The organism is Pseudomonas sp. Eth.TT006 (genome assembly GCF_054456575.1).
Genome location: NZ_JBTJEN010000002.1, coordinates 173014 through 286094, shown reverse-complemented (window position 1 = coordinate 286094; position 113081 = coordinate 173014). Strand labels below are relative to the sequence as shown.

Below are 113081 nucleotides of genomic sequence, written 5' to 3'. Positions count from 1 at the left end.
TGGAACGCGGCACCGCCAAGCGCGTCATGCAGTTCATGCGCGACGGCCGTCCGGAGCAGCTCGACTGCACGCTGAACTGGCTGACCGCGTGGGCCAAGGCCGATGCGCTGATGTCGAAAGACTTCAACCACACCGGCAAGTCGATGCGCAAATGGGCACTGGGCAGCATGGCGTCTTCGTACATCCGCCTGAAGTTCTCCGACTCGCATCCGCTGGCGGCGCATCAGCAAGAGGCGCAGCAGATCGAGGCGTGGTTCAGCAAGATGGCCGATCAGGTGGTCAGCGACTGGGACAACCTGCCGCTGGAAAAAACCAACAACCACTCGTACTGGGCCGCATGGTCGGTGATGGCCACCGCCGTCGCCACCAACCGTCGCGACCTGTTCGACTGGGCGGTGAAGGAATACAAGATCGGGGTCAACCAAGTCGATGCCGACGGTTTCCTGCCGAACGAATTGAAGCGCCAGCAACGCGCCCTCGCCTATCACAACTATGCCCTGCCGCCGCTGGCGATGATCGCCAGTTTCGCCCAGGTCAACGGTGTCGATCTGCGCCAGGAAAACAACAGCGCGCTGAAACGTCTGGGTGATCGGGTGCTGGCCGGGGTGAAGGATCCGGAGCAATTCGAGCAGAAGAACGGCAAAGAGCAGGACATGACCGATCTGAAAGAGGACATGAAATTCGCCTGGCTCGAACCGTTCTGCACCCTCTACACCTGCCCGCCGGAGGTGATCGAGAAGAAGCACGGCATGCAGCCGTTCAAGACCTTCCGCCTCGGTGGCGACCTGACCAAGGTCTACGACCCGTCCCACGAAAAGGGCAATAAGGGTTCGTAAAGATGAATGCAATCCCCTGTGGGAGCGGGCTTGCTCGCGAATGCGGTCTGACATTCAAAAATAATGTCGACTGACGCACCGCCTTCGCGAGCAAGCCCGCTCCCACAGTGAAGTGATGTCGCCCTCTGAATGTTCATGGGGGGTTTGGGGGGGCTTTGGCCCTTGACTGTTGGTTCAAACATGGAGAGATCGGGATGGTATTTTCATCCAACGTGTTCCTGTTTCTGTTCTTGCCGATCTTTCTCGGCTTGTACTACCTGAGCGGGCAACGCTATCGCAACCTGCTGCTGCTGGTCGCCAGCTACGTGTTCTACGCGTGGTGGCGGGTGGACTTCCTGGCGCTGTTCGCCGGGGTCACCCTGTGGAACTACTGGATCGGCCTGAAAGTCGGTGCCGCCGGCGTGCGCAGCAAACCGGCCCAGCGCTGGCTGCTGCTCGGCGTGGCGGTCGACCTGTGCATCCTCGGCTACTTCAAGTACGCCAACTTCGGTGTGGACAGCATCAACGCGATCATGACCTCGTTCGGTCTGGAGCCGTTTATCCTGACCCACGTGCTGCTGCCGATCGGCATCTCGTTCTACATCTTCGAGTCGATCAGCTACATCATCGACGTGTACCGCGGCGACACCCCGGCCACCCGCAACCTGATCGACTTCGCGGCGTTCGTGGCGATCTTCCCGCACCTGATTGCCGGCCCGGTTTTGCGTTTCCGCGACCTCGCCGACCAGTTCAACAACCGCACGCACACCCTCGACAAGTTCTCCGAAGGCTGCACGCGGTTCATGCAGGGTTTCATCAAGAAGGTGTTCATCGCCGACACCCTCGCAGTCGTTGCCGACCATTGTTTCGCCCTGCAAAACCCGACCACCGGGGATGCCTGGCTCGGCGCGCTGGCTTACACCGCGCAGCTGTATTTCGACTTCTCCGGTTACAGCGACATGGCCATCGGTCTGGGCCTGATGATGGGTTTCCGCTTCATGGAAAACTTCAAGCAGCCGTACATCAGCCAGTCGATCACCGAGTTCTGGCGCCGCTGGCACATCAGCCTGTCGACCTGGCTGCGTGACTACCTGTACATCACCCTCGGCGGTAACCGCAAAGGCACGCTGATGACCTATCGCAATCTGTTCCTGACCATGCTTCTGGGCGGTCTGTGGCACGGCGCGAACATCACCTACATCGTCTGGGGCGCCTGGCACGGCATGTGGCTGGCGATCGAAAAAATGCTCGGCATCAACACCGCGCCGCGCAGCCTCAACCCGATCCGCTGGGCGCTGACCTTCCTGCTGGTGGTGATGGGCTGGGTGATCTTCCGTGCCGAAAACCTGCACGTTGCCGGACGCATGTACGGCGCCATGTTCAGCTTCGGCGACTGGTCGCTGTCGGAACTCAACCGCGCCAGCCTCACCGGCCTGCAAGTGGCAACCCTGGTGGTGGCTTACGCAACCCTGGCGTTCTTCGGTCTGCGCGATCTGTACACCAATCAGGCACCGGTGAAGAGCAAACCTGAAGTCAACGTCGAGGCCAACGGCCCTGCTACCGCGACCCCGGGCATGATCAAAGCCGCACCCGGCGAAAACCCGGCGAGCATCCACGAGCCTGGCTACACCGTCGGCGTCGACGCCCAGGTGCAACCGGCCTACTGGACCGCGGACTGGTCGCGCTACGTGATGCGCGGGCTGATCCTGCTGCTGTTCATCGCCTCGATTCTCAAACTCTCGGCGCAAAGCTTCTCGCCGTTCCTTTACTTCCAGTTCTGAGGGATCTGACATGACCCGCTCATTACGCATCGTCTACATCGCGCTCTTTCTGCTGACCCTGCTGGTGCTCGGTCTGTGGTCGGTGCGCAGCTTCTTCGGCTTCAGCACCAATGCCGATGCGACGGTGCTCAACGGTCGCTGGACCAAAGCCGTGGAAACCCACTACGACGACCAGTTTCCGATCAAGCGCCTGGGCACCAACCTCTGGGCCGCGCTGGATTTCAAACTGTTCAACGAAGGTCGTCCGGGCGTGGTGCTCGGTCGCGATCAGTGGCTGTACAGCGACGAGGAATTCAATCCGATCGTCAACGAAGAGCTGAACCTGCAAGGCAACTACGCGCTGGTCGAAGGCGTGCGCCAACAGTTGAAAGCCAAAGGCGTGAAACTGGTGATGGCGATCGTTCCGGCCAAGGTGCGCCTGTACCCGGAGCATCTGGGTGAAGTGAAACCGGCGAGCATCCACGAAAACCTCTACCAGGATTTCCACGCCCGTGTCGCGGCGGACAAGATCCTCGCCCCGGACCTGCTCGGCCCGCTGCAACAGGCCAAACAGAACGGTCAGCAAGTGTTCCTGCGCACCGACACCCACTGGACGCCTGAAGGTGCCGAGATCGCTGCCAACACCCTGGCGAAAACCATCGCCGACAAGTTCCCGCTCAGCGGCGAGCCGCAGCGCTTCGTCACCACGCCGGCGGAGAAGGTTACGCACAAGGGCGACCTGCGCCTGTTCCTGCCGCTCGATCCGCTGTTCGAAAACCTGATGCCGGCCAAAGAACCGCTGCAAAAGCGCAACACCGTGGCCGTCGAGCAACCAGCCGGTGACGACGCCCTGTTCGCGAACAGCGAAGTACCGGTCGCGCTGATCGGCACCAGCTACAGCGCCAACCCCAACTGGAACTTCGTCGGTGCGCTGAAACAGGCGCTGCACAGCGACGTGGTCAATTACGCCGAAGACGGCCATGGCCCGATTCTGCCGATGCTCAGTTACCTGAAAAGCGATGACTTCAAGAACAGCCCGCCACAGGTGCTGATCTGGGAGTTTCCTGAACGATATCTGCCCGTGAACAACGAAATCGGCGACGCCGACCCGCAGTGGGTCGCAGAGCTCAAACAAGCCGGCGCGCGCCAACAAAACGTAGCTGTAAACACTAAATCCGAGACGCCCGATCGGGCGCAAAACTGAAAGAGAGGTACACCATGACTTTCACTACTACTCCTCGTCGTCTCGCAAAACGCTTTGCTCTGGTTGCTGGTCTGAGCGTGCTGTCGGTCCAGGCTTTCGCCGGCGGTGACGCCGCGCTGTACGGCCCGACTGCACCGAAAGGCTCGACCTTCGTACGGGTCTACAACGCCAGCAACAGCGAAGTCAGCGCCACTGTCGGCAGCACCAACCTGAGCGACGTTGCGCCACTGGCCAGCAGCGACTTCAGCTTCATGCCGGGCGGTGACTACAGCGCCAAGATCGGCAGCCAGACCCTGCCGGTGAAACTCGCCGGTGATCACTACTACACCCTGGTCAACAACGCCTCCGGCGCGCCGCAACTGATCGAAGAGCCGCCGTTCAAGAACAAGCAGAAATCCCTGGTCCGCGTGCAGAACCTCAGCGACAAGCCGCTGACCCTGAAGACCGCCGACGGCAAGACCGACGTGGTGCCGAACGTTGCGGCCAAGGGCCGTGGCGAACGTGAAATCAACCCGGTGAAAGTCAGCCTGGCGCTGTACGAAGGCGACAAGAAAGTCGGCGACGTGAAACCGGTCGCGCTCGAGCGCGGTGAGGCCGCGGTGCTGTACGTCACCGGTTCCGGCAGCAGCCTGTCGCCAGTCTGGGTGAAACGCCCGGTATCGACCCGCTAATCATTTTTCCTGACTGACGCAATGCCCCCTGTGGGAGCGGGCTTGCTCGCGAAAGCGGTCTGACATGCAACGGATATGTCGATTGATACGCCGCCTTCGGGAGCAAGCCCCCTCCCACCCTTGATCGGGTTGCCAGTTCGGATACGAAACAAAAACAAGAGTGAAACGACACAACGTTCGTGCCTCTAACCAATCGATTTTATGGAGTAAACAATATGATTCCGGTGATCTTGTCAGGTGGTAGCGGTTCACGTCTTTGGCCGCTTTCGCGCAAGCAATTCCCCAAGCAATTCCTCGCCCTGACCGGTGAACACACGCTGTTCCAGCAAACCCTGGAGCGTCTGGTGTTCGAAGGCATGGACACCCCGATCGTGGTCTGCAACAAGGATCACCGTTTCATCGTCAACGAGCAGTTGGCCAGCCGTAACCTCGAATGCCAGCGCATCCTGATGGAACCGTTCGGCCGCAACACCGCGCCGGCCGTGGCGCTGACCGCGATGATGCTGGTCAACGAAGGACGTGACGAGCTGATGCTGGTGCTGCCGGCCGACCACGTGCTGGAAGACCAGAAAGCCCTGCAACGCGCCCTCGCCCTGGCCACCGTCGCCGCCGAAAACGGCGAAATGGTGCTGTTCGGCGTGCCGGCGACCAAACCGGAAACCGGTTACGGGTACATCAAGTCCACCGCGGACTCGCTGCTGCCCGAAGGCGTCAGCCGCGTTTCGCATTTCGTCGAAAAACCCGACGTCAAGCGCGCCACCGAATACGTCGAGTCCGGCGGTTACTACTGGAACAGCGGCATGTTCCTGTTCCGCGCCAGCCGCTTCCTTGAAGAGCTGAAAAAGCACGATCCGGACATCTACGACACCTGCCTGCTGACCCTTGAGCGCAGCGAGCAGGACGCCGACACCGTCACGCTGGACGAAGCCACCTTCGCCTGCTGCCCGGACAACTCCATCGACTACTCGGTGATGGAAAAGACCCAGCGCGCCTGCGTGGTGCCGCTGACCGCCGGCTGGAGCGATGTCGGTTGCTGGTCGTCGCTGTGGGAAGTCAACGAGAAAGACGCCAACGGCAACGTCAGCAAAGGCGATGTGGTGATCCAGGACAGCAAGAACTGCATGATCCACGGCAACGGCAAACTGGTGTCGGTGATCGGTCTGGAAAACATCGTCGTGGTCGAAACCAAGGACGCGATGATGATCGCGCACAAGGACAAGGTTCAGGGCGTCAAGCAACTGGTCAACACGCTCAACGAGCAGGGCCGCAGCGAAACCCAGAACCACTGCGAAGTCTATCGCCCGTGGGGGTCCTACGACTCGGTGGACATGGGCGGGCGCTTCCAGGTCAAGCACATCTCGGTCAAGCCGGGCGCGTGCCTGTCGCTGCAGATGCACCACCACCGCGCCGAACACTGGATCGTGGTCAGCGGCACCGCCGAAGTGACCTGCGACGAGAACGTGTTCCTGCTCACCGAAAACCAGTCGACCTACATCCCGATCGCCTCGGTGCACCGCCTGCGCAACCCGGGCAAGATCCCGCTGGAAATCATCGAAGTGCAATCGGGCTCGTACCTGGGTGAAGACGATATCGAGCGTTTCGAAGACATCTACGGTCGCTCCACCCCGATCGAACGCGGCGTGTCGGTGAAAACCATCGCGCAGTGATCACCGTGCAATGAGAAGCCCCCCGTCCAGCCCGCTGCGTCCCCTATCCGCAGTGGGTTGGGCGGGGGCTTTTTTAGAGCCGTCACGCCGCTCTGTACCGCGCGATCGCTGTCTTTTTATTCCAGATACCGACTTTTACCGAACCAGGAATCTTGATTTCAAGTGTTCCGTGGAATGATTTGTCGAGACTGTCCAGCATTGCCCGAGCATCCATTCTTCCCACTTGTACTGGACTGATCCCAGAATTGCCTAAAAGCATTGCCTTCAAGTCTTTCAATTGGCCTTTTATCATCGGGACGGCGCTCAGTTCGGATGAATGCTTTGGATCGAGCACATCTGGAGAAGCAAAAAACTCCAGGCTATCGAAGCTATCGCCAAAGGCGTCTCTGAGCTGACGGTCATTCTCAAGGTCATATTCTGCGAAATGGGTCATGCTCGCGAGAAACCTGCGCTCGTTCACCTCTCCATTTATTGCCAACAGAAAGAAGGTGAAGCCCATATTTCCAGCTTTGCTCCAATCCTTTTCGCTGGTATTGCCACCCTTTCCACCCAATGTCTTCAGCTTATTGTTGACCAGAGAAAAGTTGGACTTGATCTCCATATGTGACGGTGCCGCGCCTTTCGTCGCGAAGTTATAAGAGTAATGACGCAAGGTGAATTTCAAGTCTTTGGTTTTTTCGAGCACAGAGGCCGACGCCTTCGCGGTTTTGAACTTGAGCCTGCTTTCGGTTATGTCATTCATCATGGTGTAGGGTTTTACTCTGTCCACATCACTGTAATTGTCCTTATACGATTCAAATATCTCGATTGCCGTGCGCACCGCCGAATTGGATTTTGATTCCTCGCCTTGCTCGTCAAAGAAGGTCAACGGATTGTTGCGAACCATTCGAAAAAGATTGGTGCCATCTGCCTCCACGCCTGCCGGATCCGGATTGCTCCATTTTTGCAGCCACGGGATGTAGTAGCGATAGCCGTAGTAATCAAGCCCGGTCGCGTCACGTTCCTTGCCCGAGTACCGCACGAATTTGTAGCCGAGTTCACCGTCTTGCCAGGCGGTTGTGCCAAAGGGGTGAACCGCCTCACGACTGATGACCGCGCCTGCCGCGTTGGTCTCCAGACTGATTGATCCCAAATGATCCGCGCCGGTATATCGATACTGATTGTTGATTCCCGAAGGCGGTGGGCTTTCCCAATGCAGTGCCCGCACATTGTTCAGTCCACCCTCGGCAGTGATGATCTGCAACTGCTCACCAGTGCCGTTGTTGATGCGCATCTCCAGCCCTGGCAAGTAGCGCACATCGGCAATAATGGAGCGGGCATTGGTGCGCAAAGAACGGATCTTGCGCACCCGCTGGTTACTGCCATCGTAAAGATAGGTCTCGCTGTCATTGACGCCGGAATCGTGCTCCACCGGACTGACCGCTTGCACCTGGTTGCGCAGGTTCCAGCTCAGCATCCGCCCCGTTTGCAGTGCCAGCAAGTTGCCTCTGCGATCATAGGCAGCCTGGATCTGCGTATCGTCGGGAGGCACGTCCCCGTAAGGCAAGGAGCGGTTGCTGTAACGCGCCGGTTGCAGTTTTCGCCCGTGGCTTTGCGCGCCGGCATGAATCAGCCTGAGCAGGTTGCCGCCGGCATCATATTCGTAAGTCTGCTGATAGTTACTGACAGCCTTCGGATCAACGCGCCCCATGGACTGCGGGCCTTGACTGGTAGCGCCGGCTTCCCAGCCGAAGGCCTTGATCAATTGATAAAGGCTGTCGTAGACAAAGCGACTGACCGGTTCGATGCGCTGGTTGGCGAAGTAGCGGATCGGCAGTGCTTTGTCTTCGATGCTCAAGACATTGCCCATCCTGTCGTATTCATAACTCAGGTGTTGCAGCACTTCACCGTGAGCGTTTTCGGTGCGCAGGATCAGCAGGCGATCGTCTTCGCCCCGATATGCCCGTTGGGTGTGCACACCATTGCCAGCGGTTTCCTGTGTGATATTGCCTGATGCGTTGTAGCGGATGTCAGTGACCAGAATCAGCTCAGGCTCACCCTTCAACTGCAAGCGCTGCTCACGCAGGCGGCCATCGACGGTCAGCATAAACGTATGCCGATTGTCTCGGGCATCTGTCTGCTCCAGCACATCACCCAGCGCACCATGGCGCCACCGTGATGTCGCCCCAACGCCAGGCTCCAACAGCCGCTGACGATCCACCTCCGGCTCCAGCCAATCAGGCGTCAGTGGATCCAGAGTGAAATGACGGGTGTCTGAGGTGCATGGGCCGTTGATTGCAAAGGCGTTGAACAGCACGCTGCCGGCCGGATGATCATGACGAACCAGCTGCCCAAAATGGTTGCATGACTGGTCCCCGCTGCCGGGATGACCGTAGGTCAATCGCTCGACACAACGCCGAGGCTCGCCTGCCCCTTGTTCGAATATCGCGATGGGGCGCAACAAGGCGTCGTATTCGATGTCGCGTTGCGTCTCACGACTGTCCCAACCGAGCACTGTTTGCCCGGCGAGCCCCTTCAGCTCGATCTGTGTGCCGGCATCAACGCTGTCCGAACGAATCACCGAGGCGTCGAGAGCAAACACCTGCGTCAGATTGGCTGGCGTCAGCGGGTCGCCGACGTGTGACAGCCACAGCCGCGGGTCCCACTGTTTCACCGCATGTCCCGCCGGGTCATGAAGAGTGCGATTGATCCGTGCCTCGACAGGGCCGTCTTCGACAGCTCGATAATAGTCGACCCTGCGAACCGGCAAGCCGCGCGGATCGAACACAGACACACTCGGCGTATTGATGTGCAAGCTCATGAAACCCGCTCCCCGCGCAAACAGCATTCTTGTGCCTGCAACATCTGAGCAGCCATAAGGCGCGTTCCGCTACTGTCAGAAATTACAGTCCCGACCAATGGCGCCCTGGAACTATCCGCACATGTCCATTCCCGCGCCCGTTCGGTAGGATATTCATCATGAGTTCAAGGAGCGTTCGCACATGTTCATCGGCATTCTGCTGGTCATCACCTGGCTGATCCTGTTGCTGCGCTATCCGGCCAAAGCGTTGCCGGTGTCGGTGGCCGCCGCTGTCGGCCTGGGGCTGGTGGCGATGTGGGTGGTGTGGCTGGACAATCGCGAGAACAAGCAACTGGCGCGTCTGCAAATGCGCATTGCCTACGCCCCTGAACAGTGCCCGGCGGATCGCCCGCTGCAACTGAAAATGAAAAACGGCAACGACGTGCCGCTGACCGAACTGCGCTGGCGCATCGCTGCCTACGCACCGGGTGACACGGTCAATCTGGCCGACAATCAATACGCCGCCCCACGCTATCGTGGTCCCGGTGAGTTGCAGGCCGGCGGTGAGTGGGAAGACTGCCTGCCGATGCCGCCACTGCGTCCCGGTTATCGCCCGCAAACCCTGGAATTTCGCGCCGAGCGGTTGCAGGGCAGTTTCTCCGACTGATCCCCTCCCCCACTTTTTTGCACAAGGAATGCGCCATGCCCGTTGCGTTGATTACCGGTTGCTCCAGCGGCATTGGCCGCGCCCTCGCCGATGCATTCAAAGCTGCTGGCTACGAAGTCTGGGCCACTGCGCGCAAGCCCGAGGACGTCGCGGTGTTGAGCGCCGCCGGTTTCACAGCGGTGCAACTGGATGTCAACGACGCCGGCGCACTGGAACAGCTCGCCGAGCGGATCAACCAGCAACAAAACAGCCTCGATGTGCTGATCAACAACGCCGGTTATGGCGCCATGGGCCCGCTGCTCGACGGTGGCGTGCCGGCCATGCAGCGCCAGTTCGAAACCAATGTGTTCTCGATTATCGGCGTGACCCGCGCACTGTTTCCGCTGCTGCGCCGGGCCAAGGGTCTGGTGGTGAATATCGGCAGTGTCTCCGGTGTGCTGGTGACGCCGTTTGCCGGTGCCTATTGCGCGTCGAAAGCTGCCGTGCATGCGCTCAGCGATGCGCTGCGCATGGAACTGGCGCCGTTCGGCATTCGCGTGCTGGAGGTGCAGCCGGGAGCAATTCAGTCGAGCTTCGCCAAAAATGCCGGGCATGAAGCGGAGCAGTTGATCAACGAGCAGTCGCCGTGGTTTCCGTTGCGTGAGGGGATTCGCGCGCGGGCCAAGGCTTCGCAGGACAAACCGACACCGGCGACCGAGTTTGCGGCGCAATTGCTCAAGGCTGTGCAGCAAGACAAGCCGCCACGGTTGATCCGTATTGGCAATGGCAGCCGGGCGTTGCCGTTGCTGGCGACGTTGTTGCCCAAGGGATTGCTGGAGTCGACGTTGATGAAACGGTTTGGTTTGCGTGGCAAGCTTTGAGACTGAGGCGACCCCATCGCGGGCAAGCCACGCTCCCACAGGTTTTTGTGTCGTTCTGGCTATTTGTGTACGCCGCAAAACCCTGTGGGAGCGGGCTTGCTCGCGAAAGCGTCAACAAGATCAGCACAGATCCTCAACCCCACGCCTTCATGAAATCAATAAACGCCCGCACCTTCAGCGGCAAATGCCGGGTATCCGGATACAGCGCATACACCCCCTGCCGAGCAAAGCGGTAATCGGCCAGCAACCGCACCAGTCGCCCGGCCTCCAGATCATCCTGAATCAGCCACTGCGGCAAAATCGCCACGCCCTGCCCGTTTAACGCAAACGCCCGCAACGTCGCCGAGTTGTCGGCAACGATGGCAGTGGTCCCGGGTTTTGGCTGATAGACATGCTCACTGCCGGCGGGGTCGGCGACGGTCATTTCCGGCACCCGTCCGTGGCCCAGGGTTGGCATCGACTCCAGCGTCGCCAGTGTGGCGACCGGCGTGAAGCGTTCGACCAGACAGGGCGCCGCCACCGCAAACACTTCGAACGTCGACAATTGCACCGCGCGTAGATTGGAGTCGTGCATGCGCCCCAGACGGATCGCCAGGTCGAAGCGTTCGGAGATCAGATCGGCATGGGTCGAGGAGGTCGACAGGTGAATGTTCAACTGTGGCTGTTGCTGGCGGAACACCTCCAGCGCCGGCACCACTTGGGCCAAGGCAAACTCCACAGTGGTGGTGATGCGCAACGTGCCCTTGAGTTGCGCATGTTCGGAGCGTGCTTCCTCGATTGCCAGCCGGGCTTCGTCGAGGGTGCGCAGGCAGCGTCGATAGAAGCGCTCGCCAGCATCGGTCAGCGCCAGTTGCCGGGTATTGCGCGTGAGCAGAGTGACACCCAGCTCCTCTTCCAGCCGCTTGAGATTGAAACTCACCACCGCCCGGGTCTGGCCCAGCGTATCGGCAGCGGCGGTCAGTGAACCGGCCTCCACCACGGCTTTGAACGTGTCAAAACGGTCCAGACTGACCATCGCCACCTGCCTCGCTGTCAAAATAATTTTGACAAACTAGCAGGCAAACCAGCGTTTTCCTAACTCCTGCGGCACTCTACCCTGCACGTCTCATCACAGGGACGCTGCCATGGTCTATCGCTCGAAAGTTGCGCTGGTGTATCTGTTCGGGTTCGCTCTCGACCTGCTGAACATGTTCGCCGCAAGCATCGCCTACCCGGACATCGCGCGGCAGTTGCACGCCTCGGTCACGCAACTGGCGTGGATCACCAACGCCTACATGCTCGGGCTGACACTGATCATTCCAATGAGCGTGTGGCTCGCCGCGCGATTGGGCGAGCGCCGCTTGATCCTGAGTTCGCTGCTGCTGTTCGGGATCGCTTCGGGGCTGGTGGCGCAGGCCGGGTCGATCGAAAGCCTGATTGGCTGGCGCCTGCTGCAAGGGCTCGGTGGCGGCTTGTTGCTGCCGGTCGGGCAGGCCCTGGCGTATCGGCAATTTCCGCCAGCGCAACGTGCGCACCTCACGGGCGTGGTGCTGCTGGTAGCGCTGATGGTCCCGGCCCTGTCGCCGGCAGCGGGCGGTCTGATCGTCGAGGCCCTGTCGTGGCGCTGGATTTTCTATCTGAACCTGCCATTGGCCTTGCTGGCGTTCGCCTTGGGCCTGCTGTGGCTGAACGCCGATCAGCCTGCCACTGAACGCCCGACGCTGGACCTTCGCGGCCTGCTGCTGGCGGTGTCCGCCCTGACCCTGCTGCTGATCGCCGTAAGCCTGGGCAGCGCGTCCGCGACCCGCCACCTCGCGGGCTGGGTGCTGTTGCTCGGCGTCTTGGCTTTAGGGCTGTACCTGCGTGATGGCTGGCGCAAACCCGATGCCGTGCTCGACCTGCAACTGCTCAAGCGTCCGTCGTTGCGCCTGGCGATGCTGATTTATCTGCTGGTACCCGGGGTCTTCACCGGCACCAACATGATTGCCGTGTTGTACCTGCACGAACTCGGTGTCGGCGCCGCACAGACCGGTGCGCTGATGCTGGCCTGGGCCGCCGCCTCGGGCGTGGCGATCATGCTCGGCAAACGCAGCTTCAACCGTATCGGCCCCAAGCCGTTGCTGATTGCCGGGATGCTTGCTCAATGCCTGGGTATTGTTCTGCTGATGCGCATCGAACAACCCGCCGCCGCGCCGCTGATCAGCGCTTACGCCCTGATGGGCCTGGGCGGCAGCCTGTGCAGCGTCACCGCACAGACTCTCGCATTTGTCGGCATGCCCGCGGAAAAAATGAGCCAGTCCAGCGCCCTGTGGAACATCAATCGCCAGCTCGGTTTCTGCCTCGGCGCAGCATTACTAAGTTCGCTACTGGGCGCGCTGGGCGGCAACGATTTCCACACCTGTTTTCTCGCCGCTGCGCTGCTGACGCTGTTGCCGATGGTCGCCGTGCTGCGCTTCGATGCTACCCATGTGCTCGCGCTGCTGAGCACGCCATCCCTTGAGGAAAAATCCGCATGACTGACTACAACGACTATTTCAATGAAGTGATCCAGGCCCATCTGGTCATCGAACGCTGGTTTGCCGTGGAGCAGGATTCGGCGGAACTGGAGCGTCTGTTAAGCCGGTTCGCGACGAATTTTTCCATGGTCACGCCGCTGGGCCGGGCGCTGGATATCGGTGCCTTACGCGCATTGTTTCAAGCGGCGGGCGGGAAAAAAGCAGGCCTCAGAATCAAGCTCAGTGAACTGCGCGGGATTGCCCTGCATGCGCACGGTGCGACGCTGAGTTATCGCGAGCAACAGACGGATGCGAGCGGCTTGCATACAGATCGGCGCTCGACGGTGGTGTTTGAAAAAACTGCGTCCGGGCAGGTGCTGTGGCGGCATTTGCAGGAGACGTTTTGCGCTGATTGACCGTTCGTTATTTCCATGACAGACCGCGTCGCTGCCATCGCGGGCAAGCCACGCTCCCACAGGTTTCGGGGCGTCCCCGATTTTTTTGAACGCCGCGATACCTGTGGGAGCGTGGCTTGCCCGCGATTGGGGCGACGCGGTCTGTCAGTTGTCCACAACGTCCTGCTTCACTACCACCGTGCAAGTAATCCCCGCCGCCAACAACACGCCCTGCGGTACTTCATCGATGTGAATCCGCACCGGCACCCGCTGCGCCAGGCGCACCCAGTTGAAGGTCGGGTTCACATCGGCGATCAATTCGCGGCTCTCCGGGTTGTCGCGGTCGTAGATGCCGCGCGAGATGCTTTCCACGTGGCCCTTCAACACTTCGCCGCTCATCAGTTGCATGTCGGCTTTGTCACCGACGCGCACGTGCGGCAGTTTGGTCTCTTCGAAGAAGCCGTAGACCCAGAACGAGTTCATGTCGACCACGGCCATTTTCGCCTCGCCGATACGCGCGTAGTCGCCGCGATGCACATTGAGGTTGGTCACGTAGCCGTCCACCGCCGCGCGCACTTCGGTGCGTTTGAGGTTGAGTTCGGCGGCCTCCAGTTGCGCTTGCGCGTGTTGGTAATCGGCCAGCGCCGCGTCGGCGATGTTGCTGGCGTCGTCGCGGTTTTCCCTGGAGATCACCAGGTTGTCCAGATCGGCGCGGCGATGGGCGTTAAGCTTGCGCATCTCCCACGTCGACTTGCGCGAAGCGACCAGCGACTGCGCCTGTTTCACCGCGATGCGGTAGTGCTCCGGGTCGATCTGCATCAGTAAATCGCCCTTCCTCACCAACTGGTTGTCGCGCACCGGCACATCGACGACCTCACCGGTGACGTCTGCCGCGACGTTGATGATGTCGGCGCGCACCCGGCCATCGCGGGTCCACGGCGTGTTCATGTAGTGCTCCCACAACGTGCGGCCGATCCACAGCGCCAGGGCCAGCACCAGCAGGGTCGCGAGCAGGCTGAAAAACTTTTTCATCAATAGGTTCTCAACGGTAGACGGTCAGCGCCATCGCGCCGAGCAGACAGGTAAACAGACTCAGACGCAGCAGCGCCGGGTGCCAGAAGAAGCGGTACAGGTCGAACCCCGAGAGGAACCGGTCCAGCGCCCAGGCCAGCGCCGCAGCGGCAAAAAACATCAGGGTCATGGTCGGCATGTACACGCCGTGGAAGGCGATTTCACGAGGCATGGGCAAGTCCTTCGGGCTTGGCGACGGCATAGGCAGCGAGTGGTGATTGCGGGTCGAGCAACGAGGTGCGGATGAAGTGCAGGTAGCTCTTTACCCGGCGCAAGGCCGAAGTGTCGAAGTGCGGCGCGAACGGCTCGTCGGTCGCAGCAACGCGGCTGATCGCGTGATCGACCGCCACCAGCGCGCGTTCCAGATTGCTCGGGTTCGGCTGCAGAAACAGCCGCACCAGCGCCCGGCCCATCACCCGGATCGCCTGGCGCCACGGCTGCGATTCGGCATACGCCGGGTGCACCGGGAGAATCGCCTGTTCCTTGCGCAACTCGATGATCGCGTGGCCGACTTCCAGCACCACGAACATCCAGCGCAACAGGTTCTTCTGCACCGTCGGCTGTCCGGCGGCGAGGCCGTAAGCCTGGTGCAGCAGGTCGCGGGTGCGGCTCTCGAAACTCGACGCCAGGCCCTTGAGTTTGCCACTGATCGCGAACACCACTTGGCCGCGCAGATCCTGCTCCAGACGCTGCCACAACCAGCGACTGTTCGGCGGCAGAATGATCGCCCCAGCCGCTGCGCAGACCAGCATGCCCATGACCATGGCGATGTAATCGTTGATGAAGGTGTAGGGGTTGTAGACGGTCAGGTTGTCCGGCACCGAACCGGTGCTGAAAAAGATCAGCAGACCGAGGCCGACCCCGGCATATTGCGGCCGCGAAGTCAGGAACGAGCCGAGCACGATCACCGGCGCGAGCATCACGCACAGCAGCGGAAAACCGTCGATCCACGGGAAGATGAAAAACATCTCGACGAAGCCGATCAGCGCGCCGAGAAACGTCCCGCAGGCCATCTGGAACGCCATGCGTTTCGGGTTCGGCGTGGCGGCGGACAGGCCGACGGTGGCCGCCGCGATCAGGGTCATGGTCGCGCCGCTCGGCCACGCGGTGGCGACCCAGTAACTGCCGAGCACGATCAGAATGAACGAGGCGCGTATCCCCGACGCCGCAGCCGCCCACCAGTTGGTTTGCGGGGTGAACGGCTCGTCCCAGCGCTCGCGTTCGTGGCTGTGATCGGCCAGCGACGCGTGGGTCTGGGCGTAACTGTGCAGGTCGTCGACGAAGCGATAGAGCAATTCGTACGCGGTGTGGAAATCCAGTTGCTCGGCGTCGCTCGGCGCAGTTTCCTGGAAGGCTGCGCGCAAGGTGCGCACGCGCGTCGGCAAGCCTTCCTTGTAGGCCGCCAACGCCGTCGCCAGACGTGCGGCGTCCGGGCTGGTCAGGGCGCGGCCACTGAAGCCGTCGAGCACTTCAGCCAGATCCTGCAGGCCCGGTCTGATCGCCGCCACCACGTGTTCTTCGCCGTTGCCGCGCAAGCGTTCGAGCAACTGATGCAAGGCGTTGAAGCGAGTGGTGATGCCCATGAACTCGCTGTTCAGGCGACTGAGGCGACCGTTGCGCCGACGCATGTGCGGGTCTTCGAACACGGTCACGCTGCGCAGCCCTTCCAGGCCCACCGCTTCGGCGATAAAGCGCACGTTGTTGCTTTCGAAGGCCTCGGCCTTGCTGCGCCCGCGCAGGCCATCGGTGACGAACAACGCAAACACCCCGAACCGCTGATACAGCGCGTTGCGCATCGCGGCACTGGCGGTTTGCGGCAGGATCGCGGCGCTGACCAGCGTCGAGCAGAGAATCCCCAGCGAGATCTCCAGCACCCGCCACACCGCGGCCATGAACGCGCCGTCCGGATGCGCCAGCGCCGGCAACCCGACCATCGCTGCGGTGTAACCGGCGAGGACAAAACCATAGGCGCGAAAGTTACGGCAACGCGCCGCACCGGCGGTGCAAATGCCGACCCAGATCGCCAGCGAGCCAAGGAACAGCTCGGTGTTCTGCGCGAACAGCGCGATCAGCGTGACCATCATCGCCGACCCGGCCAGGGTGCCGAGAAAGCGGTAGAAACTCTTGGCGAACACCTGCCCGCTCTGCGGCTGCATGACGATAAACACGGTGATCATCGCCGTGCGCGGCTGCGGCAGTTCCAGGCGCATCGCCAGCCACAACGTGAGGAACGCGGCGAGCAGCACCTTGAAGATATATACCCAGGTCACGCCATCACTGCGCGCCCAGTCGAAGAAACCACGGCGCCATTCCAGGGAGTAGAGCCAGCGTATTGGTGCGGGCAAGGGGGTCATTTGGTCATGCTCAAAAATTCAGTCGAACCGGAGAAACTGTGGGAGCGGGCTTGCTCGCGAATGCGCTGTGTCAGATAACACATGGGCTGCATGACATTCCCTCTTCGCGAGCAAGCCCGCTCCCACAGGGGTTGTGTGTTCACCGCAGTAGCGCCGGAGTTTTCGGCGCCTGGGTTTGCTTGGCACTCGGCACATCATTGCCAGCCCCAAGCCCCCCACCCAACGCTGTCACCAGTTCGGCATGCGCACTCAACCGCGCCGCCTGCACCTGCTGCTGCACTTGCTGCTGCTTGAACAGCAAGGTCTGCGCGTTGAGCACGTTGAGGTAATCGGTGAGGCCGCGCTGATAGGCGATCATTGCGATGTCGTAAGTCTTCTGCGCCGTGGCCACCGACTCGGCAGCGAACGCTTGCTGCTTGTCCATCGACTCGCGGCGGATCAACTGGTCGGAGATGTTCTTCAGCGCATTGACCAGCGTCTGGTTGTAATGCGCTACAGCGATGTCATACCCGGCAGAGGCTTCACCCAACTCACTGCGCAAACGCCCGCCGTCGAAGATCGGCAGGGAGATTGCCGGGCCGACGTTGTAGTTGAGTTTCTTGCCGGTCAAAAACTCCAGCGCCCCGCCGCCGGTGGCCATGTAGCCAAGGCTGCCGACCAGATCGACGTTGGGATAAAACCCGGCGTGCGCAACATCGATGCCGCGCGCCTGCGCCGCCACCTGCCAGCGACTGGCGACCACGTCCGGGCGCTGACCGAGCAACTGCGCAGGCAACGCCGACGGCAACTTCAATGCAGCCCCCAGCGCCAAAGTCGGCCGTTGCAACTGCGCAGCGGCGCCCGGGCCTTTGCCTGCCAGCGCGGCGATCTGATTGCGCGTCAGAGCGATTTCTTCGTCCAGCGCATCCAGTTGCCGATGGGTTTCCGGCAACGGCGTTTCGGCTTGGCTGACTTCGAAGTGAGTACCGATACCGCCGTCCAGACGCTTCTGCGCAAGGTCGAGAATCTGCTGTTGCTGCTTGAGCGTCGCGGCGACGATGTCGCGCTGGGCGTAATGCAGCGACAGCTCTATGTAGGCGCGCACGATGTTGTTCTGCAATTCCAGCTGCGCCTGGCGTGCTTCGGCGGCGCTCATGTGCGCCAGATCCACCGCCCGCTCGCTGGCATTGCTTTCCCGGCCCCAGAGGTCGAGGGCGTAGCTGAAACCCAGCGCGGCGTTGTTGTCCCAGGTGGTGGTGTTGGCCAGCTCGCCGGGGCCGTAGAACTGGTCGGTCGGCCAGTTGTGGCGTTTGAGCGTTGACTCGCCATTGATCTGCAACGACTCGGCAGCTTCGGCGACACCGGCCAGCGCCCTGGCCTGACGCACCCGCGCGGCCGCCATGGCTATGCTCGGGCTGCCTTGCACGGCGAGGTCGATCCAGCGATTGAGTTGCGGGTCGCCGTAGGCTTGCCACCATTGCGCGGTGGGCCAGTGGGCGTCCTGGGCGGCGTGGGCAATGGCGTCGTCGGTGGCCAGGGTATTGGCCTCCAGCGCCTTGCCCTGTGGGGCTATGCCTGCGGTACCGATGCAGCCGCCGAGAGCCAAAGTGAAAGCCAGAACACTGAGCGGCAAAAGCGCTCTGTTGATGCGACGCGGCACAGCTGCGAATTCCTGAAAGAGGATAAGGCGGGGACTTGTCTGTGCAGGAGCTGCCGCAGGCGGCGATCTTTTGATCTTGATTCCCTTAAAACAAAATCAAGAGATCGCAGCCTGCGGCAGCTCCTACAGGGGACGGCGCAATTCTAGGGGGCGCCCTGAACGGCGATAAGCTGGGATTCCTGTGAATCTTTGTTACCGTTAACGAGATAATCCCTTGGTCGGGGGTCTCAGCCCCTGAAACTTCGTGTCACAATTTGCCATCTCCCTTGAGAGCACCCCATGGACACATTGCAAAACATGCGCGCGTTCAGTTGCGTGGCCGAAGCCGGCAGCTTCACCGCCGCCGCCGTGCAACTCGACACCACCACGGCCAACGTCTCGCGCGCGGTCTCCAACCTGGAAGCCCACCTGCAAACCCGCCTGCTCAATCGCACGACCCGGCGCATCGCCCTGACCGAGGCCGGCAAGCGCTATCTGCTGCGCTGCGAACAGATCCTGGCCTATGTCGAAGAAGCCGAAGCCGAGGCCAGCGAAGCCCACGCCCGCCCTGCCGGCCAACTGAAAGTGCACACCATGACCGGCATCGGCCAGCACTTCGTGATCGACGCCATCGCCCGCTACCGCAAGACCCACCCGGACGTGACCTTCGACCTGACCATGGCCAACCGCGTGCCGGACCTGCTCGACGAGGGCTACGACGTGTCCATCGTGCTGGCCAGCGAACTGCCGGACTCGGGCTTCGTCTCGCAACGCCTGGGCATCACCTACAGCATCGTCTGCGCTTCGCCCGCGTACGTGAAAGCCAACGGCAGCGCGAACAAACCCAGCGACCTGCTGAACCACGCCTGCCTGCGCCTGGTCAGCCCGGTGATCCCCCTGGAAAAATGGGCCTTCAACGGCCCTGACGGCCAGGAGATGGTCACCATCAACAGCTCGCCGTTCCTGGTCAACTCCGCCGACGCGATGAAAGCCGCGATCATCAGCGGCATGGGCGTCGGCGTCCTGCCGGTCTACGCCGCCATCGAAGGCCTGCGCAACGGCACGCTGGTGCGGATGATGCCGAACTACCGCTCGCAGGAACTCAACCTGTACGCGATCTACCCGTCGCGGCAATACCTGGATGCGAAGATCAAGACCTGGGTCGAATACCTGCGCGGCTCGCTGCCGGAAATACTGGCAGCGCATCAAGCGGAACTGGCAGCTTACGAACTGAGCGGCAGCCTCGCTGGCGCCCGCGTCGCCACCTGACCTTAAACGCACCGCATCCAATGCAGGAGCTGCCGCAGGCTGCGATCTTTTGACCTTAATGTTTAAAAATCAAAAGATCGCAGCCTACGGCAGCTCCTACAGGGGCGGTGATTGGCGGGGAGATTTCCGACAGGGTTTGACGGTTGTCGGTCGGAAACGGGGTGGATAGGCTCAGGGGGTCGTTGACGAATCAGCGACCGGACTTGGTCGTCCGGGTTTAGAATGGCGCACTTTTCAAGCTTGCTTGATGGCGAGCTGTGCGTGGGAGGGCTTCGGCCCTGCCGGGTTTCCATTCCCTGGTCGACCAACCTGCGTACGGTTCGCCACCCTATTGCTTGGTCGCAGTACGTGGCGAACTCCACATCCCGAATGGAGTTTCAACATGATCAAACCCACACCCAATCCGCCCGAAGCAGACTGCACTTCGCCCTACGAATCCCTCGACTCGAAAAAACTCCACGACGCCGCCGAGCGTGCGCTGGACCACTACCTCAAACCCTCCGCCACCACCGTCAAATTCCACAAGCCGAGCACCATGTTCCAGGTCGCTCCGGAGATGGATAACGAAAGCCTGCTGATGCATGCCTGCGAATCACTGGCCTCGGCAAACATCATGACCAGCGACATCGCCGCCTATGTGGATCCGCCGCAGCGCCACACCATTCTGGCGATCCAGCAGATCATCATGCTGGCGGAGCTGGCGGTGAATCGGGTGCTGGATAATGTGGAAGTCAGCCAATCCTCATCACACAGCTGAACCCTTGTAGGAGTGAGCCTGCTCGCGAAGGCGTCGGCAGCTCCAATACTTGCGGTGACTGATACGGCGCTTTCGCGAGCAAGCTCGCTCCCACAGTTGGATTGAGTGTGGACAGTTAACGACCGGTCGGCTGGCAGGCCGCCATCGCGAGCAGGCTCACTCCTACAGTTGGATTGGATGTGGTCAGTTGGGGATTGGTCGGCTGGTAGGCCGCCATCGCTGGCAGGCCAGCTCCCACAGAAAAGCCAAAGCAGACCCATCCGCTTTTCACCACTCCACAGGATGAGCGTTAGCTCGGCTGCAGCTCTTGATCTTGATCTGCAGGCCCCGTCGGCAGGCTGAGTGGAGGGATTCATCCGGGGGTGGGAGCGCAGCGACCGTGCGGCGCAGCCGCACACATCGAGAGGAGGTGCAGCGAAGCAAACCGTAGGCGATGCCCCCGGATGGATCCCGGAGCGAAGGGACCCGAGCCACGGCGAGGGCCGAACGTTGGGGCAAGCCTTTTTTTGCTTACTTTTTTTAGGCGTTTGTAAAAAAAGTGAGTCGCCGTCAGGGCGAAACCGCCAGCCGCCACACCCAAAGAAACGGATATACACCCAAAACGACCCACAACATGGTCGGCCCAAAGGCCGCCAAGACAACCCTGAGCCAGAAATGTTAGCGTGCTTGGCAATAAAGCCCAGAAGCCGAGCCCAATCCCAATGAAAAAAACCGTCCTGGCCTTCAGCCGCATCACCCCGCCCATGATCGAACGCCTGCAACAGGAGTTCGACGTCATCGTCCCCAACCCCAAAAACGGCGACATCAACGCCCAATTCAACGAAGCCCTCCCCCACGCCCACGGCCTCATCGGCGTCGGCCGCAAACTCGGCCAAGCCCAACTCGAAACCGCCGCCAAACTTGAAGTGGTCTCCAGCGTCTCCGTCGGCTACGACAACTACGACCTCGACTACTTCAACCAACGCGGCATCATGCTCACCAACACCCCCGACGTGCTCACCGAAAGCACCGCCGACCTCGCCTTCGCCCTGATCATGAGCAGCGCCCGCCGCGTCGCCGAACTCGACGCCTGGACCAAGGCCGGCCAATGGCAGGCCAGCGTCGGCGCACCGCTGTTCGGCTGTGACGTGCACGGCAAAACCCTCGGCATCGTCGGCATGGGCAACATCGGTGCCGCCGTCGCCCGCCGTGGGCATTTCGGCTTCAACATGCCGATCCTCTACAGCGGCAACAGTCGCAAGAGCGAACTGGAACAACAACTCGACGCACAATTTCGCAGCCTCGATCAACTGCTGGCCGAAGCCGATTTCGTTTGCCTGGTGGTGCCGCTCAGCGACAAGACCCGCCACCTGATCAGCCACCGCGAACTGGCGCTGATGAAACCCGACGCCATCCTGGTCAACATCTCCCGTGGCCCGGTGGTCGATGAGCCGGCGTTGATCGAAGCCCTGCAGAACAACCGCATCCGTGGCGCCGGCCTCGACGTGTACGAGAAAGAACCGCTGGCCGAATCGCCACTGTTCCAGCTGAAAAATGCGGTGACATTGCCGCACATCGGCTCGGCCACCCACGAAACCCGCGAAGCCATGGCCAACCGCGCCCTCGCCAACTTGCGCAGCGCGCTACTTGGCGAACGCCCGCAAGACCTGGTCAATCCGCAAGTCTGGCGCGGCTGAAAAAACGGGCAAGTGCCAACGACCACTTGCCCGTTTCAATTCAATCGTTGGCGAACCCTTACATACCTTGCAACTCAAGCCTCAACTAAAACCATCGCAAGGAACCTTAAACTCTCCAGACTGATCGACAGAAAATAAAAACCTGGAGAGAAACTTGAAGAATCTGCCCACTCAAAAACTCATTCGTTACAGCAAAATCATTCTGATGGCCTACATCAGCGTCTTTGGTTTACTGGTGGTATTCAGCAACTTTACCGACTATGCATCGAACTACGAATATGTCGGCCACGTCCTCAGCATGGACACTACCTTGGCCAACCCCAACATCCGTTACCGAGCCATCGAATCATCGCTGCTGCATCACCGGATCTATTGGCTGATCATCACCCTGGAAGTGACCTGGAGCACTTTCTGCCTGGTCGGCGCCTACCAGCTACTGCGTCACGTGAACGCTTCGGAGCAAGCCTTTCATGAAGCAAAGAAGTTCTCGATTATCGGCTTGCTGATCGCGATGTTTGTTTATTACGTCTGCCTGCAAGTTATCGGCGTTGAATGGTTCGACATGGACACTTCGCAAGTCTGGAACGCCAAGGACTGGGCGCGGCACATCGTAGACTTCATATTACCGTTATTGATTTACATCACATTGAAAGTCGAGCGCTGAGTTCTCAGCGCTCAAAGGTTTCAGGCCAACTTTCCTCGAGCTGACAATATGACTGCTTTGGGTTTACGAAACACCAGCACATTACCCAGCATGACCAATACCAGGCCTAGCAATGCCGGCGCCGTCCATTGATAACCTTCGGCAAACGCCGACACGTTCAGCGCCACCACCGGGAACAGCACGGTGCAATAGGCCGCACGTTCCGGCCCCATGCGCCCGACCAGCGTCAGGTACGCGGTGAAGCCGATCACCGAACCCGGAATCACCAGATACAACAGCGCACCGACGTAACGTGGCGACCAGTCCATGTCGAACGGAATGCCTTTGAACAGGCACCACACCGATAACATCGCCGCGCCATAGGCCATGCCCCAGGCGTTGGTGGTCAACGGTTTCAGACCGGCCTTCTGTTGCAGGCTCGACAACATATTGCCGGCCGAGAAACACAAGGTGCCACACAGGGCCAACGCCAGCCCCAGCAAGGTTTGCGGGCTGGTGCGATGGCCTGCCAGTTCCGGCCAGAACAACATCCCCAGCCCGAACAGACCCAGCGCGCCGCCCATCAGCACGTTGCGCGCAATGCGCTGGCCGAAGAACACCCGGGCGTTGAGCGCGTTCCACAAGGTCGCGGTGGAAAACACCACCGCCACCAGACCGCTGGGAATCCACTGGCTGGCCGTCAGGAAACACATGAAGTTCACGCAGAACAGGCACAGCCCCTGTGCCACGCAGATCAGATGGCCACGGCGGTTCATCGGTTGCAGGCGCCGGCTGAGCAGTAACAACACGAACAGCACTAGCGCGGCGAGGCCGAAGCGATAGACGATCGATACCGCAATCGCCACCACCCCCAGTTGCCATTTCAGGGCAATCCAGGTAGTGCCCCAGATCAGCACGGTCAGCAGGTACAACGAAAGATTCATGGCAAACACTCCTTGATACGGCAACGCTGAGCGCTTCTGTGGCGAGGGAGCTTGCTCCCGCTTGAGTGCGCAGTACTCACGAATCTGCATTGGCAACCGAGAATCTTCGGGCCGCTTTGCAGCCCGGCGGGAGCAAGCTCCCTCGCCACAGGTTTTGCGCTGAATTGCAGATCAGGGTGCGGCAGCAGAGATCGGCGCGCTTGCAAAATCTTGCGCTTTTGACCGGCCGCAGGCTGGCAGCGCGGCGGCGTCGGAGTAGGATGCAAGGCGTTGGAGAGAACCGCCCATGGCCGCTATCGATACCCTGCAAGTCTTTCAAGCCCTCAACCGCTCGCCGAACGCACGCCTTGTGCGCAGCGCCGAGCTCGGTGACGGCTTGTCGGCGGCCCTGTGGACCAACCACCACGATGCCCAGGAATACCAAGCGCCGGGCCATCACACGCTGTCGTGCTACATCGCCGGCGGCACCGGGACCTTTCGCCGCGGTCAGCCGGGCAACAAGGGCGGTCCGGACAAACTCTGCATCCTGCCGGCCGATCATCAATCGGGCTGGGTGATCAACGGCGATATCCGCCTCGCGCATGTGTATCTCAGCGCCGAACAATTTGCCTTGGGCTGCGTCACCTTGCTCGATCGCGAGCCACGGGAAATGCAGTTGCGCGAGCAGACTTTTCTCGAAGATCCGCAGCAGGCTCAGCGCTTTCGGCAATTGCTCACGCTGAACTGGGATGAGCCGGCCGAGCGTCTGCTGACCAGCAGCCTGGCGCACGAGTTGATCAGCCACACTCTGCTCAGCCAGGTCAGTGCCCGTCAGGGCTTGCGCCTCAAGGGCGGGCTGGCGCCGCATCTGCGTCGGCAACTGGTGGAGGTCATCGACCATCAACTGGCCGAGCCGATCAGCCTCGGGCAACTGGCCGGGTTGTGTGCGCTGTCGGAATACCACTTTGCGCGGATGTTCCGCAGCAGTTTCGGTTTGCCACCGCATCAGTATCTGCTGGCGCGGCGCTTGAGTCGGGCGCGGGCGTTGTTACGCGGGACGGCGTTGCCGTTGGGGGAGATTGCGCTGGCGTGCGGGTTTGCCAGTGCGAGTCATTTTACCAACCGGTTTCGGCAGGTTCTGGGGGGGACGCCGGGGGATTATCGGCAGGCGTTTTTACGCTAGAGCCGGAAATCTTACTGCCTGTCAGGGCCCTATCGCTGGCAAGCCAGCTCCCACAAAATCTTCAGTCGTTCAAAGATGTGTGTTCGACTCAGAACCTGTGGGAGCTGGCTTGCCAGCGAAGAACGATGACGCGGTCCGGGATCAGAACTCCAGCGTGCTCGACAACGAAATCTGCCGCGAATCGCCCATCGACACAAAGAACCGGCTCGCCGCCGAGGTGTAGTAGGTGCGGTCGAACAGGTTCTTCACGTTGAGCTGGAACTTGACCTTCTGCCCTTCGAGTTTGGTGTCGTAAGTGGCGAAAGCATCGGCCACGGTGTAGCTCGGCAGGTCGAAATCATTCACCGCGTTGCCCGCACGTTCACCGACATAACGAGCACCCGCGCCGACGCGCAACTGGTCGCCACCGATCACGCTGCCGAAGTCATACACCGCTGACAGCGAGCCGCTGTTCTTCGCCACGTTTTGCAGGCGATTGCCTTTGTAGTCCGGGTCTTCGGTGACCTCGGCGTCGGTGTAGGCATAGGCGCCGATCATGCTCCAGCGCTCGCTCAGTTGCCCGGTCAGATCGAGTTCCAGGCCCCGCGAGTGCACTTCGCCAGCGGCGCTATAGATCGTGGTCGGACCTTCGGAATTGGCTACCAGCACGTTGCGTTTCTTGATGTCGAACAGCGCGATGTTACCGGTGAGGCGCCCCGGCATCTCCAGCCGCGCGCCCAGCTCCCACGACTTGGCCTCCTCCGGCGCAATGCTGCCGTCGAGCACAGTGCTGCTGCCGCTGAGCGGGGCGATGGTCGAGTTGGGTTTGAACGATTCGGTGTAGCTGCCGTAGAACGACAATTCGTCGGTGTAGCGATACACCAGGCCGGCGCGCGGCACGAATTTCTGTCCATTACTGTCGGTGTTGGCCTTGAACGGTACGCCTTTGCCGGCGTACTGGTCGTACTCCTGGAAGCGCCCGCCGGCGACCAGAATCCACTGGTCGTTGAGGTGAATCGAGTCCTGCATAAATACCGAATCGCTGCGCAGCAGATCGGTCTGTGCGCTGTCGGCCGGGCTGACCGTGGTGCCTTCGACTTCACGGCCATACACCGGATTGACGTAACTGAAGGTGCTCAGGCTTTTCTGACGGATCAGGCCGGCGCGGTAGATCTTGCGGTACTCGTCGTCGACGCCGAACACCAGGTCGTGCTGCATGCCCAGCACGTTGACCTTGCCCTCGAGGCTGGCGGTGGTGAAACGGTCGGTGCTGATCGCGCCTTGAGTGCCGTCCATGCTGCGGGTCAGCGTGCCTTTTTTGGTGTCGATGGCGGTCACGCGGACCTGACTGGCATCGTAGGTTTCGCGGTTCCAGCTATAACCGAAGTGGGCTTTCCAGTCGTCGTTGAGTTCGTGGTCGGCCTCGAAATGATAGAGATCGGAGCGGCCTTCCATGTCGTTGAACGGCTCGTCCAGACGCTCGTTGCGCGAGATGTCCAGCGGGTGGTTGGTACGTGGGTCGATCACCGTGCCCCGGTCGAACGGCGTGAGGAATTCGCGGTGCTCATAGCCGAACGACAGCTTGGTGCGTTCGCCGAACCAGGCCAGCGACGGCGCGATCAGCGTCTCGCGGTGGGTGCCGTAGTTGCGCCAGTAATCTTCGTCTTCGTGATCGAGCACCAGCCGATAGGCCAGCCCGGATTCACCCAAGGCACCGGTGCTGTCGAAGGTGCCGCCGCTGCCGTTCTTGCCGTCGCCGTAGCTCGAGCCGCGCACAGTCAGGGCGTTGTATTGAGTCAGTTCCGGTTTCTTGCTGACCAGGTTGACCACGCCACCCGGGTCCTGAATGCCATAGAGCAACGAGGCCGGGCCCTTCAGGACTTCGACCCGATCGACCGTCGCATTCATGCCACGGCCCTGCACGATCGGCATGCCGTCACGCATGATCGAACCGTTGCGGTTGTCGCCGAAACCGCGGGTCATCACCGAATCCTGAGTGCTGCCCAAGGTGTTGCCCTGGGTGATGCCGCTGACATTGGCCAGCGCGTCGTCGAGGTTGCGCGGGGTTTGATCGCGGATGACCTGGGCCGGGATCACGTTGACGGTCTGCGGGATTTCCTGCAGCGAGGCCGAGGAGCGCATCACCGAGCTGGTTGGCGGCGGCTGGTAGCTCATCGCGTCGTCGCGGGTCGAGGTGATGGTGGTGGCGCCGAGGTTGAGCGCACCTTCGGTAGGCTGCGGTTCCAGCGCCAGGGTGTGGCTGTCGGTGCGGCGGAAGGTCATGCCGGAGCCGCTGAGCAGACGTTGCAGCGCCTGTTCGGCGCTCATCTGACCGCTGACCGCGGGCGCATTGACACCGTACGGCGCTTCATCGGTGTAGACCACGCTTTGCCCGGTGACGCGGCTGAAGTCGCTCAGGGCTTGCGGCAGCGGTTTGGCACTCAGGGAAAAACTGAACTGCTGTTGCGCCGGGCCGCTGACAGTTGCAGCAGCCAGCGCCACGCTCATCGGCAACAGCGCCAACGCAGAAAAACTCAATGCCGAAACGCCCAACCACTGTTTGACCGAACCCGATTTTGCCCTGGACTTCATTGCTCAATGACCTGTGTAGAACCGCAACGGATGCGAATGACTCGCAGTTTCAGTCACTACACGGATGAGGTTCGGGTTTACCTCACCACAAATCTGAAAATATTTTTCAAGAGCAAAAGATCGCAGCCTTCGGCAGCTCCTACATTGGAATGCGGTCTTTTGACTTTGAATCAACGCAAAATAATCAAATGTCCCAAAACCCGATGCTGCTCAAACCCCATCACTCCCTGCAGCGAACTCAACACCGCCTGCGGATCCTTGCTCGGAAAACTGCCGCTGACCTTGCGCGCGCCCAACTCATCGCTGAGCAACACAATCCGCCCCGGATAATAGCGCCGCAAATCCTCCACCACCTCCGCCAGCGACGCCTTGTAATACGTCAGCCAACCCTGCCGCCAGGCCAGTTGCGCTTCGCTGTCCACCGCGTGCAGTTTTTCTGCGCTGCCGTGCCCGTATGCGACTTGCTGGCCAGCACTCAGAATCTGCTGCTGCGCGTTGCGATCCGCCGTCACGCCAACGCGTCCAGACAGCACCGTGACCTGCGCGCCCCGCGGTTGCAGGCGCACTTCGAATTGTGTACCGAGGACCCGCGCCTGACCTTTCTCGGCCTCGACCACAAACGGCTCGCCGGTGTGGGTCACGCTGAAAAAACCGGCGCCGCGCCGCAACTGCACATGCCGCTCGCCACGGCTGAAATCCACGGCGATGGCGCTGTCGGCGTCGAGGGTGACTTGCGATTGATCGGCCAAGGTCACCGTGCGGATTTCCCCCGGCGCGGAAACGTAATCGGCGCCCAGATCGTCAATCCAGCGCTGCGGCTGCCAGCCCGTGCCGAGACTGATCATCAGCAGCAGACACGCGGCCATCGCCAACGCGCCGGACCAGCGCACTAGTGCGGAACGACGCGGACGATCCATCGCATTCAGGTAGCCCAGCAACGCCAGCGCATCCTCATCGGCCAGGGTGCGCGCCGGGCTTTCGCTCAGCTCCCACAGCACCTGCGCCTGGGCATACGCTTCGGCGTGGGCCGGATCGGCGCGCAGCCAGTGGCTGAATGTCAGTTGGTCGCCGGTGCTCGGGCGGTCGTGGAGCAGGCTCAGCCAGGCGAGCGCAGCCTGCTCCTGAGCGGGCGTCGGAACGACGCGGTCGGTGGGGGTCACGGTGCTTTCCCTGGCAGACGTGGTGCGGGTTCGCGCAGGCTGGCCTTGCAGGCTTCGAGGGCGCGCATCATATGTTTTTCCACGGCGCTTTGGGACAGGCCCATGGCCTTGGCGATGTCGGCGTACTTGCGGCCGTGGATGCGATTGAGTAAAAAAATCTGCCGGGTGCGTTCAGGCAAGGCGCGCAAGGCTGCTTCGACATGGCGCAGATCGTTGCCTGCTTCGAGCGCGGCTTGCGGCTCGCTGCCATGGCTGTCCGGTGCGTCCGGTTGCCAGCCTTCATTGACTCGCACCCGCGTGCCTTCGCTGCGCAAATGATCGATGGCGATGTTGCCGGCGCAACGCAGCAGGTAGGTGCTGAGTTCCTCGACCTGCACCAGCGGTCGACGCCAGAAGCGCAGGAACAGGTCCTGCACCAGATCCGCTGCCGTCGCCCGGCAACCGACGCGCCGGTTCACCAGCGCTTCCATCTGCGAGCGCTGTGAGAGGAACACCTGGAGAAAATGCGCACGCGCGCCATGTGGCTCGTCGTCGCGGGATTCCGGGGGATGACCGATCAGCATTTCAATAGTGCGCCCATGCAGCGACCGGTGTGGCCAGCAGACTCAGCACCGCCAGGGCCAACACCAGTTTCGGTCGATACGGCATCAGCAGCACCAGCAGCAATGCGCTGCACATCAACACCGCGAACCAGTCGACCAGACCCAGGCTCCAGCCGTTGGCTACCACTGCGGCCCAGAGTGAAGCGCCGAGCAACAGCCATCCGGCAACCTTCAGATGCCGTGCGCGGCCAGCCGAAGGCTTGTGGCCCAGCAGATCATCGTGATGCCGCGGCATCGACAGACACAAGGCGGTGAACCCGGCATAACACAGCAACAGCGCCAGCAGCATCAGTGCGTCCCCTGCTCAAGGGTGATCGGCCGCGCTGCTGCGCGAGGGGTTTTCTGCACTCGAACCCCATGCCCGGCGCGCTGCATTTTCCACGCGGCCCAGGCCAGAAACAGGCCCGCGCCGAAGCAGCTCAGATCGAACCCGGCCAGCGCCCAGTCACCTTGCTTCAGCGAGACGCCAAGGTGATGCGCAGTGGTCAACGCGTTCAGCAGTGGCACTGCGATGAACAACGTTGCCGCCAGCGTCAGTTGTTCGACCCAGGCTTTGCGCCCCGGACGCAGCAGCGCGTGCAGCACGCTTAAACCCCAGGCGATGAAGAAGCCATTCACTTCCCAATCGGCGCGCCCGCTCAGGCTCAGCGGCAACAGCCGATTGGCCCAGAACAACACCGCGACTGCCACCAGCAGTCCCGCCATGCTGGCGATGTTCAGCACCTCTACCAGTCGCAGTTCAAACGGCATCACACCGCTCTTGGCGTGCTTGAGTTGACGCTTGCCGAGCCAGATCACCAGCCCGGTGCCGATCATCGCGGTGCCGGCCAGGCCACAGATGAAGTACAGCCAACGCAGCACCGGCCCGGCGAAATGACCGATGTGCAAACCGTAGAAACCACCGGCAATGGTCATCGGCAGCGGCTTGTCGGGCGTGGCGCCGAGCAGCTGCCCGGTAACGCCGTTGAAGGTCACGTCGCTGCCGTATTCGTAGGCGATCTTGTCGGAACTGGCGCGTGACAATTGCACGCTGGCATTGGCGTCACCGGGGTTGATCACCGTTACCCGCGTGGCATGCCCGCCGGCCCAGTGCTCACTCGCACGACTCAACAACGGCGCCATCGGCGCCAAGGTGACGGGCTGGCCCGCGCGCTCCGGCGTCGGCGTTTCGGGAAACACCTCGGCGTAAAACGCACCGAGGTTGCTGCCATACGACGCGAGGATGCTCGCCGGCATGACCATCGCCATGAAAATCACCAGGCTGCTGTAGGTGATCATCAGGTGAAACGGCAGCACCAGCACACCGACCGCGTTATGCCCGTCGAGCCACGAACGCTGGCCTTTGCGCGGGCGAAAGGTGAAGAAGTCCTTGAAGATTTTCTTGTGGGTGATGATCCCGCTGATCAGTGCGACGAACATCACCATCGCGGCGATCGTCGCCAGCCAGCGGCCCCAGGGATAAGGCATCTGCAACTGAAAATGGAAGCGGTAGAAGAACTCGCCGCCCATGCTCTCGCGCGGTTGAATTTCGCCACCGGTTTGCGCGTCGAGGGTCTTTTGCGTGAAGCCTCCACGCTTACCGGCCTCGGCCGGTGTGTCTTGCCAACGCACGGTCAGCGCCGGATCCCGGGCGTTCGGCAGATCGATCAGCCAGCGCGAGGCATTCGGGGCGTGCTGCTGCAGATAGCCTTGCGCCAGGTTCAGGCTGGCCGCTGAATCGATGGCGCGCAGCGGGATTTCCGGCCGCATCCAGTGGCTGATCTCATCCTTGAAGTAGGCCAATGTGCCGGTGAGGAAAATCGCGAACAGCAACCAGCCGAACAGCAGTCCGGCCCAGGTGTGCAGCCAGGCCATGGCCTGGCGAAAACCCTCTTTCATGCGTACCCCAAACCGCGGGCGGCACCGGACACCGTCGCCAGAATCACACTCGGCACCAGCAATCCGACCCACGCCGACCACGCCGTGCGGCAAGCGAAACACCAGAGCACCGCGACCAGATACACCAGGAAGGAAATGGTCATGCCGGTCACCACCGCTTCGGCGCGGCTCAATGGCAGCCACATCGTCAGGGCGACGCTGGCCAGCGCCGCGACCAGATAGCCGCCAAACACCGCGGCCAGCACCCGCGAGGTAACCGCCAGACGATAGGACATGGGAAGTGAGGCGAGTTTGCCTTTCATGTTTCGACCCTGAAACGAAAACGTCCGGCGACAAGCCGAACCCACAGGCGATCAATATTAATGATAAATATTCTCATACGCAAAAGCATCCGATTGCCGGACGCACTCCCCGCCTCTACAATGCGAACAGTTCTTGTTCTCTAACGCATGCCGCATGCGCCCGGAGTAATACCGTTGCCATCCGCCCATCCCGTCGAAGCGCTCTACCACGACCACCACAACTGGCTCACTGGCTGGTTGCGGCGCCGGCTCGGTTGTCCGGAACGCGCGGCGGATCTGGCGCAGGACACCTTCATCCGCGTGCTGAGCGCCCGTGAGCCGGCGGTGATCATCGAACCGCGCGCCTTCCTCACCACCCTTGCCAAACGCGTGTTGTTCAATCATTACCGGCGCCAGGATCTGGAACGTGCCTACCTCGAAACCCTGGCGCAGATGCCGGAAGTCACCGCGCCTTCGGAAGAAGATAAAGCGATCATCCTGCAAACCCTGGTCGAGCTGGATCAATTGCTCGATGGCCTGCCGCGTCTGGTCAAGCGCGCCTTTTTGCTGGCGCAGGTCGATGGCCTGAGCTATCCGCAGATCGCCGCTGAATTGAACATCTCGGTGGCCACGGTCAAACGTCATTTGCACAAGGCAGCGCTGCGCTGCTACTTCGCCCGATGAACCGCGTCCCGGACTTCTCCGCGCAAGTCGCCGAGCAAGCTGTGCACTGGCTGCTGAAAATGCAGCAAGGCACGCTCTCCCCGCGCCAGCAACAGGCCTGGCAACAATGGCTGGATGCGCACAGCGAACACCGGCGGGCATGGGAACATATTCAGCGGGTCAACCAGCGCCTGCGCGGCGTGTCTCCGCCGCTGGCCCACGCGACGTTGAACGGGCCGAAATCCACCAGTCGGCGTCAGGCGTTGAAACTGTTGCTGATCCTCGGTGCCGGTTCCGCCGCCACCTGGAGCCTGCGCGAGCACAATCCGCTGCCTTCGCTGCTCGCCGATTACCGCAGCCCGCTGGGTGAGCGACGCAAGGTATCGCTGGGCGCGGACAGCCAGTTGCAACTCAATACCGCGAGTGCGGCGGACGTGGACCGCATGCAACGGCTGATTCGGCTGCTGGAAGGCGAGATCCTGCTGAGTACCACGCAAGCATACGAAGTGCGAACCGCTCAGGGCATTCTGAAAACCCAGGCGGCGCGCCTCAACGTGCGGCAGTTTGCTGATCGTACGCAGGTGGCGGTGTTCCAAGGCCAGGTCGAACTGTACGCCCACGGGCGGGCGCCGCTGTTATTGCCCGTCGCCCGTCAACTGAGTTTCAACTCGACGTCGATCAGCGAAGCACGGCCGCTGGACGCCAACAGCGGCGCCTGGGCCGAAGGCATGCTGATCGCTGCCCACATGCGCCTGGGGGATTTTCTTGATGAGCTTGGCCGCTATCGTCGTGGGCAACTGCACTGCGATGCAAAAGTCGCTGACCTGCTGATCTCCGGGACTTATCCACTGGATGACAGCGAGCGGATTCTGGACCTGCTGCAAATCAGTTTGCCGGTCAGGGTGCGGCGCTTTACCCGTTATTGGATCAGTGTTGAGGCGCGGGTGTAGCAGCAAGAGCAAAAGATCGCAGCCTGCGGCAGCTCTACAAAGATCCTGTAGGAGCTGCCGCAGGCTGCGATCTTTTGATCTGAAAAATAAATGAGCCGTTTTTCAGATCTGGCGTGACAGAGAAGGAAAGCCCCCTTGATTCAACCTTCTCAGGATCATCATCCATGCCCTCCACCCGTCTTACCCCACTGGCCCGCAGTCTGCGTCATCTCGTGCTCGGCGCCAGCCTGAGTTTCAGCGCCCTGCCCGTCCTCGCCGCCGAAACCAAGGCTTATCACATCGCCCCGGCCTCGCTGGAAAACGCCCTCAACCAGTTCGGGCGTGAAGCCGGCGTGCTGATTTCCTTTGGCTCGCAGATCACCAGCGGCGTGCAAAGCCGAGGCCTGGAAGGCAACTACACCGCCGCGCAGGGTCTCGACGCGTTGCTCGAAGGCACCGGCCTGCAAGCCCGCGCCGAGGGCGACAATGCCTTCAGTTTGCAACCTGTTGCTGATACCGCTCTGGAGCTGGATACGTCGAAGGTCGTCGGCGACTGGCTGGGTGACGCAGCGCAGGTCAACGTCTTCGAGCATCCGGGCGCCCGCGACGTGATTCGCCGCGAAGACTTCGAACGTCAAGGCGCGACTCAGGCGCGCGATGTGCTCAACCGCATTCCCGGGGTCAACGCGCCGGAAAACAACGGCACCGGCAGCCACGACATGGCGCTGAACTTCGGCATCCGTGGCCTCAACCCGCGGCTGGCGGCGCGCTCCACGGTGTTGATGGATGGCATTCCCGTACCGTTCGCCCCTTACGGTCAGCCGCAGTTGTCGTTTGCGCCGATCAGCATGGGCAACATGGACGCGGTGGACGTGGTGCGGGGCGGCGGCGCGGTGCGTTACGGGCCGCAGAACGTCGGCGGCGTGGTCAACTTCGTGACCCGTGCCATTCCCGATGCGCCGACGGTCAAGGGCGGCTTCCAGACCGAAACCAGCCCGTCGTCGAGCCATGATGGCTTCAAGACCAGCGCCAACCTGCTGGCCGGCGGCACTAATGAAAACGGCCTGGGCGGCGCGCTGCTGTACTCCGGCACCCGCGGCGGCGACTGGCGTGAACACAGCGACAGCGAGATCGACGACCTGATTCTCAAGGGCAAGTACCAGCTCGACGAAGCCAACAGCTTTAACGCCATGGCCCAGTATTACGAGGGCAGGGCCGACATGCCCGGCGGTCTCAGCGTTGCCGATTACGACGCCGATCCGTACCAGTCGACGCGTCCGAAAGACCAGTTCTGGGGCCGGCGCACCATGTTCAACTTCGGTTATCGCTATCAGGAAGATCGCCGCGAGTTCACCGCCAACACCTTCTTCACCAAAACCCTGCGCAGCGGTTATCTGGATCAGGGCAGCTTCCTCTCGCTATCACCGCGCGAGTATTGGGTACGCGGTTTCGAAACGCGTTTCGCCCAAGGCTTCGACCTCGGCCCGACCAGCCATGAAGTCGGCGTCGGCTACCGCTACATCAACGAGGCCGGCCACGAGTTGCGCTATCGCACGCCGATCAGCAGCAACCAATACCCGACCACCGACAGCCGCAATGATCGCGATACCCGCGGCGGCACCGAAGCCAATGCGTTGTTCGTCGACGACCGCATCGACATCGGCAAATGGACCATCACCCCGGGCGTGCGCTACGAGATGATCGAGTCGCAGCAGACCAACAACCTGACCAACGCCAAATACAAGGGCGACTACAACACCGCGCTGCCGGCGTTGAACGTGCTCTATCACCTGAACGACAGCTGGAATCTTTACGCCAACACCGAAGGCTCGTTCGGCAGTGTGCAATACAGTCAGATGCCCAATCGCGTGAGCAGCGGCGAAGTCAAACCGGAGAAAGCCCGCACCTGGGAACTCGGCACCCGTTACGACAACGGCGCCTTGCGCGCGGAGATCGGCGCGTTCCTGATCAACTTCGACAATCAATACGAAAGCAATCAGACCAACGATTCGGTGATCGCCCGGGGTGAAACCCGCCATCAGGGTATTGAAACCAGCGTCAATTACGCGCTGGATGACTTGAGCCCGGCACTGGCCGGTTTCGATGTGTACGCCACTTATGCGTATGTTGACGCGACCATCCGCGAAGACGGGCCGAACAAGGGCAATCGCGTGCCGTTCTCGTCGAAACACAAAGGCACGCTTGGCGTTGGTTATACCGAAGGGCCATGGAAGCTCAACGTCGACAGCAGCTTCCAGAGCGACCAGTTCGCCGACAACGCCAACACCTCGAAGGAAAGCGCCGATGGCAGCACCGGCAAGATCCCCGGCTACATGCTGTTCAGCAGCCGTGCGGCTTATGACTTCGGCCCGCAGCTGTCGGATCTGAATGTCGCGGTGGGGGTGAAGAACATTTTCAACACCCAGTACTTCACCCGTTCGTTCGATGACAACAACAAAGGCAAGTACGTGGGGGAACCGCGCACGGTGTATGTGCAGACATCTGTGGCGTTCTGATGGTTGCCCCCCCCTCACCCTGGCCCTCTTCCAGAGGGAGAGGGGACTACTAGTACGTGGGTGAACCGCGCACGGTTTATGTACAGACATTTGTGGTGTTCTGAGGATTGAAAAGCCCCTCACCCTAGCCCTCTCCCAAAGGGAGAGGGGACTGATTGGGGGATGCTTGCGAGGTACGCCGACCTGATTCTGCTTTGCCGAATCCATAATCGACTCGACCTGAAACCTCTTTGCCGAATCTATAATCGACTCGGTGTTTCAGGTCGACGTACCCCGCAAAACACCTCGGTCGGCCCCCTCTCCCTCCGGGAGAGGGCTGGGGTGAGGGTCAGTGGGTCAGTGGGTCAGCGGCTCATGGTCTACAGTAAAACTTCAAACCCACTTCACAAGGATCGTGAAGCGTGCAAAATCGCCCCACCCTCGCCCAATTCGCCCGCCAGCTACGCGTCAACCAAACCGACTGCGAACACCTGCTCTGGCAAAAACTACGCTCTCGGCAAATCGCCCATCTGAAATTTCGCCGGCAGTTTCCCTGCCCACCTTACGTGCTGGATTTCTACTGCGCTGAGCTGAAGTTGGCGATTGAGCTGGACGGCGGTCAGCACTATGAAACGCCGGAACTGATTCATGACCGGCGCCGAACGCGCTATCTGAATCAAAAGGGCATTGAAGTCGTGCGCTTCAGCAATCTTGAGGTGATCCGGCAGATGGACGATGTGCTAGAGCAGATCACGAGAATTGCAGCGAATCGCAGAACGCCCTCACCCTAACCCTCTCCCAGAGGGAGAGGGGACTGATTGGGGGATGCTTGCGAGGTACACCGACCTGATTCTGCTTCACCGAATCCATAATCGACTCGGTCTTTCAGGTCGGTGTAACTCATAAGACACCTCGGTCGGCCCTCTAACTCCTGGAGAGGGGCGGAATGCTTCAGACATTCACCGACCTGATTCTGCTTCACCGAATCCATAATCGACTCGGTCTTGCAGGTCGATGTAACTTGCAACACACCTCGGTCGGCCCCCTCTCCCTCCGGGAGAGGGCTGGGGTGAGGGACTCATCCAGCCACAAACAAAAACGGGCCTGCATGCGCAAGCCCGTTCTCATTGGGTGACTTGTGAAATCAGCGTATCAACTGTTGATCGCTGCCTGTTCGTTCTCCAGAAACTCTTCCTCCAGCAGCGCGTCATTGGTTTTGCTGAATGGCACGATGGCGGCGCGGGGTTTGCCGCGCAGTTTGCCAAACAGGTGCTCCAGCGCATGCTCGAGTTTTTCGGCTGCTCCATCGATCGCCTGTTCCAGCGAGTCGGCTTTGTGGGTGACGGAAATCGGTTGATGGCCTTTTGGCCGCGCTTCCAGTTGGCAGCGCAAGTCATGGGGACCTGGTTTGTCGCCGTTCTCGTCGCTCAGGTGGACTTCGACACGGGTAAGGTCTTCCTCATAACGTTCGAGCGTGCTCTCAATGGTTGTACGTACCCACTCCTCCAGTCGTTGACTACTTTGAATATGGTTATCGCTGTTGACTTGGATTTGCATAGTTCATCCCTTATTTCAGCTAGCTCGCGAGAGGCCTTGAATTGAATTTCCTGACCTCCTGGTTACAACAATCGGCCCGACTGACGAACATTTCAACCCCTGAAAAAAGATAAATATTCATTCGCAAAAAAAGCCGGACAACCGCGCAAGTCACTGGTAAGGTCGGGAGTTGGCTCGCCTCGCAACCCTGCAAAATCTGCTCACAATTGCCCGTCGTTCAACGGGTGCAAGCTACGGAAAATCCCCGCCTCCTCCACCAGCCAGTCATGCACTGCACGCACGCCCGGATGGCTCAGCGCTCCAGGCGCATACAACAACACGTAACGTTTGTGATTGGGCACCGACAGCCCGAACGGTACGATCAGCGTCCCGCGTTCCAGCTCATCGTTGAGCAACGTACGCCGGGCAATCGCCACGCCCATCCCGGCAATCGCCGCTTCGATGGTCAGGTGATTGCGATTGAAGGTGTGGCCACGCCGTACGTCGGCGCCCTCGAAACCGATGGCGTTGAGATAAAACTCCCATTCCGCGTATTCGTAGCTGCCGCGCCAGGCCGTGATGTCGTGCAACAGCGGAAAATGCCCCAGATCCGCCGGTCCATGCAGGGGCGGACGCCCACGCAACAGGCTCGGCGCGCACACCGGAAAAATCTGTTCATCGAGCAAGGCTGTGGATAACAGCCCCGGGTAGCTGCCGTCGTTCAAATCGATCGCCAGATCAAAATCGCCCTCGTGCAACGGCACGCTGCTGTCCTCGGCCACCAGGCGCAACTGGATATCCGGATAGCGCTGCTGCAGACGCGGCAAGCGCGGGGTCAGCCATTTGCTGAGGAACGATGGAATCGAGCGCAGGCGCAGAATCCCGCTGATCATCCCGGCGTCCAGTCGGCGCAGTTCGGCATCGATGCTGCCGTAGGCCTCATTGACCGTAATCGCCAGACGCTGCCCTTCCGCACTCAGCTCCACACCCCGCGCGCGACGGTGGAACAGGCGAAAGCCGAGGCGCTCTTCAAGTTGACGAATCTGCTGGCTGACCGCCCCCGGGGTGATATGCAGTTCTTCGGCGCAACGGGTGAATGACAGGTGCCGCGCGGCACAGGAAAACACCTGCAGCCAGACATAAGTCTGGGCATGCAATTGACGACTCATCGTTTAGTCCTGCTAAAGGCTTTCTTAGGAAATTTCGTTGGTCACCTCGGACCGAGGTAGGCAGTATCGCCGACATTGCGCTTGTCCTACAAAAGATGGCAGCGATTCCTACTCCATTGCTTGTAAGGCTTTAGCATGGCTATCAGTGTTTTCGATTTATTCAAGGTCGGCATCGGTCCGTCCAGTTCCCACACCGTCGGCCCGATGCGCGCTGCTGCGACCTTCGCCCAAGCGCTGATCGAGCAGCATTTGCTGAACGATGTGCGTCGAGTGGAAATCCGTTTGTACGGGTCACTGTCGGCCACCGGCGTCGGCCACGCCACCGACCGCGCCACGGTCATAGGTCTGATGGGCGAATGGCCGGACCGCATCGATCCAGCGACCATCGACCCACGCATCCAGCAACTGCGCGACAGCGGCCTGCTGTCCCTCGCCGGTCGGCGAGACATTGCCTTCGACTGGCAGCGCGATCTCCTGCTGCTGGACGAAAGCCTGCCCTACCACCCCAACGCCATGTCGCTGACAGCCTTCGGTGAAGACGCCGAGTTGTTCACGCAGACGTACTACTCGATTGGCGGCGGCTTCATCATCGAAGCCGCAGAAGCCGAGTCCGGTACAGCGCCGATCGGTGATGTGGTGCTGCCTTACGATTTTTCCAGCGCTGCCGAATTGCTCAGTCTGTGCAAGCAACACAACCTACGCGTCTCGGAGCTGATGCTGGCCAACGAACGCGCCTGGCGCAGCGACGAGGAAATCCGCCAGGGCCTGCTGCACATCTGGTCGGTGATGCGCGAGTGCGTCGGACAGGGCCTGCGCCACGAAGGTATTCTGCCCGGTGGCCTGAACGTACCGCGCCGCGCGGCGAAGCTGCACCGCAGTCTGCTGGAGATCGGCAAACCGAATGTGATCAGCTCGACGCTGTCGGCGATGGAGTGGGTCAACCTGTTCGCCCTCGCGGTCAATGAAGAAAACGCCGCGGGCGGGCGCATGGTGACCGCACCGACCAACGGCGCGGCCGGGATCATTCCGGCGGTGCTGCACTACTACATGAAATTCAATCCGCAGGCGTCCGATGACGACGTGGTTGCGTTCTTCATGGGCGCCGCCGCGGTCGGCATTCTGTGTAAGAAAAATGCCTCGATCTCCGGCGCCGAAGTCGGCTGCCAGGGCGAAGTCGGATCGGCCTGCGCCATGGCCGCTGCCGGCTTGGCCGAAGTGCTCGGCGCGACCCCGGAGCAACTGGAAAACGCTGCCGAAATCGGCCTGGAACACAACCTCGGCCTGACCTGCGACCCGGTCGGCGGCCTGGTGCAAGTGCCGTGCATCGAGCGCAACGCCATCGCCGCAGTGAAGGCGATCAACGCCACACAAATGGCCCTGCGCGGCGACGGCCAACACTTCATTTCCCTCGACCGGGTGATCCGCACCATGCGCGATACCGGCGCCGACATGCACGACAAATACAAAGAGACTTCACGGGGCGGCCTGGCCGTGAGCTGGGTGGAGTGCTGACGCGCATTCCCTGAGCGCCCCGGCAGGCCGCCACCTGCGGCCTGCCAACCGTGAGCCCGAGCAAAAATAATAACGAGGCAAAAACGATGACCGATGTACGTACACCTGCTGCCGAAAATCCCGCTGTAGATCGCACACGCAACGCAGAAACGGCCGACAACGGCTGGAGCAAATCCGACACCACCTGGATGCTCGGCCTGTACGGCACCGCGATTGGTGCTGGCACCTTGTTCCTGCCGATCAACGCCGGTGTCGGCGGTTTCTGGCCGTTGCTGATCCTGGCGCTGCTGGCGTTCCCGATGACCTTCTTCGCCCATCGGGGCCTGACCCGTTTCGTGCTGTCCGGGCGTTCGGGCGACATCACCGAAGTCGTCGAAGAACACTTCGGCATCGGCGCCGGCAAGCTGATCACCCTTCTGTATTTCTTCGCGATCTTCCCGATTCTGCTGGTGTATAGCGTCGCGCTGACCAACACCCTGAGCAGTTTTCTCGAGCACCAACTGCATACCACCCCGCCACCTCGCGCGATCCTGTCGCTGGTGCTGATCCTCGGCCTGATGGCGATCGTGCGTTGCGGGCAGAACGTGATCGTCAAAGCCATGAGCGTGCTGGTCTATCCGTTCGTTGCCGCGCTGTTGCTGCTCGGCCTGAGCCTGATCCCCAACTGGAACGGCGCGTTCTTCGCCAGCGCGCAAGAGGCCATGCCGCTGTCGACATTCCTCAAGACCCTGTGGCTGGCGATCCCGGTGATGGTGTTCTCGTTCAACCACTCACCGATCATTTCGGCGTTCGCGGTTGACCAGAAACAGCGCTACGGCGCTCAGGCCGAGCGCAAGAGCAGCGGCATCCTCGCCATGGCTCACGGCATGATGGTGGTGACGGTGATGTTCTTCTGCTTCAGCTGCGTGCTGGCGCTGTCACCGGCCGATCTGGCGGCGGCGAAGGCGCAGAACATTTCGATCCTGTCGTACCTGGCCAACCACTTCCAGACCCCTGTCATTGCCTATGCCGCGCCGCTGATTGCGCTGGTGGCGATTACCAAATCCTTCCTCGGCCACTACATCGGCGCCAGCGAAGGTTTCCAGGGCATGATCGTCAAAAGTCTGCGCGGTCGTGGCAAGGTGATGTCGGCGAGCTGGCTGAACCGTGCCACCGCGCTGTTTATGATCCTCAGCTGCTGGGCCGTGGCCACGTTCAACCCGAGCATTCTGGGCATGATCGAAACCCTCGGCGGTCCGGTGATTGCCTGTCTGCTGTTCCTGATGCCGATGTACGCCATCCGCCGTGTGCCAGCCTTGCGCCAGTATTCGGGTCAGGCGTCGAACGTGTTTGTGGTGCTGATCGGCCTGATTGCACTGTCGGCGATCATCTTCTCGGTTCTGCCCTGAAACGGGCCACAAATGATAAAGGCGAGCCGGGTGCTCGCCTTTTTTATGCCGTATCCATTGTCCAACAATTTTCCCGGCACAGCCCTTGCTATGTCCTATGTAGGAGCTGCCGCAGGCTGCGATCTTTTGACTTTGATTTTCAAAATCACAAGCAAGATCAAAAGATCGCAGCCTTCGGCAGCTCCTACACAAAAGCAACACACAGGCCACGGAATGGCCGATGGTCCGGTATGGCGAACCAACCCGATCACGGCCGGTCAACAACTGCACGTTCAATCAGGCGGTGACGCATCATGGACAACCCTTTTCAGATCATTACCGATGCCTTCGCGCCGGACTATCAGATCAACCTGAGCATTCAGGGGCTGGACGGCAGCATCATGCTGACCCTGTCCAGCAGCGGCCGCATCGTGGCCAAACGCATGATCAGCAGCGAACAACGCAACGACCCTGAGCGCTTGCGGCGGCTGGTGCAAAGCATTCAATTCGGCATCGCCATCGAACAGGGCCACAGCGCCATGGCGATCCTCGAAGCGATGACCAGCGGCGCCGGGCTGCCGCCGCCACCGCAGTCAATTGAGGGCCAGTCCCGAGCGGCGGCCGGCCTTTAAAGTTCGCCCTTCTCGATCTCCGGGTGTTCCCCGGAACCAAGGCCGATCTTGCGCTGCGGTTTCTCGATTTTCACCGAGGGGAACTGCGACGAGGCGTAACGCACCACCAGGATCGAGAACGCCAGCAACAGAATCCCGCCGCACAGGTAGATGATGCCCATGTCCGGCGGGTTGTGGTGCGAGACGTTGGAGATCAGCAGGCGGGTCAACGCGGTGATCGCGACGTAGATCAGAAAGCGCACCGGCATGTGGTTGGTCTTGAAGTAAATCCCGACCATCGCCCCCAGCTCCAGATAGATGAACAGCAACAGAATGTCATCGATCTTGATGTGGCCCTCTTCGAGCATGCCGAGGAACTCCATCACCGCTGCCCATGCGGTCACCGCACCAATGGCGAACAGCGCCAGATAGTGGAAGGTCTCGACGAACAGGTTGCCCAGGGACTCGGCCAGTTGATGCACGTTTTGCCGCAGTTTCTCGGCCCAGTTGATTTTCACGATGAGATTCCTTAGCCCGACTCGGGCGGATGATGCGTGTTGAACGTGACGATTTCTGCACGTGTGGAGCGTCATGCAGAAAAGAGGCCACGCCATCATGGCGAGCCGGCGCGAAAGCCGCGCTGTGGCGTTTGGCCGCACATGCCAGCCTGCCTCCGCCTCTGTGGGAGCGAGCTTGCTCGCGAATAGCCTTCACACGATTTATCTGACGACCCGAAATCCGGTCTACATTGAAAAGCCACTACCCAAAGCGCAGGGATTCGCTTATCCTTTCGCTGTATATAAATACAGTAGTCGCCAAGACAACTAAATGTGAAGGCATGTGAGGTGGTGAATGGCCGTCGAAGTGGTATACCGCAGCAGCCGAGATCTGGAGCGCTTGTTCATGGATAAAGCCGAAGCTGACCGTCATGACAAAATGCTCGAACTGGCAGAGATGCTGTCCGAAGTGTTGCAGAAAGCCGTGCCGTCGCTGAACGAGCAGCAGGTTGAAGAAGTCGGGATCTACATGGCGAAGAACCGCGATGTATTTGCCAAGGCGTTCAAGAGTCAGCCTGATGCGTTGGCGGAGTTGATCAGTGCGCCGGCCGAGCCAGTGGCTGAAGTGACTGAGTCGGCAGAATCCGATGAAGCGCCGGCCAAACCGGCCAAAGCGGTGAAAGCTGCCAAGTAATCGCTGACCCATTAAAAGATCGCAGCCTTCGGCAGCTCCTACATTTGGGATACGTTTCCCTGTAGGAGCTGCCGAAGGCTGCGATCTTTTGCTTTTCAGCGATACAAAACTTTCTCGGCCAGTTCATCCGCCACCCGCGCCGGCGAGCGCTTCTCGGCCTGCGCATGAGCAAACACTTCAGTCAGGCGCGAGGAAATCTTCGACAGGTGCGCCGTAATTGTCCCCAACTCTTCGCCGCGGTGCTTGAGCGAAACGTAGATCAGCGCACCGGCATTGATCACGTAATCCGGCGCATAGAGGATACCGCGCCGCTCCAGTTGATCGGCGACATCCAGATGCGTCAGTTGATTGTTGGCCGAACCCGCCACCGCCGAGCAACGCAGTTGCGTCACCGTATGACTGTTGAGCACGCCGCCGAGGCCGCACGGCGCAAGGATGTCGCAAGGTGTGCTGAGTAATGCGTCGTTGGCGATCGGATGCGCGTTAAGCTGCTCCATCGCCAGTTGCACCTTGCCGTGATCGATGTCGCTGACCAGCAATTCGGCACCTGCCGCGTGCAACTGCTCGGCGAGCGCATAACCGACGTTGCCCAGGCCCTGAATCGCCACGCGCAGGCCTTCGAGGTTGTCGCTGCCCAGTCGCGCCATGGCCGTGGCGCGGATCCCGGTGAATACACCCATCGCCGCATGCGGCGCCGGGTCGCCAGCCGAAGTGGTGCTGGTGACATGCTGGGTCTGCTGAGCGATGCAATCCATGTCTGCCACCGAAGTGCCGCTGTCGATGGCGGTGATGAAACGACCGTTGAGCTGATCGAGACAGCGACCAAACGCTTCGAATAACGCCGCGCGATTTTCCACATGCGCCGGGCGTACGATCACCGCCACTCCGCCGCCCTGCTCGAGACCGGCCAGTGCCGCCTTGTAGCTCATGCCTTGGGCCAGACGAATGGCGTCCTCGACTGCAGATTCGTCGTTGGGGTAGGCAAGGTAACGGCAACCGCCCAAGGCTGGCCCGAGGCGACTGTTATGAATGGCAATGACCGCCTTCAACCCGGTGCTCGGGTCAACGCTGAGGTGCAGCGATTCCAGGCGAGTGCTTTGCATGAGAGCGAACATCGGCAGGCTCCCGAATCACTTCTGGTAGACGCCAGTATAGGCTTGCGCGCAAAAATTGCTGAAGCGCGGCGGAATAAGCGCCCGCGTGGAACACGACTTTGCGGCATAACCGGGTCAGCACTGGACGAAAGGCACGGACCGGGCTAAAACGAGGCATTGCCCGGAGATTCAGATGAGCCCGCGTCAGCGTTTTTTCCAGTGTCTGCACCGTTCACCGCCCGCGCTGTTCGAAGCCGCGCTGTGGATGGCCGCCGAGCATGAAAAAGGTCTCGATGTCGACGCGCTGCAGCAAGACGTCAAGGAGCTGCAACAGCGGATCAGCTACGGCTTGCCCTTGCTGCCGGTCAGCGAACTGGCGCAACCCTTGTTGCGGCGCATGAATGATCTGGGCTTCGCCAAGGACGACTTTCTGCCGCTGCGCCCCCAGGCTGCGCTGGTGCACAAGGTGTTGCAGACCCGGCGCGGACAGCCGTTGGCCTTGGCGTTGATTGCCCTGGAACTGGCGCGCGGTCTGGAGATCCCCTTGGTCGGGGTGAATTTCCCCGGTCATTTCCTGCTGCGGGTGCCCGGCGCCGATCATTTGCTCGACCCCTGTGGCGGACGCCGCCTGTATCCCAACGATTGCCGGGAGTTGCTGCAACGCCAGTACGGTGCGCACCTCAAGCTCAATGCCGAGCATCTGGCCACTGCCACCGCGCAGCAGATGCTCCAGCGCCTGTCACGCAATCTGCGGCAGCTGCATCTGGCACACGAGGATTACATCGCCGCGCTGATCGATGCCGAACGCGTGCTGGAACTGGGCAGCGCCAGCGCCGCCGACTATCTGGCACGCGCCAGCCTGTATCAACGCCTCGACTGCCCGAATGCCGAACGCTTCGATCTGGAACATGCGCTGCTGCTCAGCGACGATCCGATCCAGCGTTTGCGCCTGACTGAACGGCTCGGGCATCTGCCGCCGAATTCTGTTGTTCACTGAACGCTTTTGCAGGAGTGAGCCTGCTCGCGAAGCGTCGTGTCAGCGATGAATGCATCGAAGTTCAGATCGCCATCGCGGGCAAGCCACGCTCCCACCAGGATCTGTGTGATGCAGATAACCAGGCTCACACCGAACCCTGTGGGAGCGTGGCTTGCCCGCGATGCAGGCGACGCGGATTTTGCTGTCAGACCGCGTTATCGTTCTTCGCCAGCAGGCTGGCTCCTACAGGGGACGGTGTGATTTCCGAGGGCGAGCGCACCTGAATGATCAACAGCGCCGCGATAACCGCCGGAATCGCACAGAAGAAGAATATCTGTGCCACCGGAATGTGCATCGCCAGCAGCAGGCTGCCGAGCAGCGGCCCGAGTATCGAACCGAATCGCCCTACCCCCAGCGCCCAGCCAGTGCCCGTGGCCCGGACATGGGCCGGGTAGAAGTTGCTGGCGAAGGCGTTCAGCGTCAGTTGCCCGCCGATGATGCAGAACCCGGCCGCAAACACACAGGCCACCAGATAGCGTGGATTGTCGTGGTTCAAGCCCAGCAGAATCGTACACACCGCCGCCCCGGCCAATACCGCACAGAGCAGGCGCACCTTGCGCTTCAGGCGGTCGGCGAACCACGCCATGCACACCGCGCCCACGGTGCCGGCGAACAGAAACATCGAGGTCACCAGGTTGGCTTCATTAAGTTTCAGGCCGCTTTCCAGCAGCAGGGTCGGCAGCCAGCTGATCATGAAATACAACAGAATCAGGCTGACAAAAAACGTCGCCCAGATCAGCAGCGTCGGCCGCGCATAGCCATTGCGGAATAACTCGACCACCGTCAGTTTGCTGCCCTGTTCGTACTCGTTCTGTTCGACCGAAGCAGCCGGCGGTTGCCAGTCCGGGAGCATGCGCGCGGTGACCTGGCGCAGGCGCGCGTAGGGTGGCGCATCGCGCAGCAGACGCGGCAGCGATTCCGGCAACATCCACCACAGAAACGGAAACAGCAGCAGCGGCGTGACGCCACCGGCGAGAAATACCGCTTGCCAGCCAAAACGATCGATAAAACCGGCCGCGACAAACCCACCCGCCGCCCCACCGAAAGAAAACCCACAGGCCGCCAGGGTCACCATCAATGTGCGCAGGCGCGGCGGCGAATACTCCGACATCAAGGCCATCGCGCTGGGCATCGCCCCGCCCATGCCGATGCCGCAGATGAAGCGCGCGATCATCAGCGTGTTGAGGGAGTTGGCGAACACCATCAGCACCGTGAGGCTGGCGTAGATCAGCACGCACGCCAGCAGAATCCGCCGCACGCCGAAGCGGTCGGCCAGCGGCGTCACCGCGAGCGAACCGAGGGTCAGACCCAGCAGGTTGGCACTGAACACAGGTCCGAACGCGGATTTCTCCAGGCCCCAGTCTTGCGCCAGTGCCGGCACCACATACCCGAGCACCTGAGCGTCATAACCGTCGGTGACCAGCAACAACGCGAGCAGAATCAAGAGCAACCACTGATAGCGGGACACAGGACGGGCGTCGAGTGCGGCCCGAAAGCTGGCAATCTGGTTGTGCATCGCAAGGCACCTGTCTTGTTTTTATGATTTTTTATGGGGCAACCGAGATCCCATATGGGAGCGGGCTTGCTCGCGAAAGCGGTGAGTCAGTCACATGAATGTTGACTGACAGGACGTCTTCGCGAGCAAGCCCGCTCCCACAAGGTCAAGGGGTATCAGGCTGATTCGCCGGATGCGCCTTGATGTACGCCGGATGCTCAGCCGCCAGCGCCGCCACCCGGCAAATCCGTGGATAAGCCTCCAGCGATACATTGAAACGTTCGGCCGCGTACAGCTGCGGAATCAGATACACATCCGCCACGCACGGCCACTCGCCGAAACAGAACCCCTCGTCGCCAATCAACTGCTCCACCGTCGCCAGCCCCTGGCTGATCCAGTGCGCAATCCATTCCACCACCTGCGGCTCGCCGTGCCCCAACTGACGCAGGCGATTGAGCACGCTGACGTTGTGCAGCGGATGCACGTCGCAGCCGATCACCGCCGCCACACCGCGCACCTGAGCGCGGGCGACGAGGTCTTCGGGCAATAGCGGCACCTGTGGATAACGCTCTTCCAGATACTCGATGATCGCCGGCGACTGAATCAACAACTCGCCGTCATCGGTGCGTAACGCCGGCACCCGGCCTTGCGGGTTGAGCACCAGATACGCCGCTTGCCGATGTTCGCCACCTTCTGGCGCGATCAGGTTGACCGGCAGCGCCTGATAGTCGAGCCCCTTCAGCGCCAAGGCGATGCGCACCCGGTATGACGATGTGGAGCGGTAGTAAGTGTAGAGATCCATGATCGGCTCCGGTCAGCGTGCCGCCAGCACTTTGCCACGGCATTCGCCGAATCCGATGGAGGCAAAACCGTCACGGGCGCAACGCGCGCGCAGGATGATTTCGTCGCCGTCTTCGAGGAATTTACGCACCTCGCCGGAAGCCAGCTCGATCGGCTTTTTGCCGCCTTCGGTGATTTCCAGCAGGCTGCCGAACTGATCGCTCTGGGGGCCGGACAAGGTGCCCGAACCGAACAGGTCACCGGCCTGCAACTGGCAACCGTTGACGCTGTGGTGCGCGACCATTTGCGCGACGGTCCAGTACATGTAGCGGGTGTTGCTAAGCGCCAGGCGATGGGCCGGCAGATTCTGTTCACGCATGGTTTCGGTGAGCAGCAGCACTTCCAGCTGGATGTCGAGGGCGCCAGCGTCCTGATCGCGTTTGTCCAGCAGGTACGGCAGGGGCTGCGGATCACCCTGCGGGCGCGCCGGTTGCGCAATGCGGAACGGCGCCAGCGCTTCCGCCGTCACCACCCACGGCGAAATACTGGTCATGAAACTCTTGGACAGGAACGGCCCCAGCGGCTGGTATTCCCAGGCCTGGATATCGCGGGCCGACCAGTCATTGAGCAAACAGAAACCGGCAATGTGTTCCGCGGCATCACCGATGGCAATCGACTCGCTCATCTCGTTGCCCTGACCGATCCAGATCCCCAGCTCCAGCTCGTAGTCCAGACGCGCACACGGGCCGAACGTCGGCTCGCTCGCACCGGCCGGCAGTGTCTGGCCTTTGGGGCGGCGCACGTCAGTACCGGAGGGGCGCAATGTGGAGGCGCGACCGTGATAAGCGATTGGCACATGCTTGTAGTTCGGCAGCAGCGGATTGTCCGGGCGGAACAGTTTGCCGACGTTCTCTGCGTGCTGGATGCCCACATAAAAGTCGGTGTAGTCGCTGACGCGCGCCGGCAGGTGCATCTGGCAATCGGCCGCCAGTGGCAGCAGTTTTACGCCCAGGGCTTCGATGGCGCCGCGATGGCTGCTGCCCTCGCTGAACAATTCCAGCAAGCGACTGCGCAAGGCTACGCGGGCTTCGCGACCGAGGTCGAAGAAGGCGTTCAACAGACCGCCGCGCATGGCTTCGACCGCACTGCGAGCGGCACCGTCGAACAGACCGGCTTCGAGCGCCACCTGCAGGTCGAAAATGTGTTCACCGATCGCGACGCCGGCGTGTGGGGTTGAACCGCCGATGCTGAATACGCCCAGTGGCAGGTTTTGCAGGGGGAAATCCGCGTGGCCGTTGGCCGAAGCAACCCAGCTGCGGGTCATGGAAGTCTGAGTCATGAGTTATCTCCGGGTCGGGTCGAACGTGGCGGGCAGCGTGGCCCAGCAGGCGTCGTAATTGGATTGCAGTTGCGCACAGTCGAGGGCAAAGCGGCTTGGGCGCAGCACCTGACTGGTCTCGAACATGAAGGCCATGGTGTTGTCGATTTTCGCCGGCTTGAGCTCAGCGTTGATCGCTTTGGTGCAAGTTTCGCCGTCCGGGCCGTGGGCGCTCATACAACTGTGCAGCGATGCACCGCCGGGCACGAAGCCTTCAGCCTTGGCGTCGTATTCACCCTGGATCAGGCCCATGAATTCGTTCATCAGGTTGCGATGGAACCACGGCGGCCGGAAGGTATTCTCGGCAACCATCCAGCGCGGCGGGAAGATCACGAAATCGAGGTTGGCCAGACCGTGCACGCTGGTCGGCGAGGTCAGCACGGTGAAGATCGACGGATCGGGATGATCGAAACTGACGGTACCGATGGTGTTGAAACGGCGCAGATCGTATTTGTATGGCACGTTATTGCCGTGCCAGGCGACCACGTTCAGCGGTGAGTGATCGAGTTCTGTCCCCCACAACTGACCGAGGAATTTCTGCACCAGGGTCGTCGGTTGTTGCAGGTTTTCGTAGGCGGCAACCGGGGCCAGGAAGTCCCGTGGATTGGCCAGACCGTTGCTGCCGATCGGCCCGAGATCCGGCAGACGCAGCGGAGCGCCATGGTTCTCGGCAACGTAACCGCGCGCTTGCGCATCGAGCAGTTCGACGCGGAATTTCAGACCGCGCGGCAGCACGGCGATTTCCAGCGGCGCCACTTCCAGCACACCCAGTTCAGTGGCAATCCGCAGCCGCCCCAGTTGCGGCACCAGCAACAATTCGCCATCGGCGTTGTAGAACACCCGCTCCATCGAGCGGTTGACGCAATAGTTGTAGATGCTGATGCCAGCAGGCTTTTCCGCCGCCGAGTTGGCGACCATGCCGACCAGGCCGTCGAGGAAATCGGTCGGCTCCTCGGGGATCGGCAGCGGGTTCCAGCGCAGGCGATTGGGGGTCACCTCGCCCAGCGGGCCGCCGGCCAGTTGCCGCTCCAGTTTGACGAACGCCGGGTGATTGGCCGACGGCTGAATCCGGTACATCCAGGTACGCCGCGCTTCGCTGCGGGTCATGGTGAATGCGGTGCCGGAGAGCAATTCGGTGTAGAGACCGTACGGGGCTTTTTGCGGGGAGTTCTGGCCGATCGGCAGTGCGCCGGGCAACGCTTCGCTGCTGAATTCGTTGCCGAAACCAGACTGATAAGCCAGCTCCGACGCATTTGAATCGAGGTTCATGGAGCCTCCTGAACAGGGAGTCGGCATGGCCGAGCGCTCTGGGTCAGAGGTCTTGGCACGCCGGGGTTGTTATTATCGTAATTCGATTACGCATAACGTAATTTGCTCGCTATCCAGCGTCAAGCTATAAAGACGCCCATTCGTATTCGGATCCCGGCCGCACCATGGAAAAAACCAGCGACAGCAACGGTAAACAGAAAGTCCGCTCGGCCGAGGTCGGCACCGACATCCTCAAGGCGTTGGCCGAATTGTCGCCCTCAACGTCTTTGTCACGTCTGGCCGAACATGTGCAGATGCCGGCCAGCAAGGTGCACCGTTATCTTCAGGCATTGATCGCCAGTGGTTTTGCCGAACAGAGCGCCGCCACCAACCATTACGGTCTCGGCCGTGAAGCGTTGCGCGTCGGTCTGGCAGCCCTCAACAGCATGGACGTGCTGAAAGTCGCCGCCCTGCCGCTGTCCGAGTTGCGTGACGAGTTGAACGAGACCTGCTTTCTGGCGGTGTGGGGCAATCAGGGTGCGACTGTGGTGCACATCGAGCCGGCAGTGCGCGCGGTGACGGTCGTCACGCAACTGGGTTCGGTATTGCCGCTGCTCAGTTCCTCCACGGGTCTGGTATTCAGTGCCTACCTGCCGCATCGGGAAACCGCTGAACTGCGCGAAGTGGAAATCGCCGTCGCCGACCACCCCCTGGCGGATGAACAAACCTACGCGAGCCTGTGTGAACAGATCCGCGAGCGCGGTCTGCATCATGTACACGGGTTGTTGATGCCGGGAGTGGATGCGCTGTCGGCCCCGGTGTTCAACGCGGTCGGGCAGATCGCCGCGGTGCTGACGATTGTCGGCCCGACCTCGCTGTTTCACGCCGACGAGAATGGCCCGGCGGCCAGGCGCTTGCTGGCCGCCGCACGAGCCGTCAGTTGGCGGATGGGTTATCAGGCCGACAACCTGCCAACGTGAAGCCGCCGCACTTTATTCAGTGAGCTGGCGTCGCCGGACACGACTGTTGCACGCCCCGTAACAGTGCATGTCTGGAATCGCTATTTTTCCTTTGGGCTCAAGTCCTTATTGTGAGCGGGCTTTCACGGCACACGCCGTAAAACGCCCAGCCGTGGCTGCCGAGCAAGTCGCGCCACCGCTGACCGATTTCAGATGAGCCGAATCGTCGACTTATCGCCCCGGTGTTCACTGACGTTGATTTGTAGCTCCTTGATCCAACGTCTTACCTTGGCCGCTGCGTTTGCAGCGGCCTTTTTTATGCCTGATACAAAATCGGCTCCGCGTCCTGCTAGACAACTCTGAAAACGCTATAGGAATTTTCCTATCGCGCAGAAGTACACATCCCCCTCATTTATAAAAATGTCGAAAGTTCATTCAAGAGAACAAGCCTTAACTTATAGATTTCCCAGACTTGCGAACTCGGACTTTGTTGTAACTTAAAAACAATTCAAGCATCCACTGACAACAAGGATCGTTGGCCAGCGGCATGTATTTTTTTTCTAACTCCGTCGTTTTACCCCTTCAATTCATTACGCACATTCAAAAGGATATGAATATGCAAAACCCACCGAAGCCACCTGATACTTCCAGGCCCGGTTTTCTTCAAATCGATACCGCGCTCGAAATAAAAGGCGTGGCACCTGACCACATGCGGCCTGGCCCGCGTACTTCGAATGACAATCGTGCGGGACCATTCGGTCATGGTGTCAGTACCTACTATCAGAACTTGCAAACGATTCGCACAACGACAACCGCGCTGGAACTGGATTATCAAAACCGGTTAGGCCAACTACCCCATACCATCGAAGCCGAACTTGCAGGCGTCAGATCCGAAGGCCCCACCCACCCACTTCCACCCGTGCAATCCATCGTTCGAGAACTTGGCGTAGTGCACACACTGAGCCAACGCAAGGCATACGAATTTCACAGCAAGACCGTCGCGGCCCATGAGTTTTATGGCGGCGATCCCTTCAATCGACATGTCAACGAATTCATGACCAAGGCCACGACTGTGGAAAAGTGGCCGGGGCCCAACGGTATCGCCATGCAAGCGCTGCAAAGGTCTCTCCATGCCGCCAATGACGCGCGGGTGGCGGCCCAGGTTCTGCAGTACCTCAATCAGCGCACCGCCGAACTGCAAAATACCTTGGCGGTGTTGCAAGCAGCCGAACAGTCGCGACTGGCGGAAGAAGCCCATCAAGCAGCATTGGAAAACGCTCGTGTCGCAGCCGAACAACATCGGCAGAGAGCTATTGCCGATGCCGCACGTCGTGAGCAGGAACAGATCAACGCTCAAGAACAAGTGCGGCTGGCTGAAGCGGCGGCGCAGCAAGTTGCCGAACAGACACGGCTCAAGGAAATGGCTGAGCGCCAACGCCTTCTTGAAGTTGAAAGATCGCGTATCGATCAGCACATCCGACAGCAAGCTGAAAAGACACGTCTTGAGCAACAACAAAAAACACAACAGAAAGCGCGAAGAGCAGCACTGCGACAGGCCCGCCTGAAAGCCCAGGCGCAGGCAGAAGCTCGCTGGCACAAACCTTTATTCGCCAACGCTGGATCAGCCGCCTATGGCCCAGCGTTTTCGGGAACACTCGGCAACATAAGCACCACTCCGGCAAGTGCCCAGGTATTAAAAGCCTCGCTTCGCACTGCGGTCTCCATCGCGTTGACGAGTCTGTCGACGGCAGCCGTCGGATTCGCCGCCTTGCTTGTTCCCTCCGAACTTGGGAACGGCGATCTGTTCTCCGCAAGCGTCCCGCTCTCGGAACTCGCCCCCGAGCTGGATACCGATCTGTATGAGGTGGCTGCCACCGACGGTGAAGTCGATGTACCTGTAAGGCTCGGCACAAGGACGAAAGGCAATCGGGTCGAGATCGTCGTGGCTCGTACCAACGGCGTAACGGTTACCAGCAATGTACCGGTGCGTCTTGCGCAATTCGACGTGCAGAAAAATGTTTACACGTCAGTCGCCAATGCCGATTCCAAAGGGCCAATCGTCACCTGGACGCCGCTGACGGATCCGCTGCCCGCCTCAACCGGCTTTCCTGTTTTCGACACCGGCTTACCGATCTACCCAGGGGCCGATATAACACCCTCAAGCGGTCGAATAGATCCGTTCCCTGAACTGGATCTGTACGGATTCGGTGGGTACATCACGATTTTTCCGAGTGAGTCGGGTATCCCCCCGATATTCACGGTTTTCAGGGACCGTCGCCAGGATCCCGGGGTCGCAAGCGGGACGGGGCAAGCGGTTTCGGGTCACTGGTTGGGAGCGGCCTCTACGCCGGCCGGGGCACCGATTCCGGCGCAGATTGCGGACAAGTTGAGAGGACGCAGATTTTCGAACTTCAGGGCATTTCGCAAGGCGTTTTGGAAAGCGATAGGAAAGGATCAAACGTTATATGAACAATTTTCAGAAGTAAGCAAAAAAGACTTAAGAGATGGCTTGGCTCCAAGAGCGCCAGCCTCGGAACAAATAGGTCTGCGTAAAAAACTTGAGATACACCATATCGTGCCAATTAATAAGGGTGGCGAAGTTTACGACATCAGCAATTTAACTGTGCTAACACCAAAACAACACATCGAATTGCATTCCAATACAGGAGGAATTTAACGTGAGACTAAAAAACAAGCTGGAACACTACACAGAGTCAGAATACCTGGCAGTTATTGAACGGCTATTCAAAGGAAAATTCCGGTCAGAGAGGCAACATGATGCATACGTCGACAACATCGTTGCAACGTCCGAACACCCGAGCGGTTCCGACATTCTTTATTACCCTGAAAAAGATGTCGAGGACAGCCCTGCTGGTGTGCTGAATACAATCAAGCAATGGCGCGAAAAAAACGGAAAACCCGGATTCAAACCTGAAAATTAAAACAAACGAGCAGGCACCCAGTGCCTGCTCAACTCTCTCCTGTCACAGCGCATACTTCTGCAAATTCGCCATCATTTCCTTCAACGCCTCGATGTTGTCCTTCGGATGCGCGGCGCCTTCGAAGTCGCAGATATGCTGCCAGTGCGCCGCCACGTCTTCCGGGGAAAATCCGCTGCGCGGATCGAAGCCGGCGCCGAGGCTACGCTCCCAGCGCACCTTGCCCATCCAGCCGCCGCCGACTTCAAACAGGCCGGAGGTTTCCTGGCACTGCTCGCTGGCCAGATACACCACCAGCGGGCTGACCAGTTCCGGTTTGAGCTGGTCGAACACTTGCGGCGGGATCAGGCCTTCGGTCATGCGCGTGCCTCCGGTAGGGGCGATGGCGTTGACCAGAATGTTGTTCTTGCGCCCTTCGATGGCGAGGGTCCGAGTCAGGCCGTAGAGGCCGAGTTTCGCCATACCGTAGTTGGACTGGCCGAAGTTGCCGTAGATGCCCGATGTCGACGCCGTGAAGATCACCCGCCCGTAGTTTTGCTCGCGCAGGTGCGGCCACGCAGCGCGGGTGACTTTGTAGGCGCCTTCGACGTGGACGCGATAAACCAGATCCCAGTCGGCATCGTCCATCTTGTGGAAGGTCTTGTCGCGCAGAATCCCGGCGTTGTTCACCACCACGTCGACACGGCCGAAAGCATCCAGCGCATTCTGTACCAGTTTGTCGCCGTCGGTGACCGAGTCGTGGTTGGCCTCGGCAATGCCGCCGGCCTCGCGAATCTCTGCCACTACCCGGTCAGCAGCAGAGGCATTGGCGCCCTCGCCCTGGGTCGAGCCGCCGAGGTCGTTGACCAGCACTCTGGCGCCGTGCCGAGCGAACAACAATGCGTGCGCCCGGCCCAGGCCACCACCGGCTCCGGTGACGATCACGACTTTATCTTCGAAACGTACGGACTCATTCATCGCAGGAACTCCAGCAGGCCTGAGGGACATTAATCCCGAGTGTCAGGCACGGGGCTTGTGCTCACAACGAACAGGGCCGGGGCTGAATGGTGAGCGATAAGGCTGGGGGATGATGAACAGCAAAATCAAAGGATCGCAGCCTGCGGCAGCTCCTACAGAAGGTTGGTGCAGGAGCTGCCGCAGGCTGCGATCTTCTGATCTTTCAGGAGCACGCTACTTTGCGTGACGGTAACGCCAAGCGATCGCGAAACACCAGATAATGCTCGAGCACCTGCACCGGCGCTTCGATCTGCGGATAGTGGCCGATGCCCGTCAGCAGCACGGCGTCGGCACCGGGAATCAACTGACGATAACGCTCGACCATGTGTGCACCGGAGATCGGATCGACTTCGCCGTCGATCACGCGCAGCGCAATTTCATCGCGTTGCATGGCCGCCACCCAGCGGTCGCGCTGCACTCGGCGCTCGGGGATGTAACTGATCAGCTTGTGCATGATGCGCGGACCGCGATGGGTCTCGATCAGGCTCCAGAAATCATCCAGCTCGCTTTCGGAAGGGCCGGTCTGTGGGCCGAAAATTTGCCGGAAACTTTTTACCAGCGCGTCACGGCTGAACGCCCGGCCAATCATCCAGCCCAGCGGACTGAGCAGCAGTTTCTGCATCAACACCGGGCGATGGGTTTCCGGGAACAGACCACCGTTGAGGAATACGCAACTGGCAACCTCGATGCGGTTTTCGTAATGCCGGGCCAGCAGCTCCTGAGCGACGCTGTCGCCGTAATCGTGAGCCAGCACATGGATCGGCTGCTCGACCTGAAGGTGCGCCAGCAATGCCTGTTGCAGGTCAGCCTGCTCCAGCAGGCTGTAGCCGTGATTCGACGGTTTGGCCGAATCGCCGAAACCGAGCATGTCGCAGGCAATCACCCGATATCGCTGGGCCAGTGGCTGCCACAGGTAATGCCAGTCCCAACTGGCCGTCGGAAAACCATGGATCAGCAGCAGCGGCTCACCCTGCCCCGCCGTCCAGTAGCGGATCGACTGGCCACGAAAGACAAACGTGCGGCTGCGTTTGCGCCACACGCACAGAGGAATCTCGGCGAGTGGCATTAGAGTTTATACCCGGGGTCTTGTTTATCGAGTTTGCGCAGCAATGCCGGCCAGGCTAGCGCGCCGCCCATGCCTTGAGCGCTTTTGGTCACGCCGGCGATCATGGCCTTCGCCCCCGCCAGAATCTGCGGTTCGATGGCGATCAGTTCGGCACCGCCGGTTTGCGCCATGACCTGAATGTCACAGGCGCGCTGGAAGGTGAACATCATTAGAAAGGTATCGGCGATAGTGCCGCCACAGGTGAGTAACCCGTGGTTGTGCAGCATCAGGAAATTGTTACCGCCCAGATCGGCCTGCAGCCGGGCCTTCTCTTCGTGGTTCAGCGCCACGCCTTCATAGGCGTGATAGGCCAGGCTCGACAGGACGAACAGCGACTGTTGACTGATCGGCAGCACACCCTGTTTTTGCGCCGACACCGCAACACCGGATGCCGTGTGAGTGTGCAGTACACAGACCACATCGTGGCGCACTTCATGCACGGCGCTGTGGATGGTGTAACCAGCGGGATTGATCTCGTAAGGGCTGTCCATGAGCTTGTTGCCGGCCTGATCGACCTTGACCAGGCTCGACGCGGTGATCTCATGGAACATCAACCCGAACGGGTTGATCAGAAAATCTTCGGTGCCAGGCACCTTGGCGGAAATGTGGGTGAAGATCAGGTCGTCCCAGCCATGCAGCGCTACCAGTCGATAACACGCGGCGAGATCGACCCGGGTCTGCCACTCCGCGGCACTGACCTGATCTTTGACATTAAGAGACGATTGGACCGGGGCTACGCTCACTGTATGCACCTCTGCGTTCTTATTGTTCTGCACATGACAGCAGTCTAGTCAGATGCAGCCCATCGCGTAGTTGCATTGCCAGCCAGCTTGATGACTGACCGGGTCAGCCTTGCAAACAACCTGGATCCATGTCACTGCAGCGATGCCAATAAAAACGCGAGAACACAGTGCGCTTCCCGGTCAGCCCTTGAGTGTGGCGATCAGTTGCGCCAGCCAAGGCTCGGCGTCGGTTTCCGGGGTCACGCTTTCGCTGGCATCCAGCCGCAGCATTTCCTGTACTTCGCGCACGCCGAGCTCAGCGAACAATTCACGCATCAGCTCGCCGCCGCCGCAGAAAGTATCGCCATAACTGGCATCGCCCAATCCGATCACCGCCCCCGGCAGGCCGCGCCAGGCCATTGGCAGTTGATCACGAATGCTTGAGTACAACGGCTGCAGGTTGTCCGGCAATTCGCCCATGCCGGTGGTCGAGGTCACTGCAAGCAAAGCTTCGGGGCCGAATGCCTGAATATCCGCCAGGCTGGCGCGCGCGTTGTAGAAGGTTTCAAAGCCAGCGGCTTTCAGCAGATTCTGCGCATGACGGGCGACTTCTTCGGCCGTGCCGTAAACCGAGCCGGAGAGGATGGCGACTTTCATCAATCTGATCCTGATGCTGAAAAAAATGAGCCGGGATAGTAGCAGCCCGACGCAAATGCCGCGATCCACGCGCAGTCAGCGGTAATGGCCAGTAGACAGCGGCGTGGGAACTTCTAGAATGCCAGCCAACATCAACGCTGAGGGGATTCATGGATGATCAACGCCAGTCTGCTGCAGATGGTAATCAACGCGTCGAATGACGGCATCGTGGTCGCGGAGAAAGAAGGTGAACAGGACACCATCCTGATTTACGTGAATCCGGCCTTCGAACGCCTGACCGGTTACACCAGCGAAGAAATTCTCTATCAGGACTGCCGTTTTCTGCAGTCGGGGGATCGCGATCAGGCCAGCCTCGATCTGATTCGGGAGACCTTGCGCAATAGCGGGTCGTGCCGGGAAATCCTGCGCAACTATCGCAAGGACGGCACACCATTCTGGAACGAGCTGTCGCTGTCGACCGTGAAAAACGTCGACGATGGCCAGACTTATTTCGTCGGCGTGCAGAAAGACGTCACGGTTCAGGTCAAGGCGCAGCAGCGCGTCGCCCAACTGGAAGCGCAAGTCGCCGCGCTGGAAGCCGAACTCGCCGCCCTGAAAGCGACGAACGGCGCAAACAATTCGGCGAACTAACGGTCAGTAACTACAATCACCAATGACTTTGTAACTATTTCTTTCGAGCCAGGCCATGCAACGCGACGCCCTTCTGACCCAGGACGAACTGGATTTTATCCAGACCATGCAGCACAACCCGCAGCTCAATGTGCGGGATGCGACGTCGAGCCTGCTGGTCAATGGTGGTTCGCAGATCCGTGACCTGCTCACGCGCCTGGCCGCTCATGAACAAGTGACGATCCAGGCCAACTTCGAAAATCAGCAAATGACTTTTCCACTGCATCTGGTGGAAGATGAATTCCACGCGCTGCACCTGCGACTGGGTGTGCCAAGCATCTTCGAAGACGGGCCGATGATTCGCCCGTGGCGCCTGACACTCGAGGAGCCGGTAGCATTGGAAAATGCCAAGGGTCAGCCGGGCACGATGTGGGTGCACGAGGTGTCGCACAAAGGCGTGCTGCTGGAAATGCGCAACAAGACCAAGCCGCCCAAGCATTTCGCCTTGTGGTTCAGCCCTTCAGGTTATGAGCGGATTGCCCTGCGCGGTCATTTCGAGCGCGAAACCGAGCATGGTTTCTACGCCTATGAACTAAGCCAGACCGATCCCGATGAAACCGAACGCCTGCGCCAGTTCATCCTGCAACAACATCGCCTGACCCATCCCGCCCTGCACGCCTGAGTTCTCAGGTATCGAGTTTGCCCGCCAGAAATTGCGCCATGCGCTGCTGCATGGTTGCGCCTTCGTTGCCCAGACAGCCGATTGACGAGCCGGCCAAGGCGTCTTGCGCCAGATCCGCAGCATCCCCGGCCAGCAACACCTGACAATCGAGGCTCAGTGCCAGTCGATTCAGCCGGCGCGGCAGTTCCGGCGTCGGTGCATGATTGGAAAACAGCACCAGCGCCTGGGGTTTGATTTTTTCGCAGACCAGGGTCAGCTCGTCGAACGGCTGACCGGTCGTAAACACACGCACGTAGCTTTCGCCGCCACTGAGAAACAACGCAGCCACCAGCAGCTCCAGTTCACGGCACTGCCCGGCCAGGGCACTGACCACGATTTTGCGTGCCTGGGGCTTGCGTAACATCATGATCCGCCCCAGCACACGGGTGCGCAGGAAGCCATCGAGAAACAGCCACTCACTGGTTTGCCCGAAAGCTTCGCGGTGTTGCAGCAGGCGTCGCCACAGCGGCAACAGAATGTCCTGAAACACTACCGCAAGCGGGTACGACGCAAAGATCTGCGAGTAGACCCGATCCAGCTCAATGTCGTCGAAAGCACTGACCGCACGCTGCACCTGGTCTTGCCACTGTTGATAATCGGCCGTCACCAGATCGTCGGAAATGATGTGCGCCAACGTCTTCAGAGGTTCGGTACGGGCAAGGATCTTGCCGATCTTGCTGACCGCCACGCCGCGGTCAATCCACTCGACAATACTGCGCACGCGCTCGATATCGGTCATCGAATACAACCGATGTCCACTTTCGGTGCGTACCGGCTCGATCAAGCCGTAGCGACGCTCCCATGCACGTAGCGTGACCGGATTGACCCCGGTCAGTCGCGACACCTCGCGAATGGGGAACAGATCTTCGCGCTCCAGGGCAACAGATGCCTGCGAAGCAGGATTAACGTCCGTGATGACAGGCATTGGGCAGATAAGTCCGCTGGAGGAATTTGGATCCCATTCTACATCCGTTGCCCTCTATCGGTTCAAGCATGACATGCGACGAAAGTCACTGATACGGTCATCAAAATCAGGAATAATCCTTGCTTGTTGAAAAACGCGAGCCTCTACCCATGGCTCCGCGTCTGGCGAATCTCCTACCCGGAGTGCCGCACTCGGAATACGGAGATACATAATGTCTACTTCCCCCGTCACCCTGATGGTCGCACGTCGTGTTGCTGCAGGTCGCTTTCAGGACATGATGGCCTGGTTGCGCGAAGGCGAACAACTGGCCACTGACTTTCCAGGTTACCTCGGCTCTGGCGTGCTCGCACCGCCGCCCGGCGATAACGAATTCCAGATCATCTTCCGCTTCGGCGACGAGCAGACCTTGCACGCCTGGGAATTCTCGGCTTCGCGCACGGCCTGGCTGGCGCGTGGCAGCGATCTGTTCGAACACCCCAAGGAGCATCGGGTCAGCGGTATCGAAGGCTGGTTCGGCGCCGCCGGACAACGGCCCCCGCGCTGGAAACAGGCCGTGGCGATCTGGCTGGCGTTTTTCCCGGTGTCACTGTTGTTCAACTTTGTCCTCGGGCCGTTGCTGGGCGAGATGAGTCTGCTGCCGCGGATACTGATCAGCACAGCGTGCCTGACGCCACTGATGGTGTACTTCTTTATTCCGCTGTCGACACGGTTGCTGGCGAACTGGTTGAACGGCGCGCCGTCGCGTCCTTTGCCCGCCACGCCGTCTACACAAAACCACTGATCCCCTGTGGGAGCGGGCTTGCTCGCGAATGCGCAGTGACGGCAACATGGATGTCGACTGATGTACCGCTTTCGCGAGCAAGCCCGCTCCCACCGGACTGCGCAAAACCGCCAATAGGTGTACAACTCGCGTCGCTGTTATAGTTTTTGCTCCAACCGCGACGCGATCCGTTCATGAGCACTTCTTCCGCCCCGATCCTCATCACCGGTGCCGGCCAGCGGGTCGGCCTGCATTGCGCGCGGCGCCTGCTCGAAGACGGCCATCGGGTCATCTTCACTTACCGCAGCGAACGCCCGGGCGTGCAAGCCCTGCGTGACTTGGGAGCGCTGGGGATATTCGCGGACTTTTCCAGCGAAACCGGCATTCTCGCCTTCATCGAAGAACTGAAAGCTCACACCGACTGTCTGCGTGCCATTATCCATAACGCCTCCGAATGGCTGGAGGAAACTGCGGACAACGACGCCGGCGCCTTCGTGCGAATGATCAACGTGCACATGCTTGCGCCGTACCTGATCAACCTGCACTGCGCCGACCTGCTCAAGCGCTCGACGCCAGCGGACATCATCCATATCAGCGACGACGTCACCCGCAAGGGCAGCAGCAAGCACATCGGCTATTGCGCCAGCAAGGCCGGGCTCGACAGCCTGACCCTGTCGTTCGCCGCGCGTTATGCGCCAGCGATCAAAGTCAACGGCATCGCGCCGGCCCTGCTATTGTTCAATCCCGACGACGACGCGGCGTACCGTGCCAAGGCCCTGGCCAAATCCGCGCTGGGCATCGAGCCCGGCAGCGAAGTGATCTACCAAAGCCTGCGCTATCTGTTCGACAACCCCTATGTCACCGGCACGACCCTGACCGTCAACGGCGGAAGGCACGTCAAATAAGCTGCTGCGCGAGGATCTTCCATGAGCCGTACCCTGCCCGAGCATTACCGCGAGATCCTCATCGGCCTCGGTGAAGATCCCGACCGCGAAGGCTTGCTCGACACCCCGCTGCGCGCGGCCAAAGCCATGCAATACCTGTGTCACGGCTACGGACAGAGTGTCGACGAGATCGTCAACGGCGCGCTGTTCGCCTCCGACAGCGACGAGATGATTATCGTCGCCGACATCGAACTGTACTCGTTGTGCGAACATCACTTGCTGCCCTTCATCGGCAAGGCCCATGTGGCTTATATTCCAACGGGCAAGGTGCTCGGGCTGTCGAAGATCGCGCGGCTGGTGGACATGTTCGCCCGGCGCCTGCAGATTCAGGAAAACCTCACCCGGCAGATCGCCGATGCGGTGCAACAGGTCACCAACGCTGCCGGCGTCGCGGTGGTGATCGAAGCCCGGCACATGTGCATGATGATGCGCGGTGTCGAGAAACAGAATTCGACCATGAACACCTCGGTCATGCTCGGCGCCTTCCGCGACTCGAGCAATACCCGTCAGGAGTTCCTGCAATTGATTGGACGGAGCAAGTAAATGTCACAACTTCAACCGGGAATGGCGCGCATCCGGGTCAAGGATCTGCGCCTGCGCACCTTTATCGGCATCAACGAGGACGAGATCCTCAACAAGCAGGATGTGCTGATCAATCTGACCATCCTGTACGCCGCGCAGGAAGCGGTGCGCGACAACGACATCGATCATGCGCTGAACTACCGCACCATCACCAAGGCGATCATCGCCCACGTCGAGGGCAACCGTTTCGCATTGCTCGAACGCCTGACCCAGGAACTGCTGGATCTGGTGATGAGCAACACCGCCGTGCTGTACGCCGAAGTCGAAGTCGACAAACCGCATGCGCTGCGCTTTGCCGAATCGGTGTCGATCACGCTTGCAGCGAGTCGCTAGCTTCAAGCTTCAAGCGGCAAGCTGTAAACTTCGCCCCACAGCCACCCATCTTGCAGCTTGAAGCTCGTCGCTTGAAGCTGTCTCGCAGAGACTCCCATGAACGAGCAACAACGCCTCGAACTCGAAGCCGCCGCCTTCCGCCGGCTGGTCGCCCATCTGGACAGCCGCAAGGACGTGCAGAACATCGACCTGATGAACCTTGCCGGGTTCTGCCGCAACTGCCTGTCCAAGTGGTACAAGGCCGCCGCCGACGAGCGCCAGATCGAGGTCAGCCTCGATGACGCCCGTGAAGTGGTGTACGGCATGCCTTACGCGGAGTGGAAAGCCCAATACCAGCAAGAAGCCAGCGCCGAACAACAGGCGGCGTTCGCCAAAGGAAAACCCAATGAGTGATTTGAACACCCTGCGCGCCAGCCTCAAGAGTGGCGAACATGTTTTTGCCGACACCCTCGCCTTCATCGCCGCCGGCTACGATTACCAGCCGCAAGCGTTCAGCAACGGTGGTGTGGAAAACGCGGCCGGGCAGAACGAAGGTTCGTGCAAGACGTTGGGCCTGGCTCTCCTGGAAGGCTTGAGCGATGAAGAAGCGCTGCTGGCGTTCGGCGAGCATTATCGTTCGGTACTGGCGACGCCTGAAGGCAGTGACCACGGCAATATCCGCGCGTTGATCAAGCACGGGCTGGCCGGCGTGAAGTTCACCGCGCAGCCTCTGACCCGTCGCTGATTTCCACTGTAGGAGTGAGCCTGCTCGCGATAGCGGTCTTGCATCCAATACATGAGTTGACTGATAAATCGCTATCGCGAGCAGGCTCACTCCTACAATAAAATTGCGTTGCGCCAGAAATCATGGACATAAAAAAACCGGCCGAAGCCGGTTTTTTTATGCCTGCGATTTAGAACGAAGCGTTCTGCAGACCGTCCAGGTAACGCTCGGTGTCCAGTGCCGCCATGCAACCGGCGCCGGCCGAGGTGATGGCCTGGCGGTACACGTGGTCAGCCACGTCACCGGCAGCGAAGATACCTTCGACGCTGGTGGCAGTCGCATTGCCTTCACGGCCGCCCTGTACCACCAGGTAGCCGTCTTTCAGGGTCAACTGGCCTTCGAACAGCGAAGTGTTCGGGGTGTGGCCGATAGCGATGAACACGCCGTCGACCTTGATTTCGTCGAAGCTGCCGTCGTTGTTCTTCAGGCGCGCACCGGTCACACCCATGTTGTCGCCCAGCACTTCATCGAGGTTGGCGTTCAACTTGAGGATGATCTTGCCTTCGGCCACACGGGCGTTGAGCTTGTCGATCAGGATCTTCTCGGCGCGGAAGGTTTCGCGACGGTGGATCAGGGTCACGGTGCTGGCGATGTTGGCCAGGTACAGCGCCTCTTCAACCGCGGTGTTGCCGCCACCCACTACCGCCACTGGCTTGTTGCGGTAGAAGAAACCGTCGCAGGTCGCGCAGGCCGATACGCCTTTGCCCATGAACGCTTCTTCCGACGGCAGGCCCAGGTAACGCGCGCTGGCACCGGTGGCGATGATCAGGGCGTCGCAGGTGTAGATCGCGCTGTCGCCGGTCAGGGTGTATGGCTTGGAGGCGAAGTCGACGGCGTTGATGTGATCGAAAACGATCTCGGTTTCAAAACGCTCGGCGTGCTCGCGCATGCGCTCCATCAGTGCCGGGCCGGTCAGACCGTGCACGTCGCCCGGCCAGTTGTCGACTTCGGTGGTGGTGGTCAGTTGACCGCCGGCCTGCATGCCGGTGATCAGCAGCGGCTTGAGGTTGGCACGGGCGGCGTAGACCGCGGCGCTGTAACCGGCAGGGCCGGAACCGAGAATAATCACTCGCGAATGACGGGCTTCAGACATGACCTGCTCCTGTTGACCGGGCCGAAACACTGGCGCGGAACGCCGGACTGCCGGCGGGAATAAAAAAGGACTGTGGATAACCTTGGGGAAGGCCTGAACTCGACAGTCCTGTAAAAAGTTGGGTGCAGCGTATCGAGGGGGGCAAGATTAAGGAAATACGGTTTAACAATCCAGCTCATAGGTGGTCTCTATGCGCAGACACTGACCCGATGGACGTCTTTGTTACAGTGAATGTCGATCACTCTGCCGCGCTTTCCCACGTAGTGCAAAGTCGGTAAGGTCGGCGCGTTTTCCCTTGCTCGGAGCACCTTATGCCCGCCCCTGTTCTGTCCGGCCCGCAATACCTGCGCGAAGGCCTCAAACTGGTTCTCAGCCCTGGCTTGCGCTTGTTTGTGTTGTTGCCGCTGGCGATCAACCTGGTGCTGTTCGTCGGATTGATCTATCTGGCCGGCCATCAGTTCAGCCTGTGGGTCGACAGCCTGATGCCGTCGCTGCCCGACTGGCTGAGTTTTCTCAGCTACATCCTCTGGCCACTGTTCGTGGTGCTGGTGGCGCTGATGGTGTTTTTCACCTTCACCCTGCTCGCCAACGTCATCGCCGCGCCGTTTAATGGCTTTCTCGCGGAAAAGGTCGAAGTGGTGGTACGCGGCACCGATGATTTCCCGGCCTTCAGCTGGGGTGAACTGATCGCGATGATCCCTCGCACCCTCGCCCGGGAAATGCGCAAGCTCGGCTACTTCCTGCCGCGCGCGCTCGGCCTGTTTATCCTGTCGTTCATCCCGGTGGTGAACATCGTCGCCGCGCCGCTGTGGCTGCTATTCGGCGTGTGGATGATGGCGATCCAGTACATCGACTATCCGGCGGACAACCACAAACTGGGCTGGAACGAGATGCTCGCCTGGCTGCGGCAGAAACGCTGGCAGAGCATGAGTTTCGGCGGGATCGTCTATCTGGTGCTGCTGATTCCGGTGGTCAACATCCTGATGATGCCGGCGGCCGTAGCCGGCGCGACGTTGTTCTGGGTGCGTGAGCGCGGTGCGGAGAACCTCGTCACGCAGCGCTGAGGCGGTCACAAATCCATCATCCGACCGTCACAACCACGACATGGCCTCAGCCGACACTGAGGTCATGACGACAGCTCTACATATCACCCTGATCAGCGAAACCTTCCCGCCGGAAATCAACGGGGTGGCCAATACCCTTGGCCGCTTGTGCGATGGATTGCGCGCGCGCGGGCATCAGGTGGAGCTGGTGCGCCCGCGCCAGGCGAGCGATCCGCAGCGCAGCGAGGATGACGCGCTGCTGCTGTGTCGGGGCTGGCCGCTGCCCGGATATCCCGGATTGCAATGGGGGCAGTCGTCGATGCACAAACTGTTGCGCCGCTGGAAGCGCCATCGTCCGGACGTGTTGTACATCGCCACCGAAGGCCCGCTCGGTCTGTCGGCTTTGCGCGCCGCGCGACGACTGGGGATTTCCGTAGTCAGCGGTTTTCACACCAATTTCCAGCAATACACCAACCAATACGGGCTGGGCTTGCTGACCCGCTTGCTGACCCATTATCTGCGCTGGTTCCACAACCGTTCGGCGATGACCCTTGTGCCGAGTGTCAGTCAGCGCCTGGAACTGGAACGCCGCCATTTCGACCGTCTTGCCCTGCTCTCCCGCGGGGTGGACAGCCAGTTGTTTCACCCGGCCAAGCGGTTGAACGGTCTGCGTGAGCAATGGGGCCTGAACGAGCAGGACATCGCGGTGATTCACGTAGGACGACTGGCCCCGGAGAAGAATCTGGGCCTGCTCAAACGCTGCTTCGACAAACTCGGCAGCACTTATCCACAGCGCAAGCTGAAGCTGATCGTGGTCGGCGACGGGCCGCAACGGCTGGCGCTGGAAAAGCAACTGCCAGAGGCGATTTTCTGTGGATCGCAACGCGGCGAAGCATTGGCGGCGCACTATGCCTCGGGGGATATTTTTCTGTTCCCGAGCCTGACCGAAACGTTCGGCAATGTGGTGCTCGAAGCGCTGGCTTCAGGTCTGGGGGTTGTAGCTTACGATCAGGCTGCGGCGGCGCAGCACATTCGCCATGGTTATAACGGCGTGCTGGCGATGCCCGGTGATGAACAGGCGTTCTGCGACGCGGCGTCGTGGTTGCTGGAAGAGGCCGAGACGCTGCGTTGCGTGCGCCTGAATGCGCGCCAGCATGCCAGTCGCCAAGGCTGGGCGGCGATCATCGAGCAGTTTGAAAAGCATTTGCGCGGGGCGTGTGTCGGGGAGCAGGTGGTGCCGAATGGGCAGACATTGCCCTGATTTTTTGCCGACTTTGAAACCACTATCGCGAGCAGGCTCACTCCTACATTTGGAACGCATTCCAATGTAGGAGTGAGCCTGCTCGCGATGGGGCCAGTAAGGGCGCCGCTTAAACCAGCGTCATCAACGCTTCTCGGCTGAACGGCAGAATGTCCTGCTCGCGGCCTTCACGGACTTTCAGTGCCCAGTCCGGATCCACCAGCAGCGCACGGCCCACCGCCACCAGATCGAACTCGTCATTGTTCAAACGCTCCAGCAGTTTTTCCAGGCTCGCCGGCTGCGCGACCTTGTCGGTGTTGACCATGAACTGCAGGAACTCGCCATCCAGGCCGACGCTGCCGACGGTAATGGTCGGTTTGCCGGTCAGCTTGCGGGTCCAGCCGGCCAGGTTCAGCTCGGAACCGTCGAACTCAGGCTCCCAGAAACGCCGCGTCGAGCAGTGAAAGATGTCCACACCGGCGTCGGACAGCGGCTTGAGGAATTCTCCCAGGGCCTCCGGGGTCTGCACCAGACGCGCGGTGTAGTCCTGCTGTTTCCATTGCGAGAAACGGAAAATGATCGGGAAACCCTCACCCACCGCCGCACGCACCGCTTGAATCAGCTCGATGGCAAAACGCGAACGGTTGCCCAGGCTGCCGCCGTATTCGTCGGTGCGCTGGTTGCTGCCCTCCCAGAAGAACTGGTCGATCAGGTAACCGTGAGCGCCGTGGATTTCCACGCCGTCCATGCCGATGCTTTGCGCATCCCTGGCCGCTTGGGCGAACGCGGCGATCACCTCCAGAATGTCCTGTTTGCTCATGCCGTGGACCACGACCTGACCGTCCTTGAGTTTTTCCGACGGGCCGTAACCCGGCACGCTGGCGTCCGGCTCGGTGCCGATGCGGCGCACGCTGCCGACGTGCCACAGTTGCGGAACGATTTTGCCGCCTTCGGCATGCACGGCGTCGACGACTTTTTTCCAGCCGGCCAATGGCGCTTCACCAAAAAACTGCGGCACGTTCGGGTAACCATTGGAAGCAACGTGGCCGACGGTGGTGCCTTCGGTGATGATCAGGCCGACGCCTGCAGCAGCGCGACGACGATAGTACTCAATGACCTTGGAGTTCGGCACCCCGCCCGGGGAAAACGAGCGGGTCATCGGCGCCATGACCACGCGGGTCGGCAGTTCGAGGGCACCGAGGTGGAACGGTTTGAACAAGGCTTGGACCGACATTGAAAGGCTCCGCAGGGAATGGCTTTATGACGGCGATAATATGCAGAGTGGTCAGCCTTGCACAGCACTATTGATTTGGGTGATCAAGGATCAAAAGGCACAAAGCAAAAGATCGCAGCCTGCGGCAGCTCCTACACCAATCCATGCAGGAGCTGCCGAAGGCTGCGATCTTTTGCTTTTGCTGTGTCAGCCCAGCGCTTTTTCAATTGCGTGGACGATGGCCGGATCATCCGGCGCCGTGCGCGGCGAGAACCGCGCCAGCACCCGGCCGTCCTTGCCAAGCAGGAACTTCTCGAAATTCCAGGTGATGTCACCGGGGAACTCCGCGCCCTCGCCCGCCAGCAGACGGTAGAGCTGATGACGGTCGTGGCCGTTGACTTCGAGCTTGCTCGACAACGGGAATGTCACTCCGTAGTTGAGGCTGCAGAAGTCCTGAATTTCCTTTTCGCTACCCGGTTCCTGACCGGCAAACTGATTGCACGGCAGACCCAGCACGCTGAAACCTTTGTCCTTGAATTGCTGATAAAGGTTTTCCAGCGCCGCGTACTGTGGGGTCAAGCCGCATTTGGAGGCGACGTTGACCACCAGCACGACTTGGCCCTTGAAAGGCGCCAGCGGTAGCTCCTGACCATCCAGGGCTGTCAACTTAAGGTCGTGAAAAGCACTCATGACGTACTCCAGGATTCCCGTGTTCTACTCGAAACCGGCCACTCGGCAAGCGTATCAGGCACAGCCGCAGACTAAAAAGGCGCCCTCGGGCGCCTCTCCAGTACTCGAAAGCTTAGCGCAGAAAATCAGTGGTGATGGCCACCTTCGCCATGGACGTGACCATGAGCGACTTCTTCCTGGCTGGCATCACGGATATCGACAACCTTCACTTTGAAGTTCAGGCGCTGACCGGCCAGTGGGTGGTTGCCGTCGACGGTAACGTCGTCGCCGTCCAGATCACGGATGGTCACGATCTGCATCTGGCCGTCCGGCGCCGAAGCGTGGAACTGCATGCCGACTTCCAGCTCGTCAACGCCTTCGAACATGCTGCGGCTCAGGGTGCTGACCAGTTCGGCGGAGTATTCGCCGTAAGCGTCTTCCGGCTCAACGGACACTTCCAGCTCGTCACCGATGGCTTTGCCTTCCAGGGCTTTTTCCAGGCCCGGGATGATGTTGCCGGCGCCTTGCAGGTAAACCAGCGGCGCGCCGCCAGCGGAGCTGTCGATGACCTCACCAGCGTCGTTGGTCAGGGTATAGTCGATGGAGACAGCCTTATTGGCGGCGATCAGCATGGGGCGAGACCTTTTGCAGAAGAATATAGAAGGGCCAAGTTTAGCGAAGCAATCGCTCGAAAGCGACCACAACCCGGACAAACGGGGTTCGACGCTCGAAGGCTTCCATCAAGACGCGGACGGTCACTGGGTGGTCGAACTGTCCTGCGGCCACACTCAGCACTTGCGTCATCAGCCGCCATGGCAATCCCGCGCCTGGGTCCTCGATCCGGCGCAACGTATTGAAAAAATAGGCCAACCCTTTGCCTGCGGTTGGTGCGCACAAGGCCCGGTTAGCGATAACCTTGGCGACTGAATATCGGTAGGCGATCACCTATAGATCGCCGCCATTGCCATGCAACTTAGAGAATTCGCATGCAAACTTTTTTTATCGCGCCCACCGATTTTGGTGTGGGTCTGACCTCCATCAGCCTCGGGCTGGTGCGTACGCTGGAGCGGGCCGGACTGAAAGTCGGCTTCTTCAAACCGATTGCCCAGCCGCATCCGGGCGACACCGGCCCTGAGCGCTCCACCGAACTGGTGGCGCGCACCCACGGCCTGAAACCGCCGCAACCCTTGGGCCTGGCCCACGTCGAGCGCATGCTGGGCGACGGTCAGCTCGATGAACTGCTTGAAGAAATTATCGCCCTGTATCAGCAAGCCGCGATCGGCAAAGACGTGCTGGTGGTCGAAGGCATGGTGCCAACCCGCAGCGCGAGTTACGCCGCGCGGGTCAACCTGCACCTGGCGAAGAGCCTGGATGCCGAGGTGATTCTGGTCTCGGCGCCGGAAAACGAAGTGCTCGCCGAACTGTCTGGCCGCGTCGAATTGCAGGCGCAGTTGTTCGGTGGCCCGAAAGATCCGAAAGTCCTCGGGGTAATCCTCAACAAGGTCAAGACCGAAGAGAGCATGGACGCCTTCGCCACGCGTCTGAAGGAGCATTCGCCGCTATTGCGCAGCGGTGATTTCCGCCTGCTCGGCTGCATTCCGTTCCAGCCGGAACTCAACGCACCGCGCACCCGCGACGTCGCCGACCTGATGGGCGCGCAGGTGCTCAACGCCGGCGACTACGAAACCCGGCGCATGAGCAAGATCATCATTTGCGCGCGGACCATGCGCAACACCGTGGAGCTGCTCAAGCCCGGCGTGCTGGTGGTGACCCCGGGCGACCGCGACGACATCATCCTCGCGGTCAGCCTCGCAGCGCTCAATGGCGTGCCGCTGGCCGGGCTGTTGCTGACCAGCGACACCCTGCCCGATCCGCGCATCATGGATTTGTGCCGTGGCGCGTTGCAGGCCGGTTTGCCGGTGTTGTCGGTGAGCACCGGCTCCTATGACACCGCCAATCTGCTCAACGGCCTGAACAAGGAAATCCCCATCGATGACCGCGAGCGTGCGGAGATCATCACCGATTTCGTCGCCAGCCATCTCGATGCCCGGTGGCTGCACCAGCGTTGCGGCACGCCGCGGGAAATGCGCCTGTCGCCAGCGGTGTTCCGCTATCAGTTGATTCAACGGGCGCAGTCGGCGAACAAGCGCATCGTCCTGCCCGAAGGCAGCGAGCCGCTTACCGTGCAGGCGGCGGCGATCTGTCAGGAGCGCGGGATCGCCCGTTGCGTGTTGCTGGCCAAACCCGAGGACGTCGAAGCCGTGGCCCGCGCTCAGGGCATCGAGTTGCCGCCGGGCCTGGAAATCCTCGACCCGGACCTGATTCGCGAGCGCTACATCGAGCCGATGGTCGCTTTGCGCAAGAGCAAAAGTCTCAACGCGCCGATGGCCGAACAGCAGCTGGAAGACACCGTGGTGATCGGCACCATGATGCTGGCGCTGGACGAAGTCGACGGTCTGGTCTCCGGAGTGATCAACACCACCGCCAACACCATCCGACCGGCGCTGCAACTGATCAAGACCGCACCGGGCTGCACGCTGGTGTCGTCGGTGTTCTTCATGCTGTTTCCCGAAGAAGTGCTGGTCTACGGTGACTGCGTGATGAACCCGCACCCGAGTGCCGCAGAACTGGCCGAGATCGCCCTGCAGAGCGCCGACTCGGCAGCGGCGTTCGGCATCACCCCGCGCGTGGCGATGATCAGCTACTCCAGCGGCGATTCCGCCAGCGGCGAGGAAGTCGAGAAAGTCCGCGAAGCCACCCTGCTCGCCCACGAGCAACAGCATTCGCTGCTGATCGACGGCCCGCTGCAATACGACGCCGCCGCCAATGAAACCGTGGCTCGGCAACTGGCGCCGAACAGCCAGGTGGCCGGTCGCGCCACAGTGTTCGTGTTCCCCGACCTGAACACCGGCAACACCACGCACAAGGCCGTGCAACGCAGCGCCGACTGCGTCAGCCTCGGCCCGATGCTGCAAGGCCTGCGCAAACCGGTGAACGATCTGCCGCGCGGTGCGCAAGTCGATGACATCGTCTACACCATCGCGCTGACTGCGATTCAAGCCGCCAACCGACCTATGGATGTGTAAATGCTGGACTTTCTTCCTGCCCCGCTGCGCGGTGTGATCGCCTCGTTATTGTTGGCGCTGAACACGATTCTGCTGTGTTCGTTTCTGTTCTGTGTGGCGCTGATCAAAGTGCTGCCGTTCGACCTCGCCCGACGTGCCTCATTGTGGCTGATGAGCCACACCCACGAAGCGTGGATCAGCAACAACAAAGGCTGGATGAACCTGGTACGCCGCACGCGCTGGCACATCAGCGGCCTGCAAGGTCTGGACTACCAGCACTCGTACCTGATCACCAGCAACCACCAGAGCTGGGTCGATATTCTGGTGCTGCAATATGTGCTCAACCGCAAGATCCAGCCGCTGAAGTTCTTCCTCAAACAGGAACTGATCTGGGTTCCGGTGATCGGTCTGGCGTGGTGGGCGCTGGGCTTTCCGTTCATGAAGCGCTACTCCAAGGCCTATCTGGAAAAGCACCCGGAAAAGAAGGGCAAGGACCTGGAAACCACGCGCAAGACCTGTGCGAAGTTTCGTGACAATCCGGTGGGGATTTTCAACTTCGTCGAAGGCACGCGCTTCACCGAAGGCAAGCATGCGCAGCAGCAATCGCCGTTCAAATACCTGCTCAAACCCAAGGCCGGCGGCATTGCGTTCGTGCTGGATGCGATGGGTGAACAGCTGGAATCGATCGTCAACGTGACCATCCATTATCCCGGCGGGCGTCCGGGCTTCTGGGATCTGTTGTGCGGCAATGTGCGCGATGTAGTGGTGCATTTCGAAGAGCTGAAGATTCCGCCGGCCTTCATTGGCAAGAACTACGATCAGGACGGCGAGTACCGCCTGCAGTTTCAGGGCTGGATCAATCACCTGTGGCAGGACAAGGATGCGTTGCTGGAACAGATGCACCGCGAGTATCCAGGTCAGCGCTAACCCGAGGTTGATCTGCGCTGAACACAATTGTGTATTCAACAGGGAGCTGATGTGGGAGCGGGCTTGCTCGCGAAAGCGGTGTGTCATTGAGCACTGATGCCGACTGATCCACCGCTTTCGCGAGCAAGCCCGCTCCTACAGTTTTTGACCGAGTTGGCGCGAAATAAAAAAGCCCGCCGATGATTGCTCATCGGCGGGCTTTTTCTTGCAGCTTGAAGCTGAAAGCCTGTCGCTGCGTTATCGCTTAGATCGCCCCACGCTTGCGCAGCAGATCCAGCACTTGCTTGACGCTTTCTTCCAGCGACAGCGACTGGGTGTCGATCACCAGATCAGCGTTCAGCGGCACGTCGTACGGGAAGGATTCGCCCGGAATGTTGTCGCCACCGGCGGCATACAGCCCTTGCGGATCACGCTCGGCGCACACGGCCGGTGAGGCCTGTACGTAAACGGTCAGCAGACGCTCCTTGCCGATCAGGTCTTTGGCCTGCTCGCGACCTTCCGCGCTTGGCGCAACGAACGCCGCCAGGGTCAGCAGACCGGCTTCGTTGAACTGCCGCGCCACGTGTGCGGCACGACGCCAGTTCTCGGTACGGCCGGCACGATCCTGCGGCAGACCTTTATTAAGGTCATGACGCAGGTTCTGTCCATCAAGCACAAACACCGCACGACCCATGTCGAACAGCTTGCGTTCAACCGCGTAGGCCAATGTGCTTTTGCCCGCGCCGGACAGGCCGCTGAACAGCACGGTTGCCGGTTGCTGGCCGAAACGCAGAGCGCGCTCTTCGGTGGCCACGTGCGCCAGTTTGCCGTGGTGCGAGGCAGTACCGTGAGCCACAGGTTGCGCGACGATCATCCCGGCGCCAACGGTGCCGTTGGTCAGGCGATCAATGATGATGAACGCGCCAGTGGTGCGGTTGCTGTCGTAACCGTCGAGGGCGATCGGCGCGTCGAGCGCGATCTTCACCTTGCCGATTTCGTTGAGCTGCAACGCGCTCGCCGGGCCTTCTTCGAGGGTGTTCACATCGACCTTGTTGACGATGCTGGCAATCGAGCCCGGCACGTAACTGGTGGCGCGTTTGATGTCGTACTTCTTGCCCGGCAGCATCGGCTCTTCGGCCATCCACACCAGCATCGCTTCGAAACTGTCGGTGACCGGCGGCACGTTGTCGGCATGTACCAGCAGATCGCCACGGGAGATGTCGATTTCGTCTTCCATGGTCAGCGTCACCGCTTGACCCGGGCCGGCGTGCTCCAGTTCACCTTCGAAGGTGACGATGGACTTCACGCGGCTGCTCTTGCCCGACGGCAGCACCACAACTTCATCGCCCTTCTTGACGACGCCACTGGCCAGGGTGCCGGCGAAGCCGCGGAAGTTCAGGTTCGGACGGTTGACGTACTGTACCGGGAAACGCAGGTCGGTGAAGTTGCGGTCACCCGCCACTTCCACGGTCTCGAGGATTTCCATCAGCGACTGACCGGTGTACCACGGCGAGCGCTCGGACTTGTTCACCACGTTGTCGCCCTTGAGGGCGGACATCGGCACGAAGTGCATGCTGGTCGGCTTCATCTTCAAGCCTTCGGCGAACTTCAGGTAGTCGGCCTTGATCGACTCGAACACGCCTTCATCGAAGTCCTTGAGATCCATCTTGTTGATGGCGACAACGATGTGCTTGATGCCCAGCAACGAGGCGATAAAGCTGTGGCGACGGGTCTGGGTCTGCACGCCGTAACGCGCGTCGACCAAAATGATCGCCAGGTCACAGGTGGACGCACCGGTGGCCATGTTGCGGGTGTACTGCTCATGGCCGGGGGTGTCGGCGATGATGAATTTGCGTTTGGCGGTGGAGAAATAGCGGTAAGCAACATCAATGGTGATGCCCTGCTCACGCTCGGCCTGCAGGCCGTCGACCAGCAGCGCCAGGTCGATGTCTTCGCCGGTGGTGCCGACTTTCTTCGAGTCGCGGGTGATGGCTTCCAGGTGATCTTCGTAGATCATCTTGGAGTCGTGCAGCAGGCGCCCGATCAGGGTGCTCTTGCCGTCATCGACGTTACCGCAGGTCAAAAAGCGCAGCAGCTCTTTACGCTCGTGCTGGCCCAGGTAGGCGAGGATGTCCTCGCTGATCAAATCAGATGCGTGGCTCATTGCATTCAAGCTCCAAGCTGTAAGCTTCAAGCGGCAAGCTTGTCGGCGTACAGCTAGTCAGAAATTTTGTTGATCAACCCGACCAGCATTCCAGAAAGCTCTCGGGTTTCCATAATCCAATTCTCAGCCAACGGCTCTGCGATGTAAGCGATATCCCGGCCTATCAGGATTTGGGTTCGCAACTCTCCGCAAGAAGCCTTCGCAATCCAAAGAAAGTGGACCTTTTCTTTGCAACTCCGACGCTCCATGCCTTCAGCAATATTGGAAGGCACTGACAGTGCAGAGCGGGTGATCTGATCCTTGAATCCAAAATCCCCGCATCGCGCAAACTCTCTAAAAATCCCCACCGCCAGACATTTGCTTCGCTGCCAAACAACCAGCTTCTCGAAATCCATTACGAGTCATCCGATTCCGGCTCGCAGCAACCGGCCGCAAGCACCAAACCGCTAAGTTACGCATACCGCCTTTAACTTGCAGCTTGCCGCTTGTAACTCGAAGCTTAAAAGTACCCTTGACGTTTTTTGTCTTCCATCGAGCCTGCGCCATCGTGGTCGATGACTCGGCCCTGGCGCTCGGAAGTTCGCGTCAGGAGCATTTCCTGAATGATGTCCGTGAGGCTTTCAGCCTCGGACTCCACCGCGCCCGTCAACGGGTAGCAGCCAAGGGTACGGAAACGCACTTTCTTTTTGACGATGCGCGCCTTGTCCTCGTCGGACAGGTGTTCGAGGATGCGCTCGTCGTCGATCATGATCAGCGTGCCGTTCTTCTCGATCACTTCACGCTCGGCGGCGAAGTACAGCGGCACGATCGGGATGCCTTCAAGATAGATGTACTGCCAGATGTCCAGCTCGGTCCAGTTCGACAACGGGAACACACGGATGGACTCGCCCTTGTTGACCTTGCCGTTGTAGACGTTCCACAGTTCCGGACGCTGGTTCTTCGGGTCCCAGCGGTGCTTGCTGTCGCGGAACGAGTACACGCGCTCTTTGGCACGGGATTTCTCTTCATCGCGACGGGCACCGCCGAAAGCTGCGTCGAAACCATGCTTGTCGAGTGCCTGTTTCAGGCCTTCGGTTTTCATGATGTCGGTGTGCTTGGCGCTGCCGTGGGTGAACGGGTTGATGTTCTGCGCCACGCCATCGGGGTTGATGTGGGTGATCAGGTCCAGGCCCAGCTCCTCGACCATCTTGTCGCGGAACTTGTACATCTCCTGGAATTTCCAGCGGGTGTCGACGTGCATCACCGGAAACGGCAGTTTGCCCGGGAAGAACGCCTTGCGTGCCAGGTGCAGCATCACGGCGGAGTCTTTACCGATGGAGTACAGCATCACCGGGTTGTCGAACTCGGCGGCCACCTCGCGGATGATGTGGATGCTTTCCGCCTCCAGCTGTTTCAGATGCGTCAGTTTGTCGACCATGGCTACTCACGAAAGCTTTCTTATGAACGGCCAGCGGGCCGTGTTCGAGCGGGGAATCCTAGCACAGCGCCATTCTTCTAATCAGCGCGCCAGCTAGAACGAAAGGGCATATGAATATGCCTGCCCGTTTGGGCGATCCCCTGTAGGAGCTGCCGAAGGCTGCGATCTTTTGATCTGGCTTTTAAAAAGACAAAGTCAAAAGATCGCAGCCTGCGGCAGCTCCTACAGGGGGAGATAGTGGTAGTCAGATCGGGTTGGGGCAATCGATGAAGATGTGTTCCAGGGCAAAGCGCTTGGCCAGATAATCGCCCAGCGCCTGCACGCCGTAGCGCTCGGTGGCGTGGTGACCGGCGGCGATGAAGCTGATGTCGTTCTCGCGAGCACTGTGGAAGGTCTGCTCGGAGGCCTCGCCGCTGAGGAACAGATCGACACCCGCCGCCACACCCTGATCGATATAGCCCTGGCCGCCACCGGTGCACCAGCCGACCCGGCGGATCATTGTGCTGCCTTCAACCAGCAACGGCTCGCGGCCCATGACGTCCTGCACTTTGCGCGCAAAGTCACGCGGGGTCATCGGCTCGTTCAATGAACCGACCAGACCGACGATTTTCAGGTTGTCCGGATCCAGCGGCCCTTCGACGGTGATGTCCAGTTGCCGCGCCAGTTGCACGTTATTGCCAACGTCCGGATGCAGGTCCAGCGGCAGGTGATAGGCGAGCAGACTGATGTCGTGCTTGAGAAGCGTCTTCAGGCGCCGCTGCTTCATCCCGGTGATGCACGGGTTCTCGCCTTTCCAGAAATAGCCGTGATGCACCAGGATCAGATCGGCTTCAGCCTCCACTGCAGCGTCGAGCAAGGCCTGACTGGCGGTGACGCCACTGACGATGCGCATCACTTGCGGGCGGCCTTCGACCTGCAGGCCATTGGGGCAATAATCGGCAATTTTTGCACTGCCAAGGTAACGGTCGGCTTCTTCGACGAGGGTGCTGAGGGCGACTGCCATGAAAGACTCCTGAAAATCCCGTTCAGAGGCGCGCGCGGCCTCGTATAATGCGCGACATTATGGGCGGTCTGCCCCCGCCTGCAACTTTTCCAGGACGTGCTTAATGCTCAAGGCGCTGCGTTTTTTCGGCTGGCCGTTGTTGGCCGGTGTGCTTATCGCTCTGTTGATTATTCAGCGTTACCCGCAGTGGGTCGGGCTTCCGAGCCTCGACGTCAACCTGCAACAGGCCCCGCAAACCACCAGCGTGCAGCAGGGGCCGGTGTCCTATGCCGACGCCGTGGTCATCGCCGCGCCATCGGTGGTCAACCTCTACACCACCAAGGTCATCAACAAACCCGCGCACCCGCTGTTTGAAGATCCGCAGTTCCGGCGCTTCTTCGGTGACAACTCGCCGAAGCAGAAACGCATGGAATCGAGCCTCGGTTCCGGCGTGATCATGAGCCCGGAAGGCTACATCCTGACCAACAACCACGTGACCAGCGGCGCCGATCAGATCGTGGTCGCCCTCAAGGACGGTCGCGAAACCCTCGCCCGAGTGATCGGCAGTGACCCGGAAACCGACCTCGCGGTGCTGAAGATCGACTTGAAGAACCTCCCGGCAATCACCGTCGGCCGCTCCGACAGTATCCGTATCGGCGACGTCGCCCTGGCTATCGGCAACCCGTTCGGGGTCGGCCAGACCGTGACCATGGGCATCATCAGTGCCACCGGGCGTAATCAGTTGGGCCTGAACAACTACGAAGACTTCATCCAGACCGACGCGGCGATCAACCCGGGCAACTCCGGCGGCGCCCTGGTCGATGCCAACGGCAACCTCACCGGGATCAACACGGCGATCTTCTCCAAGTCCGGCGGCTCGCAGGGCATCGGCTTCGCGATCCCGGTGAAACTGGCGATGGAAGTGATGAAGTCGATCATCGAGCATGGTCAGGTGATTCGTGGCTGGCTGGGTATTGAAGTACAGCCGCTGACCCAGGAACTGGCCGAGTCGTTTGGCTTGTCCGGGCGTCCGGGAATTGTGGTGGCGGGGATCTTCCGCGACGGTCCGGCGCAAAAGGCCGGGCTGCAACTGGGTGACGTGATTCTGAGCATCGATGGCGAACCGGCCGGCGATGGCCGCAAGTCGATGAACCAGGTGGCGCGGATCAAACCGACCGACAAGGTGACGATTCAGGTGATGCGCAACGGCAAGGAGCTGAAGCTCACTGCGGAAATCGGCCTGCGGCCGCCACCGGCGCCGGTGAAAGAAGAAGAGTAAGCCGATAAAACCTTGTGGGAGCGAGCTTGCTCGCGAATAGGCCGTCACATTCAACATGAGTGTCGAATGGAAAGCCGCTTTCGCGAGCAAGCCCGCTCCCACAGGTTTAGCGGCGTCCTACAACTCGCCGAGGCCGTCGATCAGCGCCTGGTTCTGCTCCGGTGTGCCGATCGAAATCCGCAGGAACTGGGCAATCCGCTCCTGTTTGAAGTGGCGCACGATCACGCCCTGCTCCCGCAGCTTGGCCGCCAGACCCGCCGCGTCATGTTGCGGGTGACGGGCGAAGATGAAGTTCGCCGCCGACGGCAGCACCTCAAAGCCCTTGGCCTGCAACTGCGCGACCACCCACTCACGGCTCTCGATCACCAGCCGGCAGGTCTTGTCAAAGTACTCGCGGTCTTCGAACGCCGCCGCCGCGCCGACATTGGCCAGACGATCCAGCGGATAGGAGTTGAAGCTGTTCTTGATCCGCTCCAGCGCCTCGATCAGATCCGCATGCCCCACCGCCAGACCGACGCGCAGACCGGCCAGCGAGCGTGACTTGGACAGCGTCTGCGTGACCAGCAGGTTCGGATAACGGTCCACCAGACTGATCGCGGTTTCGCCGCCAAAGTCGATGTAAGCCTCATCCACCACCACCACGGAATCCGGGTTGGCCTTGAGGATCTGCTCGACCGCGTCCAGCGCCAGCAGGCAGCCGGTCGGGGCGTTCGGGTTGGGGAAAATGATCCCGCCATTGGGTTTAGCGTAGTCCGCCGGGTTGATCTGGAAGTGCGCGTCCAGCGGCACCGCATCGAACGCAATACCGTACAGCCCGGCGTAAACCGGATAGAAGCTGTAGCTGATGTCCGGAAACAGCAGCGGCTTGTCGTGTTGCAACAAGCCATGAAAAACATGGGCCAGCACTTCGTCCGAACCGTTGCCGAGGAACACCTGATTGCTCTGCACGCCGTAGTAGTTGGCCACGGCATTTTTCAGCAGATCACTGTTCGGGTCCGGGTACAGACGCAGGTTGTCGTTGAGCTCGGCCTGCATCGCCGCCAGCGCTTTGGGCGACGGGCCGTAAGGGTTTTCGTTGGTGTTGAGCTTGACCAGTCGGGTCAGCTTCGGCTGTTCGCCCGGCACATACGGCACCAGATTCTTGACGAACGGGCTCCAGAATTTACTCATGCTTATTCCCCCTGCCCTTGCAGAAAGTCTGCGTCCTTGATGCGGTATTCGGCGCTGCGTGCGTGCGCGCTGAGGGATTCGCCACGGGCCAGTACCGACGCAGTCTTGCCCAACTCGGACGCACCGGTTTCGGAGCAGAAAATGATCGACGACCGTTTCTGGAAGTCATACACACCCAGCGGCGAAGAGAAACGCGCGGTGCCGGAAGTTGGCAGCACGTGGTTCGGGCCGGCGCAGTAATCGCCCAGCGCTTCGGAAGTGTGACGGCCCATGAAGATCGCGCCTGCGTGACGGATCTGCGGCAGCCAGGCCTGCGGGTCGGCCACCGACAATTCCAAGTGCTCCGGGGCGATGCGGTTGGCGACTTCGATGGCTTGTGCCATGTCGCGCACGTGGATCAACGCGCCGCGGCCGTTGATCGAGGTTTCGATGATGGTCGCGCGGTCCATGGTCGGCAGCAGTTTGTCGATACTCGCCGCGACCTTGTCGAGGAATTCGGCATCAGGGCTGACCAGAATCGCCTGAGCGTCTTCGTCGTGTTCAGCCTGGGAGAACAGGTCCATGGCGATCCAGTCCGGATCGGTCTGGCCGTCGCACACCACAAGGATTTCCGACGGGCCGGCGATCATGTCGATGCCGACCTGACCAAACACGTGGCGCTTGGCGGTGGCGACATAGATGTTGCCCGGGCCGACCACCTTGTCCACTTGCGGCACGCTTTCGGTGCCATAAGCCAGCGCGGCAACCGCTTGCGCGCCGCCGATGGTGAACACCCGGTCAACCCCGGCGATGCAGGCCGCTGCCAGCACCAGCTCATTGATTTCGCCTCGCGGGGTCGGCACGACCATGACCACCTCGGCCACCCCGGCGACCTTGGCCGGAATCGCGTTCATCAACACCGACGACGGATACGACGCCTTGCCGCCCGGCACGTACAGGCCGGCGCGATCCAGCGGCGTGACCTTCTGACCGAGTACGGTGCCGTCAGCCTCGGTGTAGCTCCAGGAATCCTGCTTCTGTTTTTCGTGGTAGCTGCGCACCCGCGCCGCGGCTTTTTCCAGCGCTTCACGCTGCGCCACGGTGATACGGGTCAGGGCCAGTTCCAGGCGCTCGCGCGGCAGGATCAGGTCAGCCATCGAGGCCACTTCGAGGCCGTCGAACTTCTGGGTGAACTCGACCAGCGCCGCGTCACCGCGCTCGCGCACCGCCTTGATGATGTCCAGCACGCGCTGATTGACCGAGTCGTCAGACACACTTTCCCAGCTCAGCAGATGATCCAGATGATGCGCGAAATCCGGGTCAGCAGCGTTGAGTCGGCGAATTGCAGTCGGTGCGGTCATAGCGAGAGCCTCATAGGAATGGCAAAAACTCAGGCGCCCTAACTTAGCAGTCGTTCCGCTTGGGCACCTGAGATTCTGGCTATGAGGCGGATAGACGGGCGCGACCTGAGGTCGCGCAGGTACATCAGCCGCGGTGTCGCGATTCCACTGCGTTGCGCAGGGTATCGATCAACGCCTGGATTCGGGCGTGTTGCATTTTCATCGAAGCCTTGTTGACCACCAGACGCGAGCTGATCGTGGCGATCAGTTCCTGGGGCTCCAGGCCATTGGCGCGCAGGGTGTTGCCGGTGTCGACCACGTCGATGATCTTGTCGGCCAGACCGATCAGCGGCGCCAGCTCCATCGAGCCGTACAGCTTGATGATATCGACCTGACGGCCCTGCTCGGCATAGTAGCGCTTGGCGACGTTGACGAACTTGGTCGCCACGCGCAGACGGCCCTTGGGCTCGGGCGCGCCGATCTTGCCGGCGGTCATCAGCTTGCACTGGGCAATCTGCAGATCCAGCGGCTCGTACAGGCCCTGGCCGGTGTATTCCATCAACACGTCTTTACCGGCGACACCGAGGTCGGCCGCGCCATGCTCGACATAAGTCGGCACGTCAGTGGCACGCACGATCAGCAGGCGTACGTCATCCTGAGTGGTAGGGATGATCAGTTTGCGGCTCTTGTCCGGATTCTCGGTCGGCACGATGCCCGCCTCAGCGAGAAGCGGCAGGGTGTCGTCAAGGATGCGGCCCTTGGACAGTGCAATGGTCAACATGGGAAACGTCAGTCCTTATCAAGGTACTCATGTCCGGTCGCAAGCGGCGCCGGACACACATCGAGGGCTGCCTGTGGAAAGACAACCCTCGACTCGAAACGAATTCAGCGGGCGCCTCCCTGCGCCCATACAACAACCGATCAGCCCGGAACGCGACGGATCTTGGCGCCCAGCATCTGCAGTTTTTCTTCGATGCACTCGTAACCACGGTCTATGTGGTAGATGCGGTCGATCAGGGTATCGCCTTCGGCCACCAGGGCCGAGATCACCAGACTGGCCGAGGCCCGCAGGTCGGTCGCCATCACTGGCGCGCCTTTGAGCACTTCGGTACCGGTGACGATGGCGGTGTTGCCCTCGACCTGGATCTTGGCGCCCATGCGGTGCAGCTCGTAGACGTGCATGAAGCGGTTTTCGAAGATCGTCTCGATCACGGCGCCAGTGCCTTCAGCTACGGCGTTGAGCGAGATGAACTGCGCTTGCATGTCGGTCGGGAATGCCGGGTACGGAGCGGTGCGGATGTTGACCGCTTTCGCGCGTTTGCCGTGCATGTTCAGCTCGATCCAGTCTTCACCGGTGGTGATTTCGGCACCGGACTCACGAAGCTTGTCCAGAACCGCTTCGAGAATGGTCGGATCGGTGTCCTTGACCTTCACGCGGCCACCGGTGACCGCTGCGGCCACCAGGTAGGTGCCGGTTTCGATACGGTCAGGCATGACTTTGTAGAAGCACGAACCCAGACGCTCGACGCCGTCGATGGTGATGGTATCGGTACCGGCGCCGGAGACCTTGGCGCCCATGGCGTTGAGGAAGTTCGCCAGGTCGACGACCTCCGGCTCGCGCGCAGCGTTCTGCAGAACGCTGCGGCCCTTGGCCAGGGCAGCCGCCATCATGATGTTCTCGGTACCGGTCACACTGACGGTATCGAAGAAGAAGTGGGCACCGCGCAGGCCGCCTTCCGGCGCCTTGGCCTTGATGTAGCCGCCTTCGACGTCGATCACTGCGCCCATGGCTTCGAGGCCACGGATGTGCAGATCCACCGGACGCGAACCGATGGCGCAACCGCCAGGCAGCGCCACTTCGGCTTCACCGAAACGCGCGACCATCGGGCCCAGTACCAGAATCGACGCACGCATGGTTTTCACCAGCTCGTACGGAGCAATCAGGGTCTTGATGGTGCGCGGGTCGATTTCGACGCTGAGCTTCTCGTCGATCACCGGCTCAATGCCCATGCGACCGAACAGCTCGATCATGGTGGTGATGTCGTGCAGGTGCGGCAGGTTGCCAACGGTCACCGGGCCATCGCACAGCAGGGTGGCAGCCAGGATCGGCAGGGCAGAGTTCTTTGCCCCGGAAATGCGGATCTCGCCATCAAGACGAGCGCCACCGGTAATAATCAATTTATCCATAAGAATCTCGACGCCCTTGGGCTCAGGTGCGCTCGGCCCAGGCCGCGCTGCTGAAAAATTTCATAGTGACCGCGTGGATGCTGCCATCGGCGATCCATGGGTTCAAATGGGCATAGATGCTCTGCTGACGCTTGACCGGGCTTAACGCTGCCAGTTCATCGCTAATCACGTTCAGCTGAAAGTTGCAGCCTTCGCCTTCAACTTCCACCTGCGTTCCTGGCAACTTCCCTTCAAGGAAGCTCTTCACTTCTACGGCCTGCATGCTCAACCTCAATCGGCGCCCTGTGCGCACGGGTCGGACATCATACAAAAAAGCCCCGCGCCTGCGAACCCCGCATTGGCAGGACTCTGACGGGGGGCTTCTTCATAGATGCGGGTTCAGGGGTGCGCCAGCAACTCGGTCAGTTCACTGACCTGAGCGATTTCGCGCATGTCTTCCGGCATCGCACGGATGCTGACGGCCTTGCCGGCCGCCTGGGCATCGCGCATGAAGCACAGCAGCAGGGACAAGCCGACGCTGCTGGACTTCTTGACTGCCGAGCAATCGATCACCAGCGATGCCGCCTTGCTGGACTTGATCAGCGCCTGGCCTTCCTTGCGCAGGTCGGGACCTGTGCGGTAGTCCAGCACGCCGCTGAGCAGTAGCTCGTCGACATCACTCATACGAACTGCCGCCTCGTTCATTGCGCTGGCTTCTCGGTGGACGCCTTGGCCTTTTCGACCTCGCCAGCCCAATTGTTAATCGTCTTGTCCAGGTTATTGCCATTGCGCTGCATCGCATCGGCGAACTGGTCACGGAACAGCTTGCCGATGTTGATGCCGTTGATGATCACGTTGCGCAGCTTCCACTCGCCGTTGATCTTCTCCAGCGTGTACTGCACAGGATAGACCGCGCCGTTGTTGCCCTTGACGGTCATGCCGACGCTGGTGCGATCGCCCGACTCGTCCTTGGCCGGATCAACGGTGATGCCCTGATTGTTGTACTCGAGCAAGGCGTTGCCGTAGAACTGAAACAAGCCGCGCTTGAAGTTCTCTTGGAAAGTCTGCATCTGCGCAGGCGTAGCCTTGCGCGAATACTTCACGGTCATGATGCTTTTGGAAATGCCTTCGGCATCCACCACCGGACCGACGATGTTGTTCAGCGCCGCGTAAAAGTCCTGCGGATCCTGCTTGTATTTCTCTTTATTGGCCGACAGGTCAGCCAGCATCCGGTTGGTGGTGTCCTGAATCAGATCGTGCGCCGACTGTCCGGGCGCAGCGTTGGCCAGCATCGGCAGTGCCGCAAGCAACACCAACAGGCCACGTCGCAAGGTAGAGATCATTCAAAAGCTCCTCATTTGGCGTCTTTGCTAACGGTATTGAGCAGGAATTTACCGATCAGGTCTTCCAGTACCAGAGACGACTGCGTGTCGTGGATGGTTCCGCCATCCTTCAGGCGGGTGTCTTCCCCGCCCACGCTGATACCGATGTACTTCTCGCCCAGCAGGCCAGCGGTCAGGATAGACGCTGTGGAGTCGGTCGGCAGGTTGTCGACCTTTTTATCCACTTGCAGGGTGACCCGACCGGTGAAGCTGTCGCGATCCAGATCGATGGCCGTGACCTTGCCGATGGTCACGCCGGCCATGGTCACTTTGGCTCTGACAGTCAAACCGGCGATGTTGTCGAAATAGGCATACAGCTTATAGGTGTCGGTGGTCGAAGTCGGAGACAGGCCGCTGACTCGCAGAGCCAGCAGCAACAAAGCCAGGATCCCTGCCAGCAGGAACAGGCCGACACCGATTTCCAGGGTGCGGTTTTGCATCAGAAATCTCCAAACATCAAAGCGGTCAGAATAAAGTCCAGGCCCAGTACCGCCAGCGAGGCGAATACCACGGTCTTGGTGGTGGCGCGACTGATGCCCTCGGAAGTGGGCTCACAGTCATAGCCTTGAAATACGGCGATCCAGGTCACGACAAAGGCGAAAACGATACTCTTGATCACGCCGTTGAGCACATCGCTGCTGAAGTTCACGCTGTTCTGCATGTTGGCCCAGTACGAGCCGTCATACACGCCAAGCCAGTCGACAGCCACCCACGAACCGCCCCAGATCCCCACCACGCTGAAAATCATCGCCAGCACCGGCAGGGAAATGAAACCGGCCCACAGGCGCGGGGCAATGATGTACTTGAGCGGATCGACGCCGATCATTTCCAGGCTGGAAAGCTGTTCGGTGGACTTCATGTTGCCGATTTCGGCGGTCAGCGCCGAACCGGCACGCCCGGCAAACAGCAGCGCAGTGACCACCGGCCCCAGTTCGCGCAGCAAGGTCAGGGCGACCATCTGCCCCACCGCCTGCTCCGAACCGTAGCTCGACAAGATACTGAAGCCCTGCAGCGCCAGCACCATGCCGATGAAAATCCCCGACACGACGATGATCACCAGCGACATCACGCCAACCGAATGCAGCTGTTTGACCAGCAGGCCAAACCCGCCGCTGATGCCGCCGCGACCGAGCAAGGCGTGAAACAGGAACAACGTCGCGCGGCCGAACACCGCCACGGCGTCGATCGCCGCCTCGCCGAAGCGGCGCACGCGCTCTATCAATGAAATTCTGCGCATCAGCGCTTCCCCAGAAGATCTGCGCGGTAATCCGTCGCTGGAAAATGGTACGGCACCGGGCCATCGGGGTTGCCGGTCATGAACTGGCGAATACGCGGTTCATCCGAGTTCATCAACTCATCCGGCGTGCCCTGCCCCAAGACCTGACCATCGCCTACTACATAGATGTAGTCAGCAATGCTCGCGGTCTCGGCCAGATCGTGGGAAACCACGATGCTGGTGATGCCCAGCGCATCGTTGAGCAGACGGATCAGGCGGACCAGCACACCCATGGCGATCGGGTCCTGACCGACAAACGGCTCGTCATACATGAGAATCTGCGGGTCGAGCGCAATCGCCCGAGCCAGGGCGACGCGACGCTTCATGCCGCCCGAAAGCTCGTCGGGCATCAATTCGATTGCGCCCCGCAGACCGACCGCCTGCAATTTGAGCAGGACGATGTCGCGGATCATTTCGTCCGGCAACTGGGTATGAACACGCAGGGGGAAAGCGACGTTCTCGAAGACATCGAGATCGGTAAACAGCGCGCCGCTCTGAAACAGCACGCCCATGTGCTTTCGCGCATCGAACAGATCGCTGCGCGACAGCGCCGGCAGGTTCTGACCGTTGACCCAGACTTCCCCGCTGGAAGGACGCAATTGCGCCCCCATCAAGCGCAGCAGTGTGGTTTTGCCACACCCGGAAGGCCCCATGATGCCGGTGACCTTGCCGCGCGGGATGCGAATATCGACGTTATTGAAAATGCTGCGCGCACCGCGCTTGAAGGAGACTCCCTTCAGCTCGACCGCGTAGGCGTTATCGGCACTCATCTAAACTCCTTGCGATGCAGCCTCTCACTCGGACGCCTGGCTTTCCTTGAAAAGCACGTACTCCCGGGCGGGCCGAACTGGCGGCGAACTATATCACTGCAAACGCCAAGCGCCCAAGGCCCCTGCCCTCTTGTGTTCAGCGATATGACAGGCCCGCCAGCACTTTTTCAGGCTTTTGGTGACGAGGAATGACAAAGCACGACGAACTTGCGTGAGGCTTTGCAACATAACCGCTATAATCGCCGCCTTTTCATCGGGCTATACGATTTCTGACATGAGCCAAACCAGCGACCTGATTCAATCGGCACAACGCACCATCCGCCTCGAAGTGGAAGCCGTACAAGGCTTGTTGCCCCATATCGACGCCGATTTCGTACGCGCTTGCGAGATGATTCTGGCCAGCAAAGGCCGTGTGGTTGTAGTCGGCATGGGCAAGTCCGGGCACGTTGGCAACAAGATTGCCGCGACCCTGGCCAGCACCGGCACCCCGGCGTTTTTCGTGCATCCGGCCGAAGCCAGTCATGGCGACATGGGCATGATCACCCGCGACGACGTGATCCTCGCCCTGTCCAACTCCGGCTCGACCAACGAAATCGTCACCCTGCTGCCGCTGATCAAACGCCTGGGCATCCAGTTGATCAGCGTAACCGGCAATCCGCAGTCACCGTTGGCCAAGGCCGCCGAAGTCAACCTCAATGTGCATGTCGAGCACGAAGCCTGCCCGCTGAATCTGGCGCCGACGTCTTCTACTACCGCGGCGCTGGTGATGGGCGATGCCCTCGCCGTAGCACTGCTGGAAGCCCGTGGCTTCACTGCTGAAGATTTTGCTTTCTCCCATCCGGGCGGTGCACTGGGTCGACGCCTGCTGCTGAAAGTCGAGAACGTCATGCACGCCGGCCAAGAGCTGCCGCAAGTGCAACGTGGCACCCTGCTCAAGGACGCGCTCATGGAAATGACCCGCAAGGGCCTGGGCATGACCGCTATTATTGAAGCCGACGGCAAACTGGCCGGGATCTTCACCGACGGCGACCTGCGCCGCACGCTGGACCGCAGCATCGACATCCGCAGCGCCACCATCGACCAGGTCATGACCGCGCACGGCAAAACCGCACGCCCCGAGATGCTCGCCGCCGAAGCGCTGAAAATCATGGAAGACCACCGAATCAACGCACTGGTTGTCGTGGACGAAGAAGACCGCCCGATCGGCGCCTTCAACCTTTCCGATCTGCTGCGTGCAGGAGTGATGTAATGACCACCGATCTGCTGCAGCGCGGCAAAGCGATCAAACTCGCGGTATTCGACGTCGACGGCGTCCTCACCGACGGGCGTCTGTACTTCCTTGAAGACGGCAGCGAATTCAAGACCTTCAACACCCTCGACGGCCAGGGCATCAAGATGCTGATGAATGCTGGCGTCGAAACTGCGATCATCAGCGGCCGCAAGACCCCGGTGGTCGAGCGGCGGGCGAAGAACCTCGGGATCCCACACCTGTTTCAGGGGCGCGAGGACAAATTGGTGGTTCTGGACGGCCTTCTGGCGCAACTGGGCCTAAGCTATGAACAGGTCGCCTACCTCGGTGACGATTTGCCAGACCTGCCGGTGATCCGCCGCGTGGGTCTGGGCATGGCCGTCGCCAACGCTGCCGATTTCGTCCGTGAACACGCCCATGGCGTGACCCGGGCCCGTGGTGGCGAAGGCGCCGCCCGCGAATTCTGCGAATTGATCCTGCGCGCCCAGGGCCGCCTTGATGCGGCCAACGCCGCGTACCTGTGAGCCAAATCATGTTTAGCAAAAAATTTCGCAACTTCCTGCTGTTCGGCTGTATCGCGGCGATGTTCGCGGCCGTCGGCTACTGGAACATCAGTCCGGAACGTTTCCTCGACAAACCTGCGGTCAAGGTCGAAGACACGGCCATCGACTGGTACGCCACCAACACCCATACCCTGCAGTACCTTCCGGACGGCAAGCTGCAGTACGAGATGACCTCGGACAAGGCCGAGCACCTGAAGGCGACGGACGTGACCCTGGTCACCAAGCCCGACCTGAACATGTTCCGCGGTACCGAATTCCCGTGGCACGTGACCAGCGAGCGCGGTGAAGTCAATCCGGACGGCACTCAGGTCGAACTGATCGACTCGGTACGCATCAAGCGCACCGATGAAAAGAACCGCGACACCCTGATCACCAGCACACGCATGACGGTGTTCCCTCAGCAGCAATATGCGCAGACCGAGCAACCCGTTAGAATCGACGGCGCTGGCGGTGTATCGACTGGCGTGGGAATGAAGGCGTATTTGAAGGACAGCAGGATACACCTGCAATCGAACGTAAGAGGACAGTATGAGGCTCGTTAAAACCCTCCCTATTTTGCTCAGTCTGGGCGCAGCACTGGGAAGCGTGAGCGCCTGGGCTCTGCCGAACGATCAGCAGCAACCTATCCGCATTCAGGCCGACGACGCCCAGCTGGACGACAAGAATGGCGTTGCCACTTATAAGGGCGACGTGATCATCACTCAGGGCTCGATGATCGTTAAAGGCAACACGGTGACCATCACCCGCACCCCGACCGGCGACATTGATGTCGTGACCTCGGTCGGCAACCTGGCTTACTTCGAGCAGTTGCAGACCCAGGGTGACACCAAGCCAGTACAGGGCTGGGGCGTGACGATCCAGTACCACGCCGCACAAAACCGCGTCGTGCTGATCGACAAGGCCAAGGTTGTCGACAAGGACAACAACACCACTCAGGGCGAGAAAATCGTCTATGACACGGTGAAGAAACTGGCGAGCGCCGGTCGCGCCACCGGCAGCAAGGTCACCGAAGCGCGTCCGCGTATCGACATGGTGATCCAGCCGAAGAAGAAAACCGAAGGGAATCCTCAGTAATGGCAACCCTGAAAGCCCAGCACCTGGCCAAGGCCTATAAAAGCCGCCAGGTCGTGCGTGACGTCAGCCTGTCGATCGACAGCGGCCAGATCGTCGGCCTGCTTGGCCCGAACGGCGCCGGCAAGACCACCTGCTTCTATATGATCGTCGGTCTGGTGCAGGCCGATCAGGGCCGCGTACTGATCGACGACCTGGACGTCAGCCACCAGCCGATGCACGGCCGCGCCAAGGCCGGGATCGGCTATCTGCCGCAAGAAGCGTCGATCTTCCGCAAACTGTCGGTGGCCGACAACATCATGGCCATCCTCGAGACCCGCGCGGAACTCGACAAGGCCGGTCGTCGCAAGGAACTGGAAAGCCTGCTGCAGGAATTCCACATCAGCCACATCCGCGACAACCTGGGCATGAGCCTGTCTGGTGGTGAGCGCCGCCGGGTGGAAATCGCTCGCGCCCTGGCCACCGCACCGAAATTCATCCTGCTCGACGAACCGTTCGCCGGTGTCGACCCGATCTCGGTCGGCGACATCAAGCAGATCATCCACCACCTCAAGGCCAAGGGCATCGGTGTACTGATCACCGACCACAACGTTCGTGAGACGCTGGATATCTGTGAAACCGCGTACATCGTCAACGACGGTCAATTGATCGCCGAAGGTGATGCTGCGACCATCCTTGCCAACGATCTGGTGAAGGAAGTGTATCTGGGCCACGAGTTCCGTCTCTGAACCCAGAGCGCATTCGGCCTGCCCTGCGGGCGCTGTCATGCTGAAGCTGTTTTTTACGCTTTTATTGTTACGGCGCTCTAGGCAAACACGACAGTTTCAGGCATATAATTTGCTTAAGTTTGGCGCTCCGGCGCCCTGTAGTGGATGGCGCATGCGCGCCGGCGAATAAGGTGTTAAGCCCCTGCCATGAAACCATCGCTAGTCTTGAGAATGGGCCAGCAGCTGACGATGACACCGCAGCTGCAACAGGCCATCCGCCTGCTCCAATTGTCCACACTGGACCTGCAACAGGAAATCCAGGAGGCCCTGGAATCCAATCCGATGCTCGAACGCCAGGAAGACGGCGACGACTTCGACAATTCCGATCCTCTGGCCGACAACGCCGAGCAAAAACCCAATACCGAGATTCAGGAACCGTCCTATCAGGAAACTGCCGCGCCTACGGTGGATAACCTGGAAGATGGTGAATGGAACGAGCGCATCCCCAACGAGTTGCCCGTCGATACCGCCTGGGAAGACGTCTACCAGACCAGCGCCAGTAGCCTGCCCAGCAGCGATGACGACGAGTGGGACTTCACCACCCGCACCTCCGCCGGGGAAAGCCTGCAAAGCCATCTGCTGTGGCAACTGAACCTGGCGCCGATGTCTGACACCGATCGCCTGATCGCCGTGACCCTGATCGATTGCATCAACAATCAGGGCTACCTCGACGAAACCCTCGAAGAAATTCTCGACGCCTTTGATCCGGAGCTCGACATCGAGCTGGACGAGATCGAGGCCGTCCTGCACCGCATCCAGCAATTCGAACCGGCCGGCATCGGCGCGCGCAACCTCGGCGAATGCCTGCTGCTGCAGCTGCGTCAATTGCCGGTCAAGACCCCTTGGCTGAACGAGGCCAAGCGTCTGGTCAGCGATTACATCGACCTGCTCGGCAGCCGCGACTACAGCCAGCTGATGCGGCGCATGAAGCTCAAGGAAGATGAACTGCGCCAGGTCATCGAACTGGTGCAGAGCCTCAATCCACGCCCCGGTTCACAGATCGAGTCGAGCGAAGCCGAATACGTCGTGCCTGACGTCATCGTGCGCAAGGACAACGAGCGCTGGCTGGTCGAGTTGAACCAGGAATCGGTGCCACGCCTGCGGGTCAACGCCCAGTACGCCGGCTTCGTGCGCCGCGCCGACACCAGCGCCGACAACACCTTCATGCGCAATCAGCTGCAGGAGGCGCGCTGGTTCATCAAGAGCCTGCAAAGCCGCAACGAAACACTGATGAAAGTCGCCACCCAGATCGTCGAGCACCAGCGCGGCTTCCTGGAGTACGGTGACGAAGCGATGAAACCGCTGGTCCTGCACGACATCGCCGAAGCGGTCGGCATGCACGAGTCGACGATTTCCCGGGTCACCACGCAGAAATTCATGCATACCCCGCGCGGTATTTATGAACTGAAATACTTTTTCTCCAGCCACGTCAGCACCTCCGAAGGCGGCGAATGCTCGTCCACGGCGATCCGCGCGATCATCAAAAAACTGGTGGCGGCGGAAAATCAGAAAAAGCCATTGAGCGACAGCAAGATCGCTGGTTTACTGGAGGCACAAGGCATTCAGGTGGCTCGCCGCACCGTCGCCAAGTACCGCGAATCCCTCGGGATCGCGCCTTCGAGCGAACGCAAGCGGTTGATGTAAGCCACGTTACAGCGTTCCAGTGGCAGGCTATCCGGCCTGCCGCTTTATGCACTGGCAACGAAGGAGAAGCTGTATGCAAGTCAACATCAGTGGACACCAACTGGAAGTGACCCCACCTCTGCGTTCCTACATCGAGGAAAAACTCCAGCGACTGGAGCGCCATTTCGACAAGATCACCAACGTGCAGGTCACGATGTGTGTCGAAAAGCTCAAGCAGAAAATTGAAGCCACCTTGCATATACCCGGCAGCGAAGTGGTCGCCAACGCAGAAGATACCGACATGTACGCTGCGATCGACTCATTGACCGACAAGCTGGATCGCCAACTCAAAAAGCATAAGGAAAAGACCCAGAGCCTCCTCCAGGGCGCAACCGGTCGTTAACACCCCCAACCCATGATTCGACTTGAAAGTATCCTGACCCCCGGCCGTTCCTTGGTGAACGTGCCGGGCGGCAGTAAAAAGAAAGCCCTCGAACAGATTGCCAACCTGATCGCCCGCGAAGTGCCGGATCTGGAGATGCAGGATGTCTTCGAAGCGCTGATCGCCCGTGAGAAACTCGGCTCCACCGGTTTCGGCAACGGCATCGCCATTCCCCACTGTCGCCTCAAGGGTTGCCAGTCGCCCATCAGCGCGCTGATGCACCTTGAAGCCCCTATCGATTTCGACGCCATCGACGGCGCTCCCGTTGACCTGCTGTTTGTATTGCTGGTCCCGGAAGCCGCGACCGATGCGCACCTGGAGTTGCTGCGCCAGATCGCCAGCATGCTGGATCGCAAGGATGTGCGCGATAAATTGCGCAGTGCTTCGAGCAACGAAGCCTTGTACCAGGTTGTAGTGGACGAGCAAAACGGGCAGTAATCATGCGTTTGATCATCGTCAGTGGCCGATCCGGCTCAGGTAAAAGTACGGCACTGGATGTCCTTGAGGACAGTGGTTACTACTGCATCGACAACCTGCCTGCCGGCCTGTTGCCGGAGCTGGCCGAACGCGCCTTGGTCCACACTGAACTGGCCCAGCCGCTGGTCGCCGTTTCGATCGATGCGCGCAACCTGCCGAGCCATCTGTCGCGCTTCCCCGAGCTATTGGAAGAAGTGCGCGGCCGCCACATCCAGTGCGACGTGCTCTATCTGGATGCGGATGACGAAACCCTGCTCAAGCGCTTCTCGGAAACCCGTCGACGCCACCCGTTAAGCACCGCCAACCGCTCGCTGGCCGAAGCCATTCAAGACGAAACCGCCCTGCTCGGCCCGATCGCCGACCTGGCCGACCTCAAGGTCAACACCACTAACCTGAACCTGTACCAGTTGCGTGACACCATCAAGCTACGCCTGCTGAATCAGCCGGAGCCGGGCACGGCCTTTCTGGTCGAGTCGTTCGGCTTCAAGCGTGGCATGCCGGTGGATGCCGACCTGGTGTTCGACGTCCGTTGCCTGCCCAACCCCTACTGGAAGCCGGAACTGCGCGCGCAATCCGGTCTGGATGCGCCGGTTGCCGAGTACCTGGCGGCGCAACCGGAAGTTGAAGAGATGTATCAGGACATCTTCGGCTATCTGAATAAATGGCTGCCGCGCTTCGCCGCGAGCAACCGCGCCTATGTCACCATTGCCATCGGCTGCACCGGCGGGCACCACCGCTCCGTTTACCTGACCGAACGCCTGGGTCAGGCCCTGCAGAAAACCCTGAAGAACGTCCAGGTTCGCCACCGCGACCTCACTTAAAGGATTCACACCGCGATGCCTGCTCTGGAAATCGAAATCATCAACAAACTGGGCTTGCATGCCCGTGCGTCGGCCAAGTTCGTTGGCGTGGCGGGCCAGTTCCCGGATTGCACGATCAGGGTAGGGCGTACGCCGGAGACCACGGTGGACGGCAAAAGCATCATGGCGATGATGATGCTGGCCGCCGGCAAGGGCACGAAGATCTATCTGAGCACCGAAGGCCATCAGGAACAGGAAGCGCTGGACGCTTTGGTGAAGTTGATCAACAACTATTTCGATGAAGGTGGCTGACAGCCAGGGTCAAAAGATCGCAGCCTTCGGCAGCTCCTACAGAGCAGGCATAAAAAAGGCGCGCAACCCGGCTGGGTGGCGCGTCTTTTTTTGTGGCCGCTTGGGCTTAACTACCTGCGACAGTCATCCGCTCGATCAGCACCGAGCCTGTGCGAATGTTGCTGCGCAGTTCCAGGTCATTACCGACCGCAACGATTTGCTTGAACATGTCGCGCATATTGCCGGCGATGGTCACTTCCTGCACCGCGAACTGGATTTCACCGTTCTCGACCCAGAAACCCGCCGCTCCGCGCGAATAATCGCCGGTGACCATGTTCAGGCCATGCCCCATCAACTCCGTAACCAACAAGCCACGGCCCATGCGCTTGAGCAGCCCTGCCTGGTCCTCATCACCGTGGGTGACGAACAGGTTATGCACGCCGCCGGCGTTGGCGGTGCTCGGCATACCGAGCTTGCGCCCGGAGTAGGTGCCGAGAATGTACGACACCAATTCGCCTTTTTCGACGAACGGCTTGGCGTACGTGGCCAGGCCATCCCCGTCGTAGGACGCACTGCCCATGGCGCGCATCAAGTGCGGGCGTTCATCGATGGTCAGCCATTCCGGGAATAGCATCTGGCCCAAAGTGCCTTCGAGGAACGACGATTTGCGGTACAGACTGCCGCCCGACACCGCCGACAGGAAGCTGCCGAACAATCCACCCGCCAGCTCGGCAGAAAACAGCACAGGGACTTCGCAGGTCGGCACCGGACGCGCGCCCAGACGGCTCGCCGCCCGTTGCGCAGCACGCTGGCCGATGCTCACCGGGTCCGCCAGCAGACTGCCCTGGCGATTGACGTCATACCAGTAATCGCGCTGCATCTGGCCGTCGGCCTCGGCGATCATCACGCAGCTCAAGCTGTGCCGGGTCGACGCATAACCGCCGATGAAACCATGACTGTTGCCATACACGCGGCAGCCCTGATGGGTGCTCAACGTCGTACCGTCGGCATTCTTGATCCGCGCATCGGCGTCGAACGCGGCCGCCTCACAGAGCAAGGCCTTCTCGATGGCCTGCTCCGGGGTGATGTCCCATTCGTGGAACAGGTCGAAATCCTGAATATCCCGAGCCATCAGCGCGGCATCGGCCAAACCCGAGGCTTCGTCTTCGGAGGTATGTTTGGCGATCGCCAATGCGGCGGCAACGGTTTCGCGAATCGCATCAGGACCGGTGGCGGAGGTGCTAGCCGAGCCTTTGCGCTGGCCAACATACAAAGTGATGCCAAAGCCCTGATCGCGATTGAATTCGACCGTTTCGACTTCGCGCTGGCGCACCGACGTCGACAACCCCTGCTCCAGCGACACCGCGACTTCGCAGGCACTGGCGCCCTGACGCCTGGCTTCGGCGATGATCTGCTCGACCTGTTCCTGCAGTGCCGGCAATGCCTGCGGGCCGACGCTTTGAACTGCACTCATGCTCATCTCCACTCAAATTCTGCTTTCGGCTGGGGTCATCGAGCGACCGGGCCGGACAAGCGGCCCCCGACTGGTTATCATGGCGGCGTTTCTTTGCGGACTGCCACCATGGTTGATTCTTACGACGACTCCCTCGATACGGGAGAAAAAAGCAAATCTCAGGTCAAACGCGAGTTGCATGCGCTGGTTGACCTTGGCGAGCGCCTTACAACACTCAAGCCCGACTTGCAGGCAAAACTGCCATTGACCGACGCTTTGCGCCGGGCCTTGGCCGATGCGCCCAAGCACACCGCGAACATCGCGCGTAAACGGCACCTGCAGTTCATCGGCAAACTGATGCGCGATCAGGACACTGACGCGATTCTGGTCCTGCTCGATCAACTCGATGCCTCCACCCGTCAGTACAACGAGCGTTTCCACAACCTCGAACGCTGGCGTGACCGCCTGATCGCCGGTGACGATGCTGTGCTGGAGAAATTCGTCGTCGAGTACCCGGACGCCGATCGCCAGCAACTGCGTTCCCTGATCCGTCAGGCTCAGCATGAGGTTGCGCACAACAAACCTCCGGCTTCCAGCCGCAAGATCTTCAAATACATCCGCGAGCTGGACGATACCCAACGCGGCCTGCGTTGATACGCATCTCTGTAGGAGCTGCCGCAGGCTGCGATCTTTTGATCTTGAAAAAGCAAAGATCGCAGCCTGCGGCAGCTCCTACAGGAGATGTTTGCATCCTTATGCGCCCGTGCCACCCACGGTGATCGCATCGATCTTCAGCGTCGGCTGACCGACGCCCACCGGTACCGACTGCCCGTCCTTGCCGCATGTGCCCACACCGCTGTCCAGCGCCAGATCGTTACCGACCATCGACACCCGGCTCATCGCCTCGGGGCCGTTGCCGATCAACGTCGCGCCCTTGACCGGCGCGGTGATCTTGCCGTCTTCGATCAGGTACGCCTCGCTGGTGGAGAACACGAATTTGCCACTGGTGATGTCGACCTGACCGCCGCCGAGGTTGGCGCAGTAGATGCCTTTCTTCACCGAAGCAATGATTTCCGCCGGATCGCTTTCGCCGCCGAGCATGTAGGTGTTGGTCATGCGCGGCATCGGCAGATGCGCGTAGGATTCGCGACGACCGTTGCCGGTGCGAGCCACGCCCATCAGGCGCGCATTGAGCTTGTCCTGCATGTAACCCTTGAGCACGCCGTTCTCGATCAGCGTGGTGCACTCGGTCGGGGTGCCTTCGTCGTCGACGCTCAGCGAGCCGCGGCGGCCGCTCAGGGTGCCGTCATCGACGATGGTGCACAGCTTGGACGCAACCATTTCGCCCATGCGCCCGCTGTAGGCCGAGCTGCCCTTGCGGTTGAAGTCGCCTTCCAGACCATGACCGACCGCTTCGTGCAGCAGCACGCCGGACCAGCCCGAGCCCAAGACCACCGGCAAGGTGCCGGCCGGGGCCGGAATCGCTTCGAGGTTCACCAGCGCCTGACGCAACGCTTCACGGGCATAGCCCATGGCGCGGTCTTCGGCGAGGAAATAACGGTAGTCGGTACGCCCGCCACCGCCATGCCCGCCACGCTCGCGACGGCCATTCTGCTCGACGATCACGCTGACGTTGAAACGCACCAGCGGACGCACATCGGCGGCCAGACCGCCGTCGGTGGAAGCCACCAGAATCCGCTCCCAGACCCCGGCCATGCTCACGCTGACCTGCTGAATCCGTGGATCGAGGGCGCGGGTGGCGACGTCAATGCGCTTAAGCAGCTCGACTTTCTCGGCGCGGCTCAGCACTTCCAGCGGATTGTCCGGCGCATACAGCTGCGCGACATCCTGAGTGCTGAACGCCTGCACCGTGCCGTTCTGTCCGGCGCGGGAGATCGAACGCGCCGCACGGGCTGCAGCGCCGAGGGCTTCGAGGGTGATTGCGTTGCTGTAGGCAAAACCGGTTTTCTCACCAGATTGCGCGCGCACGCCAACCCCCTGGTCGAGATTGAAGCTGCCTTCCTTGACAATCCCGTCTTCCAGCGACCACGACTCGGAGATCTGGCCCTGGAAATACAGGTCGGCGGCATCGATGCCCGGGCCGGCCAGATCGCCCAGCACGCCTTGCAGGCTTTCGATCGTTACGCCGCCGGGCGCCAGCAGGTGATCACTGACTGAGGACAACAACTCGCTCATAGGTTTACGCCTTAAATTCATGTTCTGAAGCAGGCCGCTGTGCGCCCTGCGAGAAAAACCGCCGATGACTCGTCACCGGCATTCGCGCCCTGACAGACGCCTGTTCGTCACTGTCGCGTTCGGCCAACAACACCGCTTCGCCTTGATCCTGATGCGCCAGCACCCGGCCCCACGGATCGATAATCGCCGCATGACCGAAGGTTTCCCGCGGTCCCGGGTGGGTCCCCCCCTGTGCTGCCGCCAATATATAACACTGTGTTTCGATGGCCCGGGCGCGAATCAGCACGTCCCAATGTGCCGCACCGGTCACCGCGGTAAAGGCCGATGGGGCAGTGATCAACTCGGCACCGGCCGCGCGCAACTCGCTGTACAGCTCGGGAAAACGCAGGTCGTAACACACTGTCAGCCCTAAACGACCGACCGGCGTATCCGCCACCACCACGCCGCTACCGTAAGCATAGTCATCGGATTCCCGATACCTTCCGCGATTGTCCGCCACATCGACATCGAACAGGTGCAACTTGTCATACCGCGCCACGATTTCGCCCTGATCGTTGACCAGCAGCGAACAGGCATGCGACTTGGCATTCGGCTGCCCAGGCGGCGGCAACGGCAACGTGCCGGCCACAATCCATAACTTGAGGTCGCGGGCGGTCTGTTTCAACCATGGCAGGATCGGCCCTTCGCCGAGCGCTTCGGCGCGGCCGATGGCGGCGATGTCACGACGGCCCATGGCGGCAAAGTTTTCCGGCAGCACGGCCAGCCTCGAACCGCCGGCCGCGGCCTGCTCGAGCAGACGTCGGGCCTGGGCCAGATTGGCCAGCACGTCGCTCTGGCTGACCATTTGAATCACTGCTAAAGACATGGCCGATTCCTCATTTGGAGCCCACGGAGCACTGTAGGAGCTGCTGCAGGCTGCGATCTTTTGATCTTGCTTATAAAGATCAAAAGATCGCAGCCTGCGGCAGCTCCTACACAGGCAATGACGTCATGCTACTTAAAAAGGCTTGTCGAAGGTGATCGCCGGCTCTTTCCATGGACCTTTGACTGTGTATTTGACGCTGGCGAAGCGCGCCACGCGATCGCCGATCAGCTTGTCGATCAGGAACAACGCCCCGCCCACCGCCGGCGCGCCGACGATCAACGCGGCAATCGGCAGGTTGTTGGTCACCGGCAAGGTCACCAGCAACTTGGCATCGATCTGCTCACGCACCAGGTCCAGCGTGCCGTTGAGCTCAATATTGCTCGACGGCCCGGTCAGGCGAATCGGCTCGCGGGTGTCGTACACCCCGGCGTTGGCCACGAGCAGGCCCTTGACCCGGTCGTAGCTCAAACCCTTGCCGAACAGGTCGGAGAAGTCCAGGCGCAGGCGGCGACCGATGGAGTTGAAGTTGAGCAGACCAAACACCCGCAACGCCTGCGCGCCGCCCTCCACTTCAACAAACTGACCCTTATTCAACGAGGCGTCCAGCGTGCCGGAGAAGCGCTTGGTCGCCAGCCACGCCGGCGAGCCCGGCCAGCGGCCGTCGACGTCCATGTGGAATTCTTCGCTGGTCACGCTCGGCGCAAAGCCCCAGCCCTTGAGCACGTCGGCGAGGTTCTTGCCACTGATCCGGCCCTTGAACCAGCTGCTGGTCGAACCCGCCGGTCCCTCCCAGGCGCCATTGCCCTGCAACAGAATGCCCTTGAGGCCCATGTCGAGGTTGTTCAGGGCGATGCCTTTGGCGGTCGGGCGCACTTTCAGCGACCAGCCGCCGACCAGGTCCTGGCCCTGGAACAACTGATTGATGGTGATATCCAGCGCGGGGATTTTCGTCGGATCGACGGAAACCAGCGGATCGGGTGCGTTCTCGTCCGCCTGCACCGTCGGGTCCGCCGCCGGCAGCCGCACGTATTGCAGATTGACCGCAATCGGTGCGCCCTTGGCATCGGGCAGACTGGCCGAACCTTTGGCCTGCTGGCTGTCGAGCGCCAGATTCCACGCCCACGGCTTGCGATTGACCTGCACCGCTGCCTGATCGAGCGTGGTACCGAACGCGGTGAGCTTGCCCACCTTGAAGTCGGCACTGTTGAGCAATTGCTTGGCACTGCCCCCCGGATCGTTACCAGCGTATTTGCTGACCAGATCCTGCCAAGGCGCAACATCCAGTTCCGACAGCACTCCACGGATGCGCAAACCCTTGGCATCCGGCAAGACCGCGTCGCCAGTGCCGAGGAACAGCTCACCGCGACCATCAGCGATATTGCTCGGTGGCGCGGCGAAGGTGAAGCTCGCCAGTTGATCGTAACTGACCCAGTAGCGCCGCTCCGGACCTTGCAGGGTCATGCGGAACACGGTGTCGCGGCCCTGCTCGGCCGGCATGCCGAACGGCGCGGGCAGATCCACCGCCACGCCTTTCATGCTGGAACTCACCGTCAACTGACTATCGGTACCGTCCAGATTGACCTGCAACTGATAAGGAATCGTCCCGGAAACCGGCAACGGCTGGGTCACACCCAGCCAGTCGGTGAGTTTCTTGACCTCGACCTGCCCGGCAGCCGTGACCCGCGTCTTGAGCTTGTTCGGACTGCCGTCGGCGAAAATCTGTGCGGTCACCGGCTTGTCGAACGCCTTGGCGGAAATGTTCTGCCCACTCAGGCCTTTGGCGCTGTCGAAGCGTAAGTCACCTTTGAGCTGGCTCAGTTCCAGCTTTGGTTCGGCCAGTTTCAGGCGCGCATTGGCCGTCTTGAAATCGACGAGAATCTTCGGCAAATCGCCCTTTTCCAGCGGAATGTCAAGTTTGACCTTGCCCTGCAGATCACCCTCGCCTTCCCAACCGGCGAAGGTTTCGCCCGTACCGATCGGCGCGGTCTGGAGAATTTTCAGGCCATCGCCCAAGCCGCCGGCAAACCCACCGTCGAGCAACAGATGTGGGGCCTGGCCGGCCGGCGCATGGGGAATATTGACGAAGACATCGCTGACTTGCGTGTCGAGCAACTGGCCCTTGTCGGCGACGATGCGCACACCGCTGTCCTCGATGAATACGTCACCGCTGACTTTGCTCACATGCGGCCAACCCGGCTGGAACGCCAGTTCGGCGTCGTGCACCTTGAAGAACAGGCTGATGCTGCGATCGGTGTCCTTGGCGTTCTTGCTCAATGACCCCTGATACTGGAAGAAGCCCTGATCCACCGCGCCCTTGAGAATCGCCGTGCGCAGCCACTCGTCGAGGGCCGGACTGAGAACCTGCGGCAGGTATTTGGCGGTGTAGCGACCGTCGCCATCGACCAGACCGACGCGCAGGTCCATGTAGTCTTCCTGGGTATGGTCGAAGTGCAGACGGATCAGGAAATCGCCGGCAATCTTGCCCTCTTCGCCCAGCACCTTCAGGTACGGCGCGATCAGGGTGAAACCGTCCTTGTCGAGTTTCCAGGTCAACCGGGCGTTGGCCTGAATGTATTGCCATGGCTTGGCGAAGATCGGGTCGAGGTGCAGGACAAAGTCCTTGCTGTCCATGCGCAACTCGCCACCGTCGAGGTTGCCGCTGAGGCTGCCACTGACGTTTCGCGCCGCCGGGGCGCCGTGATAGGCATCGAAGCCGACTTGTTCCAGATTGGCCGCGAAGCCGAATTTCGAGCCGTCGGTGGCGTTGGGGCGCAGATCCAGCAACACATTGCGCAGTGCACCGGTCACTTTCAGGTGATCGACAACGGTGGCGACGTTTTCCGGCAATGGCCCCAGCGCATTGAGCAACGGCGTGATCGGCGTCAGATCGAGGCGATCCGCCTGCAAATGCCAGCGTTCATCGCCGGTATCGGTCGCCATTGTCTGCTTGATTTGCACATGCGATTCCCAGCGGGTCTCGCCGAAATTCATCGCCAGCGAGTCGAGAGTCACGATCGCGCCGTCATCGTCGCGCTGGTAGTACGCGTTCAGCGCCAGATTATCGATCTGGATCGGCTTGCGCTCGGCGTAGGCGCCGGTCAGTTGTGGCGCGTTCAAACGGATCGCGGCGCTTTGCAGAGCGGCGTCGTTCCAGTTCACCCAGAGTTCGCCACCGGCCTTGATCGTGGAAAAATTCCATTGCTGGGTCAAACGCTCGGGGAGCCACTTCGACCAGTCACTTTGCGGCAGGCTGACATAACCTTCCACCGAACTGTCCGGCAACTGCTTGGGGCGAATCCGCGTGCGCAGGTTCATGGCCACCGGCTGCCCGTCAGGCAGAGTCAGACGCGCATCGAGACGCTGGCGACTGGCGCCGGTTTTCAGGTTGATGCCAACGTAAGTGAAGGTCATCGGCGCGTGGTCCAGCGGCTGCACGGTGACCTGACTGTCGAGCACCGACAGTTGCTGAATCATCTGCGAACGGTTGAACAGTTGCTCGGGGTCCAGCGGCTGATCGTCCTGCAGCGGCAAGCCTTCCAGCGCCCAGGTGCCGTCCTGGGCTTCCTTGACGCTGATCTTCAGGCCGTTCAATTCAAGGTGGGCGATGCGCACTTCGCGCGCCATCAAGCTGCCCCAGAGATCCGGCACGGCACGTACCCGGTCGAGCCGCAAGGCATTGGCGCCAGCGCCGACCATCACGTCGTGGGCCAGCAGGATCGGTGCAAATCCGCTCCAGTTACCTTCCAGTTCGCCGATCTGCAGCGACATGCCGAGGGCGGCACTGGCCTTGTCTTCGATATCGGCGCGGTACTCCGCCACCAGTGGCGTCAGTTCCCGACCGAGGCTGACGTACAACGCCATCAACACCAGAACCAACGCGCACAGGCCCAGCCCCCAGCGGGTGAGTACGGCCAGAATGCGTGTCAGACGCTCCATGTCAGTTGGCTCCCATGGCGAAAAAACTGCGAAAAGCTGAGGCCAGCCGGTGTGGATTAAATGTGCCGCAGGGGTTCAGAGCAACACCACGTCATATTGTTCCTGGGAATACATGGTTTCGACCTGAAAACGTATCGTGCGCCCGATGAACCCTTCAAGCTCGGCGACGTTACCGGATTCTTCATCGAGCAAGCGGTCCACCACTTTCTGGTTCGCCAGTACCCGATAGCCCTCGGCCTGATACGCGCGAGCTTCGCGCAGAATTTCGCGGAAGATCTCGTAACAGATGGTTTCCGCAGTCTTCAGCTTGCCGCGACCCTGGCAACTGCTGCACGGCTCGCACAGCACCTGTTCGAGACTTTCGCGGGTGCGCTTGCGGGTCATTTGCACCAGGCCCAGCTCGGTGATGCCGATGATGTTGGTCTTGGCGTGATCGCGCTCCAGCTGTTTTTCCAGAGTGCGCAGCACCTGACGCTGGTGTTCTTCATCTTCCATGTCGATGAAGTCGATGATGATGATCCCGCCGAGGTTGCGCAGACGCAGCTGGCGGGCAATCGCGGTGGCGGCTTCGAGATTGGTCTTGAAGATGGTTTCTTCGAGATTGCGATGACCGACGAATGCCCCAGTGTTGACGTCAATGGTGGTCATGGCTTCCGCCGGATCGACCACCAGATACCCCCCGGACTTCAATGGCACCTTGCGCTCGAGGGCTTTCTGGATTTCGTCTTCGACGCCATACAAGTCGAAGATCGGCCGCTCGCCTGGATAGTGTTCCAGACGATCGGCGATTTCCGGCATCAGTTCGGCGACGAACTGCGTGGTTTTCTGGAAGGTTTCCCGGGAGTCGATACGAATCTTCTCGATCTTCGGGCTGACCAGATCGCGCAGGGTGCGCAAGGCCAGACCGAGGTCTTCGTAGATCACACTCGGCGCACTGATGGTCTGGATCTGCGCATTGATCTGATCCCACAAGCGCCGCAGATAGCGGATGTCCATGAGAATCTCATCGGCCCCGGCACCTTCGGCGGCGGTACGCAGGATGAAGCCACCGGCCTCCTTGATCCCTTCCTTGGCCACGCAATCACTGACCACCTGCTTGAGGCGCTCGCGCTCGGCTTCGTCTTCGATCTTCAGGGAAATGCCGACATGAGCGGTGCGCGGCATGTACACCAGATAGCGCGACGGAATCGACAATTGCGTGGTCAGCCGCGCGCCTTTGGAGCCGATCGGATCCTTGGTGACTTGCACAACCAGGCTCTGGCCTTCGTGCACCAGCGCGCTGATGCTCTCCACCGCCGGGCCTTCGCGCAGGGAAATTTCCGAAGCATGAATGAACGCGGCGCGATCCAGGCCGATATCGACGAACGCCGCCTGCATGCCTGGCAGCACCCGGACGATTTTGCCTTTATAGATGTTGCCGACGATCCCGCGTTTCTGCGTACGCTCGACGTGCACTTCTTGCAGCACACCGTTTTCGACCACCGCCACACGCGATTCCATCGGCGTGATGTTGATCAGAATCTCTTCACTCATGGCAGGATCTCGTTCAGGCATGTTCACGATAATGGCCGCATCTTGATTCGTACGACGCTCATTGCGCGTGCAGGTTTTGCCAACAGGGTATGCCGAAATGGCCCAACAGTTCTGCGGTTTCGCAAACCGGCAGCCCGACCACCGCCGAGTAGCTGCCATTGAGACCGGCGACAAACACGGCGCCGAGGCCCTGGATGCCGTAACCGCCGGCCTTGTCGCGCGGCTCGCCGCTGGCCCAATAGGCGGCGGCTTCGTCGCGACTGATCGGACGGAATTGCACCAGACTGCGCACCACGCGCGATTCACAGCGCGCGCCTTCCAGCACGGCAATGGCCGTCAGCACTTCATGCTCCTTGCCGGACAACATCATCAGCATGGCGCATGCATCGGCTTCGTCCACCGGCTTGCCGAGAATTTTGCCGTCGAGGACCACGGCGGTGTCGGCGCCCAGCACGCAAAACGCCGCGTCGGATGCGAGCGTAAGCCGACCGGCCTCGGCCTTGCCGCGCGCCAGGCGCTCGACATAGGCCGAAGGCGATTCTTCGGGTAGCGGGGTTTCATCGATGTCCGCACTGATGGCGGAGAAAGGCACGCCAATCTGCGTGAGCAGTTCACGCCGGCGCGGCGATCCAGAGGCAAGGTACAGCGGCTTCATCAAAACATCTCCCTGTTCAGTGCCCAGCCTTACCGGATCAATTGATTTTGTAGCGGCGGCGCAATCCACGCAGGGCGAAGCTGACCCACGGCCAGAGCAAGGCGCTGGTCAGTGCCGGCAGCACCAGAGCCAGTGTTGGCTGGCGGTTGCCGGTCAGGGCGCTGAGCCACAGTTGCACCAGCTGCGCGAGGCCGAAGATCACCAGGATCACCAGGCATTGCTGCCACATCGGGAACATCCGCAGGCGTTGCTGCAGAGACAGCACGAGGAAGGTGATCAGAGTCAGGATCAGCGCGTTCTGACCGAGCAAATCGCCCTGCAACACGTCCTCGGCCAGGCCCAGACAAAACGCCGTAACCATGCCGATCGTGTGCGGCATATACAGCGCCCAGAATGTCAGGAGCAGCGCCAGCCACAGCGGGCGCAGGATTTCCATGAAAATCGGTAATGGCGACACGCTCAGGAGTATGCCGACAACAAACGTCAGCCAGACAATCCAGCCGTTCCGCGATGCGGTAACCCCGACCATTATTCTTGTCTCCCGGTGTTGGCCGGCGCGCTGACAGGCGGTTTGCTTGCCGGTCGAGTCGCAGGCTGGGGTGCCGCAGGCCGGCTGTTTGCCGGCGGCTTGCCGGTAGCCGGTTTGGCTGGCGTGGCCGGTGTGGCACTGGCGGCCGGAGCCACCGTTGCCGCAGGTGCCGGCGCCGCAGTCGCTGGCGTCACGGTTTTCGGTATCGTGGCCGGAATAATCGGGCCGCCGCCAAAGGCATCCAGGTTTTCCTGAGCTTGCGCGGCATCGTTGGCACGTTCTTCAGCGGTACGGTTGTCACTGAACACCAGCAGCAGATAACGGCTGCGGTTCAGCGCAGCGGTTGGCACCGCACGAACAATCGCGAAGGGCTGGCCGGAATCGTGGATGACTTCCTTGACCGTGGCCACCGGGTAACCGGCCGGGAAGCGCTGACCGAGGCCGGAGCTGACCAGCAGATCGCCTTCCTTGATGTCCGCGGTATCGGCGACGTGGCGCAGTTCCAGGCGTTCCGGGTTGCCGGTGCCGCTGGCAATCGCCCGCAGACCGTTACGGTTCACCTGCACCGGAATGCTGTGAGTGCTGTCGGTGAGCAGCAGCACACGGGAGGTGTACGGCATCAGCTCGACCACCTGGCCCATCAGCCCGCGCGCATCGAGCACCGGCTGACCGAGCACCACGCCATCGCGCTCACCTTTATTGATGATGATGCGGTGGGTGAAGGGATTAGGGTCCATACCGATCAACTCGGCCACTTCGACCTTTTCGTTGACCAGTGCCGAGGAATTGAGCAACTCGCGCAGCCGAACGTTCTGCTCGGTGAGGGCGGCAAGCTTCTGCATGCGCCCCTGCAACAGCAGGTTCTCGGTCTTGAGTTTTTCGTTTTCGGCGACAAGTTCGGTGCGACTGCCGAACTGACTGGCAACACCGTCCCACAACCGTCCGGGCAGGTCAGTGATCCAGTAGGCATCCATCAGCACCAGCGACGCTTGCTTGCGCGCAGGCTTGAGCAGGTCGAAGCGGGCATCGACCACCATCAGCGCGATCGACAGCACGGCCAGCACCAACAGGCGCACGCCCAACGAAGGGCCTTTGGCGAAAAGCGGTTTAATAAGCCGCTCCTCCCAGGCAAATGTTCTGTTTATTCATACGGCATCAAACCGGCCTGGATGAAGACTGACAGAAGATAAACGCCAACAGGCAGCACTGCAAAGTGCCGCCTGCGCGCGTTCCCATGTAGTGCACTCGGCGAATCAAATGGTGTGAAAGCGTAGCGAGCGAAGACAAGACAAGGCAAAAACAGGCGAGGAAGCGGAGTTTACTGGCTGTAAATGAGCATTCCGAGCCTGTTTTTAACGCAGTATTGTCGAGCGCAGTAGCTTTCACGCCGTTTGATCATTCGCTGGAGAGCAGATCCATGGTGTGCTTATCCATCATTTCCAATGCACGGCCACCGCCGCGAGCAACGCAGGTCAGCGGGTCTTCGGCAACGATCACCGGCAGACCGGTTTCCTGGGCCAGCAACTTGTCGAGGTCACGCAGCAGCGCGCCACCACCGGTCAGCACCAGGCCACGCTCGGCGATGTCGGAAGCCAGTTCCGGCGGCGATTGCTCCAGGGCGCTTTTCACGGCCTGAACGATGGTGGCCAGGGACTCTTGCAGAGCTTCCAGCACTTCGTTGGAGTTCAGGGTGAATGCGCGTGGAACGCCTTCGGCCAGGTTGCGACCGCGAACGTCGACTTCGCGAACTTCGCCGCCCGGGTAGGCCGTACCGATTTCCTGCTTGATGCGCTCGGCCGTCGATTCACCGATCAGGCTGCCGTAGTTGCGGCGCACGTAGGTGATGATCGCTTCGTCGAAACGGTCGCCGCCGACGCGGACGGATTCGGCATAGACCACACCGTTCAGCGAGATCAGGGCGATTTCAGTGGTACCACCACCGATATCGACGACCATCGAACCGCGGGCTTCTTCAACCGGCAGGCCGGCACCGATCGCAGCGGCCATCGGCTCTTCGATCAGAAACACTTCACGAGCACCGGCGCCAAGGGCCGATTCACGGATGGCACGACGCTCCACCTGGGTGGACTTGCATGGAACGCAGATCAGCACACGAGGGCTGGGCTGCAGAAAACTGTTTTCGTGAACCTTGTTGATAAAGTACTGCAGCATCTTTTCGCAGACGCTGAAGTCGGCGATCACGCCGTCCTTCATCGGACGAATGGCAGCAATGTTGCCCGGCGTACGGCCGAGCATGCGCTTGGCTTCGGTGCCGACAGCGACGACACTTTTCTGGTTACCGTGTGTCCGAATGGCCACAACCGATGGCTCATTCAGGACGATACCGCGCTCGCGCACGTAAATAAGGGTGTTGGCAGTGCCCAGGTCAATGGAAAGATCGCTGGAAAACATGCCACGCAGTTTCTTGAACATGGGAAAGGGACCCTAGGCAACGCGTGGGTAAAAAAGTGCGGCAAACTCTAACAACGACAGGGATTTTGGGCAAGGCGCCAATATGTTAAATTGGCCGCTTTTCTGTGCACCAAGCCCCATAATCGCGGCCTTATGACCGTAGAAGTGCGGTAGTGTTCCGACAATCTAACACACGGACGCCGTCCGTTCTGTTTTCCACTGGAGAATCCCGATGGCGCTAGAACGCTCCGACGTGGAAAAAATCGCGCATCTGGCCTGCCTTGGCCTCAATGATGCCGATCTTCCGCACATTACTTCCGCCCTCAACAGCATTCTCGGGCTGGTCGACGAAATGCAGGCCGTCAATACCGACGGTATCGAGCCTTTGGCCCACCCGCTGGAAGCCAGTCAGCGCCTGCGCGCCGACGTCGTGACCGAGACCAATCACCGCGAGGCCTATCAGTCCATCGCACCAGCGGTCGAAAACGGCCTGTATCTGGTTCCGAAAGTCATCGACTAAAGGGAAAGAGCCTGCAATGCATCAAATGACTCTGGCCGAGATCGCCCGCGGTCTCGCCGATAAAAAGTTTTCTTCCGAAGAGCTGACCAAAGTCCTGCTGGCGCGTATTACCCAGCTCGATCCGCAGCTCAACAGTTTCATCAGCCTCACCGAAGAGCTGGCGCTGGCGCAGGCGAAAGCCGCCGACGCGCGCCGTGCCAACGGTGAGAGCGGCGCCCTGCTCGGCGCGCCGATCGCCCACAAGGACCTGTTCTGCACTCAGGGCATCCGCACCAGCTGCGGCTCGAAGATGCTCGACAACTTCAAGGCCCCGTACGACGCCACCGTGGTCGCGAAACTGGCCGCTGCCGGCGCCGTGACCCTGGGCAAGACCAACATGGACGAGTTCGCCATGGGTTCGGCCAACGAGTCGAGCTGGTACGGCGCGGTGAAAAACCCGTGGAACCTGGAACACGTGCCGGGCGGTTCGTCCGGTGGCTCGGCGGCAGCCGTTGCCGCTCGCCTGTTGCCGGCGGCCACCGCCACCGACACCGGCGGTTCGATCCGTCAGCCGGCGGCGTTCACCAACCTGACCGGCCTCAAACCGACCTACGGTCGCGTGTCGCGCTGGGGCATGATCGCTTACGCCTCCAGCCTCGATCAGGGCGGCCCGTTGGCGCGCACCGCCGAAGACTGCGCGATTTTGTTGCAAGGTATGGCCGGGTTCGACCAGAACGACTCCACCAGCATCGATGAGCCCGTGCCGGATTACTCCGCCAGCCTCGGCGATTCGCTGCAAGGCCTGCGCATCGGCGTGCCGAAGGAATACTTCAGCGCCGGTCTCGACCCGCGCATCGCCGAACTGATCCAGAACAGCATCAACGAGCTGCAGAAGCTCGGTGCGGTGATCAAGGAAATCAGCCTGCCGAACATGCAGCACGCGATTCCTGCGTATTACGTGATCGCGCCGGCAGAAGCCTCCTCGAACCTGTCGCGTTTCGACGGCGTGCGCTTCGGCCATCGCTGCGAGAACCCGGAAAACCTGGTCGACCTGTACAAGCGCTCCCGTGGCGAAGGTTTCGGCACTGAAGTACAGCGCCGGATCATGGTCGGTGCCTACGCGCTGTCCGCCGGTTACTACGACGCATACTACCTGAAAGCGCAGAAGATCCGTCGTCTGGTGAAGAACGACTTCATGGCAGCTTTTAACGAGGTCGACATTATCCTCGGCCCGACCACGCCGAACCCGGCCTGGAAGCTCGGCGCCAAGAACAGTGATCCGGTCGCGGCCTATCTGGAAGACGTCTACACCATCACCGCCAACCTCGCGGGCCTGCCGGGCCTGTCGATGCCGGCCGGTTTTGTCGATGGCCTGCCGGTGGGTGTGCAATTGCTGGCGCCGTATTTCCAGGAAGGTCGCCTGTTGAACGTTGCCCATCAGTATCAGTTGAACACTGACTGGCACACCCGCACCCCAACCGGCTTCTGAGGAGACACACATGCAATGGGAAGTCGTGATCGGGCTGGAGATTCACACTCAGCTCACCACCCGGTCGAAAATCTTTTCCGGTAGTTCCACCCAGTTCGGCTCCGAGCCGAACACCCAGGCCAGCCTGATCGACCTCGGCATGCCCGGCGTATTGCCGGTGCTGAACCAGGAAGCGGTGCGCATGGCGGTGATGTTCGGTCTGGCAATTGACGCCGAGATCGGCCAGCACAACGTGTTCGCCCGCAAGAACTACTTCTACCCGGATCTGCCGAAGGGCTATCAGATCAGCCAGATGGAATTGCCGATCGTCGGCAAGGGCCACCTGGACATCGCGCTGGAAGACGGCACCGTCAAACGTGTCGGCATCACCCGCGCGCACCTGGAAGAAGACGCCGGCAAGAGCCTGCACGAAGAATTCAACGGTGCCACCGGCATCGACCTGAACCGTGCCGGCACGCCGCTGCTGGAAATCGTCTCCGAGCCGGACATGCGCAGCGCCAAGGAAGCCGTGGCTTACGTCAAGGCGATCCACGCGCTGGTGCGTTACCTGGGCATCTGCGACGGCAACATGGCCGAAGGCTCGCTGCGTTGCGACTGCAACGTCTCGGTCCGCCCGAAAGGCCAGGTCGAGTTCGGCACCCGCTGCGAGATCAAGAACGTCAACTCGTTCCGCTTCATCGAGAAGGCGATCAACTCCGAGATCCAGCGTCAGATCGAGCTGATCGAAGACGGCGGCAAAGTGATCCAGCAGACCCGTCTGTACGATCCGAACAAGGACGAGACCCGTCCGATGCGTTCCAAAGAGGAAGCCAACGACTACCGTTACTTCCCCGATCCGGACCTGCTGCCGGTGGTCATCGAAGAGTCGTTCCTCGGTGAGGTGCGCGCCACCCTGCCGGAGCTGCCGCCGCAAAAACGCGAGCGCTTCCAGAGCCAGTTCGGTCTGTCGGCCTACGACGCCAACGTGCTGGCCACCAGCCGTGAGCAAGCGGACTACTTCGAGAAAGTCGCAGCCATCGGCGGCGACGCCAAACTGGCGGCGAACTGGGTGATGGTCGAGCTGGGCAGCCTGCTCAACAAGCAAGGCCTGGACATCGAAGAGTCGCCGGTTTCCGCTGAACTATTGGGCGGCATGCTGCTGCGCATCAAGGACAACACCATCTCCGGCAAGATCGCCAAAGTGGTGTTCGAAGCGATGGCCAACGGCGAAGGCACGGCGGACGAGATCATCGACAAGCGCGGTCTGAAGCAGGTGACCGATACCGGCGCGATCTCCGCGGTACTGGACGAAATGCTCGCGGCCAACGCCGAGCAGGTCGAGCAATACCGGGCGGCCGACGAAGCCAAGCGCGGCAAGATGTTCGGTTTCTTTGTGGGCCAGGCCATGAAAGCTTCCAAAGGCAAGGCCAACCCGCAGCAAGTGAACGAACTGCTGAAAAGCAAGCTCGAAGGCTGACCATAAATGGAGGCAGCCTTAAAGCCTGGCTCCAATCCATGTGGGAGCAAGCCTTTGTGGCTGCAGATCTTCTGTGGTGAGGGGATTTATCCCCGATGGGGCGCGGAGCGGCCCTCGGTTCTGAGTTCAGAGGAATTGGGGCTGCTGTGCAGCCCATCGGGGATGAATCCCCTCGCCACAGAAGCTTGGCCTTAACAAAGGGTTATTCCCACAATTGATTCTGGAAACCTTTGAATGAAGCGTCTGCTCATTGGCTGCGCCCTGCTCTCGCTACTGGCCGGTTGCGCCAGCAACGACATCATCGACCCGCACGGTTACGACCAGACCGGCGTCGCCTCCTACTACGGAGCCAAACATCACGGTAAGCGCACCGCCAGCGGCGAAGCGTTCAACCAGAACGCCCTGACCGCCGCCCATCGCCAACTGCCGTTCGGCACGCGGGTGAAGGTCACCAACGTGAAAAACGACAAATCCTGCATTGTGCGCATCAACGATCGCGGACCGCACACCCGTGGCCGCTTGATCGATGTCTCGCGCGAAGCCGCCGAACGTCTCGGCATGCTTGGCAGTGGCACGGCACGAGTGCGCGTACAGGCCCTCGACGACTGATGGAGCGCTGACTATTTTTGCTCTGGCCGATTTACCGCTGATCAATGTGATCGAGCTGCTCGGCGGACTGTTCCTGCTGATCGTCGGCGCCGAACTGATGGTGCGCGCCGCCGTGCGTCTCGCGGCGCGCCTGCACGTGCGGCCGCTGATTATCGGCCTGACCATCGTCGCCCTTGGCAGCAGCGCCCCGCAAATGGCCGTCAGCCTGCAGGCGACCTTGGCGCACAACCCCGACATCGCCGTCGGCAGCGTGATCGGCAGCAGCATCTTCAACATCCTCGTGACCCTCGGCCTGTCGGCGCTGATTATTCCGCTGCGGGTCTCGCGACAACTGGTTCGCCTCGACATTCCGCTGATGATCGGCGCCAGCCTGCTGGTGTTCGTTTTCGCCTGGAATGAACAGATCAGCCGCTTCGACGGCGTCCTGTTGCTCGCCGCACTGGCGTTGTATCTGGGCCTGCTGTTGCGTCAGTCGCGGCACTCGGCGCGGCCGCATTCGCAGTTGCCGCAAGCTCCGCAAGTGCCGTGGTTCAGCAGTTTGCTGATGATCATCGTCGGCCTGGCAATGCTGGTATTCGCCGGGCATTTGCTGCTGGGCGCAGCGGTGGCGGTGGCGACGGATCTGGGTTTCTCCGAACGGGTGATCGGCCTGACGGTGGTCGCGGTCGGCACTTCGCTGCCGGAGCTCGCCACCTCGCTGATCGCCGCATTGCGCGGTCAGCGCGATATCGCCGTGGGCAACGTGATCGGCGCCAACCTGTTCAACCTGCTGGGCGTGCTCGGTGTCACCGCGCTGATCGCGCCGACGCCGTTGTCGGTATCGCCCAATGCGCTGGATTTCGACCTGCCGGTGATGCTCGGCGTCGCCGCGCTGTGCCTGCCGGTGTTCTATTCCGGCTACCGCGTGACGCGCGCCGAAGGTTTGTTGCTGCTCGGCTTGTACCTGGCGTACGGGCTGCACGTGGTGTCGTTCACCACCGGCATGCCGCTGGCCGGCAAACTGGAAAAACTCATGCTGTTCTACGTGCTGCCGACGCTGCTGGCGTTCCTGTTGTTCACGTCCGTACGCGCCTGGCGCCGCCAACACCACAAGAGGGATGTGCCATGACCGATTCGCAGAAATCCGGGGTTGAAATCCGCCGTCAGGTAATGGGCGATGCATTCGTTGATCGCGCACTGGGCAATGCCACCGAGTTCAGCCAGCCGCTGCAGGATTTCGTCAATGAACATGCCTGGGGCGGGGTGTGGAATCGTGAAGGTCTGCCGCTGAAAACCCGCAGCCTGATTACCTTGGCGGCGCTGACCGCATTGAAGTGCCCGCAGGAATTGAAAGGCCACGTGCGCGGTGCGCTGAATAACGGCTGCACCGTCGAGGAGATTCGCGAGGCGCTGCTGCATTGCGCGGTGTATGCCGGGGTACCGGCGGCGATCGATGCGTTTCGCGCGGCGCAGGAAGTGATCGATACCTACCAGAAGCCTGAGTGATTGATTGAGAGTTGAGTAGCCTGATCTGGCGCCTTCGCGGGCAAGCCCGCTCCCACAGGTTTCTCGGTGTTATTCAATCTGATTAACAACCCAAAACCTGTGGGAGCGGGCAAGCCCGTGAAGAGGCCGTTTCAAGCACTGAAGATCTGGCAGTCAGATCCACCCACCCCACTGCAACAGAAAGATCCCCAGATTGGTGGTCACCGCCGCCATCAATGTGGTCAGCACGATGATCGCCGCCGCCAGCTCATGATTACCCTGCGCCGCCCGGGCCATGACGAAACTGGCGGCCGCCGTCGGACTGCCGAAGTACAAAAACAGAATTCCCAGCTCCGCCCCGCGAAAGCCCCACAACCACGCACCGAACGTTGCCAGCAGCGGCAGGCCGATCATCTTCACCAGACTCGAACTCAGCGCCATGCTCCCGCTCTTGCGCAGGGCCGCCAGTGACAGCGTGCCGCCGATGCAGATCAGCGCCAGTGGCAAAGTAGTCTGCGCCAGGTACTGACCGGAGGTTTCCAGCCAGCCCGGCAGGCTGATCTTGAACCAGGCAAACGGTGCGGCAGCAATCACGCTGATGATCAGCGGATTGCTGAATACGCTTTTGCAGATGCTCCACGGATCGGACTTGATCACCGGGCTGTACACCGCCAGCACAATGGTCGAGAGGGTGTTGTAGAACAGGATCACCAGCGCCGCGAGAATCGCCCCGAGGGAAATCCCGTAGTCG

General features: G+C 60.6%; 110 protein-coding genes and 1 pseudogene (2 of these 111 only partly in view). 57 read left to right on the top strand and 54 right to left on the bottom strand.

Features of this window, described 5'->3' with window-relative positions:
* The 5 genes from ACXR0M_RS04475 to ACXR0M_RS04455 form a co-directional block, all read left to right on the top strand.
* Nucleotides 1-836: the 3' portion of a mannuronate-specific alginate lyase gene (locus ACXR0M_RS04475; protein ID WP_458830294.1), read on the top strand. The gene continues 289 nt to the left of window position 1, outside the view; 836 of the gene's 1125 nt are visible here — the last part of the coding sequence; the start codon falls outside the window, past its left edge; it ends in the stop codon at nt 834-836.
* A 194-nt stretch (nt 837-1030) separates the two neighbouring features.
* A complete protein-coding gene (locus tag ACXR0M_RS04470) occupies nt 1031-2596 on the top strand; it encodes an MBOAT family O-acyltransferase (protein ID WP_458830292.1) in 1566 nt (521 codons plus the stop codon).
* A gap of 10 nt (nt 2597-2606) precedes the next feature.
* Entirely contained in the window at nt 2607-3779 is a 1173-nt protein-coding gene (locus ACXR0M_RS04465; protein WP_458830290.1) for an alginate O-acetyltransferase, read from the top strand.
* Nucleotides 3780-3793: 14 nt separating this feature from the next.
* Entirely contained in the window at nt 3794-4450 is a 657-nt protein-coding gene (locus ACXR0M_RS04460; RefSeq protein WP_458830288.1) for an alginate O-acetyltransferase AlgF, read from the top strand.
* A 215-nt stretch (nt 4451-4665) separates the two neighbouring features.
* Nucleotides 4666-6117, top strand: a complete 1452-nt coding sequence (locus ACXR0M_RS04455) for a mannose-1-phosphate guanylyltransferase/mannose-6-phosphate isomerase (protein WP_458830287.1) — start codon at nt 4666-4668, stop codon at nt 6115-6117.
* 82 nt (nt 6118-6199) lie between these two features.
* On the opposite strand, the gene ACXR0M_RS04450 is transcribed toward ACXR0M_RS04455, so the two are convergent.
* Entirely contained in the window at nt 6200-8917 is a 2718-nt protein-coding gene (locus ACXR0M_RS04450) for an RHS repeat domain-containing protein (protein ID WP_458830285.1), read from the bottom strand.
* A 181-nt stretch (nt 8918-9098) separates the two neighbouring features.
* On the opposite strand from ACXR0M_RS04450, the gene ACXR0M_RS04445 reads away from it, so the two are divergent.
* Together ACXR0M_RS04445 and ACXR0M_RS04440 are read left to right on the top strand one after the other, a co-directional pair.
* Entirely contained in the window at nt 9099-9563 is a 465-nt protein-coding gene (locus ACXR0M_RS04445; RefSeq protein WP_458830283.1) for a multidrug transporter, read from the top strand.
* Nucleotides 9564-9598: 35 nt separating this feature from the next.
* Nucleotides 9599-10423 carry an SDR family oxidoreductase gene (locus ACXR0M_RS04440; protein ID WP_458830281.1) on the top strand — a complete coding sequence of 275 codons (825 nt, stop codon included), beginning with the start codon at nt 9599-9601 and terminating at the stop codon, nt 10421-10423.
* A gap of 133 nt (nt 10424-10556) precedes the next feature.
* Here the strand turns inward: ACXR0M_RS04440 and ACXR0M_RS04435 are convergent, their stop codons facing one another.
* Nucleotides 10557-11438, bottom strand: coding sequence for a LysR family transcriptional regulator (locus ACXR0M_RS04435; RefSeq protein WP_458830279.1), 882 nt, complete (start codon nt 11436-11438; stop codon nt 10557-10559).
* A 109-nt stretch (nt 11439-11547) separates the two neighbouring features.
* Here ACXR0M_RS04435 and ACXR0M_RS04430 point away from each other — a divergent pair, with 109 nt between their 5' ends.
* Together ACXR0M_RS04430 and ACXR0M_RS04425 are read left to right on the top strand one after the other, a co-directional pair.
* On the top strand, nt 11548-12918 hold the full coding sequence (locus tag ACXR0M_RS04430) for an MFS transporter (protein WP_458830277.1): 1371 nt from the start codon (nt 11548-11550) through the stop codon (nt 12916-12918).
* Nucleotides 12915-13313, top strand: a complete 399-nt coding sequence (locus ACXR0M_RS04425) for a DUF4440 domain-containing protein (protein WP_458830275.1) — start codon at nt 12915-12917, stop codon at nt 13311-13313. The genes ACXR0M_RS04430 and ACXR0M_RS04425 overlap by 4 nt, the downstream gene beginning before the upstream one ends.
* A 144-nt stretch (nt 13314-13457) precedes the next feature.
* Here ACXR0M_RS04425 and ACXR0M_RS04420 read toward each other — a convergent pair whose 3' ends face one another.
* The 4 genes from ACXR0M_RS04420 to ACXR0M_RS04405 all read right to left on the bottom strand — a co-directional run bounded on the left by ACXR0M_RS04420 (nt 13458) and on the right by ACXR0M_RS04405 (nt 18356).
* Entirely contained in the window at nt 13458-14324 is an 867-nt protein-coding gene (locus tag ACXR0M_RS04420; protein WP_458830273.1) for an efflux RND transporter periplasmic adaptor subunit, read from the bottom strand.
* A gap of 10 nt (nt 14325-14334) precedes the next feature.
* Entirely contained in the window at nt 14335-14535 is a 201-nt protein-coding gene (locus tag ACXR0M_RS04415) for a DUF1656 domain-containing protein (RefSeq protein ID WP_458830271.1), read from the bottom strand.
* Entirely contained in the window at nt 14525-16717 is a 2193-nt protein-coding gene (locus ACXR0M_RS04410; protein WP_458830269.1) for an FUSC family protein, read from the bottom strand. Before ACXR0M_RS04410 ends, ACXR0M_RS04415 begins: the two co-directional genes overlap by 11 nt.
* Nucleotides 16718-16856: 139 nt before the next feature.
* Nucleotides 16857-18356, bottom strand: coding sequence for an efflux transporter outer membrane subunit (locus ACXR0M_RS04405; protein ID WP_458830267.1), 1500 nt, complete (start codon nt 18354-18356; stop codon nt 16857-16859).
* Between the two features lie 279 nt (nt 18357-18635).
* Here ACXR0M_RS04405 and ACXR0M_RS04400 point away from each other — a divergent pair, with 279 nt between their 5' ends.
* From ACXR0M_RS04400 to ACXR0M_RS04385, 4 genes are all read left to right on the top strand, one after another.
* Nucleotides 18636-19604: a LysR family transcriptional regulator gene (locus ACXR0M_RS04400; protein WP_458830265.1), complete on the top strand. Its 969-nt coding sequence runs from the start codon at nt 18636-18638 to the stop codon at nt 19602-19604.
* 382 nt (nt 19605-19986) lie between these two features.
* On the top strand, nt 19987-20361 hold the full coding sequence (locus ACXR0M_RS04395; RefSeq protein WP_458830263.1) for a DUF6124 family protein: 375 nt from the start codon (nt 19987-19989) through the stop codon (nt 20359-20361).
* A gap of 701 nt (nt 20362-21062) precedes the next feature.
* Nucleotides 21063-22037 (top strand): 2-hydroxyacid dehydrogenase, encoded by a 975-nt coding sequence (locus ACXR0M_RS04390; RefSeq protein WP_458830261.1) that lies wholly within the window; start codon nt 21063-21065, stop codon nt 22035-22037.
* 154 nt (nt 22038-22191) lie between these two features.
* Complete coding sequence (locus ACXR0M_RS04385; RefSeq protein WP_458830259.1) at nt 22192-22701, top strand: DUF2165 family protein; 510 nt, start codon at nt 22192-22194, stop codon at nt 22699-22701.
* Between the two features lie 20 nt (nt 22702-22721).
* Here ACXR0M_RS04385 and ACXR0M_RS04380 read toward each other — a convergent pair whose 3' ends face one another.
* Complete coding sequence (locus tag ACXR0M_RS04380; protein ID WP_458830257.1) at nt 22722-23624, bottom strand: DMT family transporter; 903 nt, start codon at nt 23622-23624, stop codon at nt 22722-22724.
* Between the two features lie 286 nt (nt 23625-23910).
* On the opposite strand from ACXR0M_RS04380, the gene ACXR0M_RS04375 reads away from it, so the two are divergent.
* The gene (locus tag ACXR0M_RS04375; RefSeq protein ID WP_458830255.1) at nt 23911-24786 is read left to right on the top strand and encodes a helix-turn-helix domain-containing protein; all 876 of its coding nucleotides are present in this window, start codon (nt 23911-23913) and stop codon (nt 24784-24786) included.
* Nucleotides 24787-24927: 141 nt separating this feature from the next.
* On the opposite strand, the gene ACXR0M_RS04370 is transcribed toward ACXR0M_RS04375, so the two are convergent.
* The 6 genes from ACXR0M_RS04370 to ACXR0M_RS04345 form a co-directional block, all read right to left on the bottom strand.
* On the bottom strand, nt 24928-27357 hold the full coding sequence (locus tag ACXR0M_RS04370; RefSeq protein WP_458830253.1) for a TonB-dependent siderophore receptor: 2430 nt from the start codon (nt 27355-27357) through the stop codon (nt 24928-24930).
* Nucleotides 27358-27527: 170 nt separating this feature from the next.
* The gene (locus ACXR0M_RS04365; protein WP_458830251.1) at nt 27528-28517 is read right to left on the bottom strand and encodes a FecR family protein; all 990 of its coding nucleotides are present in this window, start codon (nt 28515-28517) and stop codon (nt 27528-27530) included.
* On the bottom strand, nt 28514-29080 hold the full coding sequence (locus ACXR0M_RS04360; protein ID WP_003221797.1) for an RNA polymerase sigma factor: 567 nt from the start codon (nt 29078-29080) through the stop codon (nt 28514-28516). Before ACXR0M_RS04360 ends, ACXR0M_RS04365 begins: the two co-directional genes overlap by 4 nt.
* Before the next feature lies 1 nt (nt 29081).
* Nucleotides 29082-29408, bottom strand: coding sequence for a DUF3325 domain-containing protein (locus tag ACXR0M_RS04355; RefSeq protein WP_458830248.1), 327 nt, complete (start codon nt 29406-29408; stop codon nt 29082-29084).
* The gene (locus ACXR0M_RS04350) at nt 29408-30997 is read right to left on the bottom strand and encodes a PepSY-associated TM helix domain-containing protein (RefSeq protein ID WP_458830246.1); all 1590 of its coding nucleotides are present in this window, start codon (nt 30995-30997) and stop codon (nt 29408-29410) included. Before ACXR0M_RS04350 ends, ACXR0M_RS04355 begins: the two co-directional genes overlap by 1 nt.
* Nucleotides 30994-31299, bottom strand: a complete 306-nt coding sequence (locus ACXR0M_RS04345; protein WP_007967542.1) for a DUF3649 domain-containing protein — start codon at nt 31297-31299, stop codon at nt 30994-30996. Before ACXR0M_RS04345 ends, ACXR0M_RS04350 begins: the two co-directional genes overlap by 4 nt.
* Before the next feature lie 147 nt (nt 31300-31446).
* Here ACXR0M_RS04345 and ACXR0M_RS04340 point away from each other — a divergent pair, with 147 nt between their 5' ends.
* The 4 genes from ACXR0M_RS04340 to ACXR0M_RS04325 all read left to right on the top strand — a co-directional run bounded on the left by ACXR0M_RS04340 (nt 31447) and on the right by ACXR0M_RS04325 (nt 36156).
* A complete protein-coding gene (locus ACXR0M_RS04340) occupies nt 31447-31962 on the top strand; it encodes a sigma-70 family RNA polymerase sigma factor (RefSeq protein WP_458830244.1) in 516 nt (171 codons plus the stop codon).
* Entirely contained in the window at nt 31959-32891 is a 933-nt protein-coding gene (locus tag ACXR0M_RS04335; RefSeq protein WP_458830242.1) for a DUF4880 domain-containing protein, read from the top strand. Before ACXR0M_RS04340 ends, ACXR0M_RS04335 begins: the two co-directional genes overlap by 4 nt.
* 164 nt (nt 32892-33055) lie before the next feature.
* Nucleotides 33056-35386, top strand: a complete 2331-nt coding sequence (fecA, locus tag ACXR0M_RS04330; protein WP_458830240.1) for a TonB-dependent Fe(3+) dicitrate receptor FecA — start codon at nt 33056-33058, stop codon at nt 35384-35386.
* A gap of 401 nt (nt 35387-35787) precedes the next feature.
* Nucleotides 35788-36156 carry an endonuclease domain-containing protein gene (locus ACXR0M_RS04325; RefSeq protein ID WP_458830238.1) on the top strand — a complete coding sequence of 123 codons (369 nt, stop codon included), beginning with the start codon at nt 35788-35790 and terminating at the stop codon, nt 36154-36156.
* Nucleotides 36157-36517: 361 nt separating this feature from the next.
* Here the strand turns inward: ACXR0M_RS04325 and ACXR0M_RS04320 are convergent, their stop codons facing one another.
* Nucleotides 36518-36922 carry an HPF/RaiA family ribosome-associated protein gene (locus ACXR0M_RS04320; protein WP_458830237.1) on the bottom strand — a complete coding sequence of 135 codons (405 nt, stop codon included), beginning with the start codon at nt 36920-36922 and terminating at the stop codon, nt 36518-36520.
* Nucleotides 36923-37122: 200 nt separating this feature from the next.
* Nucleotides 37123-38070 (bottom strand): LysR substrate-binding domain-containing protein, encoded by a 948-nt coding sequence (locus ACXR0M_RS04315; RefSeq protein WP_458830235.1) that lies wholly within the window; start codon nt 38068-38070, stop codon nt 37123-37125.
* Between the two features lie 135 nt (nt 38071-38205).
* Between ACXR0M_RS04315 and ACXR0M_RS04310 the strand changes: the two genes are divergently transcribed.
* The 3 genes from ACXR0M_RS04310 (at nt 38206) to ACXR0M_RS04300 (ending at nt 41581) form a co-directional block, all read left to right on the top strand.
* Complete coding sequence (locus ACXR0M_RS04310) at nt 38206-39582, top strand: L-serine ammonia-lyase (RefSeq protein ID WP_458830233.1); 1377 nt, start codon at nt 38206-38208, stop codon at nt 39580-39582.
* A gap of 86 nt (nt 39583-39668) precedes the next feature.
* Nucleotides 39669-40970, top strand: a complete 1302-nt coding sequence (locus ACXR0M_RS04305; RefSeq protein ID WP_458830231.1) for an HAAAP family serine/threonine permease — start codon at nt 39669-39671, stop codon at nt 40968-40970.
* A 293-nt stretch (nt 40971-41263) separates the two neighbouring features.
* Nucleotides 41264-41581: a DUF3509 domain-containing protein gene (locus tag ACXR0M_RS04300; RefSeq protein WP_458830229.1), complete on the top strand. Its 318-nt coding sequence runs from the start codon at nt 41264-41266 to the stop codon at nt 41579-41581.
* Here the strand turns inward: ACXR0M_RS04300 and ACXR0M_RS04295 are convergent.
* Nucleotides 41578-42078 carry a phosphate-starvation-inducible protein PsiE gene (locus ACXR0M_RS04295; protein WP_458830227.1) on the bottom strand — a complete coding sequence of 167 codons (501 nt, stop codon included), beginning with the start codon at nt 42076-42078 and terminating at the stop codon, nt 41578-41580. The two genes, ACXR0M_RS04300 and ACXR0M_RS04295, sit on opposite strands and share 4 nt — an antisense overlap.
* 334 nt (nt 42079-42412) lie before the next feature.
* Between ACXR0M_RS04295 and ACXR0M_RS04290 the strand changes: the two are divergent.
* Nucleotides 42413-42667: pseudogene (locus ACXR0M_RS04290) on the top strand (YebG family protein); the annotation flags it as partial.
* A gap of 179 nt (nt 42668-42846) precedes the next feature.
* On the opposite strand, the gene ACXR0M_RS04285 reads toward ACXR0M_RS04290, so the two are convergent.
* Nucleotides 42847-43866, bottom strand: coding sequence for a Glu/Leu/Phe/Val dehydrogenase family protein (locus tag ACXR0M_RS04285; protein ID WP_458830225.1), 1020 nt, complete (start codon nt 43864-43866; stop codon nt 42847-42849).
* A 172-nt stretch (nt 43867-44038) separates the two neighbouring features.
* On the opposite strand from ACXR0M_RS04285, the gene ACXR0M_RS04280 reads away from it, so the two are divergent.
* Nucleotides 44039-44842, top strand: coding sequence for a SirB1 family protein (locus tag ACXR0M_RS04280; protein WP_458830223.1), 804 nt, complete (start codon nt 44039-44041; stop codon nt 44840-44842).
* A 184-nt stretch (nt 44843-45026) separates the two neighbouring features.
* On the opposite strand, the gene ACXR0M_RS04275 is transcribed toward ACXR0M_RS04280, so the two are convergent.
* The 4 genes from ACXR0M_RS04275 to hmgA form a co-directional block, all read right to left on the bottom strand.
* A complete protein-coding gene (locus tag ACXR0M_RS04275) occupies nt 45027-46397 on the bottom strand; it encodes an MFS transporter (RefSeq protein ID WP_458830221.1) in 1371 nt (456 codons plus the stop codon).
* Nucleotides 46398-46542: 145 nt separating this feature from the next.
* Nucleotides 46543-47178 carry a maleylacetoacetate isomerase gene (gene maiA, locus ACXR0M_RS04270; protein ID WP_458830219.1) on the bottom strand — a complete coding sequence of 212 codons (636 nt, stop codon included), beginning with the start codon at nt 47176-47178 and terminating at the stop codon, nt 46543-46545.
* A 12-nt stretch (nt 47179-47190) separates the two neighbouring features.
* Nucleotides 47191-48495 carry a fumarylacetoacetase gene (gene fahA, locus ACXR0M_RS04265; protein WP_458830217.1) on the bottom strand — a complete coding sequence of 435 codons (1305 nt, stop codon included), beginning with the start codon at nt 48493-48495 and terminating at the stop codon, nt 47191-47193.
* Nucleotides 48496-48498: 3 nt separating this feature from the next.
* A complete protein-coding gene (hmgA, locus tag ACXR0M_RS04260; protein ID WP_458830215.1) occupies nt 48499-49803 on the bottom strand; it encodes a homogentisate 1,2-dioxygenase in 1305 nt (434 codons plus the stop codon).
* A 164-nt stretch (nt 49804-49967) separates the two neighbouring features.
* Here hmgA and ACXR0M_RS04255 point away from each other — a divergent pair, with 164 nt between their 5' ends.
* From ACXR0M_RS04255 to ACXR0M_RS04245, 3 genes are all read left to right on the top strand, one after another.
* Nucleotides 49968-50762, top strand: a complete 795-nt coding sequence (locus ACXR0M_RS04255) for an IclR family transcriptional regulator (protein WP_458830213.1) — start codon at nt 49968-49970, stop codon at nt 50760-50762.
* Between the two features lie 595 nt (nt 50763-51357).
* On the top strand, nt 51358-53418 hold the full coding sequence (locus tag ACXR0M_RS04250) for an S-type pyocin domain-containing protein (protein ID WP_458830212.1): 2061 nt from the start codon (nt 51358-51360) through the stop codon (nt 53416-53418).
* Between the two features lies 1 nt (nt 53419).
* Complete coding sequence (locus ACXR0M_RS04245) at nt 53420-53683, top strand: bacteriocin immunity protein (protein ID WP_458830210.1); 264 nt, start codon at nt 53420-53422, stop codon at nt 53681-53683.
* Nucleotides 53684-53725: 42 nt separating this feature from the next.
* On the opposite strand, the gene ACXR0M_RS04240 is transcribed toward ACXR0M_RS04245, so the two are convergent.
* From ACXR0M_RS04240 to ACXR0M_RS04225, 4 genes are all read right to left on the bottom strand, one after another.
* Entirely contained in the window at nt 53726-54637 is a 912-nt protein-coding gene (locus ACXR0M_RS04240; RefSeq protein WP_458830209.1) for an SDR family oxidoreductase, read from the bottom strand.
* Nucleotides 54638-54839: 202 nt separating this feature from the next.
* Entirely contained in the window at nt 54840-55742 is a 903-nt protein-coding gene (locus ACXR0M_RS04235) for an alpha/beta fold hydrolase (RefSeq protein WP_458830207.1), read from the bottom strand.
* Nucleotides 55742-56524 carry a class II aldolase/adducin family protein gene (locus tag ACXR0M_RS04230; protein ID WP_458830205.1) on the bottom strand — a complete coding sequence of 261 codons (783 nt, stop codon included), beginning with the start codon at nt 56522-56524 and terminating at the stop codon, nt 55742-55744. The genes ACXR0M_RS04235 and ACXR0M_RS04230 overlap by 1 nt, the downstream gene beginning before the upstream one ends.
* 180 nt (nt 56525-56704) lie before the next feature.
* Entirely contained in the window at nt 56705-57160 is a 456-nt protein-coding gene (locus ACXR0M_RS04225) for a flavodoxin (RefSeq protein WP_458830203.1), read from the bottom strand.
* Between the two features lie 153 nt (nt 57161-57313).
* Between ACXR0M_RS04225 and ACXR0M_RS04220 the strand changes: the two genes are divergently transcribed.
* Nucleotides 57314-57790 (top strand): PAS domain-containing protein, encoded by a 477-nt coding sequence (locus tag ACXR0M_RS04220; RefSeq protein ID WP_458830201.1) that lies wholly within the window; start codon nt 57314-57316, stop codon nt 57788-57790.
* A 55-nt stretch (nt 57791-57845) separates the two neighbouring features.
* Nucleotides 57846-58451, top strand: coding sequence for a hypothetical protein (locus tag ACXR0M_RS04215; RefSeq protein ID WP_458830199.1), 606 nt, complete (start codon nt 57846-57848; stop codon nt 58449-58451).
* Between the two features lie 4 nt (nt 58452-58455).
* On the opposite strand, the gene ACXR0M_RS04210 is transcribed toward ACXR0M_RS04215, so the two are convergent.
* Nucleotides 58456-59415: a MerR family transcriptional regulator gene (locus ACXR0M_RS04210; RefSeq protein WP_458830197.1), complete on the bottom strand. Its 960-nt coding sequence runs from the start codon at nt 59413-59415 to the stop codon at nt 58456-58458.
* Nucleotides 59416-59626: 211 nt separating this feature from the next.
* Between ACXR0M_RS04210 and ACXR0M_RS04205 the strand changes: the two genes are divergently transcribed.
* The 6 genes from ACXR0M_RS04205 to ACXR0M_RS04180 all read left to right on the top strand — a co-directional run bounded on the left by ACXR0M_RS04205 (nt 59627) and on the right by ACXR0M_RS04180 (nt 62758).
* Nucleotides 59627-60196, top strand: a complete 570-nt coding sequence (locus ACXR0M_RS04205; protein WP_458830195.1) for an antibiotic biosynthesis monooxygenase — start codon at nt 59627-59629, stop codon at nt 60194-60196.
* Nucleotides 60197-60369: 173 nt separating this feature from the next.
* On the top strand, nt 60370-61080 hold the full coding sequence (folM, locus tag ACXR0M_RS04200; RefSeq protein ID WP_458830194.1) for a dihydromonapterin reductase: 711 nt from the start codon (nt 60370-60372) through the stop codon (nt 61078-61080).
* 21 nt (nt 61081-61101) lie between these two features.
* Nucleotides 61102-61662, top strand: a complete 561-nt coding sequence (folE, locus tag ACXR0M_RS04195; protein ID WP_458830192.1) for a GTP cyclohydrolase I FolE — start codon at nt 61102-61104, stop codon at nt 61660-61662.
* Nucleotides 61663-62034: a dihydroneopterin triphosphate 2'-epimerase gene (gene folX / locus ACXR0M_RS04190; RefSeq protein WP_047597813.1), complete on the top strand. Its 372-nt coding sequence runs from the start codon at nt 61663-61665 to the stop codon at nt 62032-62034.
* 96 nt (nt 62035-62130) lie between these two features.
* Nucleotides 62131-62427, top strand: coding sequence for a DUF1244 domain-containing protein (locus ACXR0M_RS04185; protein WP_458830189.1), 297 nt, complete (start codon nt 62131-62133; stop codon nt 62425-62427).
* The gene (locus tag ACXR0M_RS04180; protein ID WP_458830187.1) at nt 62420-62758 is read left to right on the top strand and encodes a HopJ type III effector protein; all 339 of its coding nucleotides are present in this window, start codon (nt 62420-62422) and stop codon (nt 62756-62758) included. The genes ACXR0M_RS04185 and ACXR0M_RS04180 overlap by 8 nt, the downstream gene beginning before the upstream one ends.
* Before the next feature lie 169 nt (nt 62759-62927).
* Here the strand turns inward: ACXR0M_RS04180 and trxB are convergent, their stop codons facing one another.
* Entirely contained in the window at nt 62928-63890 is a 963-nt protein-coding gene (gene trxB / locus ACXR0M_RS04175) for a thioredoxin-disulfide reductase (RefSeq protein WP_458830185.1), read from the bottom strand.
* Between the two features lie 311 nt (nt 63891-64201).
* Between trxB and cysZ the strand changes: the two genes are divergently transcribed.
* Together cysZ and ACXR0M_RS04165 are read left to right on the top strand one after the other, a co-directional pair.
* The gene (gene cysZ, locus ACXR0M_RS04170) at nt 64202-64954 is read left to right on the top strand and encodes a sulfate transporter CysZ (protein ID WP_458830183.1); all 753 of its coding nucleotides are present in this window, start codon (nt 64202-64204) and stop codon (nt 64952-64954) included.
* Between the two features lie 40 nt (nt 64955-64994).
* Complete coding sequence (locus ACXR0M_RS04165) at nt 64995-66194, top strand: glycosyltransferase family 4 protein (RefSeq protein ID WP_458830181.1); 1200 nt, start codon at nt 64995-64997, stop codon at nt 66192-66194.
* A gap of 109 nt (nt 66195-66303) precedes the next feature.
* Here ACXR0M_RS04165 and ACXR0M_RS04160 read toward each other — a convergent pair whose 3' ends face one another.
* From ACXR0M_RS04160 to ACXR0M_RS04150, 3 genes are all read right to left on the bottom strand, one after another.
* A complete protein-coding gene (locus ACXR0M_RS04160; RefSeq protein ID WP_458830179.1) occupies nt 66304-67407 on the bottom strand; it encodes an NADH:flavin oxidoreductase in 1104 nt (367 codons plus the stop codon).
* A 186-nt stretch (nt 67408-67593) separates the two neighbouring features.
* Nucleotides 67594-68076, bottom strand: coding sequence for a glutathione peroxidase (locus ACXR0M_RS04155; RefSeq protein ID WP_458830178.1), 483 nt, complete (start codon nt 68074-68076; stop codon nt 67594-67596).
* 125 nt (nt 68077-68201) lie between these two features.
* Nucleotides 68202-68687: an FKBP-type peptidyl-prolyl cis-trans isomerase gene (locus ACXR0M_RS04150; RefSeq protein ID WP_458830176.1), complete on the bottom strand. Its 486-nt coding sequence runs from the start codon at nt 68685-68687 to the stop codon at nt 68202-68204.
* Here ACXR0M_RS04150 and ACXR0M_RS04145 point away from each other — a divergent pair.
* Genes ACXR0M_RS04145 through ACXR0M_RS04135 form a run of 3 tightly spaced genes read left to right on the top strand, consistent with a single transcriptional unit; the run spans nt 68656 to nt 72047 of the window.
* Nucleotides 68656-68982 carry a DUF3565 domain-containing protein gene (locus tag ACXR0M_RS04145; RefSeq protein WP_458830174.1) on the top strand — a complete coding sequence of 109 codons (327 nt, stop codon included), beginning with the start codon at nt 68656-68658 and terminating at the stop codon, nt 68980-68982. The genes ACXR0M_RS04150 and ACXR0M_RS04145 overlap by 32 nt on opposite strands.
* Before the next feature lie 59 nt (nt 68983-69041).
* Nucleotides 69042-71141: a phosphate acetyltransferase gene (gene pta, locus ACXR0M_RS04140; RefSeq protein WP_458830172.1), complete on the top strand. Its 2100-nt coding sequence runs from the start codon at nt 69042-69044 to the stop codon at nt 71139-71141.
* Nucleotides 71142-72047 carry an acyltransferase gene (locus ACXR0M_RS04135; RefSeq protein WP_458830170.1) on the top strand — a complete coding sequence of 302 codons (906 nt, stop codon included), beginning with the start codon at nt 71142-71144 and terminating at the stop codon, nt 72045-72047. It abuts the gene before it with no gap.
* A gap of 244 nt (nt 72048-72291) precedes the next feature.
* On the opposite strand, the gene cysN is transcribed toward ACXR0M_RS04135, so the two are convergent.
* The 4 genes from cysN to ACXR0M_RS04115 form a co-directional block, all read right to left on the bottom strand.
* Entirely contained in the window at nt 72292-74190 is a 1899-nt protein-coding gene (gene cysN, locus ACXR0M_RS04130) for a sulfate adenylyltransferase subunit CysN (RefSeq protein WP_458830168.1), read from the bottom strand.
* 53 nt (nt 74191-74243) lie between these two features.
* Nucleotides 74244-74585, bottom strand: a complete 342-nt coding sequence (locus tag ACXR0M_RS04125; RefSeq protein ID WP_458830166.1) for a four helix bundle protein — start codon at nt 74583-74585, stop codon at nt 74244-74246.
* A 104-nt stretch (nt 74586-74689) separates the two neighbouring features.
* A complete protein-coding gene (gene cysD / locus ACXR0M_RS04120) occupies nt 74690-75607 on the bottom strand; it encodes a sulfate adenylyltransferase subunit CysD (protein WP_007912374.1) in 918 nt (305 codons plus the stop codon).
* Between the two features lie 244 nt (nt 75608-75851).
* A complete protein-coding gene (locus tag ACXR0M_RS04115; RefSeq protein ID WP_458830164.1) occupies nt 75852-76610 on the bottom strand; it encodes a Nif3-like dinuclear metal center hexameric protein in 759 nt (252 codons plus the stop codon).
* A gap of 103 nt (nt 76611-76713) precedes the next feature.
* Here ACXR0M_RS04115 and algW point away from each other — a divergent pair, with 103 nt between their 5' ends.
* On the top strand, nt 76714-77868 hold the full coding sequence (gene algW, locus ACXR0M_RS04110; RefSeq protein ID WP_458830161.1) for a Do family serine endopeptidase AlgW: 1155 nt from the start codon (nt 76714-76716) through the stop codon (nt 77866-77868).
* Between the two features lie 117 nt (nt 77869-77985).
* Here algW and hisC read toward each other — a convergent pair whose 3' ends face one another.
* From hisC to ACXR0M_RS04060, 10 genes are all read right to left on the bottom strand, one after another.
* Nucleotides 77986-79038, bottom strand: a complete 1053-nt coding sequence (gene hisC, locus ACXR0M_RS04105; protein ID WP_458830159.1) for a histidinol-phosphate transaminase — start codon at nt 79036-79038, stop codon at nt 77986-77988.
* 2 nt (nt 79039-79040) lie between these two features.
* Nucleotides 79041-80378: a histidinol dehydrogenase gene (hisD, locus tag ACXR0M_RS04100; protein WP_458830158.1), complete on the bottom strand. Its 1338-nt coding sequence runs from the start codon at nt 80376-80378 to the stop codon at nt 79041-79043.
* A 124-nt stretch (nt 80379-80502) separates the two neighbouring features.
* Nucleotides 80503-81138 (bottom strand): ATP phosphoribosyltransferase, encoded by a 636-nt coding sequence (gene hisG, locus ACXR0M_RS04095; protein ID WP_007912384.1) that lies wholly within the window; start codon nt 81136-81138, stop codon nt 80503-80505.
* Nucleotides 81139-81278: 140 nt separating this feature from the next.
* Nucleotides 81279-82544, bottom strand: a complete 1266-nt coding sequence (gene murA / locus ACXR0M_RS04090) for a UDP-N-acetylglucosamine 1-carboxyvinyltransferase (RefSeq protein WP_458830155.1) — start codon at nt 82542-82544, stop codon at nt 81279-81281.
* Nucleotides 82545-82566: 22 nt separating this feature from the next.
* Nucleotides 82567-82806: a BolA family protein gene (locus ACXR0M_RS04085; RefSeq protein ID WP_007953556.1), complete on the bottom strand. Its 240-nt coding sequence runs from the start codon at nt 82804-82806 to the stop codon at nt 82567-82569.
* Between the two features lie 116 nt (nt 82807-82922).
* A complete protein-coding gene (locus ACXR0M_RS04080) occupies nt 82923-83228 on the bottom strand; it encodes an STAS domain-containing protein (RefSeq protein ID WP_027610853.1) in 306 nt (101 codons plus the stop codon).
* On the bottom strand, nt 83225-83866 hold the full coding sequence (locus ACXR0M_RS04075; RefSeq protein ID WP_458830152.1) for an MlaC/ttg2D family ABC transporter substrate-binding protein: 642 nt from the start codon (nt 83864-83866) through the stop codon (nt 83225-83227). Before ACXR0M_RS04075 ends, ACXR0M_RS04080 begins: the two co-directional genes overlap by 4 nt.
* Nucleotides 83867-83877: 11 nt before the next feature.
* Nucleotides 83878-84345: an outer membrane lipid asymmetry maintenance protein MlaD gene (gene mlaD / locus ACXR0M_RS04070; RefSeq protein ID WP_007967220.1), complete on the bottom strand. Its 468-nt coding sequence runs from the start codon at nt 84343-84345 to the stop codon at nt 83878-83880.
* Complete coding sequence (mlaE, locus tag ACXR0M_RS04065; protein ID WP_458830149.1) at nt 84345-85142, bottom strand: lipid asymmetry maintenance ABC transporter permease subunit MlaE; 798 nt, start codon at nt 85140-85142, stop codon at nt 84345-84347. Before mlaE ends, mlaD begins: the two co-directional genes overlap by 1 nt.
* Nucleotides 85142-85951: an ATP-binding cassette domain-containing protein gene (locus ACXR0M_RS04060; protein ID WP_458830147.1), complete on the bottom strand. Its 810-nt coding sequence runs from the start codon at nt 85949-85951 to the stop codon at nt 85142-85144. The genes mlaE and ACXR0M_RS04060 overlap by 1 nt, the downstream gene beginning before the upstream one ends.
* 274 nt (nt 85952-86225) lie before the next feature.
* On the opposite strand from ACXR0M_RS04060, the gene ACXR0M_RS04055 reads away from it, so the two are divergent.
* The 10 genes from ACXR0M_RS04055 (at nt 86226) to ACXR0M_RS04010 (ending at nt 93255) form a co-directional block, all read left to right on the top strand.
* Nucleotides 86226-87200 (top strand): KpsF/GutQ family sugar-phosphate isomerase, encoded by a 975-nt coding sequence (locus ACXR0M_RS04055; RefSeq protein ID WP_458830145.1) that lies wholly within the window; start codon nt 86226-86228, stop codon nt 87198-87200.
* A complete protein-coding gene (locus ACXR0M_RS04050) occupies nt 87200-87724 on the top strand; it encodes a KdsC family phosphatase (protein ID WP_007967216.1) in 525 nt (174 codons plus the stop codon). Before ACXR0M_RS04055 ends, ACXR0M_RS04050 begins: the two co-directional genes overlap by 1 nt.
* 8 nt (nt 87725-87732) lie before the next feature.
* Nucleotides 87733-88305, top strand: coding sequence for an LPS export ABC transporter periplasmic protein LptC (gene lptC / locus ACXR0M_RS04045; RefSeq protein WP_458830143.1), 573 nt, complete (start codon nt 87733-87735; stop codon nt 88303-88305).
* Nucleotides 88292-88837: a lipopolysaccharide transport periplasmic protein LptA gene (gene lptA, locus ACXR0M_RS04040; RefSeq protein ID WP_458830141.1), complete on the top strand. Its 546-nt coding sequence runs from the start codon at nt 88292-88294 to the stop codon at nt 88835-88837. The genes lptC and lptA overlap by 14 nt, the downstream gene beginning before the upstream one ends.
* On the top strand, nt 88837-89562 hold the full coding sequence (lptB, locus tag ACXR0M_RS04035; protein ID WP_003221693.1) for an LPS export ABC transporter ATP-binding protein: 726 nt from the start codon (nt 88837-88839) through the stop codon (nt 89560-89562). Before lptA ends, lptB begins: the two co-directional genes overlap by 1 nt.
* Before the next feature lie 186 nt (nt 89563-89748).
* Nucleotides 89749-91245, top strand: coding sequence for an RNA polymerase factor sigma-54 (locus tag ACXR0M_RS04030; RefSeq protein WP_458830139.1), 1497 nt, complete (start codon nt 89749-89751; stop codon nt 91243-91245).
* 73 nt (nt 91246-91318) lie between these two features.
* Complete coding sequence (hpf, locus tag ACXR0M_RS04025) at nt 91319-91627, top strand: ribosome hibernation-promoting factor, HPF/YfiA family (RefSeq protein ID WP_458830137.1); 309 nt, start codon at nt 91319-91321, stop codon at nt 91625-91627.
* 12 nt (nt 91628-91639) lie between these two features.
* A complete protein-coding gene (gene ptsN / locus ACXR0M_RS04020; RefSeq protein ID WP_158961096.1) occupies nt 91640-92104 on the top strand; it encodes a PTS IIA-like nitrogen regulatory protein PtsN in 465 nt (154 codons plus the stop codon).
* A gap of 2 nt (nt 92105-92106) precedes the next feature.
* The gene (rapZ, locus tag ACXR0M_RS04015) at nt 92107-92964 is read left to right on the top strand and encodes an RNase adapter RapZ (protein ID WP_458830134.1); all 858 of its coding nucleotides are present in this window, start codon (nt 92107-92109) and stop codon (nt 92962-92964) included.
* Nucleotides 92965-92979: 15 nt separating this feature from the next.
* Nucleotides 92980-93255 carry an HPr family phosphocarrier protein gene (locus ACXR0M_RS04010; protein ID WP_041072841.1) on the top strand — a complete coding sequence of 92 codons (276 nt, stop codon included), beginning with the start codon at nt 92980-92982 and terminating at the stop codon, nt 93253-93255.
* Between the two features lie 106 nt (nt 93256-93361).
* Here ACXR0M_RS04010 and pmbA read toward each other — a convergent pair whose 3' ends face one another.
* Complete coding sequence (pmbA, locus tag ACXR0M_RS04005) at nt 93362-94708, bottom strand: metalloprotease PmbA (RefSeq protein ID WP_458830132.1); 1347 nt, start codon at nt 94706-94708, stop codon at nt 93362-93364.
* 108 nt (nt 94709-94816) lie between these two features.
* On the opposite strand from pmbA, the gene yjgA reads away from it, so the two are divergent.
* A complete protein-coding gene (yjgA, locus tag ACXR0M_RS04000; RefSeq protein WP_007961589.1) occupies nt 94817-95341 on the top strand; it encodes a ribosome biogenesis factor YjgA in 525 nt (174 codons plus the stop codon).
* Between the two features lie 99 nt (nt 95342-95440).
* On the opposite strand, the gene tldD is transcribed toward yjgA, so the two are convergent.
* The 8 genes from tldD to mreB form a co-directional block, all read right to left on the bottom strand.
* Entirely contained in the window at nt 95441-96883 is a 1443-nt protein-coding gene (gene tldD / locus ACXR0M_RS03995; RefSeq protein WP_007961588.1) for a metalloprotease TldD, read from the bottom strand.
* A 4-nt stretch (nt 96884-96887) separates the two neighbouring features.
* Nucleotides 96888-97748, bottom strand: coding sequence for a carbon-nitrogen hydrolase family protein (locus ACXR0M_RS03990; protein ID WP_458830129.1), 861 nt, complete (start codon nt 97746-97748; stop codon nt 96888-96890).
* A 132-nt stretch (nt 97749-97880) separates the two neighbouring features.
* Nucleotides 97881-101684: a YhdP family protein gene (locus ACXR0M_RS03985; RefSeq protein WP_458830127.1), complete on the bottom strand. Its 3804-nt coding sequence runs from the start codon at nt 101682-101684 to the stop codon at nt 97881-97883.
* Nucleotides 101685-101759: 75 nt separating this feature from the next.
* Nucleotides 101760-103217, bottom strand: coding sequence for a ribonuclease G (gene rng, locus ACXR0M_RS03980; protein WP_458830125.1), 1458 nt, complete (start codon nt 103215-103217; stop codon nt 101760-101762).
* A 58-nt stretch (nt 103218-103275) separates the two neighbouring features.
* Nucleotides 103276-103872, bottom strand: a complete 597-nt coding sequence (locus tag ACXR0M_RS03975; RefSeq protein ID WP_458830123.1) for a Maf family protein — start codon at nt 103870-103872, stop codon at nt 103276-103278.
* 37 nt (nt 103873-103909) lie between these two features.
* Nucleotides 103910-104401, bottom strand: coding sequence for a rod shape-determining protein MreD (gene mreD, locus ACXR0M_RS03970; RefSeq protein ID WP_458830121.1), 492 nt, complete (start codon nt 104399-104401; stop codon nt 103910-103912).
* Nucleotides 104401-105513 (bottom strand): rod shape-determining protein MreC, encoded by a 1113-nt coding sequence (gene mreC, locus ACXR0M_RS03965; protein ID WP_458830810.1) that lies wholly within the window; start codon nt 105511-105513, stop codon nt 104401-104403. The genes mreD and mreC overlap by 1 nt, the downstream gene beginning before the upstream one ends.
* Nucleotides 105514-105796: 283 nt before the next feature.
* A complete protein-coding gene (gene mreB / locus ACXR0M_RS03960) occupies nt 105797-106834 on the bottom strand; it encodes a rod shape-determining protein MreB (protein WP_002555108.1) in 1038 nt (345 codons plus the stop codon).
* A 211-nt stretch (nt 106835-107045) separates the two neighbouring features.
* On the opposite strand from mreB, the gene gatC reads away from it, so the two are divergent.
* The 6 genes from gatC (at nt 107046) to ACXR0M_RS03930 (ending at nt 112351) form a co-directional block, all read left to right on the top strand.
* On the top strand, nt 107046-107333 hold the full coding sequence (gene gatC, locus ACXR0M_RS03955; RefSeq protein ID WP_007901429.1) for an Asp-tRNA(Asn)/Glu-tRNA(Gln) amidotransferase subunit GatC: 288 nt from the start codon (nt 107046-107048) through the stop codon (nt 107331-107333).
* A gap of 16 nt (nt 107334-107349) precedes the next feature.
* Nucleotides 107350-108801, top strand: coding sequence for an Asp-tRNA(Asn)/Glu-tRNA(Gln) amidotransferase subunit GatA (gene gatA, locus ACXR0M_RS03950; RefSeq protein ID WP_458830113.1), 1452 nt, complete (start codon nt 107350-107352; stop codon nt 108799-108801).
* 10 nt (nt 108802-108811) lie between these two features.
* Nucleotides 108812-110257, top strand: coding sequence for an Asp-tRNA(Asn)/Glu-tRNA(Gln) amidotransferase subunit GatB (gene gatB / locus ACXR0M_RS03945; protein WP_458830111.1), 1446 nt, complete (start codon nt 108812-108814; stop codon nt 110255-110257).
* 234 nt (nt 110258-110491) lie between these two features.
* Entirely contained in the window at nt 110492-110866 is a 375-nt protein-coding gene (locus ACXR0M_RS03940) for a septal ring lytic transglycosylase RlpA family protein (protein ID WP_458830109.1), read from the top strand.
* A 46-nt stretch (nt 110867-110912) separates the two neighbouring features.
* On the top strand, nt 110913-111974 hold the full coding sequence (locus ACXR0M_RS03935; protein WP_458830107.1) for a calcium/sodium antiporter: 1062 nt from the start codon (nt 110913-110915) through the stop codon (nt 111972-111974).
* Nucleotides 111971-112351 (top strand): carboxymuconolactone decarboxylase family protein, encoded by a 381-nt coding sequence (locus ACXR0M_RS03930; protein WP_458830106.1) that lies wholly within the window; start codon nt 111971-111973, stop codon nt 112349-112351. Before ACXR0M_RS03935 ends, ACXR0M_RS03930 begins: the two co-directional genes overlap by 4 nt.
* A gap of 153 nt (nt 112352-112504) precedes the next feature.
* Here the strand turns inward: ACXR0M_RS03930 and ACXR0M_RS03925 are convergent, their stop codons facing one another.
* Nucleotides 112505-113081, bottom strand: partial view of an AEC family transporter gene (locus ACXR0M_RS03925; RefSeq protein ID WP_458830104.1) — the 3' portion only. Its footprint extends 365 nt past the window's final position; 577 of the gene's 942 nt are visible here — the last part of the coding sequence; its start codon lies off the right edge, out of view; its stop codon occupies nt 112505-112507.

Bases quoted from the DNA above. Each gene is read 5' to 3' on its own strand.
- ACXR0M_RS04455 (WP_458830287.1), top strand. From the start codon at position 4,666: ATGATTCCGGTGATCTTGTCAGGTGGTAGCGGTTCACGTCTTTGGCCG.
- ACXR0M_RS04160 (WP_458830179.1), bottom strand. From the start codon at position 67,407: ATGTCGGTCCAAGCCTTGTTCAAACCGTTCCACCTCGGTGCCCTCGAA.
- ACXR0M_RS04055 (WP_458830145.1), top strand. From the start codon at position 86,226: ATGAGCCAAACCAGCGACCTGATTCAATCGGCACAACGCACCATCCGC.
- maiA (WP_458830219.1), bottom strand. From the start codon at position 47,178: ATGGATCTCTACACTTACTACCGCTCCACATCGTCATACCGGGTGCGC.
- ACXR0M_RS04225 (WP_458830203.1), bottom strand. From the start codon at position 57,160: ATGAAAGTCGCCATCCTCTCCGGCTCGGTTTACGGCACGGCCGAAGAA.
- ACXR0M_RS04180 (WP_458830187.1), top strand. From the start codon at position 62,420: ATGAGTGATTTGAACACCCTGCGCGCCAGCCTCAAGAGTGGCGAACAT.
- ptsN (WP_158961096.1), top strand. From the start codon at position 91,640: ATGATTCGACTTGAAAGTATCCTGACCCCCGGCCGTTCCTTGGTGAAC.
- ACXR0M_RS04380 (WP_458830257.1), bottom strand. From the start codon at position 23,624: ATGAATCTTTCGTTGTACCTGCTGACCGTGCTGATCTGGGGCACTACC.
- ACXR0M_RS04115 (WP_458830164.1), bottom strand. From the start codon at position 76,610: ATGGCAGTCGCCCTCAGCACCCTCGTCGAAGAAGCCGACCGTTACCTT.
- gatC (WP_007901429.1), top strand. From the start codon at position 107,046: ATGGCGCTAGAACGCTCCGACGTGGAAAAAATCGCGCATCTGGCCTGC.
- ACXR0M_RS04320 (WP_458830237.1), bottom strand. From the start codon at position 36,922: ATGCAAATCCAAGTCAACAGCGATAACCATATTCAAAGTAGTCAACGA.
- pmbA (WP_458830132.1), bottom strand. From the start codon at position 94,708: ATGAGTGCAGTTCAAAGCGTCGGCCCGCAGGCATTGCCGGCACTGCAG.
- gatB (WP_458830111.1), top strand. From the start codon at position 108,812: ATGCAATGGGAAGTCGTGATCGGGCTGGAGATTCACACTCAGCTCACC.
- ACXR0M_RS04300 (WP_458830229.1), top strand. From the start codon at position 41,264: ATGGACAACCCTTTTCAGATCATTACCGATGCCTTCGCGCCGGACTAT.
- hisD (WP_458830158.1), bottom strand. From the start codon at position 80,378: ATGACCGCACCGACTGCAATTCGCCGACTCAACGCTGCTGACCCGGAT.
- pta (WP_458830172.1), top strand. From the start codon at position 69,042: ATGCAAACTTTTTTTATCGCGCCCACCGATTTTGGTGTGGGTCTGACC.
- mlaD (WP_007967220.1), bottom strand. From the start codon at position 84,345: ATGCAAAACCGCACCCTGGAAATCGGTGTCGGCCTGTTCCTGCTGGCA.
- mreB (WP_002555108.1), bottom strand. From the start codon at position 106,834: ATGTTCAAGAAACTGCGTGGCATGTTTTCCAGCGATCTTTCCATTGAC.
- ACXR0M_RS04075 (WP_458830152.1), bottom strand. From the start codon at position 83,866: ATGATCTCTACCTTGCGACGTGGCCTGTTGGTGTTGCTTGCGGCACTG.
- ACXR0M_RS04420 (WP_458830273.1), bottom strand. From the start codon at position 14,324: ATGAAAAAGTTTTTCAGCCTGCTCGCGACCCTGCTGGTGCTGGCCCTG.
- mlaE (WP_458830149.1), bottom strand. From the start codon at position 85,142: ATGCGCAGAATTTCATTGATAGAGCGCGTGCGCCGCTTCGGCGAGGCG.
- cysZ (WP_458830183.1), top strand. From the start codon at position 64,202: ATGCCCGCCCCTGTTCTGTCCGGCCCGCAATACCTGCGCGAAGGCCTC.
- hpf (WP_458830137.1), top strand. From the start codon at position 91,319: ATGCAAGTCAACATCAGTGGACACCAACTGGAAGTGACCCCACCTCTG.
- ACXR0M_RS04155 (WP_458830178.1), bottom strand. From the start codon at position 68,076: ATGAGTGCTTTTCACGACCTTAAGTTGACAGCCCTGGATGGTCAGGAG.
- ACXR0M_RS04305 (WP_458830231.1), top strand. From the start codon at position 39,669: ATGACCGATGTACGTACACCTGCTGCCGAAAATCCCGCTGTAGATCGC.
- ACXR0M_RS04430 (WP_458830277.1), top strand. From the start codon at position 11,548: ATGGTCTATCGCTCGAAAGTTGCGCTGGTGTATCTGTTCGGGTTCGCT.
- algW (WP_458830161.1), top strand. From the start codon at position 76,714: ATGCTCAAGGCGCTGCGTTTTTTCGGCTGGCCGTTGTTGGCCGGTGTG.
- lptC (WP_458830143.1), top strand. From the start codon at position 87,733: ATGTTTAGCAAAAAATTTCGCAACTTCCTGCTGTTCGGCTGTATCGCG.
- ACXR0M_RS04450 (WP_458830285.1), bottom strand. From the start codon at position 8,917: ATGAGCTTGCACATCAATACGCCGAGTGTGTCTGTGTTCGATCCGCGC.
- lptB (WP_003221693.1), top strand. From the start codon at position 88,837: ATGGCAACCCTGAAAGCCCAGCACCTGGCCAAGGCCTATAAAAGCCGC.
- ACXR0M_RS03990 (WP_458830129.1), bottom strand. From the start codon at position 97,748: ATGTCTTTAGCAGTGATTCAAATGGTCAGCCAGAGCGACGTGCTGGCC.
- ACXR0M_RS04355 (WP_458830248.1), bottom strand. From the start codon at position 29,408: ATGCTGCTGGCGCTGTTGCTGTGTTATGCCGGGTTCACCGCCTTGTGT.
- hmgA (WP_458830215.1), bottom strand. From the start codon at position 49,803: ATGAACCTCGATTCAAATGCGTCGGAGCTGGCTTATCAGTCTGGTTTC.
- ACXR0M_RS04250 (WP_458830212.1), top strand. From the start codon at position 51,358: ATGCAAAACCCACCGAAGCCACCTGATACTTCCAGGCCCGGTTTTCTT.
- ACXR0M_RS04285 (WP_458830225.1), bottom strand. From the start codon at position 43,866: ATGTTCGCTCTCATGCAAAGCACTCGCCTGGAATCGCTGCACCTCAGC.
- ACXR0M_RS04360 (WP_003221797.1), bottom strand. From the start codon at position 29,080: ATGCTGATCGGTCATCCCCCGGAATCCCGCGACGACGAGCCACATGGC.
- yjgA (WP_007961589.1), top strand. From the start codon at position 94,817: ATGGTTGATTCTTACGACGACTCCCTCGATACGGGAGAAAAAAGCAAA.
- folE (WP_458830192.1), top strand. From the start codon at position 61,102: ATGAGCCGTACCCTGCCCGAGCATTACCGCGAGATCCTCATCGGCCTC.
- ACXR0M_RS04280 (WP_458830223.1), top strand. From the start codon at position 44,039: ATGAGCCCGCGTCAGCGTTTTTTCCAGTGTCTGCACCGTTCACCGCCC.
- ACXR0M_RS04080 (WP_027610853.1), bottom strand. From the start codon at position 83,228: ATGAACGAGGCGGCAGTTCGTATGAGTGATGTCGACGAGCTACTGCTC.
- ACXR0M_RS04335 (WP_458830242.1), top strand. From the start codon at position 31,959: ATGAACCGCGTCCCGGACTTCTCCGCGCAAGTCGCCGAGCAAGCTGTG.
- fahA (WP_458830217.1), bottom strand. From the start codon at position 48,495: ATGACTCAGACTTCCATGACCCGCAGCTGGGTTGCTTCGGCCAACGGC.
- ACXR0M_RS04135 (WP_458830170.1), top strand. From the start codon at position 71,142: ATGCTGGACTTTCTTCCTGCCCCGCTGCGCGGTGTGATCGCCTCGTTA.
- ACXR0M_RS04375 (WP_458830255.1), top strand. From the start codon at position 23,911: ATGGCCGCTATCGATACCCTGCAAGTCTTTCAAGCCCTCAACCGCTCG.
- ACXR0M_RS04255 (WP_458830213.1), top strand. From the start codon at position 49,968: ATGGAAAAAACCAGCGACAGCAACGGTAAACAGAAAGTCCGCTCGGCC.
- rapZ (WP_458830134.1), top strand. From the start codon at position 92,107: ATGCGTTTGATCATCGTCAGTGGCCGATCCGGCTCAGGTAAAAGTACG.
- cysD (WP_007912374.1), bottom strand. From the start codon at position 75,607: ATGGTCGACAAACTGACGCATCTGAAACAGCTGGAGGCGGAAAGCATC.
- ACXR0M_RS04185 (WP_458830189.1), top strand. From the start codon at position 62,131: ATGAACGAGCAACAACGCCTCGAACTCGAAGCCGCCGCCTTCCGCCGG.
- ACXR0M_RS04425 (WP_458830275.1), top strand. From the start codon at position 12,915: ATGACTGACTACAACGACTATTTCAATGAAGTGATCCAGGCCCATCTG.
- ACXR0M_RS04340 (WP_458830244.1), top strand. From the start codon at position 31,447: ATGCCGCATGCGCCCGGAGTAATACCGTTGCCATCCGCCCATCCCGTC.
- ACXR0M_RS04165 (WP_458830181.1), top strand. From the start codon at position 64,995: ATGGCCTCAGCCGACACTGAGGTCATGACGACAGCTCTACATATCACC.
- ACXR0M_RS04085 (WP_007953556.1), bottom strand. From the start codon at position 82,806: ATGCAGGCCGTAGAAGTGAAGAGCTTCCTTGAAGGGAAGTTGCCAGGA.
- ACXR0M_RS04410 (WP_458830269.1), bottom strand. From the start codon at position 16,717: ATGACCCCCTTGCCCGCACCAATACGCTGGCTCTACTCCCTGGAATGG.
- ACXR0M_RS04210 (WP_458830197.1), bottom strand. From the start codon at position 59,415: ATGCCTGTCATCACGGACGTTAATCCTGCTTCGCAGGCATCTGTTGCC.
- ACXR0M_RS04465 (WP_458830290.1), top strand. From the start codon at position 2,607: ATGACCCGCTCATTACGCATCGTCTACATCGCGCTCTTTCTGCTGACC.
- ACXR0M_RS04310 (WP_458830233.1), top strand. From the start codon at position 38,206: ATGGCTATCAGTGTTTTCGATTTATTCAAGGTCGGCATCGGTCCGTCC.
- ACXR0M_RS04460 (WP_458830288.1), top strand. From the start codon at position 3,794: ATGACTTTCACTACTACTCCTCGTCGTCTCGCAAAACGCTTTGCTCTG.
- ACXR0M_RS03985 (WP_458830127.1), bottom strand. From the start codon at position 101,684: ATGGAGCGTCTGACACGCATTCTGGCCGTACTCACCCGCTGGGGGCTG.
- ACXR0M_RS04240 (WP_458830209.1), bottom strand. From the start codon at position 54,637: ATGAATGAGTCCGTACGTTTCGAAGATAAAGTCGTGATCGTCACCGGA.
- ACXR0M_RS03975 (WP_458830123.1), bottom strand. From the start codon at position 103,872: ATGAAGCCGCTGTACCTTGCCTCTGGATCGCCGCGCCGGCGTGAACTG.
- ACXR0M_RS04395 (WP_458830263.1), top strand. From the start codon at position 19,987: ATGATCAAACCCACACCCAATCCGCCCGAAGCAGACTGCACTTCGCCC.
- ACXR0M_RS04415 (WP_458830271.1), bottom strand. From the start codon at position 14,535: ATGCCTCGTGAAATCGCCTTCCACGGCGTGTACATGCCGACCATGACC.
- ACXR0M_RS04350 (WP_458830246.1), bottom strand. From the start codon at position 30,997: ATGAAAGAGGGTTTTCGCCAGGCCATGGCCTGGCTGCACACCTGGGCC.
- ACXR0M_RS04435 (WP_458830279.1), bottom strand. From the start codon at position 11,438: ATGGTCAGTCTGGACCGTTTTGACACGTTCAAAGCCGTGGTGGAGGCC.
- ACXR0M_RS04275 (WP_458830221.1), bottom strand. From the start codon at position 46,397: ATGCACAACCAGATTGCCAGCTTTCGGGCCGCACTCGACGCCCGTCCT.
- ACXR0M_RS04220 (WP_458830201.1), top strand. From the start codon at position 57,314: ATGATCAACGCCAGTCTGCTGCAGATGGTAATCAACGCGTCGAATGAC.
- ACXR0M_RS04150 (WP_458830176.1), bottom strand. From the start codon at position 68,687: ATGCTGATCGCCGCCAATAAGGCTGTCTCCATCGACTATACCCTGACC.
- ACXR0M_RS04445 (WP_458830283.1), top strand. From the start codon at position 9,099: ATGTTCATCGGCATTCTGCTGGTCATCACCTGGCTGATCCTGTTGCTG.
- fecA (WP_458830240.1), top strand. From the start codon at position 33,056: ATGCCCTCCACCCGTCTTACCCCACTGGCCCGCAGTCTGCGTCATCTC.
- ACXR0M_RS04030 (WP_458830139.1), top strand. From the start codon at position 89,749: ATGAAACCATCGCTAGTCTTGAGAATGGGCCAGCAGCTGACGATGACA.
- ACXR0M_RS04145 (WP_458830174.1), top strand. From the start codon at position 68,656: ATGGAGACAGCCTTATTGGCGGCGATCAGCATGGGGCGAGACCTTTTG.
- ACXR0M_RS04315 (WP_458830235.1), bottom strand. From the start codon at position 38,070: ATGAGTCGTCAATTGCATGCCCAGACTTATGTCTGGCTGCAGGTGTTT.
- ACXR0M_RS04215 (WP_458830199.1), top strand. From the start codon at position 57,846: ATGCAACGCGACGCCCTTCTGACCCAGGACGAACTGGATTTTATCCAG.
- ACXR0M_RS04060 (WP_458830147.1), bottom strand. From the start codon at position 85,951: ATGAGTGCCGATAACGCCTACGCGGTCGAGCTGAAGGGAGTCTCCTTC.
- lptA (WP_458830141.1), top strand. From the start codon at position 88,292: ATGAGGCTCGTTAAAACCCTCCCTATTTTGCTCAGTCTGGGCGCAGCA.
- ACXR0M_RS04235 (WP_458830207.1), bottom strand. From the start codon at position 55,742: ATGCCACTCGCCGAGATTCCTCTGTGCGTGTGGCGCAAACGCAGCCGC.
- murA (WP_458830155.1), bottom strand. From the start codon at position 82,544: ATGGATAAATTGATTATTACCGGTGGCGCTCGTCTTGATGGCGAGATC.
- ACXR0M_RS03940 (WP_458830109.1), top strand. From the start codon at position 110,492: ATGAAGCGTCTGCTCATTGGCTGCGCCCTGCTCTCGCTACTGGCCGGT.
- folX (WP_047597813.1), top strand. From the start codon at position 61,663: ATGTCACAACTTCAACCGGGAATGGCGCGCATCCGGGTCAAGGATCTG.
- gatA (WP_458830113.1), top strand. From the start codon at position 107,350: ATGCATCAAATGACTCTGGCCGAGATCGCCCGCGGTCTCGCCGATAAA.
- ACXR0M_RS04050 (WP_007967216.1), top strand. From the start codon at position 87,200: ATGACCACCGATCTGCTGCAGCGCGGCAAAGCGATCAAACTCGCGGTA.
- ACXR0M_RS04125 (WP_458830166.1), bottom strand. From the start codon at position 74,585: ATGGATTTCGAGAAGCTGGTTGTTTGGCAGCGAAGCAAATGTCTGGCG.
- ACXR0M_RS04390 (WP_458830261.1), top strand. From the start codon at position 21,063: ATGAAAAAAACCGTCCTGGCCTTCAGCCGCATCACCCCGCCCATGATC.
- ACXR0M_RS04440 (WP_458830281.1), top strand. From the start codon at position 9,599: ATGCCCGTTGCGTTGATTACCGGTTGCTCCAGCGGCATTGGCCGCGCC.
- ACXR0M_RS04205 (WP_458830195.1), top strand. From the start codon at position 59,627: ATGTCTACTTCCCCCGTCACCCTGATGGTCGCACGTCGTGTTGCTGCA.
- ACXR0M_RS04370 (WP_458830253.1), bottom strand. From the start codon at position 27,357: ATGAAGTCCAGGGCAAAATCGGGTTCGGTCAAACAGTGGTTGGGCGTT.
- mreD (WP_458830121.1), bottom strand. From the start codon at position 104,401: ATGGTCGGGGTTACCGCATCGCGGAACGGCTGGATTGTCTGGCTGACG.
- cysN (WP_458830168.1), bottom strand. From the start codon at position 74,190: ATGAGCCACGCATCTGATTTGATCAGCGAGGACATCCTCGCCTACCTG.
- ACXR0M_RS03930 (WP_458830106.1), top strand. From the start codon at position 111,971: ATGACCGATTCGCAGAAATCCGGGGTTGAAATCCGCCGTCAGGTAATG.
- ACXR0M_RS04010 (WP_041072841.1), top strand. From the start codon at position 92,980: ATGCCTGCTCTGGAAATCGAAATCATCAACAAACTGGGCTTGCATGCC.
- ACXR0M_RS04400 (WP_458830265.1), top strand. From the start codon at position 18,636: ATGGACACATTGCAAAACATGCGCGCGTTCAGTTGCGTGGCCGAAGCC.
- rng (WP_458830125.1), bottom strand. From the start codon at position 103,217: ATGAGTGAAGAGATTCTGATCAACATCACGCCGATGGAATCGCGTGTG.
- trxB (WP_458830185.1), bottom strand. From the start codon at position 63,890: ATGTCTGAAGCCCGTCATTCGCGAGTGATTATTCTCGGTTCCGGCCCT.
- ACXR0M_RS04470 (WP_458830292.1), top strand. From the start codon at position 1,031: ATGGTATTTTCATCCAACGTGTTCCTGTTTCTGTTCTTGCCGATCTTT.
- hisG (WP_007912384.1), bottom strand. From the start codon at position 81,138: ATGTTGACCATTGCACTGTCCAAGGGCCGCATCCTTGACGACACCCTG.
- folM (WP_458830194.1), top strand. From the start codon at position 60,370: ATGAGCACTTCTTCCGCCCCGATCCTCATCACCGGTGCCGGCCAGCGG.
- ACXR0M_RS04345 (WP_007967542.1), bottom strand. From the start codon at position 31,299: ATGAAAGGCAAACTCGCCTCACTTCCCATGTCCTATCGTCTGGCGGTT.
- hisC (WP_458830159.1), bottom strand. From the start codon at position 79,038: ATGAGTAAATTCTGGAGCCCGTTCGTCAAGAATCTGGTGCCGTATGTG.
- tldD (WP_007961588.1), bottom strand. From the start codon at position 96,883: ATGAGCGAGTTGTTGTCCTCAGTCAGTGATCACCTGCTGGCGCCCGGC.